122 protein-coding genes and 2 tRNA genes (1 of these 124 only partly in view) are annotated in these 112572 nt (G+C 61.9%); 77 read left to right on the top strand and 47 right to left on the bottom strand.

Annotated features, from left to right (window positions below):
• Positions 1–200: 200 nt before the first annotated feature.
• Positions 201–276: transfer RNA gene (locus AB1555_03960), tRNA-Arg, on the bottom strand.
• A gap of 833 nt (positions 277–1109) precedes the next feature.
• Here AB1555_03960 and AB1555_03965 point away from each other — a divergent pair.
• Together AB1555_03965 and AB1555_03970 are read left to right on the top strand one after the other, a co-directional pair.
• On the top strand, positions 1110–1415 hold the full coding sequence (locus tag AB1555_03965) for a hypothetical protein (GenBank protein MEW6245847.1): 306 nt from the start codon (positions 1110–1112) through the stop codon (positions 1413–1415).
• A gap of 290 nt (positions 1416–1705) precedes the next feature.
• On the top strand, positions 1706–2488 hold the full coding sequence (locus tag AB1555_03970; GenBank protein ID MEW6245848.1) for a hypothetical protein: 783 nt from the start codon (positions 1706–1708) through the stop codon (positions 2486–2488).
• Between the two features lie 111 nt (positions 2489–2599).
• Here the strand turns inward: AB1555_03970 and AB1555_03975 are convergent, their stop codons facing one another.
• From AB1555_03975 to glgC, 3 genes are all read right to left on the bottom strand, one after another.
• Complete coding sequence (locus AB1555_03975) at positions 2600–3685, bottom strand: DEAD/DEAH box helicase (protein ID MEW6245849.1); 1086 nt, start codon at positions 3683–3685, stop codon at positions 2600–2602.
• Positions 3686–3785: 100 nt separating this feature from the next.
• On the bottom strand, positions 3786–5648 hold the full coding sequence (locus tag AB1555_03980; protein ID MEW6245850.1) for a helicase-related protein: 1863 nt from the start codon (positions 5646–5648) through the stop codon (positions 3786–3788).
• Positions 5623–6861, bottom strand: a complete 1239-nt coding sequence (gene glgC, locus AB1555_03985; GenBank protein ID MEW6245851.1) for a glucose-1-phosphate adenylyltransferase — start codon at positions 6859–6861, stop codon at positions 5623–5625. Before glgC ends, AB1555_03980 begins: the two co-directional genes overlap by 26 nt.
• Before the next feature lie 103 nt (positions 6862–6964).
• Between glgC and AB1555_03990 the strand changes: the two genes are divergently transcribed.
• From AB1555_03990 to AB1555_04050, 13 genes are all read left to right on the top strand, one after another.
• Positions 6965–7258 (top strand): hypothetical protein, encoded by a 294-nt coding sequence (locus tag AB1555_03990; protein ID MEW6245852.1) that lies wholly within the window; start codon positions 6965–6967, stop codon positions 7256–7258.
• 135 nt (positions 7259–7393) lie between these two features.
• Positions 7394–8491: an ABC transporter ATP-binding protein gene (locus tag AB1555_03995; protein MEW6245853.1), complete on the top strand. Its 1098-nt coding sequence runs from the start codon at positions 7394–7396 to the stop codon at positions 8489–8491.
• 2 nt (positions 8492–8493) lie between these two features.
• Positions 8494–9393, top strand: coding sequence for an ABC transporter permease (locus AB1555_04000; GenBank protein ID MEW6245854.1), 900 nt, complete (start codon positions 8494–8496; stop codon positions 9391–9393).
• The gene (locus AB1555_04005; protein ID MEW6245855.1) at positions 9390–10172 is read left to right on the top strand and encodes an ABC transporter permease; all 783 of its coding nucleotides are present in this window, start codon (positions 9390–9392) and stop codon (positions 10170–10172) included. Before AB1555_04000 ends, AB1555_04005 begins: the two co-directional genes overlap by 4 nt.
• A gap of 34 nt (positions 10173–10206) precedes the next feature.
• Positions 10207–11292: a spermidine/putrescine ABC transporter substrate-binding protein gene (locus AB1555_04010; GenBank protein MEW6245856.1), complete on the top strand. Its 1086-nt coding sequence runs from the start codon at positions 10207–10209 to the stop codon at positions 11290–11292.
• 141 nt (positions 11293–11433) lie between these two features.
• Entirely contained in the window at positions 11434–12780 is a 1347-nt protein-coding gene (locus AB1555_04015; GenBank protein MEW6245857.1) for a TolC family protein, read from the top strand.
• The gene (locus tag AB1555_04020) at positions 12777–13943 is read left to right on the top strand and encodes an efflux RND transporter periplasmic adaptor subunit (GenBank protein MEW6245858.1); all 1167 of its coding nucleotides are present in this window, start codon (positions 12777–12779) and stop codon (positions 13941–13943) included. Before AB1555_04015 ends, AB1555_04020 begins: the two co-directional genes overlap by 4 nt.
• A 51-nt stretch (positions 13944–13994) precedes the next feature.
• A complete protein-coding gene (locus tag AB1555_04025) occupies positions 13995–17063 on the top strand; it encodes a CusA/CzcA family heavy metal efflux RND transporter (protein ID MEW6245859.1) in 3069 nt (1022 codons plus the stop codon).
• Between the two features lie 70 nt (positions 17064–17133).
• Positions 17134–17940 (top strand): HEAT repeat domain-containing protein, encoded by an 807-nt coding sequence (locus AB1555_04030; GenBank protein ID MEW6245860.1) that lies wholly within the window; start codon positions 17134–17136, stop codon positions 17938–17940.
• Between the two features lie 100 nt (positions 17941–18040).
• Positions 18041–18571 (top strand): peptide deformylase, encoded by a 531-nt coding sequence (gene def / locus AB1555_04035; protein MEW6245861.1) that lies wholly within the window; start codon positions 18041–18043, stop codon positions 18569–18571.
• Positions 18572–18647: 76 nt separating this feature from the next.
• Positions 18648–20372, top strand: coding sequence for an ABC transporter ATP-binding protein (locus AB1555_04040; protein ID MEW6245862.1), 1725 nt, complete (start codon positions 18648–18650; stop codon positions 20370–20372).
• 70 nt (positions 20373–20442) lie between these two features.
• On the top strand, positions 20443–20643 hold the full coding sequence (locus AB1555_04045; protein MEW6245863.1) for a hypothetical protein: 201 nt from the start codon (positions 20443–20445) through the stop codon (positions 20641–20643).
• A 93-nt stretch (positions 20644–20736) separates the two neighbouring features.
• Positions 20737–20946: a hypothetical protein gene (locus AB1555_04050; protein ID MEW6245864.1), complete on the top strand. Its 210-nt coding sequence runs from the start codon at positions 20737–20739 to the stop codon at positions 20944–20946.
• Positions 20947–21035: 89 nt separating this feature from the next.
• Here the strand turns inward: AB1555_04050 and AB1555_04055 are convergent, their stop codons facing one another.
• The 9 genes from AB1555_04055 to thiS form a co-directional block, all read right to left on the bottom strand.
• Entirely contained in the window at positions 21036–21371 is a 336-nt protein-coding gene (locus AB1555_04055; protein MEW6245865.1) for a hypothetical protein, read from the bottom strand.
• A gap of 109 nt (positions 21372–21480) precedes the next feature.
• The gene (locus AB1555_04060) at positions 21481–21993 is read right to left on the bottom strand and encodes a M67 family metallopeptidase (GenBank protein MEW6245866.1); all 513 of its coding nucleotides are present in this window, start codon (positions 21991–21993) and stop codon (positions 21481–21483) included.
• 2 nt (positions 21994–21995) lie between these two features.
• Positions 21996–22799, bottom strand: a complete 804-nt coding sequence (moeB, locus tag AB1555_04065) for a molybdopterin-synthase adenylyltransferase MoeB (protein MEW6245867.1) — start codon at positions 22797–22799, stop codon at positions 21996–21998.
• Between the two features lie 94 nt (positions 22800–22893).
• Complete coding sequence (locus AB1555_04070; GenBank protein ID MEW6245868.1) at positions 22894–23133, bottom strand: NIL domain-containing protein; 240 nt, start codon at positions 23131–23133, stop codon at positions 22894–22896.
• Complete coding sequence (locus AB1555_04075) at positions 23133–23408, bottom strand: MoaD/ThiS family protein (protein MEW6245869.1); 276 nt, start codon at positions 23406–23408, stop codon at positions 23133–23135. Before AB1555_04075 ends, AB1555_04070 begins: the two co-directional genes overlap by 1 nt.
• Positions 23405–24655, bottom strand: coding sequence for a threonine synthase (thrC, locus tag AB1555_04080; protein MEW6245870.1), 1251 nt, complete (start codon positions 24653–24655; stop codon positions 23405–23407). Before thrC ends, AB1555_04075 begins: the two co-directional genes overlap by 4 nt.
• A gap of 55 nt (positions 24656–24710) precedes the next feature.
• Positions 24711–25556: a molybdopterin-synthase adenylyltransferase MoeB gene (gene moeB / locus AB1555_04085; protein MEW6245871.1), complete on the bottom strand. Its 846-nt coding sequence runs from the start codon at positions 25554–25556 to the stop codon at positions 24711–24713.
• Between the two features lie 99 nt (positions 25557–25655).
• Positions 25656–26579: a cysteine synthase A gene (gene cysK / locus AB1555_04090; GenBank protein MEW6245872.1), complete on the bottom strand. Its 924-nt coding sequence runs from the start codon at positions 26577–26579 to the stop codon at positions 25656–25658.
• A gap of 2 nt (positions 26580–26581) precedes the next feature.
• Positions 26582–26782 (bottom strand): sulfur carrier protein ThiS, encoded by a 201-nt coding sequence (gene thiS, locus AB1555_04095; GenBank protein ID MEW6245873.1) that lies wholly within the window; start codon positions 26780–26782, stop codon positions 26582–26584.
• 178 nt (positions 26783–26960) lie between these two features.
• Between thiS and AB1555_04100 the strand changes: the two genes are divergently transcribed.
• The 6 genes from AB1555_04100 to AB1555_04125 are packed head-to-tail and all read left to right on the top strand — an operon-like array spanning position 26961 to position 32108.
• Entirely contained in the window at positions 26961–27338 is a 378-nt protein-coding gene (locus AB1555_04100) for a hypothetical protein (protein MEW6245874.1), read from the top strand.
• A 54-nt stretch (positions 27339–27392) separates the two neighbouring features.
• Entirely contained in the window at positions 27393–28637 is a 1245-nt protein-coding gene (locus AB1555_04105) for an FAD-dependent oxidoreductase (GenBank protein MEW6245875.1), read from the top strand.
• Positions 28637–29209 carry a phospholipase D-like domain-containing protein gene (locus AB1555_04110; GenBank protein ID MEW6245876.1) on the top strand — a complete coding sequence of 191 codons (573 nt, stop codon included), beginning with the start codon at positions 28637–28639 and terminating at the stop codon, positions 29207–29209. Before AB1555_04105 ends, AB1555_04110 begins: the two co-directional genes overlap by 1 nt.
• A 14-nt stretch (positions 29210–29223) precedes the next feature.
• On the top strand, positions 29224–30504 hold the full coding sequence (locus AB1555_04115) for an FAD-dependent monooxygenase (GenBank protein ID MEW6245877.1): 1281 nt from the start codon (positions 29224–29226) through the stop codon (positions 30502–30504).
• Between the two features lie 27 nt (positions 30505–30531).
• Positions 30532–31314 (top strand): hypothetical protein, encoded by a 783-nt coding sequence (locus tag AB1555_04120; GenBank protein MEW6245878.1) that lies wholly within the window; start codon positions 30532–30534, stop codon positions 31312–31314.
• On the top strand, positions 31311–32108 hold the full coding sequence (locus AB1555_04125) for a TPM domain-containing protein (GenBank protein MEW6245879.1): 798 nt from the start codon (positions 31311–31313) through the stop codon (positions 32106–32108). The genes AB1555_04120 and AB1555_04125 overlap by 4 nt, the downstream gene beginning before the upstream one ends.
• Before the next feature lie 126 nt (positions 32109–32234).
• Here AB1555_04125 and AB1555_04130 read toward each other — a convergent pair whose 3' ends face one another.
• Together AB1555_04130 and AB1555_04135 are read right to left on the bottom strand one after the other, a co-directional pair.
• Entirely contained in the window at positions 32235–32681 is a 447-nt protein-coding gene (locus AB1555_04130) for a DUF5069 domain-containing protein (protein ID MEW6245880.1), read from the bottom strand.
• A gap of 6 nt (positions 32682–32687) precedes the next feature.
• Entirely contained in the window at positions 32688–33374 is a 687-nt protein-coding gene (locus AB1555_04135) for a DUF3386 family protein (GenBank protein ID MEW6245881.1), read from the bottom strand.
• A gap of 322 nt (positions 33375–33696) precedes the next feature.
• Here AB1555_04135 and AB1555_04140 point away from each other — a divergent pair, with 322 nt between their 5' ends.
• Entirely contained in the window at positions 33697–34032 is a 336-nt protein-coding gene (locus tag AB1555_04140) for a hypothetical protein (GenBank protein MEW6245882.1), read from the top strand.
• Between the two features lie 82 nt (positions 34033–34114).
• Here AB1555_04140 and AB1555_04145 read toward each other — a convergent pair whose 3' ends face one another.
• Together AB1555_04145 and AB1555_04150 are read right to left on the bottom strand one after the other, a co-directional pair.
• On the bottom strand, positions 34115–34411 hold the full coding sequence (locus AB1555_04145) for an ATP-dependent Clp protease adaptor ClpS (protein MEW6245883.1): 297 nt from the start codon (positions 34409–34411) through the stop codon (positions 34115–34117).
• 45 nt (positions 34412–34456) lie between these two features.
• Positions 34457–35137: a hypothetical protein gene (locus tag AB1555_04150; protein ID MEW6245884.1), complete on the bottom strand. Its 681-nt coding sequence runs from the start codon at positions 35135–35137 to the stop codon at positions 34457–34459.
• Positions 35138–35172: 35 nt separating this feature from the next.
• Here AB1555_04150 and cax point away from each other — a divergent pair, with 35 nt between their 5' ends.
• Positions 35173–36246, top strand: a complete 1074-nt coding sequence (gene cax, locus AB1555_04155; GenBank protein MEW6245885.1) for a calcium/proton exchanger — start codon at positions 35173–35175, stop codon at positions 36244–36246.
• Between the two features lie 101 nt (positions 36247–36347).
• On the opposite strand, the gene AB1555_04160 is transcribed toward cax, so the two are convergent.
• Positions 36348–36548, bottom strand: a complete 201-nt coding sequence (locus AB1555_04160) for a hypothetical protein (protein MEW6245886.1) — start codon at positions 36546–36548, stop codon at positions 36348–36350.
• Between the two features lie 191 nt (positions 36549–36739).
• Here AB1555_04160 and AB1555_04165 point away from each other — a divergent pair, with 191 nt between their 5' ends.
• Positions 36740–37099 carry a hypothetical protein gene (locus AB1555_04165; GenBank protein MEW6245887.1) on the top strand — a complete coding sequence of 120 codons (360 nt, stop codon included), beginning with the start codon at positions 36740–36742 and terminating at the stop codon, positions 37097–37099.
• A gap of 8 nt (positions 37100–37107) precedes the next feature.
• Here the strand turns inward: AB1555_04165 and hemW are convergent, their stop codons facing one another.
• Together hemW and AB1555_04175 are read right to left on the bottom strand one after the other, a co-directional pair.
• Positions 37108–38241: a radical SAM family heme chaperone HemW gene (hemW, locus tag AB1555_04170; protein MEW6245888.1), complete on the bottom strand. Its 1134-nt coding sequence runs from the start codon at positions 38239–38241 to the stop codon at positions 37108–37110.
• A gap of 3 nt (positions 38242–38244) precedes the next feature.
• The gene (locus AB1555_04175) at positions 38245–38505 is read right to left on the bottom strand and encodes a hypothetical protein (protein ID MEW6245889.1); all 261 of its coding nucleotides are present in this window, start codon (positions 38503–38505) and stop codon (positions 38245–38247) included.
• Positions 38506–38588: 83 nt separating this feature from the next.
• Between AB1555_04175 and AB1555_04180 the strand changes: the two genes are divergently transcribed.
• The 3 genes from AB1555_04180 to AB1555_04190 all read left to right on the top strand — a co-directional run bounded on the left by AB1555_04180 (position 38589) and on the right by AB1555_04190 (position 39906).
• Positions 38589–38813, top strand: a complete 225-nt coding sequence (locus AB1555_04180; GenBank protein ID MEW6245890.1) for a zinc ribbon domain-containing protein — start codon at positions 38589–38591, stop codon at positions 38811–38813.
• A gap of 110 nt (positions 38814–38923) precedes the next feature.
• A complete protein-coding gene (locus AB1555_04185) occupies positions 38924–39235 on the top strand; it encodes a hypothetical protein (GenBank protein MEW6245891.1) in 312 nt (103 codons plus the stop codon).
• Positions 39236–39246: 11 nt separating this feature from the next.
• A complete protein-coding gene (locus AB1555_04190; GenBank protein ID MEW6245892.1) occupies positions 39247–39906 on the top strand; it encodes a hypothetical protein in 660 nt (219 codons plus the stop codon).
• On the opposite strand, the gene mtnC is transcribed toward AB1555_04190, so the two are convergent.
• Genes mtnC through mtnB form a run of 3 tightly spaced genes read right to left on the bottom strand, consistent with a single transcriptional unit; the run spans position 39893 to position 41794 of the window.
• Positions 39893–40636 (bottom strand): acireductone synthase, encoded by a 744-nt coding sequence (mtnC, locus tag AB1555_04195; protein MEW6245893.1) that lies wholly within the window; start codon positions 40634–40636, stop codon positions 39893–39895. The genes AB1555_04190 and mtnC overlap by 14 nt on opposite strands.
• Entirely contained in the window at positions 40633–41166 is a 534-nt protein-coding gene (locus AB1555_04200) for a cupin (protein MEW6245894.1), read from the bottom strand. The genes mtnC and AB1555_04200 overlap by 4 nt, the downstream gene beginning before the upstream one ends.
• The gene (gene mtnB / locus AB1555_04205; GenBank protein MEW6245895.1) at positions 41144–41794 is read right to left on the bottom strand and encodes a methylthioribulose 1-phosphate dehydratase; all 651 of its coding nucleotides are present in this window, start codon (positions 41792–41794) and stop codon (positions 41144–41146) included. The genes AB1555_04200 and mtnB overlap by 23 nt, the downstream gene beginning before the upstream one ends.
• 678 nt (positions 41795–42472) lie before the next feature.
• On the opposite strand from mtnB, the gene AB1555_04210 reads away from it, so the two are divergent.
• The 5 genes from AB1555_04210 (at position 42473) to AB1555_04230 (ending at position 49979) form a co-directional block, all read left to right on the top strand.
• Positions 42473–42751, top strand: a complete 279-nt coding sequence (locus AB1555_04210) for a hypothetical protein (GenBank protein ID MEW6245896.1) — start codon at positions 42473–42475, stop codon at positions 42749–42751.
• Positions 42752–43384: 633 nt separating this feature from the next.
• Positions 43385–44749 carry a glutamate-5-semialdehyde dehydrogenase gene (locus tag AB1555_04215; GenBank protein ID MEW6245897.1) on the top strand — a complete coding sequence of 455 codons (1365 nt, stop codon included), beginning with the start codon at positions 43385–43387 and terminating at the stop codon, positions 44747–44749.
• 3 nt (positions 44750–44752) lie between these two features.
• Positions 44753–45952: a methyltransferase domain-containing protein gene (locus AB1555_04220; protein MEW6245898.1), complete on the top strand. Its 1200-nt coding sequence runs from the start codon at positions 44753–44755 to the stop codon at positions 45950–45952.
• A gap of 183 nt (positions 45953–46135) precedes the next feature.
• On the top strand, positions 46136–48022 hold the full coding sequence (locus tag AB1555_04225) for a radical SAM protein (GenBank protein MEW6245899.1): 1887 nt from the start codon (positions 46136–46138) through the stop codon (positions 48020–48022).
• Positions 48023–48026: 4 nt separating this feature from the next.
• Complete coding sequence (locus AB1555_04230; GenBank protein MEW6245900.1) at positions 48027–49979, top strand: radical SAM protein; 1953 nt, start codon at positions 48027–48029, stop codon at positions 49977–49979.
• A gap of 99 nt (positions 49980–50078) precedes the next feature.
• On the opposite strand, the gene AB1555_04235 is transcribed toward AB1555_04230, so the two are convergent.
• The gene (locus AB1555_04235) at positions 50079–50342 is read right to left on the bottom strand and encodes a hypothetical protein (GenBank protein MEW6245901.1); all 264 of its coding nucleotides are present in this window, start codon (positions 50340–50342) and stop codon (positions 50079–50081) included.
• 75 nt (positions 50343–50417) lie between these two features.
• On the opposite strand from AB1555_04235, the gene AB1555_04240 reads away from it, so the two are divergent.
• Positions 50418–51662, top strand: coding sequence for a hypothetical protein (locus AB1555_04240; protein ID MEW6245902.1), 1245 nt, complete (start codon positions 50418–50420; stop codon positions 51660–51662).
• Between the two features lie 81 nt (positions 51663–51743).
• Here AB1555_04240 and AB1555_04245 read toward each other — a convergent pair whose 3' ends face one another.
• Complete coding sequence (locus tag AB1555_04245; GenBank protein MEW6245903.1) at positions 51744–52424, bottom strand: TIGR02466 family protein; 681 nt, start codon at positions 52422–52424, stop codon at positions 51744–51746.
• 108 nt (positions 52425–52532) lie between these two features.
• On the opposite strand from AB1555_04245, the gene AB1555_04250 reads away from it, so the two are divergent.
• From AB1555_04250 to AB1555_04260, 3 genes are all read left to right on the top strand, one after another.
• A complete protein-coding gene (locus tag AB1555_04250; GenBank protein MEW6245904.1) occupies positions 52533–53465 on the top strand; it encodes a PhzF family phenazine biosynthesis protein in 933 nt (310 codons plus the stop codon).
• 74 nt (positions 53466–53539) lie between these two features.
• The gene (locus AB1555_04255) at positions 53540–54571 is read left to right on the top strand and encodes a zinc-binding dehydrogenase (protein MEW6245905.1); all 1032 of its coding nucleotides are present in this window, start codon (positions 53540–53542) and stop codon (positions 54569–54571) included.
• A gap of 48 nt (positions 54572–54619) precedes the next feature.
• Complete coding sequence (locus AB1555_04260; GenBank protein MEW6245906.1) at positions 54620–55021, top strand: CBS domain-containing protein; 402 nt, start codon at positions 54620–54622, stop codon at positions 55019–55021.
• Positions 55022–55108: 87 nt separating this feature from the next.
• Here AB1555_04260 and AB1555_04265 read toward each other — a convergent pair whose 3' ends face one another.
• The 3 genes from AB1555_04265 to AB1555_04275 form a co-directional block, all read right to left on the bottom strand.
• Positions 55109–55564, bottom strand: coding sequence for a MogA/MoaB family molybdenum cofactor biosynthesis protein (locus AB1555_04265; protein ID MEW6245907.1), 456 nt, complete (start codon positions 55562–55564; stop codon positions 55109–55111).
• 80 nt (positions 55565–55644) lie between these two features.
• Entirely contained in the window at positions 55645–55971 is a 327-nt protein-coding gene (locus AB1555_04270; protein ID MEW6245908.1) for a (2Fe-2S) ferredoxin domain-containing protein, read from the bottom strand.
• A gap of 99 nt (positions 55972–56070) precedes the next feature.
• Positions 56071–56514, bottom strand: coding sequence for a gamma-glutamylcyclotransferase family protein (locus tag AB1555_04275; protein ID MEW6245909.1), 444 nt, complete (start codon positions 56512–56514; stop codon positions 56071–56073).
• Positions 56515–56600: 86 nt separating this feature from the next.
• On the opposite strand from AB1555_04275, the gene AB1555_04280 reads away from it, so the two are divergent.
• Entirely contained in the window at positions 56601–57485 is an 885-nt protein-coding gene (locus AB1555_04280) for a hypothetical protein (protein MEW6245910.1), read from the top strand.
• Positions 57486–57542: 57 nt separating this feature from the next.
• Positions 57543–57986, top strand: a complete 444-nt coding sequence (locus tag AB1555_04285) for a hypothetical protein (protein ID MEW6245911.1) — start codon at positions 57543–57545, stop codon at positions 57984–57986.
• Here the strand turns inward: AB1555_04285 and AB1555_04290 are convergent.
• Entirely contained in the window at positions 57966–58286 is a 321-nt protein-coding gene (locus AB1555_04290) for a Rieske (2Fe-2S) protein (protein ID MEW6245912.1), read from the bottom strand. The genes AB1555_04285 and AB1555_04290 overlap by 21 nt on opposite strands.
• A 189-nt stretch (positions 58287–58475) precedes the next feature.
• On the opposite strand from AB1555_04290, the gene AB1555_04295 reads away from it, so the two are divergent.
• Entirely contained in the window at positions 58476–59021 is a 546-nt protein-coding gene (locus AB1555_04295; protein ID MEW6245913.1) for an HNH endonuclease, read from the top strand.
• A 112-nt stretch (positions 59022–59133) separates the two neighbouring features.
• Here the strand turns inward: AB1555_04295 and AB1555_04300 are convergent, their stop codons facing one another.
• Positions 59134–59586 carry a hypothetical protein gene (locus tag AB1555_04300; GenBank protein ID MEW6245914.1) on the bottom strand — a complete coding sequence of 151 codons (453 nt, stop codon included), beginning with the start codon at positions 59584–59586 and terminating at the stop codon, positions 59134–59136.
• 505 nt (positions 59587–60091) lie between these two features.
• Between AB1555_04300 and AB1555_04305 the strand changes: the two genes are divergently transcribed.
• From AB1555_04305 to AB1555_04315, 3 genes are all read left to right on the top strand, one after another.
• Positions 60092–60721, top strand: coding sequence for a bifunctional precorrin-2 dehydrogenase/sirohydrochlorin ferrochelatase (locus tag AB1555_04305; GenBank protein ID MEW6245915.1), 630 nt, complete (start codon positions 60092–60094; stop codon positions 60719–60721).
• Positions 60722–60899: 178 nt separating this feature from the next.
• Entirely contained in the window at positions 60900–61208 is a 309-nt protein-coding gene (locus AB1555_04310; GenBank protein MEW6245916.1) for an MTH1187 family thiamine-binding protein, read from the top strand.
• Between the two features lie 214 nt (positions 61209–61422).
• Positions 61423–61677 carry a hypothetical protein gene (locus AB1555_04315; protein MEW6245917.1) on the top strand — a complete coding sequence of 85 codons (255 nt, stop codon included), beginning with the start codon at positions 61423–61425 and terminating at the stop codon, positions 61675–61677.
• Between the two features lie 218 nt (positions 61678–61895).
• Here AB1555_04315 and AB1555_04320 read toward each other — a convergent pair whose 3' ends face one another.
• From AB1555_04320 to AB1555_04390, 15 genes are all read right to left on the bottom strand, one after another.
• A complete protein-coding gene (locus AB1555_04320) occupies positions 61896–62873 on the bottom strand; it encodes an MlaD family protein (GenBank protein ID MEW6245918.1) in 978 nt (325 codons plus the stop codon).
• 17 nt (positions 62874–62890) lie between these two features.
• The gene (locus AB1555_04325) at positions 62891–63658 is read right to left on the bottom strand and encodes an ATP-binding cassette domain-containing protein (GenBank protein ID MEW6245919.1); all 768 of its coding nucleotides are present in this window, start codon (positions 63656–63658) and stop codon (positions 62891–62893) included.
• A gap of 7 nt (positions 63659–63665) precedes the next feature.
• A complete protein-coding gene (locus AB1555_04330) occupies positions 63666–64433 on the bottom strand; it encodes an ABC transporter permease (GenBank protein MEW6245920.1) in 768 nt (255 codons plus the stop codon).
• A gap of 101 nt (positions 64434–64534) precedes the next feature.
• Positions 64535–65683, bottom strand: a complete 1149-nt coding sequence (gene alr / locus AB1555_04335; protein ID MEW6245921.1) for an alanine racemase — start codon at positions 65681–65683, stop codon at positions 64535–64537.
• Positions 65684–65691: 8 nt separating this feature from the next.
• The gene (gene frr, locus AB1555_04340) at positions 65692–66261 is read right to left on the bottom strand and encodes a ribosome recycling factor (GenBank protein ID MEW6245922.1); all 570 of its coding nucleotides are present in this window, start codon (positions 66259–66261) and stop codon (positions 65692–65694) included.
• A gap of 17 nt (positions 66262–66278) precedes the next feature.
• Positions 66279–67004, bottom strand: coding sequence for a UMP kinase (gene pyrH / locus AB1555_04345; GenBank protein ID MEW6245923.1), 726 nt, complete (start codon positions 67002–67004; stop codon positions 66279–66281).
• On the bottom strand, positions 67001–67597 hold the full coding sequence (gene tsf, locus AB1555_04350) for a translation elongation factor Ts (protein MEW6245924.1): 597 nt from the start codon (positions 67595–67597) through the stop codon (positions 67001–67003). Before tsf ends, pyrH begins: the two co-directional genes overlap by 4 nt.
• A gap of 66 nt (positions 67598–67663) precedes the next feature.
• The gene (gene rpsB / locus AB1555_04355; GenBank protein MEW6245925.1) at positions 67664–68452 is read right to left on the bottom strand and encodes a 30S ribosomal protein S2; all 789 of its coding nucleotides are present in this window, start codon (positions 68450–68452) and stop codon (positions 67664–67666) included.
• Between the two features lie 266 nt (positions 68453–68718).
• The gene (gene argJ / locus AB1555_04360; protein MEW6245926.1) at positions 68719–69939 is read right to left on the bottom strand and encodes a bifunctional glutamate N-acetyltransferase/amino-acid acetyltransferase ArgJ; all 1221 of its coding nucleotides are present in this window, start codon (positions 69937–69939) and stop codon (positions 68719–68721) included.
• Between the two features lie 40 nt (positions 69940–69979).
• Entirely contained in the window at positions 69980–71074 is a 1095-nt protein-coding gene (gene argC, locus AB1555_04365) for an N-acetyl-gamma-glutamyl-phosphate reductase (protein ID MEW6245927.1), read from the bottom strand.
• A gap of 96 nt (positions 71075–71170) precedes the next feature.
• Positions 71171–71563: a 30S ribosomal protein S9 gene (rpsI, locus tag AB1555_04370; protein MEW6245928.1), complete on the bottom strand. Its 393-nt coding sequence runs from the start codon at positions 71561–71563 to the stop codon at positions 71171–71173.
• 49 nt (positions 71564–71612) lie between these two features.
• Positions 71613–72041 (bottom strand): 50S ribosomal protein L13, encoded by a 429-nt coding sequence (gene rplM, locus AB1555_04375; GenBank protein MEW6245929.1) that lies wholly within the window; start codon positions 72039–72041, stop codon positions 71613–71615.
• 38 nt (positions 72042–72079) lie between these two features.
• Entirely contained in the window at positions 72080–72556 is a 477-nt protein-coding gene (locus AB1555_04380) for a bifunctional nuclease family protein (GenBank protein ID MEW6245930.1), read from the bottom strand.
• Between the two features lie 75 nt (positions 72557–72631).
• Positions 72632–73087, bottom strand: coding sequence for a bifunctional nuclease family protein (locus AB1555_04385; GenBank protein MEW6245931.1), 456 nt, complete (start codon positions 73085–73087; stop codon positions 72632–72634).
• A 252-nt stretch (positions 73088–73339) separates the two neighbouring features.
• Positions 73340–73618 carry a Fe(2+)-trafficking protein gene (locus tag AB1555_04390; protein MEW6245932.1) on the bottom strand — a complete coding sequence of 93 codons (279 nt, stop codon included), beginning with the start codon at positions 73616–73618 and terminating at the stop codon, positions 73340–73342.
• Positions 73619–73785: 167 nt separating this feature from the next.
• On the opposite strand from AB1555_04390, the gene AB1555_04395 reads away from it, so the two are divergent.
• From AB1555_04395 to AB1555_04405, 3 genes are all read left to right on the top strand, one after another.
• Positions 73786–73872 (top strand) — tRNA-Leu (locus AB1555_04395).
• A gap of 360 nt (positions 73873–74232) precedes the next feature.
• Complete coding sequence (locus tag AB1555_04400; GenBank protein ID MEW6245933.1) at positions 74233–74904, top strand: hypothetical protein; 672 nt, start codon at positions 74233–74235, stop codon at positions 74902–74904.
• Positions 74905–75097: 193 nt separating this feature from the next.
• Complete coding sequence (locus AB1555_04405) at positions 75098–75361, top strand: sulfurtransferase TusA family protein (protein MEW6245934.1); 264 nt, start codon at positions 75098–75100, stop codon at positions 75359–75361.
• A gap of 29 nt (positions 75362–75390) precedes the next feature.
• Here the strand turns inward: AB1555_04405 and rsmI are convergent, their stop codons facing one another.
• Positions 75391–76176 (bottom strand): 16S rRNA (cytidine(1402)-2'-O)-methyltransferase, encoded by a 786-nt coding sequence (rsmI, locus tag AB1555_04410; protein MEW6245935.1) that lies wholly within the window; start codon positions 76174–76176, stop codon positions 75391–75393.
• Between the two features lie 21 nt (positions 76177–76197).
• On the opposite strand from rsmI, the gene ccsA reads away from it, so the two are divergent.
• The 13 genes from ccsA to AB1555_04475 all read left to right on the top strand — a co-directional run bounded on the left by ccsA (position 76198) and on the right by AB1555_04475 (position 92683).
• The gene (gene ccsA, locus AB1555_04415; GenBank protein MEW6245936.1) at positions 76198–77001 is read left to right on the top strand and encodes a cytochrome c biogenesis protein CcsA; all 804 of its coding nucleotides are present in this window, start codon (positions 76198–76200) and stop codon (positions 76999–77001) included.
• Between the two features lies 1 nt (position 77002).
• On the top strand, positions 77003–78415 hold the full coding sequence (gene hemA / locus AB1555_04420; GenBank protein ID MEW6245937.1) for a glutamyl-tRNA reductase: 1413 nt from the start codon (positions 77003–77005) through the stop codon (positions 78413–78415).
• Positions 78416–78814: 399 nt separating this feature from the next.
• A complete protein-coding gene (hemC, locus tag AB1555_04425) occupies positions 78815–79828 on the top strand; it encodes a hydroxymethylbilane synthase (protein ID MEW6245938.1) in 1014 nt (337 codons plus the stop codon).
• Positions 79818–81383 (top strand): uroporphyrinogen-III C-methyltransferase, encoded by a 1566-nt coding sequence (gene cobA, locus AB1555_04430; protein ID MEW6245939.1) that lies wholly within the window; start codon positions 79818–79820, stop codon positions 81381–81383. The genes hemC and cobA overlap by 11 nt, the downstream gene beginning before the upstream one ends.
• 16 nt (positions 81384–81399) lie before the next feature.
• Positions 81400–81792 (top strand): CBS domain-containing protein, encoded by a 393-nt coding sequence (locus tag AB1555_04435; protein MEW6245940.1) that lies wholly within the window; start codon positions 81400–81402, stop codon positions 81790–81792.
• An 11-nt stretch (positions 81793–81803) separates the two neighbouring features.
• On the top strand, positions 81804–82775 hold the full coding sequence (hemB, locus tag AB1555_04440) for a porphobilinogen synthase (protein MEW6245941.1): 972 nt from the start codon (positions 81804–81806) through the stop codon (positions 82773–82775).
• A gap of 8 nt (positions 82776–82783) precedes the next feature.
• The gene (locus AB1555_04445; protein MEW6245942.1) at positions 82784–83731 is read left to right on the top strand and encodes a bifunctional riboflavin kinase/FAD synthetase; all 948 of its coding nucleotides are present in this window, start codon (positions 82784–82786) and stop codon (positions 83729–83731) included.
• The gene (gene tilS, locus AB1555_04450; GenBank protein MEW6245943.1) at positions 83728–85239 is read left to right on the top strand and encodes a tRNA lysidine(34) synthetase TilS; all 1512 of its coding nucleotides are present in this window, start codon (positions 83728–83730) and stop codon (positions 85237–85239) included. Before AB1555_04445 ends, tilS begins: the two co-directional genes overlap by 4 nt.
• 1 nt (position 85240) lies before the next feature.
• Positions 85241–85780 (top strand): hypoxanthine phosphoribosyltransferase, encoded by a 540-nt coding sequence (gene hpt / locus AB1555_04455; protein ID MEW6245944.1) that lies wholly within the window; start codon positions 85241–85243, stop codon positions 85778–85780.
• A gap of 87 nt (positions 85781–85867) precedes the next feature.
• Positions 85868–87682 carry an ATP-dependent zinc metalloprotease FtsH gene (gene ftsH, locus AB1555_04460; protein ID MEW6245945.1) on the top strand — a complete coding sequence of 605 codons (1815 nt, stop codon included), beginning with the start codon at positions 85868–85870 and terminating at the stop codon, positions 87680–87682.
• 117 nt (positions 87683–87799) lie between these two features.
• Positions 87800–88711, top strand: coding sequence for a dihydropteroate synthase (folP, locus tag AB1555_04465; GenBank protein MEW6245946.1), 912 nt, complete (start codon positions 87800–87802; stop codon positions 88709–88711).
• Between the two features lie 48 nt (positions 88712–88759).
• The gene (gene glmM / locus AB1555_04470; GenBank protein ID MEW6245947.1) at positions 88760–90109 is read left to right on the top strand and encodes a phosphoglucosamine mutase; all 1350 of its coding nucleotides are present in this window, start codon (positions 88760–88762) and stop codon (positions 90107–90109) included.
• 15 nt (positions 90110–90124) lie between these two features.
• Positions 90125–92683, top strand: coding sequence for a DNA internalization-related competence protein ComEC/Rec2 (locus AB1555_04475; GenBank protein MEW6245948.1), 2559 nt, complete (start codon positions 90125–90127; stop codon positions 92681–92683).
• 88 nt (positions 92684–92771) lie between these two features.
• Here AB1555_04475 and AB1555_04480 read toward each other — a convergent pair whose 3' ends face one another.
• Complete coding sequence (locus AB1555_04480) at positions 92772–92927, bottom strand: hypothetical protein (protein MEW6245949.1); 156 nt, start codon at positions 92925–92927, stop codon at positions 92772–92774.
• A 107-nt stretch (positions 92928–93034) separates the two neighbouring features.
• Here AB1555_04480 and AB1555_04485 point away from each other — a divergent pair, with 107 nt between their 5' ends.
• From AB1555_04485 to AB1555_04575, 19 genes are all read left to right on the top strand, one after another.
• Positions 93035–93211: a hypothetical protein gene (locus AB1555_04485; protein ID MEW6245950.1), complete on the top strand. Its 177-nt coding sequence runs from the start codon at positions 93035–93037 to the stop codon at positions 93209–93211.
• A gap of 87 nt (positions 93212–93298) precedes the next feature.
• Positions 93299–94309: an HD-GYP domain-containing protein gene (locus tag AB1555_04490; GenBank protein MEW6245951.1), complete on the top strand. Its 1011-nt coding sequence runs from the start codon at positions 93299–93301 to the stop codon at positions 94307–94309.
• A 10-nt stretch (positions 94310–94319) separates the two neighbouring features.
• Positions 94320–95123: a polysaccharide biosynthesis/export family protein gene (locus AB1555_04495; protein ID MEW6245952.1), complete on the top strand. Its 804-nt coding sequence runs from the start codon at positions 94320–94322 to the stop codon at positions 95121–95123.
• Positions 95124–95166: 43 nt separating this feature from the next.
• Positions 95167–97308 (top strand): polysaccharide biosynthesis tyrosine autokinase, encoded by a 2142-nt coding sequence (locus AB1555_04500; GenBank protein ID MEW6245953.1) that lies wholly within the window; start codon positions 95167–95169, stop codon positions 97306–97308.
• Between the two features lie 145 nt (positions 97309–97453).
• Positions 97454–98890 (top strand): O-antigen ligase family protein, encoded by a 1437-nt coding sequence (locus AB1555_04505; GenBank protein MEW6245954.1) that lies wholly within the window; start codon positions 97454–97456, stop codon positions 98888–98890.
• Between the two features lie 26 nt (positions 98891–98916).
• Complete coding sequence (locus tag AB1555_04510; protein ID MEW6245955.1) at positions 98917–100359, top strand: flippase; 1443 nt, start codon at positions 98917–98919, stop codon at positions 100357–100359.
• A gap of 56 nt (positions 100360–100415) precedes the next feature.
• A complete protein-coding gene (locus AB1555_04515; GenBank protein ID MEW6245956.1) occupies positions 100416–101558 on the top strand; it encodes a glycosyltransferase family 1 protein in 1143 nt (380 codons plus the stop codon).
• A gap of 13 nt (positions 101559–101571) precedes the next feature.
• The gene (locus AB1555_04520; GenBank protein ID MEW6245957.1) at positions 101572–102378 is read left to right on the top strand and encodes an SGNH/GDSL hydrolase family protein; all 807 of its coding nucleotides are present in this window, start codon (positions 101572–101574) and stop codon (positions 102376–102378) included.
• 30 nt (positions 102379–102408) lie between these two features.
• Positions 102409–103077, top strand: coding sequence for a class I SAM-dependent methyltransferase (locus tag AB1555_04525; GenBank protein MEW6245958.1), 669 nt, complete (start codon positions 102409–102411; stop codon positions 103075–103077).
• 4 nt (positions 103078–103081) lie between these two features.
• Positions 103082–104257 (top strand): glycosyltransferase family 4 protein, encoded by a 1176-nt coding sequence (locus AB1555_04530; protein ID MEW6245959.1) that lies wholly within the window; start codon positions 103082–103084, stop codon positions 104255–104257.
• Entirely contained in the window at positions 104251–105285 is a 1035-nt protein-coding gene (locus tag AB1555_04535; GenBank protein MEW6245960.1) for a glycosyltransferase, read from the top strand. The genes AB1555_04530 and AB1555_04535 overlap by 7 nt, the downstream gene beginning before the upstream one ends.
• Before the next feature lie 8 nt (positions 105286–105293).
• Positions 105294–106250, top strand: coding sequence for a glycosyltransferase (locus AB1555_04540; protein ID MEW6245961.1), 957 nt, complete (start codon positions 105294–105296; stop codon positions 106248–106250).
• Positions 106247–107350 (top strand): glycosyltransferase family 4 protein, encoded by a 1104-nt coding sequence (locus AB1555_04545; protein ID MEW6245962.1) that lies wholly within the window; start codon positions 106247–106249, stop codon positions 107348–107350. The genes AB1555_04540 and AB1555_04545 overlap by 4 nt, the downstream gene beginning before the upstream one ends.
• A 9-nt stretch (positions 107351–107359) precedes the next feature.
• On the top strand, positions 107360–108190 hold the full coding sequence (locus tag AB1555_04550; GenBank protein ID MEW6245963.1) for a class I SAM-dependent methyltransferase: 831 nt from the start codon (positions 107360–107362) through the stop codon (positions 108188–108190).
• Positions 108191–108193: 3 nt separating this feature from the next.
• The gene (locus AB1555_04555) at positions 108194–109297 is read left to right on the top strand and encodes a glycosyltransferase family 1 protein (protein ID MEW6245964.1); all 1104 of its coding nucleotides are present in this window, start codon (positions 108194–108196) and stop codon (positions 109295–109297) included.
• 62 nt (positions 109298–109359) lie between these two features.
• On the top strand, positions 109360–110217 hold the full coding sequence (locus tag AB1555_04560) for a class I SAM-dependent methyltransferase (GenBank protein MEW6245965.1): 858 nt from the start codon (positions 109360–109362) through the stop codon (positions 110215–110217).
• Positions 110187–110384, top strand: a complete 198-nt coding sequence (locus AB1555_04565) for a hypothetical protein (protein MEW6245966.1) — start codon at positions 110187–110189, stop codon at positions 110382–110384. Before AB1555_04560 ends, AB1555_04565 begins: the two co-directional genes overlap by 31 nt.
• A gap of 11 nt (positions 110385–110395) precedes the next feature.
• Entirely contained in the window at positions 110396–112294 is a 1899-nt protein-coding gene (gene asnB, locus AB1555_04570; GenBank protein MEW6245967.1) for an asparagine synthase (glutamine-hydrolyzing), read from the top strand.
• Positions 112295–112330: 36 nt separating this feature from the next.
• A protein-coding gene (locus tag AB1555_04575; GenBank protein MEW6245968.1) for a glycosyltransferase family 4 protein crosses the window boundary here: on the top strand, positions 112331–112572 show its beginning. The gene runs 1024 nt beyond the window's last position; only the first 242 of its 1266 coding nucleotides appear in the window; the start codon lies at positions 112331–112333; its stop codon lies off the right edge, out of view.

Consider the following 112572-nt stretch of genomic DNA (forward strand, 5'->3'; position numbering starts at 1 on the left):
ATTGACCTTTCTACTGCGGCGAACGATGCACCGACATCTGCGTCGTTCTCGGCCCCGAAAAATCCTCAACGTATTCCAGCGAATACGCCTCCGGTTTTTCGCGGCCTGTGGCCTTGCATCTGCCGGCACCTCCTTCGCCTCGTCACGAACGGCAATGTCGGACAGGCTCCTAGTTCCGGAAATCGGTCTTGTCCGGGACGTGGCGCGCCCGGAGGGACTTGAACCCCCAACCCTCAGATCCGTAGTCTGATGCTCTATCCATTGAGCTACGGGCGCCAACCTGATGTGAAAGTTCTGAGTTTTGAGTTCCGAGCACTGACTTGACCGGTCGCCGACCGGCGAATTCGCACGCGCCCCGCCCGTCGTTCAGGCTTCAGCGGACCTTATACAGGTCCTTGCGTAGATCGGTCAAGTCGGCGTGACGGGAAACTCTGGTCCGCGGAATCGCTGGAGAAGCGGTGGACAGCGGTACCGGGGCCGCCCCCCGGCCAGGGGTGTGAGCGGCTGGGAGAGCGACCGTCCGCCCTGGCTTCATTGACCCGTAGGCGGACGGCGACCAATTTGGAAAGCAGTGGCCATGGCCGCCGGGCGGCCACCCAGCAGAATGAAAATCGCGGCTAGGCAAGAGGCAAGGGGCTCGGGGCAAGGGGGAAGAGACTCAGGCCTCTAGCCGCGGGCCTCTCGCCTAGTTTCAACGCAGGGATCGCCTTCTCTGGTCTAAATAGATGCTCTTGCTGAATCGTTGGAATAGACGCGTTTGTTGCCTGCGGTGTCGTAAGCCCCTGCGCAGGTCATGGGTCTTGCATCTACCGCCGTTGCCAGGGCGAGGCGGCATCGTGCGGTCCGAGGCATCCCTTTAAAGTTTAGAGGCGCTCTCTCCCTGATCCGGTCGGAAATGCAAAAAACAGGAGAACCTTCGGGGCAGATCCGCGCCGGCTGTCGGCGCCTGTGGCGGTAAGGGTTCGCGAGTGTGGGGATTGGCCGACTGTACGTTCCGGCGCATGGATGCATGCCTGCGGAGACAGTCTGCATAATCCGCTAAATCCATACACGGAACGGACCGCCTGGTGTACCATCGTGATGTTTCTGCGCATCGACGGAGGGCGGTCATGTCGAACGAAGAAGCTGGAAACGGAACGGTCGTGACGGAACGCGCGATGACGGTGATGCCAACCCTTGCCGCGAAGCCCGGTCCCGAGAGCGAGAGTCGCACGAGAACGCCGGGCCTGCTGTTTCTGATTGCAGGCGCCGTCTTGGCGGCCTTGATCGGCACCTGGCTCGTCTGGTTATCCGCCTACATGCAGCGGACCATGGCGGAAGAGGAGATTCGGGCGGCCTGCCGGCGGGTCATGCCGGAGACCGCGGACCGCTGCTTCGACACCGTGATCATTCAGCGGGGCGGCGCACGCCGATGAACCGAAACGGTGTGATGGGTGCGAGATGGAAAAAAGAGGAGGCTTGCCACCGGCCTGCCTGCGTTCGATTATACCGAGCCGCGGCATGGGTCGCCGCGGGGTTGACCGTTTGGGCGGCAGGATCCGCTGAAGCCAGCGAGAACTTCCAACGGTCCAATGTCAGCGTGGCGGTGGGGCTTGCCGGTTGGATGACACAAGGCGAGACCACCTGGAGCCATAACGCGTCGAGACCAGGTTCCCCCTTTGGGAATCCGACCTCAAGGCTCGAGTACAAAGACGTCGGTACCAACGTGATTGAATTCTCCGGCAAGGTGAAGTTCGCCCGGCGGTGGTTCGTGCGGGCAAACTACGGGACCGCTGCGATAGGAGGCGGACGTCTCACCGACGACGATTTCCTTGCAGCGGACGGAGGAAACCCTTCGTTGCGGACGTTCAGCGATCTCAAAGGAGACAACATCTGGTACGTCAACGGGGACCTCGGATTCACGGTGCTGAATTACCCGGGCCATCGCGGGACGCTCGATCTGGTAATCGGCTATCAGTATCGGAGAGAAAAACACGTCGCGAGCGGGGTTACTCAGGTCATATGTACTTCGGCAGGTGCTACAACAGATTTAGATCCTGCACCAGGATTGCAGCCTCTCTGTAATCCCGGGGCTGCTCCTGTTAGCGGTGTGACCGTCATCACCAACACCCAGACCTGGAGTTCGCTCAAGCTCGGAGTGGAGACCGAATATCGGATCACGCGGCGGTTGAGCGTGGAGGGCAAAGCCGCGTTCCTTCCATTTACCTCGCTGAGCAATACGGACGTTCATCACCTCAGGACCGACCTTCAACAGAACCCCAGCTTTGAAATGACCGGTACCGGCATCGGCGCCAACTTGGAAGGCGATGTGAGCTATATGGTGCTGAAGGGACTGGTTCTCAAGGTCGGCTATCGGTACTGGTGGAATCGGGTATCCGACGGCACCTGGAAGAATTTTCCCCGGACCTCCCCCTCCGAGACATTCAACCTGAATGAGTTTGAAAACATCCGCCAGGGCCTCACATTCGGCGCGACCTATATGTTTTAGAGGCTGTGTGGAAAATAGCGAGCAGCGAATAGCCGGCAGCTAGCAGCTCTGCGCGGCTCGCCATGGACATTTTCATGATGGCGAGTGAGCCGAAAGGTCATGCAGCCCGTGTTAGCGGGACCGCGGAGGGAGGGTCTCGTCTTCGTAATGGGCGAACAGTCGTTTGGCTTCCGGGTGCAGCGCGCCGGGATGACCGTAGGGAATACCGGCCGTTCGAAACAGCGGGACCAGTTTGCCGTTTGGATGCAGGTACCCGGCGCGCAGCGGCACGGACCGTTTCGCGTGCTTGACCAAGTGGCAGGGGGTCGGCCGGATCGAGGTCAGCCAGTCGGCGATGTCGTGCGGGTTCCCGATGGAGGCTGAAAGCAGCAGCAACCGGGCCTGCGAGGGACAAAAAATGATGGTCTCTTCCCACACCACTCCGCGTTCCGGATCGGCCAGATACTGCGATTCATCCATGATGACCAAGCCCAACGTATCCAGCCGCACGTCGATTTCACCGCCCGCCGCATCGTAGAGCAGATTCCGGAGAATCTCCGTCGTCATGATCAGCAGCGGGGCCTGAGCATTGTCCCGCCGGTCTCCGGTCAGAATACCGACCTTGTCGGCCCCGAAGAGGCGCGAGAATTCGGTGAATTTGGTGTTCGAGAGGGCCTTCAGCGGGGAGGTATAGATCACCGTCCGATTGTCGTCCATCGCCCGCCGCGCCGCCTCGATCGCGACATACGTTTTGCCGCTGCCGGTCGGCACGCTCACGATGACATCCGTTTCGGCCAGGCGGGCCAGCGCTTCTTCCTGCCAGGCGTCAGGGACGAACGGCTTCGGCTCAGGCACGCCGAGACCTTCCAGCCATGAAGCGAGGGTGCAGGCCGGCTCCGAAGATTCCGGTTCCGGCGGTCTGGCGTGGGTCTTCCCGGGTTGAGTCGGCGCGTGGTCATGCCGGCGGCTGGGTTTCGCCGAGCGCGGGTGGTCCGCAAGCCTCGGCTCCGATGGAGACTGGCGGTTGACCCGTTCCTGGATGAGCGTGTGGAGGTCCGACTCCAGTCCTGCCCGGTTTTCGGCGGAATGCCGAAGGAGCAGTTCGACCAGGCGTCGCTTGCCCAACCGGAAATGGCGATGCACTCGTCCCCGCGCCAGGCGATGCAGCAAGGCGACGGGCTGCGCGGCCAGCAGTTTTTCAAGTTCGTCGGTCGTCATAGATACGAAAGGTACGTTGTCACGGGACGCGCGAGAGTTGCGAGAAAGGCGCGACGAGCCCTTCTCGCTAGTCCCGCTTGTCGCGCGTTTCTCGCGTTTGTCACGGCAATTCCTCCAGCACGCCGCGTCGCAACGCCGCGATCGCCCGGTCGGCGGTTTCGGCCAATCCCGGATGGGTGGCTTTCAAGGTATGGAGCTGCGACAGATACTCAAGCGTGCGCGCCAACAAGCGATAGATGTCCCCCTCCGCCATCGTCGTCATCTTGCAGAGGCCGATCCAGGTGAGAGTCGGATCGCCGACCCATTTTTCCGTCAGCGCCGCCACGTCGGCCCGGAGCAGCGGCGGGTCTTCGTGCGGGGCCAGCGTCTCGGCGAGTCGCCGGACTTGCCACAGCAGCGACGAGAGGCCGGGGCTGGCGCGCGGGAATGCGCCCGGGCGGTCGTCGTCGTGGGCGATGCTGGCCATGACTCCGGCCAGGAGTTGCGGATCGGCTCCCGTGAAGGCCTCGGCGCGGATCAATTCGGTGATCAGGAGCGAGTGGTCGATGCGGATCAATCTCGCCCATTCGCCGTCTTCGGTGAGATGCGCGGTCGGCGTGAGGTACCCGAATTGCTGGAGCACTTCGACTTTGGCCTGGAACCGATGCCACAGGCTCGTGCGCAGGGCTTGGATGGCTTTCGTGTGACGCTGGATGTCCTGCCGGAGCCTGAGCGCCGTCGCGTGGTCCTTCTGACAGGCGGGACGCGATGGACAGGTCGGACAGGGGAAATCGTCGAGCGTTTGGGCGATGGCGCTTTCCGGGATCGATTCCTGCTCATCGTGTACGAGGATCGGCAGGATCGGAATGCGGGCGGGCAATTCCTCCAATTGTCGCGACAGGTCGTCGAGGCTCTTCGGGGTGCACCAGGGATACACCGGCGCCTCCTCGAACTCGAACACCCGGTCGAAGACCTGGGTGATGCTGGCGACCGGACATTCCGTGACGGCCCCGCCCGGCCGCAGCACGGTGACCATCGGGCTGCGCTGGCCTCGGCTGCGGTATTGTCGCAGCACGACGCCGCGTCCTCTTGTCAACCCGACGACCCGTCCCGGCGTGAGAAAATGCAGGCGGGCGGCGAGTTCCGGCGGCTCTTTGCGCCGGATGTGAGCGCGGTGCGCTTTCTGCTTGCGGGCGTGATCAAAGATTTGCCACTGGGTGATCCAGTCGGTACACACACGCGGGCCGTAGGGTTGCATCAGTTCGTGGAGGACGTCGAGCTTCTGTTCCAGCGTCTCGGCGCGCTGGTTGAGCTGAAACTGGGCGAAGCTCTTGGCGAGGATCGGTTGGATCTGCTCCAGCGGGTGGGCTTTCAGGAGATTGAGGACCATCGGATAGGTGATCACGAACTGGCTGTCGATCGGCTCGGGGTGTCCGGTCAGCCCTTTCGTGATGACGCTCAGATCGATGTACGGCGACGGTGTGACGATGGCGAAGCCGACCATGTCCTTCCCGCGCCGTCCGGCCCGTCCGGCCAACTGCTGGATCTCTCCGATGGTGAGGTCGGTGAAATCCTTCGTCTTGCGGACGCTCGATTGGGTCAGCACGACGGTCCGAGCCGGAAAGTCCACGCCGGCCGCGAGCGTGGTCGTCGCGAACACCGCGTCCAGGCACCCTTGTCGCATCAGCTCTTCCACGGCGATTTTCCAGGACGGCAGATGCCCGGCATGATGGGCTGCGACGCCGATCTGTTTGACCGTCTCCAAGAGAGGATGGTCGGCGATGCTGGGAAATTGAGCGATGACCTGATCCAGCACGGCTGCGATGGCCCGCTGTCGGGCCGGCGGGAGGAGCGCCTGGTCTCGCTCGAAGGCCTGCATGGCTTCGTCGCACGCGCGACGGGAAGTCAGAAACACGATGGCGGGCGTCAGGTGCTTCTGGCGCAGCGCGGTGATCAGGTCAACCGGATGGATCGAGGGAGGCATGCAGTTTCATTCCCTTGGAAATGACCACGAGGCCGGAGTCCGTGACCGTGAAACGCCGACGGTCCGCGTCGGGGTTGTAGCCGATTTCGGTCTTGGGCGGGATGACCACGTCCTTGTCGATGATGGCCCGCCGGATGCGGGAATGCTCGCCGATCACCACGTTCTCCATGACGACGGATTCCCGGACGTCGGCATGATCCTGCACCCGCACGTTCGGAGAAAGGACGGAGTTCTGAACCCGTCCTCCCGAAATGATGCATCCGCCGCAGACGATGGAATCCAGCGCCACGCCCATCCGCCCGCCCTGGTAGTCCTGCGCGAAGACGAACTTGGCCGGCGGATATTGACCCTGATAGGTGCGGATCGGCCACTCCTGGTCGTAGAGGTTGAACAACGGATCCACCGCGACCAGGTCCATATTGGCTTCCCAATAGGCATCCAGGGTGCCGATGTCGCGCCAGTATTTCACGGCCTTCTTGTTCTCGTCCTGGAACTTGAACGCGTAGACCCGGTTTTCCCGGATCATGCGGGGGATGATGTCCTTGCCGAAATCATGCGCGCTGTCCTCTTTGGCGTCCTGGGTCAACCGTTCGCGGATGATCGGCGCGCGAAAGAGATAGATGCCCATCGAGGCGAAGGCCTGTGTCGGGTCGTTGGGAATGGGCGCAGGATTCTTGGGCTTCTCGTCGAAGCGCAGGATGCGGTGGTCCTCGTCCACCCCGATCACGCCGAAGCGACGGGCCTCGGCGAGTGGAATCTCGATCGCGCCGACCACGGCGTCGGCCTGTTTGGCCAACAGGAAATTGTACATGTCCGCATAGTTCATCTTGTAGACATGGTCGCCGGCCAGCACGAGCAGGAACTCCGGCTGTTCGTTGTCCAACAGGAACAGGTTCTGATACACGGCGTCCGCCGTGCCCCTATACCAGTCTTCGCTGATCCGTTGCTGCGGCGGGACCGACGCGAGGTATTCGCCCAACTCGGCGTTGAGAATGTTCCAGCCGGTGCGGATGTGCCGGTCCAGCGAATGCGACTTGTACTGGATCAGTACGACGATCTGCCGGAGGCCGGAATTCAGGCAGTTGCTGAGGGTGAAATCGATGATGCGATATTTTCCGCCGAAAGGAACCGCCGGCTTGGCTCGGTGCTCGGTCAGGGGATGGAGCCGCTCGCCTTTGCCCCCGGCGAGCACCATGGTCAGGATTTTCCGCATGGTGCCGGCATTGTAACAGGAGGGAGGCCTAAAAAGAAGGGATGATTGACATCGACGGCGGCCGGGACGATACTACGCGGCAATCACCGGCGAGGAGCGGACGATGCGAAAGACGGCGGTCACGAAGCGGACCGACAACGAGGCGCCTGCGGCGAAGGCACCCGGGTCCGAGGCGACGATCAGGGGCGTGCTGTGGCGGTTGGATCGACTGGAGCGTCAGTTGCAGAAGTTGTCGGAACTAGTCCGGGATCACGCCGAAGACGCGGACCGGCTGGTGCGGATCGTCGCCGAAGACCGGGACGTCATCCGCCGGGAACTGCTGAGGAAACATCAGGAAACAATCCGAGTCCGCAAACACCTGCGCGACGTCAGCGCCAAAGTCGGCCTCGATCGCTGAAGAGCCGGCGCCGGTCCGCGTCCTCGATCGGCATGGCGTTCCGGCGGTTTCCCCGGACACAAGACGGTGTCACGCCTGACCGTGAGCCGCTCTCGATGTCGAATCTCCCGATGAACAGCGGAGGAGTCGGCGGCGGTGGCCGACTGTAGTGTCGAGACCCGCAATCTGGTGAAACGGCACGGCTCGACGACGGCCGTCGATCACGTGTCGCTGCAAATCAAGCGGGGAGAGTTTTTCTCCATCCTCGGTCCGAGCGGGGCCGGTAAAACGTCGGTGCTGCGCCTGCTCGCCGGGTTCGAGCGGCCGGATGAGGGCGAGATTCTCATCGAAGACCGTCCGATGACCGTGGTGCCGCCCCATCGCCGGCCCGTCAACCTGGTGTTCCAGTCTTACGCGCTGTTTCCTCACCTCACCGTGTTCCAGAACATTGCGTTCGGATTGGAGATGCGCCGCCTGCCCGGGGAGGAGGTCGAGTCGCGGGTCCAGGCCGCGCTGGAAATGGTCAGGCTGGGAAAGCAACGAACCCGCTATCCGTCTCAACTCTCGGGCGGAGAGCAACAGCGCGTCGCCTTGGCCAGGGCGCTCGTGAATCGGCCGGCGGTGGTGCTGCTGGATGAACCGCTGGCGGCGCTGGATCAGCAACTGCGGCAGGAGATGCAAGTCGAACTGAAGGCCATCCAGGAGCAGATCGGCGTCACCATGGTCTGCGTCACCCATCATCAGGAAGAGGCGTTGACCATGTCCGATCGGGTGGCGGTGATGGATCGCGGCCGGGTGTTGCAAGTGGGACGTCCCCACGAGATCTATGACACGCCGGCGTCGTTGTTCGTCGCCCGCTTCATCGGGCTGTCGAACGAACTCACGGGATCGGTGGTCAAGTTGGAGAACGGGATGTGCGGCGTGGACCCCTCCGGCCTCGATCCGTCCAGGCCGATCCGGGTTCGCTGCCTGCAGGATCTCGCCGTCGGTGACCGGGTCACCGTGGTGCTGAGACCGGAACGGGTCCGTCTCTCGACTGAAACGTGTCCGTCAAGGGACGGGAACGTGCTCGAAGCGAGAGTCGAGAAGGCCATCTACAGCGGTCATGAACTGCACTACCTCCTGCGGCTCTCGGATCATGTGCTCTGGAAGGCCCGCGTCGCCAACGGCGCCGGTGACCACAAGCGGTTCGCCGCCGGAGAGAGGGTGTTCATCCGCTGGAGCGCCGACGAGGGGGTCGTGTTGAGAGCGTGAACGTGCCCGTTCCATCCGACCCGATCACGACGGGTGTCGAGCCCGGAGAGACTGTGGCCCGATACCCGGGTTGGCTCCTCGCGCCGGGGCTGTGCTGGGCCATTCTCTTTTTCTTCGTTCCCCTCCTGATCGTCTTCGCGGTCAGCTTTGCGGCGCGCGGCACGTACGGCGGCGTGGTCTGGACCTTCAGTCTGACGAATTATGCCGATCTGCTCCATCCGCTTTACTTCCGGATCTTCGCACAATCGGTTCTCTTCGCGGCTGTGACGACGGCGCTCTGCCTCCTCCTCGGCTTTCCCCTGGCCTATTACATCGCACGCCTCCCGCGAGGCCGGCAGGGGATCTGGCTCATGCTGGTCATGATCCCGTTCTGGACGAATTTTCTCGTCAGGACCTATGCCTGGATGTTCATCCTCCGGACCGAAGGGGTGATGAACAGGCTCCTCATCGGAGCCGGGCTGATCGAGACGCCGATCGAGCTGCTCTATTCCGACGGCGCCGTGGTACTCGGGCTGGTCTACAGCTATCTCCCGTTCATGGTGCTCCCGTTGTATGCGGCCGTCGAGCGACTCGACCCGGCGTTGGTGGAAGCGGCCTGGGATCTCTACGCTTCCCGTTGGTCGGTCTTCCGGCGGGTCGTGCTGCCGCTGGCGAAACCGGGCGTGATCGCGGGTTGCCTCCTGGTATTTATTCCGTCTCTGGGGGCGTTCATCACCCCCGATTTGCTGGGTGGCGCCAGGAGCATGATGGTGGGGAACCTGATCCAGCACGAGTATTTGGTTGTGCGCGACTGGCCGCTGGGATCGGCCCTCTCCTTCGTGCTGATGGGGTTCTTGATCGTCGCGATGGCCGTCTATTATCGGGTCGATGCGGGCATGAACCGAGAGGGGAGCCAACCGTGATTCGGCGGCGCGTCTGGCTTCAGGGGATGAGTCTCGGCAACTTGCTTTTTCTGTATCTTCCGATCGCCGTCTTGGTCCTGTTCTCGTTCAATGCCTCCCGTCTCTCGGCGACCTGGCAGGGATTCACGCTGAAATGGTATGCCGCGCTCGCCGAGGACCGGGCCCTGCTCGCGGCGACATGGAACAGTCTGCTGGTCGCGGTCGTTTCCACGTTCCTCGCGACCGGGCTCGGGGTGGCCGTCGCCTTAGGCCTGGAACGACTCGGTTCCCGCTCGCGGCGGGTGATCGAGGGCGCCATGCTGCTGCCGCTGGTGGTTCCGGAGATCATGATGGGCGTGGCCTTGATGTTGTTCTTTGTGTTGATCAGGCTGCCGCTCGGCTTGCCGACGGTCATCATCGCCCACACCGCCTTCAATCTGCCCCTGGTCATGGTGATCGTGCGGGCGAGGCTCCAAAAACTGGACCCTCGTCTGGAAGAGGCCGCTTCCGACCTCGGCGCCACGCCCTGGCAGGTGTTTCGCCGCGTGACCTTCCCCTTGCTGCGGCCGGCGGTCGTCGGGGCCGCGCTCATGGCCTTCACGGTTTCGTTGGACGACTTCATCGTCACCTTCTTCACGGCAGGCCCCGGCTCGACCACCCTGCCGCTGAAGGTCTATTCGATGATCAAGTCCGGAGTGTCGCCCGAGATCAACGCCTTGTCCGCCATTCTGGTCCTGGTCTCGATGGGGCTGGTCGGCCTTTCGCTGGCCATCCAACGGCGCGGGACATTTATTCGCTGATCCATGGAATCATTGGATCATTGACAATGAAGCAATGAACAAATCGTCAATGATGCAATTCTCGATCGCCGCTGTCCTCTGTGCAGCGGTCCTGGCTTGCCAGCCGACCCCGGAGGACGGGCCGAAGAAGAGCCCGCGGGCCGGCGGCGTCCGGGCGAGCCCGACGCTCCACTACTTCACCTGGTCCGATTACGTGAGCCCCGAGCTGTTGCGGGAATTCGAACAGCAAACCGGGGCGAAGGTCGTCGTCGACACCTTCAGCAGCAACGAAGAGCTGCTGGCCAAACTGCAGAGCGGGGCGACCGGCTACGACGTGACGGCGCCGTCGGATTTCATGGTGTCGATCATGATCGGACTCGGGCTCCTGGCCGAGCTGGATCTGTCGAACATTCCCAATGCCGCGCTGCTGGCGGAGCATTTGCAGCGTTTGCCGTTTGATCCGGAACACCGCTATTCCGTGCCCTATCTGTGGGGAACCGTCGGGATCGGCTACGACTCGAGCGTCGTGCCGGAACCGCCCGACAGTTGGTCCGTGCTCTGGGACGCCCGATACAAGGGCAAGATCAGCATGCTGAACGACCAGCGCGAAGTGTTCGGCGCCGTCCTGCGGTCGATGGGCCACTCGCTCAATACGCGGGATCCGGCCGTGATCGAGCAGGCGAAAGAGAAGCTGGTCAAACAGAAGCCGCTCGTGAAGACCTACACCAGCGAGCACTACGACCACCTTCTGGCCTCGGGCGAGGTCGTGCTCGCTCACGGATGGGGCGGCCCGGTGGCCAGGGCGATGGCCGAGCGGCCTTCGATCCGCTATGTCGTGCCGAAGGAAGGAGGAACCATCTGGTCCGATTGCCTGGTCGTGCTCAAGACCTCCCGCCACAAGGACCTGGCGATGCGGTTTGTGAATTTTCTCCTCGATCCTCGGGTAGCCGCGCTCACGTCGGATCGGTTGCTCTTCGCCTCCGCCAATCGGGAAGCCAAGAAACTGGTGTCGCCCCGGGTGAGGGACAATCCGGCCGTCTATCCGCCGGAGTCGTTGTTGGCCCGGCTGGAGTGGATGAGCGACGTCGGAGATGCGATCCGGGTGTATGATCGCGCATGGACGGAGCTGAAGATGCACTGACCTCCCGTCTCTTTGTGTTTCCCCCGGCCTGATAAATCGGTATAATACAAGCGCGTTTCGCGCGCGGGGCGTGTCGTCGCGTTGAGGTCTGTCCCCGGATTTCCCGGGGACGATCATCATGTTGAAACCTCGAGGGTGGAGTTGTCTGCAACCCTGACCCGTTGGTGGACCGGAGTCCGGTTCTCGTCCCTTGCCGTTTTGATCTTCTTCAGCACAGTCATTCCGTTGTACCCGGACACGCTGCCCGCTGCGGATGACCCGGCAACATCCGCCGTTCAGTCCGGCCCGTCGATACGGCTGAGCCTCGATGAGGCGTTGGCTTTGTTCCTGAAACAAAACCTCGACCTTCTCATCGCCAAATTCGGCGTCGAGTACGCCAGGGGACAGCAGATCACGGCCACCCTGTTCCCGAACCCTGTGTTCTCGGTTTCGACCGCGGGCTCGTTTGCAAAGAATCAGTTCGGCGAACGCTCCAACCTGACCCGCAGCGGCCAGGTCTATCCGCAGATCCAGCAACTCTTCGAGATGGCCGGTAAGCGAGGCTACCGGATCGAGAGCGCCGGGTTCGGGATGCAGTCGGCCGAAGCGAATTTTGAGGACGCGATCCGCCAACTCGGTTTCACGGTGAAGGATACCTATTACCGGGTGCAATTGGCCCAGCGGCGGCTGGCCCTGGCGGAAGAGAACCGCGACCGGTTTTCGCGCATTCTCGAAATCAATACCATTCGGTTCAAGAAAGGGTACATCGCGGAAGTCGATTTGATCCGCATCCGCCTCCAGTTCATCGATTTTCAATCGCAGGTCATCCAGTTTGTCCAGGAGGCGGACTCGGCCCGCGCCGATCTGCGTCAATTGCTCAGGCTTTCGCCGGCCGTCCGGCTCGAGTTGACGACGGAGTTGGAGTTCCATCGAATCGATCCGGATATCGATAAATTGCGGATGTTGGCTCTGGAAGCAAGGCCGGATCTCAGGGCGAAACGCCATCTTCAGGCTCAGCGCATGGCCGATTTGAAATTGGCCAGGGCGTACCGCTACCCGGATGTGACCCTCGGGGGCGGATACGCGGTCCAGGGACCGACGGGCCCGGATTTGCAACAACAGGCGATGATGAGCGTCGGCGTGCCGCTCCCGCTGTTCAACCGCAACCAGGGCGGTATCATGCAGGCCGAGGTCGCGGTGCAGACGGCGGAAGCGGATCTCAACAAGACGATCAATCAGGTGGAAAATCAGGTGGATGTCGCCTACCGGAACCTGGTGCAAAGCCGGCGCCTGGTGGAAGCGTACCTGGGCGGCATTTTGGAGGATGCGCGCGCCACCTTCACGATCGTCGAACGGGCCTACGAACGGGGAGGTGCGACCATTCTCGACCTGCTGGACGCGGCCCGGACGTCGCGGACCATTCAGCAGAACTATATCGAGGCGCTGTTCAATTATCAGCGCAACCTGTTTCAGCTCGAGAGCGCGGTCGGGCAGGAGATCACGTCGTGAAGTGGCAAGAGGCGAGAGGCGAGAGGCGATGGGTTGCGATGCTTGCCGTCTTGTGCGCGGTGTTGGCCTCCTGCGGGCGGGCGGAGGAGCCCTCCCAGTCCAATGCGGCGACTCCTCCGGTGTCACCGGCGCCGGCGCCCGTCGCCGAGGCGCAGCCGCGCATCGAAACCGCGGTGGTGGATTACAGTCCGGTCAAACCGGCACTGGTGCTGGCCGGCAAGGTGGCGTACGGCGAGGATCGCTATTCGAAGATCTCGTCTCCGCTGCAAGGGCGGGTCGTCGAGGTGCGCGTTCATCTGGGAGACCACGTGAAGGCTGGCGACACGCTGCTCGTGATCGATAGTCCGGACATCACGGCGGCCTACTCCGACTTTATCAAGGAAGCGTCGGAGCTGGAGTATGCGACCAGGGCCTATGAGCTCGCCAAGGATCTGTACGAGACCAAAGCCTTGCCCCAGAAGGATCTGAAGCAGGCGGAGAACGACTTGATCAAGGCCCGAGCCGAGTTTCGCCGGGCCAAGGAACGGCTCCTGTCGCTCCGCGTGCCGGCGGCCGAGTTGGAGAAACCCCTTGCTCAGCAGCGCATCACCTCCCGCTTTGAGATGAAGAGCCCGCTGGCCGGCACCGTGGTGGAGCGCTTTGTCACGCCGGGTCAATCCGTGGGCGGCGATCCGTCGCAGGTGCTGTTCACGATCGCCGATCTGGACACGCTGCAGGTGGTGGCGGATGTCTACGAGCGCGACCTGGCCTTGGTCAAGGTCGGGCAGGTCGCGCGCGTGACGGTCGAAGCGTATCCGGGCGTGATGTTCCCGGCCGCGATCGCCTCCGTCGGCGACGTGGTCGATCCGAATACGCGGACGATCAAAGTCCGCGCATGGGTCAACAACGAAGACCGCCGGTTGAAGCCCGAGATGTTCGCACGGCTGAACATCGACGTCGGCGATACCACTCCGTTCCTGGCGATTCCGAAGGAAGCGGTGCTGGAAGCGGACGGGAAGCACTTCGTCTACGTCGTGGAAGGACCGGACCGGTATGTCAAGCGGGAGATCAAAGTCGCCAGCGTGTCCCCCGAACAGTTTCGGGTTCTCGAAGGGCTCTCTCCGGGCCAGCGCATCGTTGTCAAAGGCGCGGTGCTGATCAAGGGCCAGGAAGTGAAGGGATAGCGTGCATGAACGTCACGCGGTCGCCTCGGTTGCGGGCGATGGGCCGAGACGATGATCGCACGAATCGTTGAAATTTCCCTCGTTCAGCGGTTTCTCCTCTGCACCCTCGGCATCAGTCTTCTCTTCGGCGGGCTCTACGCCTTTCACCTCCTCGACATCGTCGCCTACCCGGACCCCTCCCCGCCGATGGTCGAATTGATCACCCAATATCACGGGTGGTCGGCCGAGGAGATCGAACGTCAGATCACCATTCCCATCGAGGTGGCGCTCAACGGCACGCCGGGGCTCACCGACATTCGGTCGGTGTCCATTTTCGGCCTCAGCGACATCAAGGTCTATTTCGACTTCGGCACCGACTATTTCTTCGACCGGCAGGAGGTGTTGAACCGCCTCACGATGGTAACCCTGCCGCCTGGCGCTCAGCCGACGCTCTCACCATGGTGGGCGATCGCCGAAATCTATCGGTACGAATTGGCGGGAGAACACGTCAGCCTGACCGATCTGAAAACCATTCAGGACTGGGAATTGCGAAGAGAGTTCCGGCGCGTGCCGGGGGTTATCGACGTGACGGCGTTCGGCGGCACCACGAAGGAATATCACGTCGATATCGACCCGGGAAAGCTGATCAGCTACGGTGTCAATCTGCCGCAGGTGATGACAGCGCTCGCCAACAGCAACGCCAACGTCGGTGGCAATTACCTGACGGTCGGGGCGCAGAATTTCAACATTCGAGGATTGGGGCTGATCAACAGCCTCGCGGACATCGAGAACGTGGTGGTGGCGGAAAAGGAGGGGATTCCGATTTTCGTGAAGACCCTCGGCCAGGTGTCCGTCGGCCATCGCGTGCGTCTGGGAAAAGTCGGGATCGACGATCGCGACGACGTGGTCGAAGGCGTGGTGCTGCTGCAACGCGGGTACAAGGCGCTGTCCGTACTCGAGGGGGTCAGAGCGAAGGTCCAGGAGTTGAATGCCTGGAAACTGCCCGAAGGCGTGAAAATTAAAACGTTTTACGACCGCACGGTTCTGATCAACACCACGCTGGAGACGGTGACGGACATCCTCATCAGCGGCATGGTCCTGGTGTTCGTCATCCTGTATCTGTTTCTCGGCCATTTCCGCGCGGCCGTGATCGTCGCGTTGACCATTCCCTTCTCGCTGCTCTTCACGTTCACCATGATGGTGCTGATCGGGCAGTCCGCCAACCTCATCTCGCTCGGGGCCATCGACTTCGGCATTATCGTGGATGCGACGCTGATCATGGTGGAGAGCATCTTCTACCATCTGGCCCATCACCGCGGTCCCGGATTGACGCCGCCGCAGCAGATCGTCCGGGCGGCCCGCCAAGTCGGGCGCCCCATCTTTTTTTCGACGGCGATCATCGTCGTGGCCTTCATTCCCCTGTTCACGATGACCGGCGTGCCGGGCAAGATCTTCGCGCCCATGTCCATCACGTACGGTTTCGCGCTCCTGGGCGCGTTGCTGATGGCCTTTACGCTGGCGCCGGTGCTGTGCTCGCTGCTGCTGACCGGCCCGATCAATGAGCAGGACACGGCCGTGGTCCGCGTGGTCCGCCGTCTGTACGCGGGGACGTTGCGCTGGGCCCTGTCGCACAAAATGATCGTGGTGGGCTTCGTGCTGGCGCTGCTCGCGACGGCGCTCATGGCCCTCCGATTGTTGGGCGGCGAATTCATGCCGGCGTTGGAGGAGGGAAATCTGTGGGTGCGGGCGACCATGCCGGTGGATATCTCATTCGACCAGGCGGCGCGGTTGACGACCGAGATCCGGCAGATCTTCCGGCAATCCCCCGAGGTGACGACGGTCGCCTCGCAGCTCGGACGGCCCGACGACGGGACCGACCCCACCAGCTTTTTCAACGCGGAATTCCTGGCCAACCTGAAGCCGCACAAAGAGTGGCGACCCGGCCTGAGCAAAGAGAAGCTGATTGCGGAGATCGAAGAGCGACTCAAGTCGATCCCCGGGGTCATCTTCAATTTCTCGCAGGTGATTCAGGATAACGTCGAGGAGGCCATGTCCGGGGTCAAGGGCGAGAACTCCATCAAATTGTTCGGGACCGACCTGAGAGTCATGGAAGCGAAAGCCGTGGAGATCGAGCGGGTGATGCGGCGGGTGCCGGGCGTCAAGGACCTGGGCATTTTCCGTCTGATGGGACAACCCAACCTGCTGATCGAGGTGGATCGGGAGGCCAGCGCCCGGTACGGGCTCCAGGTGTCTGACGTCAATGCGGTGGTCCAGGCGGCGGTCGGCGGGCAAGCCGTCACGAAAGTCTACGAAGGCGAGCGGTTGTTCGATCTCGTCGTCCGGTTTCTTCCCGAGTTTCGGCAGGATCCCGAGGCGATCGGGAACATTCTGGTCAGCACGCCGAACGGCGCGCGCATTCCGCTCAAGCAGATGGCCAGCATCACGACTCAGACCGGCGCGTTCATCATCTATCGGGAGAACAACCGCCGCTACATCCCGATCAAGTTCAGCGTGCGGGATCGGGACTTGGCCAGCACGGTGCAGGAGGCGCAGGCCCGACTGGCCAGGGAGGTGCGTCTTCCCGAACGCTACGCTATGGAGTGGGCGGGCCAGTACGATCAGTTGAAGGACGAGCAAAAGCGGCTGACCAAGGTCGTGCCGCTCAGCCTCGTCATCGTTCTGTTTCTCCTCTACACGGCCTTCAATTCGGTCAAGAACGCGTTGCTGGTCCTCGTCACGGTGCCGTTCGCGCTCATCGGCGGCGTGCTCTCCCTGGTCGCGACGAACACGCATTTCAGCATCTCCGCGGCGGTCGGCGTCATTTCGACCCTGGGGGTGGCAATCCTAGGGGGCGTGTTGTTAATCTCTCGTATCGAGGATTTCCGCCGCTCCGGCATGCCTCTTACGGAGTCGATCATGAAGGGGGCGGATGTTCAGATGCGGCCGATCCTGATGGCGACGCTGGCGGCGGCGATCGGGCTCCTGCCGGCGGCCGTGGCGACGGGCATCGGATCGCAGGCGCAGAGGCCGCTCGCGAGGGTCGTGGTGGGCGGGATGCTGACGGCCGCGGTGCTGATTCTCCTCGTGCTGCCGGTGTTGTATGATATCGTGCACCGACGACGCGATGGACGAGAAACCTAACGCGGCGGATAGGCGACGGAACGGAGACGGCGTCGATGAATCGACGTGATACGGAGGAGGACAGCGTGCCATGAAGGCGGGGATGAGACTGCTGGCGGCGGTACTGATCGGGGCGGCGTCGATGTGGGGCGGTGCGCGGGCGGTGTGGGCCGGAGGGAACGTCCCTCCGATCGTTCCCGTCCAGATTCCGTACGAGGCTCCGCCAAAACTGGAAACCGCTCCGGACACGTCGGTCCCGCAGAACACCGAACCGCTGAGCCAAGAGGAATTGCAGCGCGCGGAGGCGCTGCTTCCCCTGCTGGAAGGCAAACAGGAGTTCTGGGCCATGGGGGAGTTCGTGCATCTGGGTGAGCCGGTGGTGCCGGTCCTGGTCAAGGCTTTGACCATGTCGGGTCCGCGACTCCGCTACAACGCGATCGAGACGCTGTCGATGTTGAAGGCGACCGCGGCCGTGCCCGCGTTGCTCGAGACCGCCAAGCAGCCGAACGAGATGCCCAGAATCCGTGAGCACGCCTTGCGGGTCGCGGTTCGGCTGGATCCTTCGCAGGCGCCCGTCGCCATCGAACTGATGGCGAAAGACCAGAATCCGACCATCCGGAAGGCCGCGGCGTTCGAATCGCGCTATGTCCGCCAGAAGGCGGTGGTTCCCGTGCTGATTTCGTTGTTGTCCGACGAGGAGCGCTTCGTAGCGATTTCCGCCATCCATTCGCTCTGGCTGTTGACGCGACACGAAAGCGAGATGCACAACTGGGAAGCTTCGACGCAGCAAGAGCGCCAAGAGTGGGCGCAGGAGTGGATCGATTGGTGGAACGCGAGCCAGGAGACGTTCGAGTTGCCGGAGCCGAGAAGGCCGAAGGGGGCTTCTCCGCAAGGGTAATGCGCGCGGAGCGAAACGGCCCGCGTCTTGTCGGCGTTGAGAGGCCTATGCTATAAGAATCGCCTCCGGTTCTGTCCGGTTTCACTGCAGAGAGATTCGTATGGCTCGGTTGAAAATCGCCAAGCTTGGCAACCCGGTTCTCAGAAAGATCGCGGCTCCGGTCGATCCCGCCGACATTCGGTCATCGTCGTTCCAACACTTCATCGACGACATGTTCGAGACCATGTACGAGGCGGAAGGCATCGGGCTTGCGGCCCCGCAGGTGTCCCGTTCGCAACAACTGGTGGTTATGGAATGTCCGGGCGAAGGCGGGTTCCCCAAGACCGTGCTGATTAACCCGACGATTCTCTACTACGGACCCAATCAGATCGAGAACTGGGAGGGATGCTTGAGCATCGACGGGTTGAGAGGCAAAGTGACCAGGCCGTCGATGGTGCGGGTGAAGGGGTTGGACCGGTACGGCGCTCCGGTCGACTTCGAGGCGTCCGGCCTGTACGCGGTCTGCATCCAGCACGAACTCGATCACCTGATCGGCAAGCTCTTCCTCGACCGCATGACCGATCTGTCGACGCTCACCCAGTTGGAGGAGTTCGACCATTACTGGAGAAAAGAAACCGCAGCCGTCATCTAGCAGCCAATGAGGAATGTTGAATGAGGAATGTTGAATTGTCATTCATAATTCAGAATTCACAATTCATAATTGTCGAGTGAACTCCCTTCTCCGCGTCCTCACGTACCTCAAGCCGTATCGCTTCCTTGCGTTGATCACGCTGTGTTTCGCCGGGCTTGCCACGGCGATGGAACTGGTGCCGCCGTGGCTCGTCAAGGTCGTCATCGACGACGTGATCGCGGCCAAGCGGCCGGAGTTGCTGCCTTGGACCTTGGCCGGATTACTGCTGGCCTACGGGCTCAAGAACCTGTGCGCCTCCCTGCGTATCCGATTCAACAATACGCTTGAGCAGCGCGTCGTGCACGACTTGCGGGCCCAGGTCTTCGCGGCTCTCCAACGCCTGTCGCTCGGCTACTTTGAGAACCGCGCGACCGGCGAAATCATGTCGCGGGTCAACAACGATACGGAGCATGTCGAACGCATCTTCATCGACGGGTTGGAGGGCATGCTCACCGCGTCGTTGACTCTGGTGGGCATCGCGATCATGCTCTTTTCGCTGAACTGGAAGCTCGCCTTGCTCTCCCTTATCCCGATTCCGGTTCTTATCATGTCCGCGTTGAAATTCACGGCGCGGGTGCATACCTATTACCATCGCATCCGAAAAAGCGCCGCGGAGCTGAACGCGTATCTGCAGGATGCGTTGTCCGGCATCAGGGAGACGATGGGGTTCAACCAGCAGGCCTACGAGCAGCAACGGTTCAACCGGTTAAGCCAGGAGTACAGCCGGAGCAACCTCCTGGCGATGCGTCTCTGGTCGATCTATTCGCCGGGAATGATCTTCGTGGGCAGCGCGGGCACGCTGCTGATCCTGTGGTACGGGACCGGAGAGGTGTTGGCCGGAGCGCTGACGGTCGGTGAGTTGGTGATGTTCCTATCTTATTTGGCGCTCTTTTATGTTCCGATCAATCAAATCCACTCCGTCAACCATATGCTGCAACATGCGCTCGCGGCCAGCGAGCGCGTGTTCGACGTGCTGGACACCGCGCCGGAAGTCCGGGATCGGCCCGGAGCGGTCAGGCCGGTCGCGCGATTGCGGGGCGACGTTCGTTTCGATCGGGTGTCGTTTCACTATCGCGCGGACGCGCCCGTGCTGTCGGACGTCACACTGACGGTGAAACCGGGCGAACGGGTGGCTTTGGTCGGTCCGAGCGGGGCGGGCAAGAGCACGATGCTCAAGCTCCTCATGCGTTTCTATGACATCCGATCCGGCGCGATCACGATCGACGGCTACGATCTGCGGGACTTGCCGCTTGCCTTTCTCCGGAGCCAGATCGGGTTGGTGCAGCAGGAGCCGTTCCTGTTCAACGGCACCGTGCGCGAGAATATCGCGTACGGCGATCTGTCCGCGGATCAGGAGAAAATCGAGGCGGCGGCCCGCGCGGCCCGCGCTCATGAGTTCATCATGGATCTGCCGGAGGGGTACGACACCTGGATCGGAGAGCGCGGGGTCAAGCTCTCGGTCGGCCAGAAGCAACGGGTCTCCATCGCGCGCGTTCTTCTGAAGGACCCGCCCATCGTCATCTTCGACGAGGCTACGTCCAATATCGACACGGAAACCGAGGTGAAAATCCGCGAAGCCTTGAGCCACCTGACCCGCGGGCGGACGACGTTCATCATCGCGCACCGGTTGTCGACGCTCCACGCCGTCGACCGCATCGTCGTGGTGGAACGCGGCCGCATCGTCGAGGAAGGCGTGCACGAGGAGTTGTTGAATCGAGGCGGAGTGTACGCGGGGCTCTACGAGGCCCAGTTCCAAATCTAGCCACCCGCTGGACCGCAGGATTGCGGACTCTGTCGCCACGTGGCTATACTCTCGGTCAGTCAATGAAGGGGTGACGATGGTGTTAGTGTATGAGAGCGATCCGCTGGACAGCGAGCATGCGAGAGGGCATTTCTACCATGTTTGCCTCGGGCGCATCGACCGCAACGAGCTGACGGTGCCTCCGCCGGACAAGCCGTACGAATGCCCCCGCTGCGGCGTGGAGTTGGAGACGGAAGACTTCATGGTCGCTCAGTACAAGGGATCGGTCTGAGCGGATGTGAACCGTTACGTGTTAACCGTGAATCGGGGCTCCGGCCGAGTCTTGGCGGTTCGCGGATAACGGTTCGCGGACGACGGAAAATCCATGCCGGGAAGCACAGGGCGAAAGACCGTGTCCGTGATGCGAGGCCTGATGATGCTCTGTGATGCCTGTTACGACGAGGTCATCAAGGACAAGCTGGTGGACGCGAAGAATTATGTGGCCGACCACGAGGCCCTGTTCGACACGATCTGTCCGGGGTGCAGCGATATCAATCGCCCGCTGATCGACGACATGCTCGGCAGCTCGGAGTAAGCATCCGCCTGATCCTCCTTCGAACGTCTCGCCCGTCGCCCGCGCTGCATCTTTTCCCACGGGCCCTCGCCGCACGCCTCGTGCCCGCTTCAGTGACACGTCTTGCCGTCGAAGAACTTGCAGGCGGATTCGCCGCCTGTGACTTTCCAGGTCTTGAGCAACGGCGGCTTGTCGGGACGTAACTCCACGACGATGTCGACCAGCGTCATCAGCGGAAGCTTGTCCACGTGCGGCTTCGCTTCCTCCGGGAGATCGACCCAGAAGACTGCCCCGCTATCCGCGATCACAATGCGGCCGTTCTGCTTGTCGATCTGAATGATCGGACTGTAGAAGCTTTTCTCCACGGCGAAACTTACGGCGGACCAGCCGAAGAGAAAAGCCAAGGCAATGAAGACGATGAACCCAATCATGGTTGTTCGTGGCATGACGGGACCCTCCGCTAGAGTGATGAATGAAAGGTACGGGGTGAATAGACGGCACAATAGTACATGAAACTCTTCCGGACGGGAAGGAGGTGAAATGAGCGGAAGGGCGTCAGATCGTTTGAATATCCGCCGGTGTCACCCGACCCTTCCGGATCCAGTAGGTCCGGATGTCGGGCTTGGCTTTGTCTTGAAGCGAAATGAGCAGATAGGCGGGAACCGGCAGGTTGATCTTCCCCCAGTAGTCCTCGTATTCGGTCGCGATCTTGATGTCGGTGACCGACGGCCGGGCCGGGTCGTTGGGATGGGAATGGTAGACGACCTGCAGCTCCAGGCCCCGTTTCCTCATATCCTTCTGAGCCAGAGCCAGATCATGGGAATCCATGACAAAGGCGATCTCCGCCCGTTCCCGGGGAGAGAGGCGCTCCAAGTGGGCCGCCTTGGCTTCATCAAAGCCGGCCAGCTTTTCCGCGCCGTCGAGCGCGACCACGTTCTTGATCCGGTAGATGTGCGTGACGGTCCGATCGTTTCCGGCCAGCAACCCGCAGCACTCATAGGGATCGAGTTCCCGGGCGTGGGCGACGATTTGGTCCAGAATGCGCCGGGGGATCTTGAGGTCGGGCACGGTCAGATGCTGCAGGTCACGGTGTAGTTCCCGCCCAGATCGGTGATGGTCGGGTGCGCCCCGCAGAGCGGGCAGCCCGGGTCTTTCGGTCTGGATACCTTCCGGAACTTCATCTCCAGCGCATCGTAGATCAGCAACCGGTCGGCCAACGTTTCGCCGATGCCGAGGATTTCCTTGATCGCTTCGGACGCCTGCAGCACCCCGATGGTGCCGGCGAGCACGCCCAAGACCCCGGCTTCCTGACAGTTCGGCACCAGGCCGGCCGGAGGCGGCTCGGGGTACAGGCAGCGATAGCAGGGGTAGCCTTCATGCGGCTTGATGGTCGTCAACTGGCCTTCGAACCGGAAGATGCTGCCGGAGATGAGGGTCTTCTTGGCGAAGAAGCACGCGTCATTGACCAGGAACCGGGTCGAGAAATTGTCGGAGCCGTCCAGGATGACATCGTAGTCGTGCAGCAGGCCCATGATGTTGTCGGCATCGACATGGAATTGATACGTCTTGACCGTCACATCCGGGTTCAGCGCCGCGAGGGTCTTGAGGCCTGATTCCACCTTCGGCTTTCCGACCGATGCGGTGGTGTGCAGGATCTGTCGCTGGAGGTTCGACAGGTCGACGACATCGCCGTCCACCAATCCGATCGTACCGACGCCGGCGGCGGCGAGGTAGAGCGCGGCCGGCGAACCCAACCCGCCGGCACCGATCACGAGCACCTTGGCCCGCGCCAGCTTCTTCTGGCCCTTCCCGCCGACATCCTGCAGGATGATATGTCGGCTGTACCGCTGGATCTGTTCGTCAGTGAAGTCCATGGTTCGAAGACGTTATTCGTGAATCGTTATTCGTTGAACGGGTGGGAGTCTTCGATGCTGACGATTAACGGTTCACGGTTGACGATTGACGTCCTCATTCCACCACGTTCAACTCGATCGGATCGACGATGCAACCTTTCTCTCTCAGCCCCTGGACGGCCCGCTCGATTTCCGCGGTCTCGCCGGTCAGTTCGACGTCCATCCAGCCCGTGGTTTCCCGCACATCGGCCCGCCGGACGTTGGTCACGACCTTGTACTCGTGGCCGATCTGATAAATGATCGGTTCCTTGATCTTTTCCTCAGGGAACCGGATGTGAAAGCGAAGGCTCGGCATCAACGCCCTCCCGCGATGGCGGGGACGATCGACACCTCATCGCCGTCCTTGAGCGAGGTGTTCTTGCCGTTCAGGAAGCGGATGTCCTCTTCGTTGACGTAGATATTGACGAACCGGCGCAGTTCCCCCGTCTCGTCGCAGAGACGGTCTTTCAAGCCGGGATGCGTCGTGTTCAGGTGCTCGATCATCTCCGCGATCGTCGCGGCCTTGGCTTCAACCTCGCCCTGTCCCTTGGTCAGCGGCCGTAGGGGAGTCGGAATGCGGACTTTGATCATGCGTCACCACCGCCGTTTTTGCCCATCTTGAATGTCTTCTCGAAACTCACCAAACTCGGCTGAATGCGAACCGGCCTGCCGACCGCGTCGATGACCGCCTCCTGGGTTTTCAAACCGTTGCCCGTCACATAGGCCACCGTCGCGTCGGTTTTCTTGATCACACCCTGCTTCACCAGCTTGCGGAGCACCCCGATGGTTACACCCCCGGCCGTTTCCGCGAAGATCCCTTCGGTCTGGGCCAGTAACTTGATCCCCTCCACGATTTCCTCGTCGGTCACCATCTCCATGGCGCCTTTGCTCTCCGCCGTCGCCTTTAGCGCGTAGTAGCCGTCGGCGGGGTTGCCGATGGCGAGCGACTTGGCGATCGTCTTCGGCTTCACCGGCTTGAAAAAGTCCCGGCCGGCCTTGTACGCGGTCGCAATGGGCGAGCAGCCCTCCGCCTGGGCGCCGTTGATCTTGGTGCGGACGGCCTCAACGAGCCCCAACGCGTGCATTTCATTCAGGCCCTTCCAGATCTTGGTCAGGAGAGAGCCGGACGCCATCGGGATGACGACCTGATCGGGTGTCCGCCACCCCAATTGTTCGACCGTCTCGAAGGCCAACGTCTTGGAGCCTTCGGCATAGTAGGGCCGCACGTTGATATTGACGAACGCCCAGCCGTGCTCGGCGGCGATCTCGCTGCAGAGCCGGTTCACGTCGTCATAATTGCCTTCGACTTCGACGACGTTCGGCCGGTAGATCAGATTGCCCAGCACCTTCGCCGCTTCCAGGTCGCCGGGGATGAAGACATAGCAGGTCATGCCGGCGGCGGCGGCGTGGGCGGCGACCGAATTGGCCAGATTGCCGGTCGAGGCGCAGGCGACCGTCTCGAAGCCGAGCTCTCTGGCGCGGGTCAGGGCCACGGCGACGACCCGGTCTTTGAACGACAAGGTCGGATGGTTGACCGTATCGTTCTTAATGTACAGCTCGTCCAGCCCCAGGTAGGCGCCCAGGTTTTTGGCGCGCACCATGGGCGTGAAGCCGGCGTGTGGTCCGACGAGCGCCGTCCCTTCGACCGGCAACAGGTCGATGTAGCGCCACATGCTCCGCGGGCCTTCCTCGATCTTCTTGCGTGAGACGGTCCGCTTGATCTCCTCGTAGTTGTATTTCACCTCGAGCGGACCGAAGCACATCTCGCACACATGGATGGCCTTGGTGGGATATTCCTTGCCACATTCGCGGCAGACAAGCGCTTTCATCTTGCTCATGGGACACCTTCAAAAAAGCTGTCAGCTCTCAGCTTTCAGCCGTCGGCATGAACCGTCAATGCTTGCTGACCGCCGACGGCTGATCGCTGACGGTTGTCGTTCTCAGATCGCAGGTCTCCGGTTCGTGATCGAAGAGTTCCGCGATCGTCGGATGGTCGCCGCAGAGCGGGCAGTTCGGGTTCCGCCTCGTCCTGATCTCGCGGAATGCGGTCCGGCGCGCATCGAAATCCAGCATCCGATCGGTCAACGGGCGCCCGATGCCCAGAACCAGCTTCAAGGCTTCCGTCGCCTGGAGCGTACCGATGATCCCGGCCAGAACGCCGATCACACCGGCTTCCTGGCAACTCGCGACCAAGCCCGGCGGCGGGGGATTCTTGAACACGCACCGGTAGCAGGCCGATTTTCCGGGAATAATGGTCATCACGCGCCCGTCAAAGCGCAGGATGCCGCCGTGGACCAGCGGTTTGTCGGCGAAAAAACAGGCGTCGTTGATGAGGAACTTCGCGGGAAAGTTATCCACCCCATCGATGACGACATCGTATCCCTTGACGACGTCGAGCGCGTTCTTGGAAGTGAGACGGTCCTCGTAGGTTTCCACCGAGACGTCCGGATTCAGCGCCTGAATCTTTTCTCGGGCGGAGGCGACCTTGGGACGCCCCACATCCGGCGTATGGTGGATGACTTGGCGTTGGAGGTTCGAGAGATCCACCACGTCGCTGTCGATCAACCCGATGGTGCCCACACCGGCGGCGGCCAGATACAACGCGGCCGGCGAGCCCAGACCGCCGGCACCGACCAGCAGAATCTTGGCCTGCGCGATTTTCTTTTGGCCTTTCCCGCCTACCTCCGGCAAGAGAATATGCCGGCTGTACCGGGTGATTTGGTCGTCGGTGAAATTCATAAGCCACGTTATGCGTGATACGTCATGCGTGATGCGTTGCTCGACTTGCCTGTGTCTTCACGGTTCCCTCGTATAACGCATCACCCATCACGTTTCACGTCAAATATTGAAATACTTCTCGATGCTGATATACCGCTCGCCGGTGTCGGGCAGGATCGTGACCACGTTCTTGCCCGGGCCCAGTTCGTCCGCCACCTTCTGGGCCGCGAAGACGTTGGCGCCGGCCGAAATACCGACCAGCAACCCTTCTTTCTTGGCCAGCAGCTTCGCCGTCTGGTAGGCCTCGTCATCCGTCACCGTCATGACGCGATCCAAAATTTTCCGATTGAGCACCTTCGGAATGAAGCCGGCGCCGATGCCCTGAATTTTGTGCGGGCCAGGGTCTCCGCCGGAGAGGACCGGCGAACCGGCAGGCTCGACGGCGATCACTTTGACCTCCGGATTGCGCTCCTTGAAGACCTCGCCGCAGCCGGTGATCGTGCCGCCCGTGCCGACCGCGGCGACGAACGCGTCGATCTGGCCTTCCAACGCCTCCCAGATTTCCGGCCCGGTGGTCATCCGATGCACGGCCGGGTTGGCCGGGTTGGAAAACTGATCCGGCATAAAATAGGACGGGTTCTGGGCCACGATGCTTTCCGCCTCCTTGATCGAGCCTTTCATCCCTTCCCAGGCGGCGGTCAGCACCAGTTGGGCGCCGTAGGACGACAGCAGGCTGGCCCGCTCCATGCTCATACTTTCCGGCATCACCAGGATCAATTTATAACCGCGCACCGCCGAAATGAGCGCGAGGCCGATGCCGGTGTTGCCGCTGGTCGGTTCGACGATCGTGCCCCCCGGCTTGAGCCTGCCGAGCCGCTCCGCCTCGTTGATCATGTTGAGGCAGATCCGGTCCTTGACGCTCCCGCCGGGATTGAAGGATTCAACCTTCGCGTAAATTGTCGCCGAGTCCGGCCTCGAAAGACGGTTCAGGCGGACAAGCGGCGTCCGTCCGATCAGTTGGGTGATCTCTTTGTGAGCCCCCATGGTCACCGGCCGCCGCCCATATAAAACAGGAATTCGACTTGGTCTCCCTCTTTGATGGGGGTCGTCGCCAAATGTTCTCGGTCCAGCATGGTGTTATTCAGTTCGACGGCGACCATCTGCGGCTCAATGTTCTTAGCTTTGAGCAAATCGAGGACTGTTCCGGCTTGAATTTCTTCGGCTTTTCCGTTGATCGTGACCTGCATGAACGCTCCCAACTCGGCCTGGGGCCTAGAGAATTCCTGCAAGCTAGCAAATGACCCGTCGGATTGTCAAGGTAAGCGAGTTCGCTCGGCGTTGCGGCTGTGCCCGGATCACGCCGTGCGCGTCTTGACTTTTCAGGAAGCGTCACTCCACTATGCCTCCACTTCGGAGGAAAGGTCGATGTGGAAACGCAATTTTATGTTTCGCGCGCAGGAATCGACTCCGCTCAAGGAATCGGAAAACGAGCTGTTTCACGACACGGAGCCGGCGATGGACAGTGCGGGGCTGAACCTCGAGAAATTTCTTTCGGTCTGGGTGCAGGGGGACGGGGACGAAGACAGGCCCACCGCCTACACGAACCTCTATGTCCGGACCGCCACGCTGGATTTCAACAAGCGATGCGGCTTCCTCCAGCCGCTTCAGGGCCGCGCCCACCAGATCAAGCAACTGCTGACGCCGGGCCAGAAAATGTTCCTGCGGGATTGGCTCAGCCGGCATTCGCCTCAAGCGTGGGACGCCTCCGACGACCAATTCCGGTCTCTTTTCGAGTTGGAGTGATCTGAAATCTAGCCCGCCGGCGCAATTCGATCTCGGCGGGTGAAAGAGCGGCGCATGCCCGCAAGGCGCTACATCATTGTCGGGGCCGGACCGGCCGGCGTCCATGCGGCGGTCGCGATTCGAAACAAGGACCACGACGGCGAGATCGTCGTCATCGATCGCGATCATGATCCGCCGTATTACCGAACGGAGTTGGATACTTACGTCGGCGGCTCGACGTCCGACGCCGAGATGCCGCTCTATCCGGAGGATTATTATCGCGAGCACCGCATTCGACTCCGGCTTCGGACCGTGGTCGCGAAGGTTCACGCCTCCGAGCGTACGGTCGAACTGGCCGGGGGGGAACGGGTTGCCTACGACGCGCTGTTGCTTGCTCCGGGATCCTATCCTCTGACGATCTCCTGCCCCGGGGCATCGAATCCCGGGGTCGTGACGGTCAGGACGTGGGAGGACGCCCGGAAGCTGATCCGGCTGGTGATGGAAACGGACCGGCCGGTCGTGGTCGTCGGCGGAGGAGTGCTGGGGCTGATTCTCGCGGAAGGCGTACGGCAGCGCGGCCGTCACGTGACCTTGCTGGAACGGGAACCGCGTCTGTGGGCGCCGGTGTTGGACGAGACGGCTTCGCAATTGGTCCGGCAAGGCGTCCGACAGCGGGGCATCGAAGTCCTTCTCAGCGAGGAGGTGGCGGAGATCGTCGGTGCCGACGGCCGGATCGATCGAGTCACGACTTCGGCGGGCCGCGGCTTGGAGGCGTCGACCGTGGTCGTGGCGATCGGTGTCCGCCCGGATGTGGCGTTTCTGGACGGCGGCTCGATCCGAATCGACCGCGGGATCCTGATCGACCATGAATTTCGCACGAACGTTCCGGACGTGTTTGCGGCCGGCGACGCGGTGCAAGGGTACGACCCGATCTCCGGACAGTTCCGGGTCGTGACGAACTGGAACAACGCCGTCGAGCAGGGCAAGCTGGCCGGAGGTTTCATGGCGGGCGATGGGCATCCTTACCGCGGCGTGATCGTATCTAATTCGGAGACGTTTTGCGGCGTGCGCGTCACGGTGCTGGGGATGACCCAGGCGACGGGCGGCGGTCTTGTGATGTTGAAAGGACTGGATCAGGCCAAAGGAATCTATCGCAAGCTCACGCTGCGGGACGATACACTGGTCGGAGCGCTGCTGGTCGGCAATACCTCGGGCGAAGGGATGATAAAGAAAATGATCCTGGAGGCCAAACCGACGTCGATCACCGAGGTCAAGTCCAAGTTCCTGACCGGCCTCATCCTTGAAGAAACAGGGACGTGATGGCGCGGAGGGCCGGTCGGAACCGGTATAAGCGGCGATCGCCGGGAACAGGGTTTACGGCCGTCTGCTGTCTCGTCCTGGCTCTGCTGTCGGCGACGGTCGGAACCGCCGCGTCGATCGAGATCTATTACGCGCCGGAGGATACGCCCGTCGATCGGATCGTCAGGATTTACGAGGGCGCTCGCCGGTACATTTATGTCGCGGTCTACGGCCTGACCTATCCGCCCGCCGTTAAGGCGCTGATCTCGGCGAAGAAGCGCGGCATAGACGTGCGCGTCATGACCGATCGGGAGAAACTCGACGATCCGAAACAGCGGACGGCGCTGGAGACCCTGCGGTTGGCCGGGATTCCGGTCCGGGTCAATCGACACGACGGGCTGATGCATCTGAAACAGGTCGTGGTGGACGACGAGGTCAATACGTCCGGCTCCGTCAACCAAACCGGCAGCGGGAATCGCTACAACGACGAACGTCTCGACGTGATCACCGATCATATGACCAGCGTCAAGGCGCGCGAGAAGTTTCTGGCCATGTGGAAAGACCAGAGCCGTTACGGGCTCTGGCAGGACTGAGACGCGGCGACGCGATGATGGAACGGATCGAACAAACCGATGTGGCGATCGTCGGGGCTGGCGGGGGCGGGGCGGTGTTGGCCCTGGCCTTGGCCAGGAGAGGGGTCAGGACCCTGGTGCTGGAACAAGCCTCCGGGCCTCCCCAAGGCTTGCGCGGCGAAATTCTACAACCGAACGGCCAGCGCATATTCGATCGGCTGGGGTTGCTGGGCAAACTTCCCGGCGAGGCGACGCGGTCGGTCCGGTATTTTCATTTTTACCGCGTCGGCGGGGAACGCCTCTGCACGATCGACTACGGAGTTCTTCCACCGCCGTTCAATCGAGCCATCGTGACGCTCCCCAACGTCGCGCACCAGGTCATCCTGAGCGAGTTGGAGGCTCGGAATCCCGGCCGGCTGTGGTACGGCGCGCAGTGTTCTTCGCTCCTCTTCGAGCATGGGCGGGTGGTGGGCCTGATTGCGGATTGCGGCGGTACGCCGGTCAAGGTGTCGGCCAAGTTGGTGGTCGGCGCCGACGGGGCCTTCTCCAAGGTCCGCGAGGCGTTGAAGATCCCCGCGAGCCTGCATCTCTATCCGGATGGCTATCTGATCGCGATTCTGGACACGCCGCAGGAGCTGGCGGACGCGCGCTATTTCGTGGGACGCAAGACCATTCTCGGCGTCTTCCCGGCGGCAGGCCGCAAGGTCTATCTCTTTTACATGATTCCGGCCGGCACCATGGAGCAGGTGAAAGCCCGGGGACTGTCGGCGCTCCAGGAACAATGGGTCAAGATCGATCCGAGCTTGGAAGCGACCTTCCGCGGTCTCAAGGACTGGGAGCAAACCGCGTATATGCCGACCGGCCGAGTCCGCGCCCCCCGGTGGGTCGCCGACGGCGCCGCGCTGATCGGCGATGCGGCTCATGCGATGAATCCGCATGCCTCGCAGGGGCGAATGCAGGCGATGGTGGATGCGATGACGCTCGCCGATGTCATTCCGACCTGTTTGGAATCCGGTGATTGGTCGGCGGAAAAACTTCGCGTCTATGAGCGTCATCGCCGCCCTCAGGTGGACATGCTTCAACGGCTGGCCGATGAACAGGTCGTCTTCTGGAACACCGGCAACCCGCTGCTGGGATTGTTACGCGACCGCGTGTTCCGGACGCTGGATCGGAATCCCAGGCTCCGATATCAAGTGCTGGCCGCCACGGCCGGTTTGCGCGCCAGACCTCCCTTTGGACTGCTCGATCGGCTGATGGCCGTCGGGTTTCTGCCCGACCCGCGGGCGCATCATGTCTCGCCGGAACCGACCGGCTGACCGATTTTCACAAGGAGAACGCAGGCCATGCGACCACCCGATCGTCCGCTTGACGGTCTGCCCACCGAGGTGAAAGAGACGTTGCGGTCGTACATGCCGGAAGTGATCGAACTGTTCGGGTCAACGTTGGAAGGGATCGTGCTCTATGGCAGCGCGGCGCGCGATGAATATCTTCCGGGGCGATCCAACCTCAACCTGCTGTTCCTGCTGACGACCGGTGAAGCGGCGGCGCTGAAGCCATACGGCAAGGTCCACCGCCGCTGGAGCAAGGAGCAGATCGTCGTTCCGCTGTTCATGACCCAACCGGAGCTTGAAGCGTCGGCTGCGCTGTTTCCGCTGGAATATCTGGAAATGAAGGAGCACCACCGTCTGTTGGCCGGCCGGGACCCGTTTCCCGGCCTGTCCATCGACCTTCGCCAGTTGCCGTTCCAGGTTGAACAGGGCCTGAGGAGCAATCTGCTTCGTCTCCGCCAGCGGTTTGTGGAAGGATCAGGAACAGTGGAAGCCATCACGATCCTGCTCCCCCTCTCTCTGACGGCCCTCTTACCCTGTCTGCGCGGGTTGTTGCGCGTCATGGGATACCAGGCGCCGACCTCTTCGGAGGCCGCTCTAAGAGAGGTGCAGTCGAATTTGCAGTGTGACGTCACCGCCTTCGCCGAAGCCTTCAACCTCAAGCGCGGCCTTATTTCACCGGGTGGAGCGGAAGTGCCGCGGCTGTTCGGCCGCTATGTCGCCTGCTTGGAGGCGCTGGTTCGGCGGGTGGGCGAATGGAAAACCCAGGGAGTGTTTCCGAAGAGGAATGAGGAATGAGGAATGTGAAATTAGGAATGTGGGAGGCGGAGTGCGGGGCGCGGACTGCGGAGGTGGCGAAGGCACGAGTGAGAGGGAAAGCCGCCGCGGTGCTGTTGGGAATGGGCCTGTTGCTGGCTCCGCGGGGAGTCGATGCCGTTCCCGGCGGCAAGCCGCCGCTGCCCGAGCCGCTTGGATACGTCAGCGACCATGCCAGAGCGCTGGATGACGACTGGAAGGCGCGCATCCGCTCCGTGTGTCAGGACTTGGAGCGGAAGACCGGCGTCGAAATGGTGGTCGTCACCGTCAGCTCGCTGCATCCTTACGCCACGGCGAACGAATATGCGTCGACGTTGTACGACAAATGGGGGATCGGGACGGCGCAGCAGGAGCACGGCGTGCTGGTCTTGCTGGCAGTGCAGGAGCGGCAGGCGGCTCTCACGGTCGGCAAGCGGATGGTGCCGGTCGTCACGCCGGAGGTGGTGACAAGGGTTGGGCGCGACTATCTCGATCCGTCGTTGAAGACCGGTCGTTACGGGGAGGGACTCTATCGCACAGCGGTCGCGCTGGCGTCCGTGTCGCAGGACATCCGCGTTGGGACGCCCTCTCGCGCCCACGTCAAAGGGCTCGGGGTGTGGATTACGGTCCTCACCAGTATCGGTTCACTGATCTTTCTTTGGTGGATCAGCCGACCCGATCTGCGCCATCCGTACGGCCGCATCAGTCGCGGAGAATACTGGGGGACGGGCCAGGGCGGCTTCGGCGGCAACTTCGGCGGCTTCGGCGGAGCGACCAGCGGGGAGGGATGGCAATAAGCGTCATTGGTCATTCGTCAATGGTCAATCGGGAAGGACACTGAGCAACGCAACGATTTTCTCGATTGGCAAATGACGGATGACGGTTGACATGTCCTGGTTGACCGTTTGACGAGTGACGCGGTTTTATGACCGCCCGGCGGTATGGCGAACGGGAACCGGGCGTCCTTCTTCCAAGTCGAGTAAGTCGGCCCAACTGGTGATGTCGGTTCTTGTCGGGTCCACGGCGTCGCGGCACTTCTTGAAATATTCCCATTTCTCTTCCGTATCGGGCCCGCGCGTCAGCAGCATCTCGTTGCAGGCTTCGATCTCGGCCGGCGAATGCCGGGCTGCATGTTCGACGAACCACGCCACGACCGCTTGGTCGGATGCTCTGGCATGAACCGCCTCGGTAAACTGTTCCGCTGTCAGACCGGCAAAGTCCAGCAGCCGTTTGTCCATCGGGCAGGGATAGATGTAGTCGCCCTGGGTCCCGGCGAGGACGGCCCGGCATTTGTCGATCATCCGGGCGAGATGGGCGTACCCGGCCAGCTTCTCACGCGGGCTGCGCGGATGCACTGTCCGAAGGTCCATCCCGTTTCACAGCATCTTGTGATTCGAAAACGTCAGGCTGCGGACCACCACCGCGCCGTTTTCGAACGAAATGATGCGCCGTCCGGCCGGCAGGTCGGACGAGGCGACGCGGACGTGCGTGTCCGAGAAGCTTTCGACGTTCGACAGTTTTCCATCCTGCGGGGAGTAGTAATAGACGGTGTATCGCGTGGTGATGTACTTGTCGTCCTGCGTGAGCGCGCTGTCTTCGACGTTGATCGTAAAGGCGAAGGGCGGCATGCCGGGATGGGCCATCGTTCTGTTGATCTGGGTGATCCGGTCGTCTTTGATCCGGTAGAACGAATGCATGCCGTCTCCGTGGATCAGCAGCTTCGGGCCGAACGGATGGCCGTCTTGCTCAAGCGTCAACGTATATTTGCCGTCAGATTCTTCGAAGCTCCGGGGACCCCGGTGGACGGCGATCATCCCGATCTGGCCTTCGGCCCACTTCTGTACTTCAGCGTCCGGTATGCTGACGGTCACCTCGCGCGGTCCTTTGACCGTGACCGCGCCTTTCATTTCTTTCCCGTTGACATTAACGGTCAGGTCGGCCGTAAAGCCCTTGAAATCCGACTGCCATCGAGCCGTCTTGTCAAACGCTTTGCGCAGGAGTGCTCTCGCCTGGGGATCGTCGGCGACGGTGCTCTGTTCCGGTTCTCGCTTGCACGTTTCCATGGACTCGCTCCTTTCTGGTTCGCCCACCGGAAGGCTCCGGCAGCCGGAGTCCGATGGGTGATGGATTATAGTCGGCACACGATACGGCTACAACCCGATAAGCTATCCTCGCCCTCGACTCAGCCGATGGCTCGACCATGAAGAGAAATCGATATTTCAAACGCTTAGCTGTCACTTTGGCCGAGCCGTGCCGGCGAAACTTTCAAGATTTTGCATACTTCTGAAGAAGTTCGCATCTTTTGGGCTGGCAAAAGCCCTCGTTCCCCTATATAATGTGCGTTCTATCGTGCCGGTAAGAGCGCCATCTCTGAAAAAGCGGGAGATGGAGAAAGGGTTGCGCATGGAGCGACGGGCTGCCTCTCATACCGAAGAAGAAGAAATGAACCAACGGCGGCGCCTCCTCAACCTGGCGAGGAAAGGAGACGTCAAAGCCATCAATAAGCTCTTTGAGTTGTATCAGGTTCGGGTCTATAGCGGAGAGATGCTCAATAAAGTCGGCCGGTTGCCTTTTGGTCCCGTGATGCACGAAAAGTCGGCGCCTCGACGGGCTACCAAGGTCACCAAACGAACCGCCCGGAGAAAACAAGCCAGCCTCCGCCGGAAAATGACCAGGAAGATCTCCCGAAAGGCGGCTCGGCGGAAGGTCGGCAGTCGCTGAGACGGCCCTCGCTGGGTTGGAAACCGGAAAAAAGAAGCCTGCCTGACCCTCGATGCTTCTGCCCGGAGTCGGACAGGCTTCTTTATTGCACCACGACCTTGAGCCCTCCAGCAGAAAGCCGCTGCGCGATTCCTTCCGAAGTTTTCCACTCGCCGCTGTACACCACCGCCTGGCCCTGGGTATGGATTCGATAGGCGAGCTCGAACGCCCGGTCTGAATTCATCCCCGGAATGACCTCGCAAAACAGCTTGATGACCTGTTTGAAGGTATGACAGTCGCAATTATAGACAATCACCCGGGCTTCCAGGCCGTCGCCGGTGCCTGTGTCGACGTTTTCGATGGTTTCGGGCGTCGCGGCGGGAGTCGAAGCAGCAACCATGCTGGTTCATTCTAACAAAGTGATCGGACGAGAGTAAAACCTCCGCTAATAACCCCGGCGGGGGAGCCAGTCATTCCGCAGCGTCCATCCCTCTCGCTCGCAGGTTCTCGCCAGCAGCCGGTAATGGGGTTCGGAGTCCGTCACGGCAACGAGCCCATGTTGGCCCGCCAGCCGGACGGTATAGATCAGGGACGCCGAGGTCTTGAGCAGGGCGATCCCGTACTCATACCGGTATCCGTCGTCGAGCGAAAGCGGTCGCCCGCCGAGTGACCGCAGGTCGTCGACGGTGTAGCGTTCGCTCTTCCATGTCTCATCGACCAGACGCAGCAACGCAGCCGGACCGGGAACCGTCCTGTCGCCGATGCGCATTTCGTGCGAGAGATCGAAGAGGCCGGATTGAAACCGCCGGTCGGTTGCGAGAGCGACGTGAAAGAATGAACGCCAAATCGTATCGGCCAAGTCTCGATCCACCGCGTCGGCGGTTTCACGGTCCAGCGGACCGCTGACGGAATATCCCTGGACGATCCGTCCGCTTTCCACCAGCTCGGGGAACATCGCCCCCATCCGGTCGTTGTAGGCCGTCGTGCCGCTCAACGGCGTGAGTTGCAGCGCCATGTAGTCCCGGAAATGAACGGACCGATAGCGTTCGAGCAGCCGTTCCAACGTCCGCGCGTGGCACAGATGGAACGGATAATACAGCGCCTGCGTTTCATCCGCGGCGTTCATCGACAAATGAGAAGGGCCGTGCTAGGGTGGGCGCGATGCGTCTTCCGCTCGGCTCCTGGCTCGACCTGCTCCTGATCTTCGTGCCCCTCTCCATCGCGCTGGAAATGCTCCATGCCGATCCCGTCCTCGTCTTTGTGTCCTCCGCGCTCGCGATCGTGCCCCTCGCCGGCCTCATGGGCAAAGCCACCGAGCACCTGGCCGGCCACGTCGGTGCGGGAGTGGGCGGTCTGTTAAACGCGTCGTTGGGCAACGCGGCCGAGTTGATCATCGCCCTGGCTGCGCTGCGGGAGGGGCTGCACGACGTCGTCAAAGCCTCGCTCACCGGCTCGATCCTCGGCAACATCCTGCTGGTTCTGGGGCTGGCGATGGTTGCCGGCGGCATGCGCCATGAACGGCAGAAGTTCAACCGGACGGCCGCCGGGATGGGAGCCAGTCTCCTGTTGCTCGCCGCGGTCGGGCTGGTAGTGCCGGCCTTGTTCCATTTGACGGCCTCGGAACGAGGGCGGGCTGTCGAGCGGGAGCTCAGCCTTGACATCGCCGTCGTGCTGTTCGCCATCTACGTGTTGAGTCTGCTGTTCTCGCTCAAAACACATCGCCATTTGTTCGCCGGACAAGGCTCCGAGACCCATGATCCGGCCGAGCGACCCTGGAGCGTGCGCCGATCGGTCGGCGTGTTGACCGTCGTGACCGTCCTGATCGCCGTGCTGAGCGAATTGCTCGTCGGGTCCATCGATCCCGCCGCCGCGCGCCTGGGCATGACCCAGATTTTCGTGGGTGTGATCTTGGTCGCGTTGGTCGGCAACGCGGCGGAACACTCGACGGCGGTCCTGGTCGCCCTGAAGGACAAGATGGATCTGGCCTTGGGGATCGCGGTCGGCTCCAGTCTCCAAATCGCTTTACTGGTCGCACCCGTGCTGGTGTTTGCCAGTTACCTGTTCGGGGCGCCGCTCGATCTGATTTTCACGCCGTTCGAGGTGGCGGCGGTGACGATCTCGGTCCTGATCGTCGGCTTCGTGGCCATGGACGGAGAATCGCACTGGATGGAGGGCGTGATGCTGGTCGGAGTCTACCTGATCCTGGCGATCGCGTTCTATTTCCTGCCGGCGTAATAGGGAAATGAGGAATGAGGAATTAGAAATGTGAAATGTCAGTTCCGGAGAATGAGATCCCGCATTTCTCCTTCATCATTCCCCATTCCACATTGCCGAGGTCACCATTTGTCCATGTCGATGACTTCGGTCGCGTCCCAGAGATTTTTCCACTCCGCGTCGGCCAGGGCTTTCTGCCGATCTTCTTCGGTCTCCTCCCCGAACGCGTTCTTGTCGGTTTTCGCGGCGAGTGGAGCCGGCGCGGCAGCCTTGGGTTCCTCGGGTACAGGTTGGACCCTCGGCCGGCGATTTTTGGGGTCCATGTTAACCGGCATACTCCATCCCTCCCGTGAAACGTAGGCGTGTCAGCTCTGTTCCTACCTTCCGCCTTCGAGCTTTGTCAAGCAGGGCCGGCTCGTCGTGTCTTGCATTGACTGACCCCGGCCGGGTTGCTACAGTCGTGCCCGTTTGCGCAGAGGGGACACAGATGCAAATCGGTCGCTGAAGGAGACGTATGGAATTGAGCGCTAAAGTGCTGTGGCCGTTGTTCCCGCTCTTGCTCCTGATCGTCATCGTCTGTCTGACCTGGGCCTTAGTCGCCGCAGTACGGCGGTCAAGCGGGGCCGGAGCCGTCTGGCTGCAGGCGGGCGCGTTGACCTGCTATCTGCTGGCCGCCGTGTCCGCCATCGCCAGCGAACGCGGGGGCATGTCGGCCAATGTCCATCGACCGTTTTCCCTGCTCACGCAAATCCTCATTGCGGTGGCGCTCTATCATCTCTGGAAACGCGGCGATCGTTCTCTGCTGTGGCTCAACGGCGGGGCCTGGGCCGCGATCCTGGCCGATACCGCGCTTCACTATCTGCTGGCCAGATAGCGGCTTTGTTACAACAGCTCGACGGCGATCGAATCGGCCACCCGCCGCCCCCGCTCAGAGAGTCGGACCTTTCCCGCCCGCGATTCGAGCAAGGCCTCTCCGATCAGACGCTCGACCGCCCGGGCCAAGTGCTGTCGGTCCGCGTCCCGCTTCAGCAGGCCCTGATCGATCCCTTCGATCAGACGCAACCCGAATACGATCGCCTCCCGTACGCATTGGCGTGGGCTGAGACGCTCGACCGCCTCGACCGGCGCCCGTCCCGCCTCGATCAGGCGATGATAGGCGCCCAGATCCTCGACGTTGCCGAATCGGCACCCGTTCAGATACGACTGCGCGCTCGGGCCGAGGCCGAGGTACTCCCCGTCGGTCCAGTAAAGCAGATTATGGCGGCACGCGAAGCCCGGGCGCGCATAGTTGGAGAGCTCGTAGCGGACGTAGCCGGCGTCCTCTAAGACGACCTGTGCGGCATCTTCCATCCGGTTCTGCAACTCTTCATCCGGCTCGACCGCTTCGCCCCGGTGGCGATCCACGTTCAGTCTGGTGCCTTCTTCGATCGTCAGCGCATAACAGGAGACGTGAGTCGGCAGGAGCGACAGGGCATCGCGGAGCGTGGCGAGCCAAGTTTCCAGGGTCTGGCCCGGCAAACCATGGATAAGGTCAAGGTTAATATTGGCAAATCCCGCCTGGCGGGCGTCTGCCACCGCGCGCCTCGCCGTGCCGAGAGTCATCGGGCGGCCGACCCGAATCAGTTCATGTTCCTCCATGGACTCAATGCCGAAGCTGATCCGGTTGAAGCCTGCCCGGCGAAGCAGAGCAAGGGCGTCCCCGGTGACGGTCTCAGGGTGCGCTTCGAGAGTGATTTCCGCGTCGGGTCGCAGGGGAAAGGCGTCGCGGATGCGGGAGAGGATGTCGAGCAGTTGGGAGGAGCGCAGCGTCGTCGGCGTTCCGCCGCCGAAGTAGACGGAGATCAGTGGGCGGCCGCCGAACGGATTCTGCCCCGCATAGAGGCCGATCTCGCGCAGCAGCGAGGTGACGTACGCGGCCGCCCGATCCTCGCGATACATCTGCAGATAGAAGGCGCAAAAATGGCAACGGGACCGGCAAAACGGAACGTGGATGTAGAGGCCGACCTCTCGCGCCATGGGCTACCACGCGGGCGGCTTGCTGAAGTCCTTCACCATCGCCACCTCGATTTCGTCGCTGGGAGACTTTCCCCGGTTCCGGACGCGCACGGTCCAGGACGGATAACGCCGAAGCGATTCGAAAATCGTCTTCAGCAACTCGGGTTTGACCCGGACCTCCCAGTCCCGCAGCCACGCATAATCGTCTTCGTCGCCTTCATAATCTTCCGGGAACAGGGCCTCGAGGTTGAAACGGAACGTAAACGTCTTTTCTTCCTGAAACATAAGCGGTGTCCTTCTGTCGGCCGGCAATTGCGGATCGTCGAGCCGGTTCCTTATAATAGGCGGCATTCACAGGAGTGAAGACTATGCCCATCTTCGAATATGTGTGTCAGGAATGCAACCATCGATTTGAACTGTTGGTTCAGGGCTCGACCGTTCCCGCATGCCCGTCCTGCAAGGCCACGAAACTCCAAAAACAATTCTCGCCCTTCGGCGTCGGTGCGACGGCCGATTGGGCCGCGTCGAGCGGGCCGGCGCCTTGCGGGACCTGCGGCGACCCGCGAGGCCCCGGCGCCTGTTCGATGAACTAGGCAGGGACGTTCATCGTTAACCGTTAAACGGTAACCGTTGATCACAAGAGGAATGCCAAACACGCATTCTTCTCGGTTCACGGTTAACGAATCACGATGAACGAGGTTTCATGACCATCGAGCAGGCCATCGGCACTCTGTCGCAATCCGATCCCATCATCAAGCTCCTGCAACAGGTGAAGCTCGGACGGATGAAGCCGACCGATGCCGGACTGCGCGCCGTCACCGATGCGTGGCTCGGGACATACCGCAAGGTGCTTGAAACCGCTGAACTCGATCGAGGTTCGCTGTTGCGTATCGACCCTTCCCCTCGCCTGGCCGTCTTGATCGAAGCGGGGGTGTTGCCCGACGATCATCCGGCGGTGTGTGACCTTCGCGACCTCTTCAACAAGCGACTCGCTGAAGCCCGCCCTTCATCCTGACGATTTCTCCCATGCGGCTGCTCGCGCTCGCCGGAGGCCTGGGGCTGTTCGCCACATGCTCCGTGGCGCTGGCTGAAGAGCCGACCGGGGAGCGTCCTCTGCTGGTGCTGGAACGTGCCGGAATCGAGACCGCGCTTCCACGGGACACGCGGCCGCTGATCCGCGCCGACGCCATTGAGCGATTCCTGGACGAATTGGACAGGGCGCCGCCGGACTGGAAGGCCGTGTACGGGCTCGGCCACCATGACCCCGGGCACGACGAGCGGTTGTTCGAGTTGAATCGGGAACGCGATCGGCGGCGGGAGGGGAATCCGGCGCTTCGACAGCGGGTGACCTTCGTCTGGCCGGGCGAGCTGTCCGGCTATGAGCCCGAGAGCGGGGGCTTCCGGGTCGCGATCGGGCCGAAAGTGCATCCGACCCGATGGGGATGGGTCCGGTTCAAGGCCGACGGATTGCCGTCGAATCTGGTGGCGATTCCTCCAGCAAACCGGCGGGAACCGTTGCGGAGAAAGGTCGCGAACGGCGAGAAGGTCGAAATCGAGGTGGCGATGACCGGCCGCCTCATTCCCGAAGAGTCGATCATCTATGACTTCGCCCATGAAGAGGAAGGCCGAGGTCTTATCATGCCGGTGGTACGGATCGAGCAGGTTGAGTATCTCATGGCCGAGTGATCGGCGGGAGAGCTGACGGACAGGACGCCGGCTGAGAGAGTTCGCAGAAACTGAGGCCGCGGAAGTCGAGGCTGACAGGATGGCGGGCGCCTTGGCGGGCGCCCGGGCGAACGATTTGGGTCGTCTTCAAGCCGGCCGCCGCCGCAGCGTCCAGCTCCGGTTCGGCATCGGAGACAAAGAGAATGGCGTCGGGAAGCAGCGTGAGCCTGCCGGCAATCTGCTCGTAGGAGGCGGCGTCGGTTTTGGCGCCCACGCGGGTGTCAAAGAACTGGGAAAACAGGGGCGTGAGGTCGCCGTTGGTCGTATGCGCGAGGAGCAGGCGTTGGGCCTGTTCAGAGCCGGAAGAAAAGGTGGCCAGACGAATGCCGTTGTTCCGCCACCGAATGAACATCGGAGCGACATCCTTGTAGAGTTCGGGTGTGAACGCGCCGGTTTGATACCCCTCCTCCCAGATCATGCCCTGCAGGGCCTTCAGCCCCATGTGCTTGCGGTCTCCGTCGATCCAACGGGTGAGGAACTCGTGAAGATCCTCGTACGCCGGGCGCAATCCCACCTCCCGTTCCAGGGTGTCTTGGCACAGAGCGGCCCAGGTGAGGACCGTAGGGTCCTCGCGGTGCTCCCGTAAGAAGGCAGCCAGCCGCCGTCGCGAGTAAGGGAACAGCACCTCACGCACGAAGGCCACGGGGATGATGGTGCCTTCGATGTCCGTGAGGACGCAGCGAATGGTCATAGGGGCCACCGATAGCGTTGCTCGATTCCGGAATGTGTGTAGTGAGGCACCCAGCCGGCCTGGTCGGTGAACACTCGAATCGCGCGGACCATCGGCCGCGCGCCGAGGTCGAACCAGTGTTTGGTGTTGGCCGGCACGGAGAGCAGGTCCCCTTCCCGGCAGAGTACGGCGAACACGTCTTCCTCCGGTCGTTCCGCGTGAAACCAGAACAACCCGGACCCTTCCACGAAGAAGCGCACTTCGTCTTCGGAATGGGTGTGCTCGCGGAGGAATTTGTCGCGGATCGCGTCCAAATTCGGCGTAGCCGGCGTCACGCGCACGACATCGGCGGCGCGATATCCGCCTTTCTCCATGAACGGCTCGAGCCAGAGGTCATAGGCGGCCAGGACTTGATCGTCCGTGGCGTCGGCCGGCAAGCCGACGTCCGTCGACCAGCGTTCGTAAAAGATGCCGCGCTCGTCGAGGAAACGCCGGATCTCGTGCTCGTCCGTCAGGTACACGTTCCTGTCAGGAACTCGAAGCGTGGCCATGGCTTCTCACCTCCCGTTCGCATTGCAACAAAAATTCGAACACCTCCAAGTGGCGCTTGGCCTCCGCCACATTCCTGCCCCAGACATACAGGCCGTGCCCGGCCAGGAGAAACCCGTAGCACGAGTTTTCCCGTCTGAGATGCGGCTCGATATGAGCGACCAGCGCGTGCATGTCTTGTGAGTTCGGATAAACCGGCAGCGCGACTTCGCAGTCATGGGTCTCCACCCCGTCCAGGCCTTTCAACAGTTCCCAGCCTGACAGCCGCAGGCATTCCCCCGGACCGGCCAAGCGGGACAACAACGCGGCGGCGATCGAATGGGTATGGAACACGGCCCCGGCCCCGGCGATCCGGTACAGCATCAGATGCAGCAAGGTTTCCGCGGAAGGCATGAGGTTGAACCCGTTCACCGGCCGGCCGTGCTGATCCACGGCGAGGATCTGCTGGGGCTCGATCGTCTCCTTGTCCACGCCGGAGCTTGTAATGGCACAGAAGGCGGGCGCGGCGCGCTCGGGAAGCCGGACGCTATAGTTCGTGCTCGTCCCCGGCGCCCACCCGTTTCGATAGGCCCACCGAGCGATGCCGGCCAGTTGGTCGGCGTAGAGCTTAAAGTCTGAAAATGCGTCCATTTTGGAATGGCGCTTTCGGTGTACTAGCATCCTTCTAGCACCAGCTTGGATGGGATACACCTGGCGACTCCGCCAGGTGCGGGGAGGGCGTGAGCTAATGACAATCTGACGGCGCCGGATCCGAAAAGCTCATGATTTGATTTGGGAAGTCTTGCTAACAACTTGAAAAGCAAAGCCAGTTTGGCCATTCAAAACCCAGTGCACTCTCAGGCAGACAATCAGGGCGGGAAGATGTTCATCTTGCAGGACTAGACTGGCGGCAGGCGAATGAACCGACGGCTCGTGAAGACTGAATGGGCGCGAGGCTAGAGGCCCGGGGCTAGAGGTCGGAGACTGTTCCCCCCCCCTCGCCCCGAGCCTCTCGCCTCTCGTCCAGCCGCGATTTTCATCTTGCAGGGTGCTCCGAAGGGCCATGGGACTATCGAAAACGGGCTGGGTTGAACGCGTAGAGAAGCGGCGGGCTTTGTAATAAAGTTTCTCTTGGCGGAATAACGTCGCGACTCGGATCTGAGCTTGCGAGGGAGCTATCCTCCATAGCTTTCCAATAAGACTTCCCATCCGCTCGCACTCTTGAAAACGAGCCGGCGGATTTGGTTAATATTTTCGTCGTCACGCCAAAACTCGCCCGATTTTGTGAGACGGGCTCGGGCATGGAACGGTTAACAAGGAGGAGAACCGATGAAGCGTCTGGTCCTGTGTACGTTGCTGACGCTGACGCTGGCCGGCTGCTCGCAGTCATCGACCTCGGAGCCTCCCAAGGTGCAGGAGAAAGCGGCTGCCCCGCAGGCTGAGGCGCAGAAAGACGCGCAGAAGACTGAACCGGCTGCATCCACGACCGCAACAACTTCTGCGACGTCCGGAGACGCGGCTTCAGCGCCTGCCGCGCAGGGGCAGCAGCAACCCGCGGGCGCGTCCGGGACGACCGCGGCTTCGCCGGAATCGTCAACCGGCAAGTAAACAAGTCAAGAGAGGGGGCGCCCGGCGCGTTGCTGTCGCAACGTCCAGGCTCTTCTCTTTTCCAATCCTTAACCTGACAACATGTTGGTGGCGTCGACCAGGGCGCCTCTGACCCGTCGCAGCTAAAGAGCAACGGGTACCCTCACAGCGGGGTCCCTCGGGTCATCGCCTGGCGGGTGTGGGCGGGGCCTGTGGCAAGCTCAGCCGAGCGGTGCGAGTGCGAATTATAATCTCCTGCACGGGATAGTCGGCTCTGCATCGCGACTTGCGCGAAGGAGCGGGTTTGAGATGCGAAGATGCACCCTATTCGTGAACCCGTTGCAATGCGACTTCTTGCAATGGAAAGACAATGGGCACCCCGGCAACGGGTACTCGGACCCGCGCTTGCCGAGCAGATGAGAGGCCCAGCGCGGTCGTTTGACCCATTGCACGCAGCCAGCAATGGGGGTATTCCGGCACCTGAGCAGGGTAGAGCCGGCCATCCTGTCCCATCCCCTTTTTGACTCCCCGAAAAACCCCATGCTATAGTCCATCTCCCGACTGAGCGTGACGGGCGGCAAGTGGCGAGCGATCGGTTCCCAATCCGTTAAGTTAACGTGTCACGCATCACGCTTCACGCATCACGGTCTTACTATGGTTGAAGTTCCCGTTAAGATTTACATGACGAACGTGTTGAAGAAGGCCCGCGAGGCGCAGCGCCCATTGGCTGTGCTGCCGACCGCTGTGAAGAACCGGGCATTGTTGGGCATGGCGGATCGGCTGGCGGCGGACGAGGAGGCCATTCTCGAGGCGAACCTGCAGGATGTGGAGAACGTCGGCAAGACGCTGGAGGGAGAGACGAACCGGGAACGTGTGAAAGAAGCGGTCGAACGGGTCCGCCTCACACCTGACGCGGTCAAGGAAATGGCCGACCGTCTGCGACGAATCGCGGACCTAGCCGATCCGATCGGCGAAGTGACGAAACGCTGGGAGCAGCCGAACGGGATGCAGGTGAGTCGGGTGCGGGTCCCGATCGGCGTGATCGGCGTGATTTCCGAATTTGGACCGGCCGTGACGACCGAGACGATGGCGCTGTGTCTCAAGTCCGGCAACGTCTGCGTGTTTCGCGCGGCGCCGGAATGGTGGCGGACGCACCAGGTGATCGTGTCCGCTCTGCGCGAAGCGGCGGAGGAAGCCGGGGTGCCGGCCGGCGCGCTGTCCTTTGTCGAGCGACCGGAAAAAGAGGCGGCGCTCGAACTGATGAAGGCGACGAAGATGCTGGACGCGATCATCCCGCGCGGCGGCGCCGGCTTGCGGAAGGCGGTCACGGAACAATCCCGTCTCCCGATTCTTTGCCATGACGGCGGGGTCTGCCACATCTACATCGACGAAGACGTGGACCTGCCGATGGCGCAGAACATCGTCATCAATTCGAAGCTCCAGCAGCCCTCCGCGTCCAACTCGGTCGATACCTTACTGGTCCACCAGATCACGGGACGGTCCCTGCTGCCCGCGCTGATTCGCCGCCTGCTCGATGAATTCAAAATAGACGTCTTGGGCTGCCCCAAGACCTACTCATTGATGGGTACCATGGATATCAGCGGGCACAAATCGGTCAAGCCCGCGGCGGACGACGACTGGGGGAAGCAGTTCCTCTCCAAAACCATCGCGGTGAAGATGGTCAAGGACATGGACGAGGCGCTGGAGCACATTGCGCGCTACGGTCCGGGGCATACGGATACGATCGTCACCAAGAACTACGACAACGCCATGCGCTTCGTGCGGGAAGTCGATTCGAGCGCCGTGCTCGTCAACGCGTCCACGCGGCTGCACGCAGGCGATCACTTCAGTTTGGGCGGCGAAGTCGGAACCAGCACCTCACGCCTGCACGCGCGCGGCCCTATCGGCTTGAATGAGTTGACCTGCCAGAAATATGTCGTCTTCGGGGGCGGACAACTCCGCCACCCTCATCCGGTGCCCGTCACCTACGAAGACGCGATCATGCTCAAACGTTTCTGAGCGTTGCTTACCCAACTCCACGACGCGCTCCTCGTTCATCTTGCCTGGTGGGGACTTCGACGCTTCGATTCCGACGCGACCTATTTTCAATGGCAACGCGAGCGCCTGAGCCCGGCCGATCTGGCCCTTTTCAACGAGCGCGTTGAGCGGAAACGGGCACCCGGCGCCGGCGCCGAGGAGGAAAAAGCGTTCTATGACCTTTCGGCTCGCCCGCACGTTGTCCCTGTGCTCTACAGTCAGCGGTACGACTACTATGTCGAGGTCGGACCGCGGGTCGCTTCGCGGATCGGCGACGCTCGGTCCGTGCTGGATTTCGGATGCGGGATCGGCATCCTGACCACGTTTTATGCACGGCAGTTCCCCGACCGTGCTTTTCTGGGGATCGATCGGTCACCGGCCTCCATCGAGCTTGCGCGCCGACAGGCCGCCGCGCTCAGCCTGGACAATGTCCGGTTCGAATGCGCGGACGTGGAGCAGAGCCCACCGGCTGGTACGTTCGATTTGATTATCGCGACCCATGCGTTGGTGCAGGCGGAGCAGGACCCCGGCCTTCCCAGTCAAAGCTGGCGCACGTTCGAGCGCCCGCGCGATCCTCGGCTCCAGTCCGAATTCGAGCAGCGGACCGGTGTGGGAAGGAGGCTGGACCGGCTCACCGCCGCATTGGTTCCGAATGGGCGCATGATCGTGTTCGAGAAGACGAGGACGCTGGCGCGGCGGATTCCGTTCCAGCGCGCGCTGGCGGCGCGCGGTCTTGGCCTGATCGAGCCACCGGAGTTGATCCGCTACTTTCTCGTCGAAGAGATCGCCGACGACGGACCGTTCTATGTCTTGGGGAAGGGGATGCCGCGCGGCCTTGACTGGGATGAATCGCCGGAGCCCGACGAGGGCCTTCCGTTCGATCGAACCAAGCGGAAACCCGGGTCAGCCGATCCGCATGCGCCGCTCTATGAAAACCATTGGCCTTCCGCGCAATTGGTCTGGGAACAGCTTCAACACAAGCATCTCTTCAAGGAGGTCACGCGCCAAGAACCGGATGGCCGTCAACTCCACGTCGAATTAGGCACCGCCGAGAGCTATTCCTATCTCTACTGCGCCAACACCTTCGACCAGCGGCAGATCGTGATCGTCGAATCTCAACGCCCCGAATTGGTCGAAACGTATTATCGGGAAATCGTGAGCGGGATGGAAACTGGGCAGGTCTGATGGGTGGGGCGGACCTGCCTCCTCTTATCCCTCTGTACCCCTCTGCCCACTTATCCCTTTTACCCTTGTTACACCTTGACCCGGCAGATCGTCGGCGCATAGAATTGCCTTGTTTTCTGTAAATCCTGGAACTCCTGATGAATTTCGATTTCTTCGCCGTGCGCTGAGGAGGACGGGCCGGTTATGAGAATCGAATATTCCAAAGGCCAACGGGCGAGCGCGGAGCTGATTCTGCTCCATCGCCAGAGGTCCGAAGCCACCAGCGGGCGGAAGATGAAGGTCCTGCTGATCTTTCCCCCCGACTGGTACCCTTCCGAGCCGTATTTAAGCCTACCCACCCTGACCGCCGTCCTTCGCGCCGCCGGGCACACCGTGATCCAAAAAGACGTGAACCTCGAGATGTACGACTGGTACTTCAGCGAGGATTTCCTCAAACGCGTCCTGCGAAAGGTGCCGCAACAGCTCGATCGGCTGAGGAAGCTGGCGAAGAAACGTGAGTTGGAAGCGTGGGAAATGGACCTCCAGCTCGCGTTGTGCGATCTGACCCGCCAGCGAATCACCGAGCTGATCGAAAAGGCGGAACGGGCGAAGCGGATCGTGCGCAGCCAGGAGTTTTATGACATCGAGAAACTGGAGTGGGCCATCAACGCGTTCCAAGAAGTCACCGCGGCGATCTCCCTGGTCTATGCCCCGGCGCGGATCTGCATGCCGCCGATGGAGACCGATCTCTCCTATAAAGTCTTCATGTCGTCCGAGGTGATGGATGCGGTGCAGGACACGCAGGTTAATGTGTACCGGGATGTGTTCGAGCACCTCGTCAAGCCGGTCATCGAAGCCGAACGTCCGGATGTCGTCGGCATTTCCATCGTCCTGCAGCAGCAGCTCTTCTCCTCCATGACCTTCTGCGCGCTCATCAAGCAGCACTTTCCCCAGATTCACGTCACGATCGGCGGCAATACGGTGACACGGCTGCGCGATGTCCTGCCCGCCTCGCCGCTGTTCTCCTACTTCGACAGTGCGGTGGTGTATGAAGGAGAGACGGCTTTTCTCCAACTGGTGGAAGCCGTGGGAGCCAAGCGCGATCTCGCCGGCATCCCGAACCTCATCTATCGCGATGCCGCCGGCGTGCATACCTCGGAACTCAGCTATGCGGAAGACATGGGCTCGCTGCCCCCTCCCGATTTCGACGGTCTCCCGTTGGAAAAGTATTTCGTGCCGGACCGCATCCTGCCATACCTCGCGACGCGCGGCTGCTACTGGGGTCGCTGCGAGTTCTGCGATCACGGCGAAGGGTACACCGCCGGCTACCGGACGAAGAAGATCGAACAGATCATCGAGGACATCCGGTTCATCAAGACCAAGTACAACACCCGGCATTTCCACTTCACCGACGAATCTTATCCTCCGGCGTTGTTCCGAAAGCTGGCCCGCCGACTGGTCGAAACCAAGATGGACATCATCTGGACCACGCACATGCGGTTCGAAAAAAGCCTGCTTGATGAGGCGGTGTGGCAGGACGCGCGGGATTCCGGGTGCCGGTATCTCCATTTCGGCTATGAGTCGGGAAGCGAGCGGGTGCTCAAGCTGATGGACAAGGCCACGACGACGGAGGTGATCAAGCGGCATCTCGAACTCTCCGCCGGGGTGGGGATCTGGAACCATGTGATGGGGTTCTTCGGATTTCCCGGGGAGACGCGGGAGGAGGCCTGGGAGTCCGTTCGGTTCCTCGAGGACAATAAGGAGCATGTCCATTCACTCGGCTTCGGAACCTTCGACCTGAGCAAACACACCCCTGTCGCGAAGCATCCGGAGAAATGGGGCGTCATTCCCTACAAGAATCCCGACTGGGACCTGGCCCTGGACTATTACTACACCGTGCGCGAAGGGCTCAGCGTCGAGGAGGCGGAACGGGTGTTCGAAGAGTTCGAGCGCAGCCATTATCCGGGGTGGGACCTGCGCATCTTCATCCGGGAATACATCTTCCTCTATATCGCTCGGTTCGGGCTGAGCAAACTTCAAGACCTCCAGTTCAATCGGGATCGAATTCCCGCCGGGACGGCGTCGTCTTAGAGCGATGAGCCACCTGATCCACATCGAGGGAGCGAGTTCCAAGCGAGGGAACGGGCGCAAGCTCAAGGCCATGCTCCTGTTCCCGCCGGAGTGGGTGCCGACCGCCCCGTACCTGGCCTTGCCCTGCCTCGCCGCCGTCCTTCGGGAACACGGACACGACGTGATCCAAAAAGACGTGAACATCGAGATGTACAACCACTTTTTCAGCGACATGTTCCTCATCTGGGTCAAAGCCCGGATGGGCATGCAGTTGAAGGAGTTGGAAGACAAGGAACAGGCGGGATGGCTGACCGAACAGGAGGCGGATCAGAAGGCCTGCCTGGAGGCCAAAGCCTCGATAGATGTGTTCGAGCTGGCGGAACGGGCCGAGCGGGCGAAGCGCATCGTCCACGGAGAGGAATTTTACGACGCCGACAAGCTGGAGTGGGCGCTGAACACGTTCCGCGAGGTGATGCAGTACATTTCCGCCGCCTACTATCCGGCGTCGCTGGTGTTCTACCCGATGGAGAGCAATTTAGGGTACCGGCCCGGCGTGTCCAAAGAGGTCTTCGCCTGCTTGGACGACGACCAGGTGAATGTCTATCGGGATGTTTGCCGGCAACTGGTACTGCCCGTCGTCGGCAGGGAGTCGCCCGACGTGGTCGGGGTCTCGATCGGGACGCAGATGCAACTGCTGGCCGGCCTGACCTTCTGCAAAATGATCAAGGAAGCGTTCCCGCAGGCTCACATAGTAGTCGGCGGCAACGTCATCACGAGATTGCAGGAAGAGTTGCCGAAGCACGAGCGGTTTTTCACCGAGGTGTTCGATTCGGCCATTCTCTACGAGGGCGAACATGCCTTGTTGTGGCTGCTCGAAGCGCTGAGCGGGGAACGGGACCTGGCCTCGGTGCCGAACCTCATGTATCGCGACGCGCAAGGGATTCATACGAGCAACGAGATCTATACGGAGAAGACGACGGCGCTGCCGCTGCCGGACTTCGACGGCTTGCCGCTTGACAGCTATTTTGTTCCGGCCCGCATCCTGCCCTATCTCGCGACCAGAGGATGCTATTGGGGGCGGTGCACGTTCTGCGACCACGGGCAGGGCTATTTCGACCAGTATCGGGGGATGCCGGCGCACCTGGTTGTGGAGCAGGTCAAAGCATTGAAAGACAAGTATCGCTGCGAGCATTTCCTGTTCTCCGACGAATCCTATCCGCCGGCGCTCTTCAAGAAGGTCACGCAACTGCTCGTCGAGCAGAACGTCGGCATCAAGTGGACGACGCTGATCCGCTTCGAGGAAACGCTCCAGGATCCGGAGATCTGGAAGTTGGCCGCGCGGTCCGGATGCTGCACCCTTTACTACGGAATGGAATCGGCCAACGAGCGGGTGCTGAATCTGATGGACAAACACGTCAAAAAGAGCGTCATCGAACACAACCTGAAAGAGGCGGCCAAGGCCGGCATCTGGAACCACGTGATGGCCTTCTATGGGTTTCCGGGCGAGACTCGCGAGGAGGCGCTGGAGACCAGGCAGTTCATTCTCGACAATCAGCCGTACATTCACTCGGTCGAACTCTTCTATTTTGTCGCCTATCGCCATACGCCGATGGTCCGGAATCCCGAGAAGTTCGGGATCACTATTCACAAGCAGGAGGAATACGACCTGCCGCTGGATTACTACTACACCTTGAACGAGCCAGGCGGCATCTCCTGCCTCGATGCGATGCAGCTTTGCGAGGAGTTCTATCAGAACGATTTCCAGCCCTGGGCCGTGCGGGTAAACGCCCGTGAGCACGTCTTTCTCTACATTTCCAAGTACGGCACCAACCGGCTGCCGCAGATCTACGCGCAGCGGAAGGAAGGCGTTGCGGACGGCGTTTCCGGGCTGGTGACGTGGCCGGTCGCGTTGGGCGAGGGCGAGGGGAAGGACGGCGAGCCGTCGATGACCCGGGTGGTCAGCCATGCGATCTCCTAACTGCGCTGAAGCGGGGACCCGTTGCATTCCTTGAGCAACGGGTCTCCGGTGAAGCGTATTTCGTTCGCGAGATACGAGACACATGACATGGAGAATGCTTCACGAGGGATGCGGTTGGTCCGGCGGTTCTTGTCCAACCAGCCATGCCGAAAGGAGCGTGTAGGCGGCCTCGACCTCTTTCGTCATCGCTTCAGCTTTCTTGTACATCTGCATGTACTTGCGGGGGTTGTTGGTCAGGTTGGCATACCGGTGGGGATGCCACGTATGCAGCAGTTCCCGGCGTTTCCGATCAAGCAGTTCACGTGTGATGGGTAACGAGAGGCCGAATAGTTTCAGCGCGTGATCGAGGTCTGATTGCTCCATAGTGTGAAGGCTTAGATCAACCGCCGGTCCACATCTCTCAGCGAGTCTGGCAAAGAGTCGAAGAGCCTGTCAATCATGCCCCTCAGCGCTCCGCTTCCTATCTTGCAAGCAACACCGGTCCTCAAAGGCAAAGACTACCGGGAGGTTCTCAGGCGTGAAATGGACGGGGGCAAAATCCCTCTGAGCCTGGGCAAGAGTTGTCCCGTCAAGTGCGAATTCTGCTATGAGATCGACCACACGTATCGGGAAACCGCCGACCCGCCGAAGACGACCCAGGAAGACTGGGAGTACATTCTCGATTACATCAACAAGAAGCCGACCGATCCCCAGCAGTTCTGGTGCCTGGGGGGAAATGAATACATGGAATGGACCGATTTGTTTCTGCATCCCAAGGCGATGGAATGGCTGGAAGACTTTCTGAAGTACACCGACAAGAATGTCACCTTCTTCACTGTCGGGTTCGTGCATGTGCCTAAGATCCACCAACTGGCCGAGCAGTACCCGGGACGCATCAATTTTGAGTTGTCGGTGATCACGCTCAGCGATTATCGGGAACGGCTCATGCCCCACGCTCCGGCGGTGAAGCACCTGATGAAGGTCTTGGACGGTCCGGCCGTCTCCTCGGCCAATTTCTACGCCTTCGACGACTACACGATGTCCAAGGATGCGGTCGCGATTTCCGCCGTCAACCGGAAGTGCGTGCTCTGGATGGGCTGCCTGACCCCGGTGCGGGGGCTCAAGGAAGAGACGGCCGCGCTTATGCGGCAGGGGAGGAAATATCTTCCGCGCGAGGCCGAGCGCGTCTATGACGCGGGATTGCCGAATATGCAGACCATCCATACGGAAGCCTCGATCACGGCGTTTTTGAACCGACGGCGGATCGTCAGCCTGTTTGATTCGCTGGAATTGGAAAGGAACGACACGGTGGTGATGGCGAAGAGCGTCCACAAGATCCTCACCATGTACCGGAAAAATCGGGCGCGGTTCCTCATGGTGCCCAACGCGACCTTGGGCGGAGACTCGGACTGCACAGTCCTCTTGACCTTCGACGACATCGCCCGGCGTCTGAAGGGGCAAAAGATGATCCATATCCCCAAGTGTATGATGCAGTCGGGGCGCGGGCCGTACACGGACATTGCCGGGGTCTCGCTGGATCAGTTCATCAAGAAGACCGGTGTGAAGGTCAGGGTGCTGCACCGGATCGATACGAAGTTCGCCAACAAACGGCTCTACCGCAACGGCCACCTGCGCAACTACATCGAGGACTACGTCCGCAACCCCCTCACGCAGTCCTACGAAGCCCTGCCCATCTCCGCTTAACAGACATATGCCGCATGAACAACGGCCGCTTCTCCACGCCTCTTTTGTAAGGAGGGGATGGGGGAAGTAGGGGAAGGACAGCTATTTTTTAGAGAGGACCGGATCGAGGTTGAAGGCGACGCTGATGCGCGGTGCCGTGCCTGTGTACGTGGCCACGGCGTGGAAGAGCCAACCGGGAAACATCACACACTGGCCGGCCGAGGGGGAGAAGGAGATATTCCGCCCAGCGTCATGCAGCTCGGGCATGGCGTAGCGGAGGTAGGGAGCGAGCATCCTGGGCAAGCAGCCCCGCGGATCGAAGAGCTGCAACTCGCCGCCGCATTTGCCTTCGGATGAAATGTCTCCCACATCCACGTAATACACGCCGGACCAGAAGCTGCCAGGGTGCGGATGGGCGGCGTTGCTGCCTCCCTTGCGCTGCACGTTGGACCAGACTTCGACCACCTGCCAGCCTGGACGTCGTCCAGACGTCCCCGGCGCCCGCTCGGAGAACTCGGTCACCTGCGTCGCCACCTCGATGACGGGCTCGAACAACCGCTTCAAAGGCTCGCCGGCCCAATCCAGCATGGACAGATCGTGCGGAGACGACCAGCCGACGACTTCGTAATCCGAGTAGGCGGGCGTGGAGGCTTCCCGATCGAGGATGGCCCGGCGCAGCTCTGCGTTGATCCGCTCATGGTCCGGAACGGTGAACACGAGGAGGGGAGTCGAGAAAATCGGACGGACGTTGATTTCCATCTCCCGCGCCATGGGCGCCAACATAGCGTCGCGTTCCACGGCAAGTCAAGGCCGGCGCCGCGCGCCCGAGCCGGGGGCCGCCCCTGATCGGTTTGACAAGGGGTTCGGCGCTGACCTACAGTAGCCTCGGCGATGGATGACGAGCCCCGTACCCTCAAGTTCTACCAGGCCGATGTGTTCACCGACCAACCGTTCGGCGGGAATCCGGTCGCCGTTATCCCGGACGTCCAAGGCTTGACCGATCGCGAGCTGCAACAGATCGCTCGCGAGATGAATCTCTCCGAAAGCGTCTTTGTCTTACCTCCTACCGATCAGGCTGCCGTCGCGAAGATCCGCATCTTCACTCCGACGCAGGAGATTCCCTTTGCCGGGCACCCGGTTCTCGGGGCATTTTACATTCTGGGCAAGCTCCAGAGGCTGGCTGTTCGGGAGCCGGTGACGCGCGTCCTGTACGAGTGCAATCTCGGCCTGTTTCCTGTCGAGCTCCACGTGCGGGACGGCGAGATTCTGCGGGTGGTCATGTCGCAACCGAAGCCGCAGTTTCTGGGCCAGGTGGAGGGCGTCAAGGATGTGTTCGACGTCGCGAAGGCCCTGGGCTTGTCGAAAAATGTGATTACCGAGACCAAATGGCCGATCCAAGTCGTCTCGACCGGCTTGCCCGTCCTGATCGTGCCGGTGCGCACGCTGACGGCGGTGCGGTCCATCGTGCCGGACGTGTCGGCCGTCAGCCGGCTCTGTGATCGCTATGGCGCGAACGGGATGATGGTGTTTACGACGGTGACCGTCGACGAGTTGGCGACCGTGCACACCCGCATGTTCGCGCCGCCCATCGGGGTGTTCGAGGATCCCGCCACCGGCAGCGCCAGCGGGGCCTTGGGGGCGTATTTGGTCCATCACGGCGTGGTGGAAGTGGGTCCGACGACGGAGATTACCGCCGAGCAGGGCTACGAAATCGAACGCCCGTCGCGCATACTCATCCAGGTCGAGTCGGACGACGATGCGATACAGGAAGTGAAAGTCGGCGGGCAAGCGGTGATGGTGGTGGAAGGGGTTTTAAAATTCTGAATGCGGAATTCTGAATTAGGAATGAGGAATGTTCTGACAATTTATCATTCAGCATTCGCGACCATGAGGGAGCGATGAAGGCGGTGGTGTTTCGCGAGCATGGCGGGCCGGAGAAGTTGACCTATACGGACGCGCCCCCGCCGCAGGCCGGGCCGGATGAGGTGTTGATTCAGGTCAAAGCCTGCGCGCTGAATCACCTGGACATCTGGATTCGTCAAGGCATCCCGGCGTACCAGATTCCACTCCCGCATATTTCCGGCTCCGATGTGGCCGGGATCGTCGAAGCGGTGGGGGAGCGGGTCGATGGTATCGCCGTCGGGACCCGGGTCTTCGTCTCGCCCGGCCTGAGCTGCTGGCGATGCGAGCAGTGCCTCGCCGGGCGGGATAACCTCTGCCCGGCCTACGGCATTCTCGGCGCGAAGGTGGACGGAGGTTATGCGGAATTCGTCGCCGTGCCTGCCCGGAATGTCCTGCCCATTCCCGGCGGGCTGACCTTCGAGCAGGCCGCCGCGTTCCCGCTCGTCTCCGTGACGGCGTGGCATATGTTGTTCACGTTGGCCGATGTCAAGCCGGGAGAGACGATCCTGGTCATGGGAGCGGGGAGCGGCGTTGGCAGTATGGCCATTCAAATGGCCAAACTCGTCGGCGCGACCGTCATCACGACCGTCGGGTCCGAGAGCAAAATCGCCAAAGCGAAGGAACTCGGCGCGGATGAAGTCATTCAGCATTCAAAAGAGCAGGTGGCGGCGCGAGTGAAGGTGCTCACCGGCGGGCGCGGCGTGGACGTGGTGTTCGAGCATATCGGACCGGAAGTCTGGGAGGCCTGCCTGCATGCGATGGCCAAAGGCGGCCGGCTGGTCACCTGCGGCGCGACGACGGGCGGAGAGGTCACACTCGATCTGCGCTACCTGTTTTCAAGGCAACTGACCCTGAAAGGCTCGTATATGGGCACGCGAGCCGAATTGCTCGCCGCCACAGCGCTGATCGGCCAGGGCAAGCTCCGTCCGGTCATCGACCGGGTCTATCCGCTCCGAGACGCCCGCGCGGCGCAGGAACAACTGCTGAGCCGGCAGGTCTTTGGTAAAATCGTGTTGAGAGTGGAATGAGCGCCGCGAATTCCAACGGACGCATTCTGACAAAGGAGGACCTCATCCATGGCGACCGTCGCGCAGATCATGCGAAAGGACCCCAAACGGATCCCCTACACCATGTCGGTGCGGGATGCGGCGAAGAAGATGCGGGATGAACGCATCGGCTCGTTGCTGGTGGAAAAGAACGGAGACCTTGTCGGCATCATCACCGATACCGACGTGGTGCGCCGGGCAGTCGCGGGAGGCGCGGATCTGAATAAGATGACGGTGCAGGACATCATGACTAGCCCGATCGCGACGATCGAAGCAATGCGAACGGTACAGGACGCCCACGATATGATGGGCGATCTGGGGGTCCGGCACCTGGGCGTGACCGAACAAGGCAAGTTGGTGGGCTTGATTTCCGTGCGCGACCTGCTGGTGTTCTATAAGCGCGTGTCGGAACCGAAGATCATGCAGGACTGATGGAGAAGTAATTGAGTGATTGGTGATTAAGTGATTGTGCAGGCGGGCACTCAAATCACCTCATTACTTAGTTGCTTAATCATTGAGTTACTTGGTGAGCTCTTTGATCAGATGCCCCAACTCCGGCAGGATTAATTTTTCCATCGCGAGCCGGACGGCGTTCATCGAGCCGGGGGTGGAGAACAGAACCCGGCCCCGCACGATCCCTGCGGTGGCCCGGCTCATCATGGCGGGCGATCCGATTTCCTGGTAGGTCAGGTAGCGGAACAGTTCCCCGAAACCGTCCAGCCGTTTTTCCAACATCCCGTCGACCGCCTCGAACGTGGAATCGCGCCGCGAGATCCCGGTGCCGCCGTTGATGATGATCGCCTGAACCGCCTCGTTCGCCACGCCGCTTTCGATGCATGCCTTGATCTGCGCCGGCTCGTCCTTGACGACCTGGTACGCGACGACTTCATGCCCTTGATCCTTCAACAGGCGCATAATGAGCTGGCCGCTGTCGTCGGTCTCCGGCGTGCGCGTGTCGCTGCAGGTAATGACCATGCAACCGACTCGGCGAGGAGCGCGGGCCTTGTGTTCCTGGTGGGAGGGAGTGCTCACAAGATGAACCTGGCAGGGAAAAGTCAGCGCCAGATGGCGTCGGGATTGAGCTTCTGGACGGGTGTGCCCTTGCCGATGTGTTCGTCGAGGATGGCCGGCACGTCGGCCTCGGTCACTTTGGAGTACCAGATCCCGTCCGGATAGACCACGAGCGTGGGGCCGTGTTCGCAGGGACCCAAGCAGGCGGAGCCGGTGACCAACACCTGGCCGGGCTGATAGCCGCGCTCCATCAGTCCCATGTTGAGGGCCATGAGGATGTTGGCCGATCCCGCCGCTCCACAGGATGGCTTCGGATGCCCAGGCGGACGGGAATTGGTGCAGACCACAATGTGATATTTGGGCTTCGGCATGGGTTCTCCTCGTTAATTTTCAGAGCGAATAGCTGGTAGCTGATAGCTAAAAGCTGATGGCTGACATCTGAGGACTGACTGATTGTTGATAGCTGATTTCTAACGCGGCACGTAGGACTTCCACTGCTCGATGCACTCGTCGGGCAACTTCCAGTGCTTAAGCCCCTTCAAGACCCATTCCAGGTAATGTTCTTTGGGCTTGAATTTCCCGATGGGCGTGGCCGCGTGGGTCGTGACGAGCACTTTCTCGCCTTCTTCCGTGATAACGGTGACCGGCAGGTGCCGGAACGCGCCGGGCGGGACATCGCCCTCGAACTCATCCATGAGCTTCAGGTCTTCGTCCGTGATCTCCACCACGATGCCCCAGACTTTTTCGCCGGGAGACGGGACGGCGCTGGCGAGGCCGCAGCGCCATTGGGAAGACCAGCGGCAGAACTGAATCGTGTGGTCGGGCAGATAGGCCTTAAAGAGGAACTGATGCTCCGGCGCCCGCCGCTTGAGCTGAGTCGGATTCAAATTGTCGGCATAGACGAATAATTTCATGCGCGCTCAAGCCTGTGTGATTTCCCGAAACGGGCCTGGTACTTGTAGCATACCCGCTTGTTGGATTGTCAAGTCGATCGGCTGCGATGGCCGAGAGCGTTTACGTCGGTCCGACGCTCCCTGATCGGGAGAGAGCCGGCATTGACTTCCTGCCGGAGGCGAGCCTATGCTTTTTTATGGGCCACTACAGACACGTCGTCACGCGGGCGGGCCTGATCCTCCTTGCTCTGGGAGGGGCGATCCGCGCGGCGTCGGCCGCCGAGGCGGCCGAATTCTATAGCTGGATCACTCCCGATGGGACGATGGTCATGACCGACGATGCGTCCCGTATTCCTCCCGAAGGCGGACGGAGCCCCGTCAAGGTGCACCGGTTCAAAGACAGTCCTCGCGCCGGCCTCTCTTCGACTGTGAGCGACACCTCTGTTCGTGCGACGTTGCCGCATACTGATGCGAAACCATCGCTGGAAACTCGATCTGAAGATCGTCCTTCGGTGATGCGGGATACAGTGGAAGCTGAACCGGCCGACCAGGATATTTCGGTCGTGTCACTCGAGGAGCCGACCCAAAGGACCTTGCCGGACTATCGCTGGGTGTCGTTGACCACCCCCGTGTATCTGACGTCGGGGCCGATCTCGGGATTCTGGTGTCGCCGTCACGTCAAGGACCCGCTCCGCGCCTTGGTTGACCACCTCAGAGCGATGAATCTGTGGACCGGGGCCGGACCGATGACCCTCAATGGCAATGGCGGCTATCGGTGGGGTGTCATCCCAGGAGGGCCGGTGGCCGGAATCTCGGTTTCCTCATCCGGCAATCCGGTGTACGATCAGGTCCTACGGGAACGGCAGGCCGTGATCGAACGCAACTATTTGCTGCTGAAGGCGGCTCAACAGGAAGTCGCCCGTGTGAGTCCGTCCTGCTGCGGGGCTGCGACTTCGAGGACGCACCATTCCCCCAACACGTTGAAGCGCTGACTTGCCTTGACTGTCGAGTCTTCCCCCACCCAGCCTTCCGAATCCTCTTCATCGTGGGTGAGAACGATCCACTACATCGGGCTCGGCCTTCTGGTCGCCGGAGGAGTGGCTTATTGGCTGCTCAAGCCGGCTTCCTTGAACCCCATGGCCGATCCGCGAGCGGCGGAAGCCATCGCGCTGGTGCAGACACACCGGGCTCAAGGGGCGCCGACAATCCTGCAGGCTTTGACCGAGCATGTGCGCGCCAAGAAGGCACGGGGCGAAGGCGTGTATTTGGGGGAGTGGCGGGTGCAGCGGCTGGAAGGCGATCTCTATGAAGTTCGAGTCACGATGCGGGAACAGGGGCGGAATCAGTGGTTCGAGCGGGAATTGATTTGGCACGCCGACCTGGCGACGAAACGCGTCAACGCGGCGTCGTTGCCCGCCGATGGATACATGCCTGCCGATGCGACGCCGGGTGCGCCGATGCAGTCCCCGTTCTTACCGGGGGCCGGGCAGTGACACTTTGATCACGTCCCCTTCCACCTGCACATCATAGCGGGCGACCGTGAAATCGGGATTGTCCGGTCGTACGCCGGTCCGCACGTTGAACCGCCAGCCGTGCCAAGGGCATTCCACGATCTCGCCTGAGAGGGTTCCTTCGCCCAGCGGACCCCCCGCGTGCGGACAGGTATTGTCGAGCGCGTAGATTTTCCCATCCACGTTGAACAGCGCCACCAGCAGTCCGCCTTCGGCTTCGACCGAGAGGCAGGAGCCGGGTTCCAAGTCGTTGAGCTTCGCCACCGGAACGAATTGCATCATCGCCGCTGAATCCTCCTTTGTACGTACACACTCAAGCCGTGCGGCTGCGGCCCGGTCGGGAGGCCGGCTCCGGCCTTGCTCCATCGGCCTCACGGCTTGATCTGACTCTCGGATTATGGCATACACAAAGGCGGGCGGGCGGCCCAGCCCTGGCTGCGAGGACGGGGAAGGACGGGGTAAGGAGTTCTCATGGAAATGACCTTGTTGCTCAACGCGACCTACGAACCGCTCCGGGTCATCAACTGGCAGAAAGCCATTACTCTGCTCTGGCAGGGCAAAGTCGAAGTCCTGGAGGTCTATGATCGCGATATTCATGGAGTGTCGATCTCGATCAAGCTGCCGGCCGTGATGCGTTTGCTCAAGTTGGTCCGGCTGAAGGACAGCCATCGAGCCGTCAAGTTCTCGCGCATCAACATCTTCACCCGCGACGGCTATACCTGCCAGTACTGCAACCAGAAGTTCCGAACCGAGGACCTGACCTTCGACCACGTCGTGCCGATCGCCAAGGGCGGCAAAAAGACCTGGGAGAATATCGTCACGGCCTGCTGGCGGTGCAACAACCGAAAGAGCGGCCGGACGCCTGAGGAGGCCGGCATGAGGCTCATCAAGAAGCCGGTCAAACCCAGGTGGAACCCGGTGCTCACGATCACCATCGGCATCCGCAACGCGCCGGAAAGCTGGCGCGACTACTTGTACTGGAACATGGAGTTGGACGCCGACCCGGCGGAGACATAGAAAAGTCAATGAGGAATGTGGAATGAGGAGTGTGAAATGTGATGCACGGAGCAACCCATTACTCGCTTAACACTTCTCAATTCCTAATTCCACATTCCTCATTTCTTCACAGTCAGTATTGCTTATCGATCGTAATCTCCACGTCTCGCCCGCCGACGAGGGTGGGGTTCTTGTCGTATTTCCCTTCCATATCCCCTGGTTGAGGCGGCCCGGCTTGTCCGTCCCGATCCAGCCGCGCGACGACGTCCACCACCCCGCGCAACTCTGATCCCTGTATCATCAGGTCCGCGTTCGTGATCTCGAATTCCACCGGAAACTTGGGACTGTCGATTCGCTTGACGGCGATGGGTCGAGGCGCGCCTTGCGGTCGCCGCACAATGACGAACAGCACGTCGGTCGGCCTCACCTGGTCCGCCAGCGCCGGTGCGATGGTGACGCGTCCGGCGATCACGCCAGAGCCGCCCTGTTGCTCGCAACTGTGAGCCAAGCCCAGCCATGCGGCGATGCCGGCCAGGGCAATGATCCCGGCGGTCATGCCGAATGTGCCCAGTGAGTATTTCGCCACGTTCTGACTGCCTCCTGGCGTTGTATCGGCTCGTGGCTAGCGCGCATTATTCATGAACGCTTCTGCTGCAAACGCGGGTACGCTGTTCCGACGGGCGTGCTCGTCACTCAGTCGGTCAACATACTGCTTCAAGTATGCCTCCCTCCTTCGTGGCTGCGCTTGCCCGTCTCAGAACGCGTCTGCGCGTTTTCGCGACGAACCGTCATGAATAATGCGCGCTAGAGGCCCGAGGCCGGAGGTCGGAATCTCTCTCCCCCTCGCCCCGAGCCCCTTGCCGGTCGCCCGGCTATATTTTTTCATCTTACTGAGTGAGCCACACGTTCATGAATGACTGCTGTGCATTCAAGCCGGCGCTGTGCTGTCGGCGGGGCCGGCTTGAATGAGAGTCGGCGCATTATACAGAGCCGAAGCTGAGGGGAAAAGGGGAGAGTGGAGGGCGCGGTTTACGCTCTGTCACACGCTATTGTATGATACGCGCCGGTCGTGTGAGTTGGGAGGAGGCGCGATGACGGCAAATCCTGGTTTCCCGATTTCATTGGATGTCAAAGGCTGGCCGTGCCTTGTGCTGGGCGGTGACGAGGAAGCGGCGGAAAAAACCCTGCGGTTGTTGGACGCCGGAGCCAAGGTCACGGTGGTGAATCCGACGCTCAACGACACGTTGCGCAAATTGACGGCCTCGGCCAAGGTGATTCACCGGGTCCGCACGTTCAGGACGACCGACGTGGAAAGCGTCATCCTCGTGTTGAACGTCCTTCGCGGCGACCGTGACTTCGCGCGGTCGTTGCTGGACCTGGCCCGCGAGCGGCGGTTTCTCGTGTGGTCGATCGATGAGCCGACGCTGTCGAACGTGATGATGCCGGCGGTGGTGAGCCGCGGCCATCTGCGCGTGGCGATCAGCACCAGCGGCGCCTCGCCGGCCCTTGCGAGCCGGTTGCGGCAGGATCTGGAGCAAATCTTCGGAGAGGAGTTCTCCGCTTTCCTGGACTGGCTGGCCGATCTGCGTGACGAGACCAAAGCCACCGAGGCCGATGCGGAGAGACGGCGCATGTTGCTGAGAGAAGCCGTCAACGGCTTCAAGTTCACCGGCAGCATCGAATATCCCAAGGCCTGGCTGGAACAGCGGCAGAAGGCATGATACGTAAGACGTGACGCGTAATGCATGATGCGATGCACGTGATGCGTGATGCGTAATGCGTGATGAGTAGGCGATGGCTCAAGCTGACTGCTGACGGCTGAGAGCTGACAACTGAAAGCTGATAGCTGACCCCCTGACCGCTGATATCTGACAGCACGCAAAGGAGAGTTTTACCACCATGGTCTTGCTCGAATTCAGCATGTCGCCGCTCGGCAAAGGCGAGAGTGTCGGCAAGTACGTGTCGCGCTCGCTGGACATCATCGACAAGAGCGGCGTGGAGTATCGTCTCAACCCCATGGGCACGGTCCTGGAAGGGGAGTGGGACGAAGTGTTCGGCGTCGTCAAGAAATGTTATGAGCGGATGAAGAAAGACTGTAACCGCATTTCCTGCACGATCAAAGTCGACTACCGCAAGGGCCACAAGGGCCGTCTCACCAGCAAAGTCGCCAGCGTCGAAAAGCATCTCAAACGGAAACTGAAAGTCTAGCGGAGAGAGGGCGGCTGGATCGCCCTTCGTGCTCGCAGAACGCGCACCGTTGCCTGGGAATAGTTTCGGACCCGGAGACACAACAGAACCGCCACTGTGGCCGGTCTGTCTCGCCTCTCAGGTGTTTTTCTCCCTTGAATGCCGGAATTTGCCGGATCGTGCTTCCTCCGGATCGTGGTTAACCTACGAGCGAGACCCTGAGTGGGAGGAGGCCATGGAGTATATCCCGATCCAGATTATCTCGCGCATCGAATGGTGCCGCCTCCAGCAAAAACTCGCATCCGTGACGCAGGAAGAGCGTGCGGGGTGGTGGGCTGAGGAAGCCGGCCTGGTGGACGCCTTGTTGGGCAGAGACAGCACAGATTTCATGAGAGAACGCTACCCTGCTCAGTTCGAGTGCTATCAACGTGGTCTGGAGGATGGGCGAACCATCATGCGGCTTGCGTCACAACAACGGCCTGCGGCGTGAATTCAGCGTAGTTGCTGAGTGAAAGAAAGGATTCCCGGAGCCTTTCTCTCCATTCCTAATATCCTTCCGGGTGGCGGCGACCTGGGAGCCCCCACCGGCTGCATGAAGCTAAGCAACGGGTACCAGGCGGAGCGGGGCCCCTCGGGTACCCGCTTGGCGGGTGTGGGCAGGGTGCGAGCACCGCTGGGTTGAGCGGCGAGGGGACCCGCGAACCGCTTTCAGAAAACCGAGAACTTAAAATACTTCTTCGGATTCTTTTTTACATCCGCCACGAACTCTTCCACTTCGGTCAGGAGCTTGTCCGTTCGAGTGTAGAGGTCGTCGCGGGTGACGAGCTTGCCCACCGTCCCTTCGCCGCGCTCGATCTTGTCCAGCAGTTGCTCGCCGCGGGCCGTGAGACTATCCAGCTTGGCATAGAGCGTGGGATCGGCAAGTTTCGCCAGCGTCCCGTTCTGGTTGTTCAGGCGATTTGCGAGTTCGGTCAGCTCCCGCACCGCCTGGTTGGCTCTCGCGTAGAGTTCCTTGTCCGTGACGAGCTTCCCCACCGTGCCTTCGCCGCGCTCCACCTTGTCCAGCAGGGCGAGGCTCTTCTCCGACGCTTTCTCCAGGTTCTCCAGCACCCGTTTGGAGCGATCATAGAGTTCCGGATCGTTCACCAACTTGCCGGTCGTACCTTCGCCTTTTGTAATGGCCGCGAGGGCCCGCTGGACTTCCTGTAGCGCGGTATTGACGTTCTCGATCGTGGCGGAGGCGCCGGACGCCAGGCTGGTGATGTCGGTCTCGGCCTTGCCGGTCAATATGGCTCCCGGCTCCAGCGAGGGTCTGGTCGGCGTGCCGGGCACGATCTCCAGATACTTGTCGCCGAGCAGGCCCAGGGCTCGGATGTTGATCGAGGCGTCCTCGCGAACGTGCTGCGCCACTTCGCGCTTGACGGTGAAGGTGATTTCCACCTGCGGCGCATTCCGGGCGATCTCGATCTTGTGGACGTTGCCGATGTTCACGCCGTTCATCAAGACCGGGCTCCCCACTTTGAGCCCCTGCGTGTGACTGACCATCGCGCGGAACTGCGTCTTGCGGCTGAGCACGCCCAGCCCTTCCTCCAGGTTGAGGATCATGATCATCACGATAGCCAAGGAGATCAAAACCAGGATACCGATCTTGACTTGCACCCAGGTCAGATCAGATCGTCTTGTCATAGCGCATACTCCAAATCCTAATCCGAGTTGCGCCCGGCGTACACGTCCCACTCTTCGGCAGGCAGTGTGGATGGATCCAGGAACCCGCGAATTTCCCTATCCCGGCGGCCGGCCAGTTCTTGCGGCGTGCCCTGAAATCTGATGCGTCCCTTGTGGAGCAGCACGATGCGATCGGCGACGCGGAACGCCAAATCGAGATCGTGGGTGACCACGACTTGGGTCACGCCCTTGGCCTTGAGCTGTAGAATCAGGTGTCCGATGGCGTAGGAATTGATCGGGTCCAGGCCGGCAGTCGGCTCATCGTAAAGAATCACCCGGGCGCCGCTCGCCAGCGCCCGGGCGATCCCGACCCGCTTGCGCATGCCGCCGCTGAGATCGGCCGGCATCTTGTCGATTGCGTCTTCCAACCCGACGAACTGAAGGCTCTGCCGGACCCGCTGCTCGATGTCGTCATCGGACAACGTGCCCTGCTCCCACAGGCGATAGCCGACGTTTTCCCGAACGGTGAGCGAGTCGAACAGGGCGGCGCTTTGGAACACCATCGCCATCTTCTGGCGAATCCGTGGCAGTGCCAGCTCCGATAAGGTGGTGATCTCTTCGCCGTCGATTCGAATGGAGCCCCGATCAGGCTTGTAGAGGCCGAGGATGAGTCTGAGAATGGTCGTCTTTCCCGAGCCGCTTCCGCCCAGGATGACCTTCGTTTCGCCAGACTCGACCTGAAAAGTGATATGCTCCAAAACCTTTCGGTCGCCCAGCGTCAAATCAACCGCATCCAGACTGATCATCCCACCTCTACAGTGCCATAAACAATTTGGTCAGAAAGAAATCGCTCGCCAGGATCAAGATGGAGGAAGAGACCATCGCCTGAGTGGTCGAGACACCTACGCCTACCGTACCGCCTTTGGTCGAGAAGCCAGCATAGCACCCGACCATGGCGATCAAAAATCCAAACACGGCCGGTTTGACCAGGCCGAGGATGAGATCTTGTTGCCGGAGCGCCTCAAAGGCCCAGGTCCAATAGAAGTAGGAATCGATGCCCAGATATAGTTTGGCGACCAACCACCCGCCAAAGATCGCGATACCGTCCGTAATGATGGTGAGAAGCGGAATCATGCAGAGGCACGCGATCAGCCGGGTAGTGACCAGCTTGTGGATCGGATCGGTGCCCTCTGCGCGCAGGGCGTCGATCTGCTCGGTGACGGTCATGGAGGCGAGTTCCGACGCGATGCCGGTGCCGACCCGCCCGGCGATCATGAGGGCGGCCAGCACCGGACCGAGCTCGCGCACGACCGAGGTGCTGATCAGGCGCGAAACGTAGATGCTGGCGCCGTAAGGTTCCAATTGAACCGCCCCCTGGAGCGCCAGCACCATGCCGGTGAACATGCCGGTCAGGACGACGATGAACAGCGAGCCCACCCCGATACGGTCCATCTGGAGGATGGTTTCTTGGACGTAGTACGGGGGGCGAAACAGATTGACGATGGTTCTGGCGCACAACAACGTGAATTCCTGGACGACCAGCACATACCCCAGCATTGCTTCCTTCAGTCTCACGACCACCAGATGTCGGCTCGCTGCGGGCCAAGCTCACAGGCAAGGCTCCGACGATTATAGGGTACGGCTCCGGAAGGGACAACGCATGAATCGGTTTGATGCATACGTCATGGGGGGTGCGGCGTCTCAGATTGGTAGGTACGGGGGACGCGCGGGCCGATCGCGCACAACACTTCGTAGGAGATGGTGTCGAGCCACGCCGCGATGTCGTCGGCGGTGATGCGCTGCGCACCCTGCCGTCCGATCAGCACGGCCTGCTGGCCCGGGCTCACATCCGCAAGATCGGTCACATCGACGAGCGTCATATCCATGCAGATGCGGCCGACTACGGGCGCGCGGCGGCCGCCGATGAGCACGGAGGCGCGGTTCGAAAGCAGGCGGTTGTAGCCGTCCGCGTAGCCGATCGGCAGGATCGCCACCCGCGAGGGCCGCTGTGCGATGAAGGTCCGGTTGTAGCTGACGCTGCCTCCCTTGGGAATCGATCGGATCTGGGCGATGGTCGTGGTCAGCGAGAGGACGGGTTTGAGATCGGGGGCCGGATCGCCAGCCGGCAGCGTGTGGTACCCATAGAGCATGATGCCGGGTCGGATCGCCGTGAAGTGTGAGGACGGGTAACGAAGAATCGCCGCGCTGTTGGCCGTGTGGATCAACGGAACAGCCAGGCCGCTCTGTTTGATGTGATCGAGGAGCAGGCGGAATCGCGCGAGTTGCCCTTCCGTATAGTCCCGCTCCTCGCTGTCCGCGTCCGCCAGATGGGTCATCAAGCCTTCGGCGCGCAGAGGACCCTTGAACGCCGGCCTCTGCAACAACGGCAGCACTTCCTCCGGCGCGAATCCCAACCGGCCCATGCCGGTGTCGACCTTGAGATGCACCGGATAGGGCTCGCGGCGGGACCCGAGTTGCTTGGCGAATGCATCGGTCAGACGGGCGTCGTAAAGCACGGGCGTCAGCCTATGGGCGATCAGGTCTGACAGTTGATGCGGAAACACGGCGCCCATGACCAGAATCGCGGCCTCGATGCCGGCTTGACGAAGTGCCAGCCCCTCGTCCAGAGAGGCGACGCCCAATCTGGCGACGCCCAGGCGCAGCAGCGCGCGGGCCACTTCGACCAGTCCGTGTCCATAGGCGTTGGCCTTGACGACGGCGATGATCTCGCACGATTTCTGGATGCGTGAACGGACTACGGCTAGGTTATGGGCCAGCGCGTGCAGATCGATGGCGGCGAACGTCGGGTGGAGATGGGGTACAAGCGACACGCGGCGCGTCAGACTTCCAAAATCTCTTCTTCTTTTTTCTTCAGGACCTGATCGACCTTCTGAATGTACTGGTCGGTGAGCTTCTGGATCTCTTGCTCGGCCCTGCGCCATTCGTCCTCGGTCAGCTTGGACTCTTTCTGCAACTGCTTCAATTCATGGTTGCCGTCATGACGGGCGTTCCGGATATGGATCTTGGTCTCCTCCCCGTGCTTCTTGCACACCTTGATCAGTTCCCTGCGGCGTTCTTCGCTGAGCGGGGGAAGCGGGATGCGGATGATCTTGCCGTCGTTCGAGGGTGTGAGCCCGAGGTCGGACGCGAGCAGGGCCTTCTCGATCTCCTTGATGAGTTGGGGCTCCCAGGGTTGGACGGTAATCAGCCGCGCTTCGGGCGTGGCTAGGTTCGCCACCTGCCTGAGCGGAGTCGGCGTCCCGTAATAGTTCACCTTGATGCCGTCCAGCAACGAGACGGAGGCGCGGCCGCTTCGTATGCCGGCCAGTTCCCGTTTCAAATGCTCGAGCGCCGCTTCCATGCGTTCTCCCGTTTTCTTGCGGACCGGATCAGCGAGTGCCATCGTCATGGGAGCACCTGCGGTTGTCAACGGCCGCCGGCGGTGACCAGCGTGCCGATCTTCTCGCCCTGCACCACTCGTCTGAAATTTCCCTTTTCCTTCAGGTTGAAGACGATCAGCGGCAGGTTGTTGTCCATGCAAAGGCTGATCGCCGTCGAATCCATCACCTTGAGATTTTTATTGAGCACGGAGAGGAAAGGCAATTCGGTGAACTTCTTGGCGGAAGGATTGGTGACGGGGTCGGCTTCGTAAATCCCGTCGACCTTGGTTCCCTTCATGATCACCTGCGCGCCGATCTCCATCGCCCGGAGGGCCGCGGCCGTATCCGTGGAGAAGTAGGGGTTGCCGGTTCCGGCGGCGAAGATCACGACCCGCTTCTTTTCCAGATGGCGGATCGCCCTTCGGCGGATGTAGCCCTCCGCGAGTTGACGCATTTCGATGGCGGATTGGACGCGCGTCATGACGCCTTTGCGTTCCAGGGCGTTCTGCAACGCCAGTGCGTTGAGCACCGTGGCCAGCATGCCCATATAATCTGCGGAGGCGCGCTCCATGCCGGTGGCGCTGGCAGCAATGCCTCGGAAAATGTTACCGCCGCCGATCACGATGGCGACTTCAACGTCCAATGAGACGACGTCGGCGATCTCGTCGGCGAGGCCTTCGAGGACTGAAGGCTGAATCCCGTACCCCTGCTCACCGGCCAGGATTTCCCCGCTCACCTTGAGGAGAATCCGCCGGTATTTGGCAGAGCTCATGCTTGGCCTAATTGATAGCGCGTGAATCGACGGATGTTCATATTCTCGCCGATCTTGGCGATCTTTTGCGCCAGCAGGTCCTTGATGGTGACGGTAGAATCCTTGATGAATTCCTGCTCGAGCAGGCAGCGCTGCTGGTAGAACTTCTCCAGCTTGCCTTCCACGATCTTGGCCCAGGCGGCCTGCGGCTTGCCCATTTCCTTCGCCTGCGCCTCATAAATGCTCTTTTCCTTCTCGATGACGTCGGCCGGTACGTCTTCCCGCCTGACATACCAGGGGTCCGACGCGGCGATTTGGAGGGCGAGGTCGTTCACGAAGGCTTTGAACTCTTCGTTGCGCGCGACAAAGTCCGTCTCGCAGTTGACTTCGATCAACACGCCGATCTTGCCGCCTCCGTGAATGTAGGCGTGGATCAGCCCCTGGTTGGTCTCCCGCCCCGCCTTCTTCTGCGCGGCGGCCAACCCTTTCTGCCGCAGATAGTCGATCGCCTTTTCGACGTCGTTCCCGGTTTCGGAGAGAGCCTTCTGACAATCCAGAATACCGGCCCCGGTTTTTTCGCGAAGTTCTTTGACCAAAGTGCTCACGCCAGCCATGCCGCCACGTCTCCTACCGTGTTTCTAGTCCGATGATGATACGACCGATACGCCCTGTTCTGGCCATCACGACGCGGTCTGAACGCTTTCCAGGGCCGCCGGCATCGGCCTGCCTTCCGCGCGTTTCTCGACGACGGCGGGTTCGGCGAACTCGCTCTCTTCGCGTTGCGCGCGGAGGTGGGCGCCTTCGATGCAGGCGTCGGCGATGCGCGAGGTGATCAGCTTGATCGATCGGATCGCGTCGTCGTTGCCGGGAATGGGGTAGTCGATATCGTCGGGATCGCAGTTCGTGTCGACGATCGCGACCACCGGGATACTGAGCCGGTTCGCCTCCTGGACGGCGATGCGCTCGACGCGGGTGTCGAGCACAAACACGCAGCCCGGTAACTCCTTCATGTTCTTGATGCCGGAGAGGTACTTCTCGAGCTTGACCTTCTCCTTCTGCATCTGATTCAACTCTTTCTTCGTCAGGGTCTGATGCGCGGTGTCCGCCAGCGTCGCCTCCATTTTCTTGAGCTTGTCGATGCTGCGGCGGATGGTCTGAAAATTGGTGAGCATGCCGCCCAGCCAACGCTGGTTGACATAGAACATGCCGGCGCGCTTGGCTTCCTCTTCGAGAATCTCCGCCGCCTGGCGTTTGGTGCCGACGAAGAGGACCGACTCGCCGGCCGCCACGGTGTCGCGGACGAAGGCATAGGCCTGTTGCAGCCGTTCCAACGTCTGCTGCAAGTCGATGATATAAATCCCGTTTCGTTCTCCGAAGAGAAACCTCTTCATTTTCGGGTTCCAGCGGTTGGTCTGGTGCCCGAAATGCACGCCCGCTTCCAAGAGATCTTTGATGGTTACCACTCCCATGCCTTCACCTCCCTCCAAAGGCTTGCGGAGCGCCCCTTCACCCGTCGGGTACCCATGTGCATCGTGGAATGCGTATGGGGGCCTGAAGAGCGACGAGAATCGGAGGCGAGAAGGTCCGCCCTTCTTATTCCCAAGCCGCGCGGCATGCTCATCATGCCGGTGTGAATTTGAATAACGAGTGATGTCTCTTCGGCGAGAGACCTGCAAAGCCTTGGCACGCTAGCACAATCACTCCGGCTTTGCAAGCGTGTCGGCGGGGGAATCGCTCAAGATCGATAGCTGGCGTTGATCTTGACGTAGTCGTACGACAAATCGGTCGTCCAGAGACGCGCGCTCCCGTGTCCCAGGCCGAGATCGACCGAGATGGTGAACTCTTTGCGGCGGAAAATTCTCTCAATGCGCCGTTCGACCTGCGCCCCGGAGCCGACCCCTGCTTTGACCATCGTGACCCCGTCGAACGCCAGGGTGATCTGTTCCGGATCGAGCGGAACTCCTGAACGGCCGATGGCCGCCATGATGCGTCCCCAGTTGGCGTCCTCGCCGAACAGGGCGGTCTTGACCAGGCAGGACGTGGCGATCGTCTGTGCGACACGGCGCGCATCTTCATCGGCTCGGGCTCCCGAAACGATGATTTGCACCACCTTCGTCACCCCTTCCCCGTCGCGGCAGACCTGCAGCGCCAGGGAGAGGCAGGCGGCGTCGAGCAGGCGCTGAAAGAGTCTCGCGTCCGACGTATCAGCCTCGATGATCGTGTTCCCGGCCAGGCCGTTCGCCAGACAGAGGACCGTGTCATTAGTGCTGGTATCGCCGTCCACCGAAATGCAGTTAAACGATTGATCCACGGCGGCGCGAAGGGCCAGTTGAAGACTCGGTTGCGTGATCCGAGCGTCGGTCGTCAGATAGGCCAGCATGGTCGCCATGTCGGGATGGATCATGCCGGAGCCCTTGGCCATGCCGCCGACGGTGACCGTTCTCCCGCCGATCGTCCCTTTCACGGCGACTTGCTTGACCTTGAGATCGGTCGTCATAATGGCCTGAGCGGCTTCGGTGCCGCCGCCTCGGCGCAGGCGTCTCATCAACAGGGGAATGCCGGCTCGGATGCGCTCGATCGGCAGCGGTTGCCCGATCACACCCGTCGAGCCCACGAAGACCTTCTCGCGCGTGACGCCCAGCCGAGCGGCTACCAGCGCCGCCATCTCTTCCGCCGCGGCGAGACCTTCGTGACCGGTGCAGGCGTTGGCATTCCCGCTGTTCACGATGATGGCGCGGCCGACTCCTTGCCGGAGATGCAGCCGGTCGATCACCACCGGCGCCGCGGCGATCTGGTTGGTCGTGAAGAGCCCTGCGATCGGCCCCTCCTGATCGGAAACGATGAGGGCGAGATCTTTGGCTTTTTTGTTCTTGATCCCGCAGTGGATCCCGGCGGCCCGAAATCCCTGCGGAGCGGTGACGCCGCCTCGAACGACTGTCACGTGATTGGAATTCATGGGGCATGCATGTGGGGATCGGAACGGAGCAGATCGGTGGTCATGGAAAGACTCCCGGGGCGGTAAGGCCCAGATCCTCCGGCCAACCCATCATCAGGTTGAACGCCTGGATCGCTTGACCCGCCGCGCCCTTCACGAGGTTGTCCAATGCGGCTACCGTGACGATCCAGCCGGCCCGCGTGTCGACGAAGACGCCGATATCGCAGAAATTGGAACCGCGGACGTATCGAGGGTTGGGCATGGAGTCCTCGCACAGGCGGATGAACCGCTCGCCCTTGAAAAAATCCCGATAGAGCGCCCGCAGTTCGGCGATCTCGACCGTGCGGGAGAGCCGGCAATAAGCCGTGCTCAGGATTCCGCGATTCATGGGGACAAGATGCGGAGTGAACATCACACGAAGCGATGGCGCGGTCCAGGCTTGTCCGTCTGTTCCTCGACCTCGGCCGGTCATGAGGGTCAGGAGTTCCTGCTCGATCTCGGGAATGTGCCGGTGCTGGCCGATCTTATAGGGTTCCAACGATTCGTGCGCTTCCGGAAAATGATAGGGCAGGGCCGAGCTGCGGCCGGCTCCCGAGATCCCCGACTTGGCGTCGATCACGATGCTGTCCGGTTGAACCAGCCTGTTGGCGACGAGCGGCGCCAACTGGAGGATCGCGGCGGTCGGATAGCAGCCGGGGGAAGCGACTAGACGCGCCCGTTGGATTTCCGCTCGGTGCAGCTCCGGCAGCCCGTACACCGCTTCGGCCAGCAACTCCTTGTGGGGATGAGACGTCTGGTACCAGGCTTCGTAGATGGCGGGATCCTTGAGCCGGTAATCGGCGCTCAAATCCACGACCTTCTTGCCGGCGGCCAGGCACGTTGCCACCGGCATCAGTGACTTCGTGTGCGGGAGCGCGAACAGGACCACATCGGCGCGATCGGCGACGGCGTCCGGTTCCAGGGCTTCAAAGCATAGCGGAACAATGGAGGCCAAGCTCGGGAACACGGCCGAGATCGGGAAGCCGGCCGATTTCTCCGACGTCACCACCGTCAGTTCCAACTGCGGGTGTCCGGAAACAAGGCGCACAAGCTCGACGCCCGTGTATCCGCTTGCACCGACCACCGCCGCTCTGATCTTTCCTCGCGAAGGCTGCACCGGAACCTCCCGCACGAAACGCTTGCAATAAAAAGGCGGAGAATAAAAAAGGGAAGGCCGGAAGCCTTCCCTCGTGTGTCTCTCCGCTCCTGGCCGTTATCGCTTTGAGTATTGGAAACGCTTCCGCGCCCCTTTCTGGCCGTACTTTTTCCGCTCTTTAACGCGCGAGTCGCGCGTCAACAATCCTTCTTTCTTGAGCGGTTCGCGAAGCGCCGGATTCATCGTCACCAGTGCCTTGGCGATCGCATGCCGCAGGGCTCCAGCTTGACCGGTCGGTCCGCCCCCGTGGACTGTCGCCTGAACCGAATACTTCCCCGTCAATCCGGTCAGCTCCAGAGGGTGCTGGATCACATGCTGCAAAGTCAGCCGAGGAAACGCTTTCTCCAACGGCTTCTCGTTGATCGTGATCTCGCCGGGTGCTGCGGCCACCCATGCTCGTGCAATGGCACATTTCCGCTTGCCGGTGGCATATTCCGTCATCACTGCCATGCTCTTCCCGCCTCCTTATGCCTCTCGTCGGCTTTCGTGTCTGAGCCCATTACAGGTTGATCGGTTCCGGACGTTGGGCCTGATGAGGGTGCGCTGTCCCTGCATAGACCTTGAGTTTTCTTCCCATCTGTTTGCCCAGCGGCGTTTTCGGCAACATGCCTTTAATGGCCCTCTCCACCAACAGGGTGGGATTCCTGGCGTGCACGTGTTCCGCGGTGAGGACTTTCAGACCGCCGGGGTAGCCGGTATGATCGATATATGCCTTCGACTTGAACTTGTCCCCGGTCAAACGGATTTTGTCCGCGTTCACGACCACCACATGGTCTCCCGTGTCCACGTGTGGAGTGAACGTGGGTTTGTGCTTCCCTCTCAGGAGGATCGCCACCCGAGAAGCCAACCGCCCAAGCGTCTTCCCCTCGGCGTCCACCAGATACCATTTTCGTTTGACGTCGGTTGGTTTCTCCAAATACGTCGTCATGACCAGATTCTCTCCTTCGTCGGCTAGTGATCCAGCCCCTACGCTTCCTGCGCGCCGAAATTTCTCGTTTCGAATTTGGCCAACCACGCATCCAGGTTGCCGCCGCTTCGGCGCCTGAGCACGTCCTCGGTGACGTAAATCGGGGAATGGGTTCTCAGGGCCAGCGCGATGGCGTCGCTGGGCCGCGCATCCAGTGTCCGCTCCACCCCTTTGGAAGCCAAGTGGATCGTCGCAAAGTATGTGCGGTCCTTCACGTCGGTGACCACCACACATTGCACTCGCACGTTCAAATGGTCGACGAAGCTCTTCATGAGGTCGTGGCTCATCGGCCTGGGCGTCACCACCCCTTCGAGCGCCAGCCTGATCGCATTGCCTTCGGCCGCGCCGACCCAGATCGGCAGCACGTCGGTGTGTCGATCGTTCTGGAGTATCACGATCTGCGTCTCGGTGTTGGGATCCGGCACGATCCTGAGCACTTTCAGTTCGATGAGATCACCTGTGTCTTTCTGTTCCATGGCGTTATGAAGGGAATTCAGAGCTTCGGTGGTGTGTGTGAGATAGGTTGACAATACGCGAGAGTCGGCCGTCGATCAGGATTCGTATTTGCCGAAGTCCTCGGGTTTGAGATTTTCCAGCCACTGCTCCAATTCTTCCGACGTCTGCTTGCGGATCACAGCCTCGCTGGCAAAAATCGGCGCGTTAGCGCGCAACGCCAGGGCGATGGCGTCGCTCGGCCTGGAGTCGATGGTGTATTCGGAGTCTTCATACATCAGGTGAATCTTAGCGTAATAGGTGTTTTCATTCAGATCGGTGATGACGACGCTGATAATTTTGGCGTCCACCAAGTCCAGAAACGCCTTCATCAGGTCGTGCGTCATGGGTCTCGGCGCGGCAATGTTCTCCAGGGCGAAACTGATGGCGCTGGCCTCCGACTTCCCGACCCAAATCGGTAACATGTCGGAATTGTCTTCGTCCCTGAGGATCACGATATACGCGTTGTTATAGGGGTCGAACATCAACCCCCGAACTCTGACCTGCGTAATCACGTCAACCGGTCTCCTCTGGCGTGAAGATTTTAAGAGATGATCGACCGACAGAGGTAGCAGGTCAATCTAGCACTTCTCAAAACGGCATGTCAACGAAACCGTCGACCTCGGCGGCCCGACGCACCGGGAACTGGGCATGTCACATGCCTGCCTGTATCGCTCAACCGAGGGGATGAGAGGACAGATAAAGGCGGGAGCAGACCGGATCGTTTCGCGGGAGCGTCTTGTCCTCCTGCCAAAGCCCTTTTCTGTTTATTGCGGAGGACGGTAATTTTGATCCAGCTTGGAAGTGTCGACCGGCTCGCCGAGTTTCAAAAACGCTCGCATCTGCTTTTTGACCAACTCGCGGCCGCTTTCCTCACCCAGGTTCACCTGATATTCATTGATCACCATCACCCTCATGCTTTCCCATTTTTTCCAGCAGCTCTTGCAGACCTTTGCTTTGATCTCCGCCTCCAGCTTTCCCATGAAAAGCGGATCAGTGATGGCCTCTCCCTGTTGCCCACATGTCACGCATTGAACAGCCGTCATGGAGAATGTCCTCCTCGTCGAAAAAGTCCGATCAATATCACCCTCCTCGCCCTCAAAAACAGTCGCATTGTAACATCGCCGTCCGCCGAAAAAAAAGGACCTTCAGCGCATTGACGACCACAGGGGTTCATGTTAGAAGAGCCTCGCTCACTTGTCCGGACGCCGTTGCCCGGATGGCGGAACTGGCAGACGCGCCAGACTCAAAATCTGGTTCTCGCAAGAGAGTGGGAGTTCGATCCTCCCTCCGGGCACCAACCGTGTAACCCCGCTTGCGCACGCGAGAATCCATATGCAATTCGAACGAGGCGCTAGCCCCGCAGCGGCGACGGCGAAGCAACGGTCGGCGAAGGGCGGACAGGGGTGAAAACCGAAAAATTTTCACAAGATTTTCCTCCCGGGATCAGGCAAACGCCTCTTGACATGCCATAGCCGTTGTCCTATAGTTCCGGCAACTTGAGTATGACGGAATCGTAACTTATCAACACATGGATCAGAGGCTGTTTTGTCGTTCATTCTTCACCTTCATCCTTAACTCACTCACAAGGAGGCAGCACATGCGTAAGGTGGTTGCACTAGGAGCTGCGGTTCTCATTGTCGGCTCCGTGAGCGTTGCAATGGCCCAGGAACGCCTGCCGCAACACTCGGGCTTCGGCACAGGGGTCGGTGAGAATGCCGGTGTTGGGTCGCGCTCTCAGATTTGGGATCGGGCCGCGTTCCTTGAGTATCTTTCCCAGCCGGAAACGATTTATGGCCGCGTGTTGGCGATCGATATCCCGGCTGGAAAAATGCATTTGGAAACAGGGGGAAGCTCGCATGACGAGGGGCGGGCAGGCACGGGCGCCCTTTCGTCCTTGACCGCTTACTTCGACGACAAGACGAATATGGATCAGATCAAGGTTCTGAACGCAGGCGATGACGTGGCCTTGCAGGTGGTCGAGGCGACGACGGCGAATCAACCGTTCGGGACGGGCCGAAAATTAGTGCGACAGGTGACTGTCATCCGCGGCAACGAGAAGCTGGCCGGCTTTGGTGGGTTGGGGCAGCGGCCGAATCCTGCTACGGAGCGCGGCATTGAAACGCAGAACCTCAGCGTCACGGGCGGTGTGATCGGTCAGGTGCTTCCGGGCGAAATCAATACCGGGATCGTCAGCCCGATCGGTGAAGTCACGGGTGCCGCGCCCTGCTGGCAGTGTGAGCCGCAGCCGGGCTGGGGCTATGGCTCGAGCAACAAGTCGGACTACGGCACCGATCCGACGAAGCCCAACCTCGTCAAGGGCATCAACTAAGCATCAACAGGTTTGGGACGATCGAGAGAGGGGACGGCCGAAAAGCCGTCCCCTTTTTTATTCCCGCCGGTCCGGTCGGCGCCCGCTTTTCATGCTGCCCGGGTGAGCCGAAGACTCATGGGGACCGCTTGAAAGTGGATGGTTCGCCTGATAGCATCGGACGCGAACTCGACATGAGGAAAAAGCGGAGCCGATGAACCAGCAACAGGGAATATCGCACGTTCAGCCGGATGCGGAGTTGGATCTCCGTGGAGTCATTTGTCCTTACAACTTTGTGAAGACCAAACTCAAGCTTGAGGCGATGGAGCCAGGACAGGTGTTGGCGGTGATTCTGGACGACGGCGAGCCGATCCGTAACGTACCGCGCAGCGTGAAGGACGACGGCCATACTGTCTTGGGCCAGGAACCATTGGAGCAGTCCTTTCGCGTCATCATTAGAAAACGAATGAACGAGTAGGTCGATTCAACCGCCGTTCCCCATCAGACTCATCTCCGCGGATTCTTTCCTTCAACGACGACAGTCGCTTCGCCCTGCAGGAGCCTCCAGCCTGTTCGACGAAGCAAGTCGGAGACTCGGCCGCGTAGAAACCGTTCAGTGGGCTTCGTCATATCCAGGGCGATGAAGATCCGCCGCTCACCGAGGATCGACCGGATCGTCTCCAGAATCGATCGAAGGGACCTCACGGGCGCGTACAGCACCAGGGCGCGATCGTCGCTGCGTCGGGCCTCGAAAAATCGCCGACGCGGAAGGTTCCTTATGGGGACCTGACCGTGAAACGAGAACGAATCACCGGAAAACCCGGAAACCGACAGAGCCGTGGTCGCGGCGGAAGGGCCGGGGATGGGCACGACCCGGATGCCGGCCTCGACCGCTCTGGCGACCAGGAGGCAGCCAGGATCGAAGATCACGGGTGTACCGGCGTCGGCCACCAGCGCGATGCTCTGACCTTTGTGCAGCCGCTCGATGAGCACGGGAATTTTGTCCTCACAGTTTCCGCGGTGATAGCTCGTCAGCGTCGTTTCGATCGCATAGCGATCGAGTAACGCCCGGATAACGAGCGTGTCCTCAGCCGCGACCAAAGAAACGTTCTTCAACACCTTCAGCGCGCGGAGCGTGATGTCCTCGTGGTTGCCGATCGGCATGCCGACTACATACAAGGAACCGACGGGCGCCGCGACGTGTTTCCGCGTGCCATTGGAGACCCTTTCTTGACTCTCATCTTTTGGCGTCGATATAATTCGCAATTCTAAAGCCGCCCGTTTTTTCTGCAAAGTTGAGGGGATAGACCAAGCATGGCGGTCGTCTTCTTCATGGCGACGATGGTGCTCTATTTCACGGGCACTGTCTTCTTTCTTGCCTACCTGTTGCGGCGGTCAGAGGCCCTCTCAAAGGTCTCGCTGGGAGTCACCGCCGTCGGTTTTGGGACCCATACCTTCGCGCTCGCGATGCGGATGATCGGAGCGGGCCAGGCGCCGCTGCCGAGTTTTCATGAGGCGCTGTCTTTTTTCGCCTGGACCCTTGTCCTGGTCTTCCTGGCCGTTGAATTCCGGCATCACATCCACGTTCTCGGGTCTTTTATTCTACCCCTGGCGTTATTGTCTCTCGTGTCGGCCGCCGTCCTGCCGGAACAGGTTCCGACGCTGAAGCCTGTCCTCAAGACCTTGTGGGTCCATGTGGCGCTCAGCATGCTGGGCGCGGTCGGATTCGCGGTCGCGTTCGTCGCCGGCGTAATGTACCTGATTCAGGACGGATTGTTGAAGTCAAAGCGGTTCAATGTCTTGTACGCCAAATTGCCTGCACTGGACTTTTTGGATCATCTCAATCAGCAGTCGATCGTGTTCGGCTTTCCGCTCCTGACGCTGGGCATCATCACGGGAGCGATTTCAGCCGGATTGACGAAGGGTTCCTACCTGAGCTGGAATCCTGAACAGACCTGGGCGCTGGTGACCTGGTTCTTTTACTTTGTCGTGCTCTTGGGCCGCTTGACGGTGGGTTGGCGAGCCAAGCGCGCGGCCTATCTGACCATTATCGGGTTTGCCGGTGTCATCCTGACGTTGGTGGGAGTCGTCCTCAAGGGGCACGGACCGGTTTCCTGACATGAACATCATCGTCGTAGGGCTCAGTCACAAAACAGCCCCGATTGAAATCCGCGAGCGACTGGCGGTTCCGGAAAGTCGGATGGGCGAAGCGCTCAGCCGCCTGTGTTCATACCCGGGGATCAAAGAAGGCATCCTTCTCTCCACCTGCAACCGCGTCGAGGTCTACGCGGTGGTTGAGGAGATCGAGTCCGGTTACAGCCGGGTGCAGGAATTTCTCGCCGACACCCATCTGTCCCTCTCCTCGGAACAGTTGACCCCTCATCTCTATTGGCACGCGGGAGACAAGGCCATCGCGCACCTGTTCCGCGTCGCCGCCAGCCTGGATTCGATGATCGTCGGGGAGTCCCAGATTCTGGGGCAATTGAAAGACGCCTTCGAGATCGCCCTCACGCACAAAACGACGGGATTGATCCTGAACAAGGTCGTAAAAAAAGCCATCTCCGTCGCCAAGCGCGTGCGGACCGAAACCAAGATTGCGGAGATGGCCGTCTCTGTGAGTTACGCAGCCGTGGAATTGGCCAAGAAGATTTTCTCGAATCTCAGCGAAAAAACCGTTCTGCTGGTGGGGGCCGGAGAAATGGCGAAGCTGGCGGCGCGACATCTGATGGCCCACGGTGTCCACCAGGTCCGGATCACCACGCGCAGTCCTCACGCCGCGATGGACCTGGCCGGTCGGTTCAACGCGACTCCCATTCCCTTTGAGGAGTTCCGGGACGACATGGCCACGGCGGACATCGTGCTCGTCTCGACGGGGGCGTCGCATTATTTGATCGGCGCCGAAGACGTGCAACGGGCCGTCCGCCAGCGGATGAACCGGCCCATGTTTCTGATCGACATTTCCGTCCCGCGGAACATCGATCCGGCGGTCCGACACATCGACAACGCCTTTCTGTTCGACATCGACGACCTCAAAATGAGGGTCGAACAGAACCGGGAGGAACGACTGCAGGAAGCGGAAAAAGCCGAGCGGATGGTGGCGGAGGAAGTTGTCGTCCTGCGGCAATGGCTCAAGTCCTTGGAAGTCACCCCGACGATCGTCGCCCTCCGCACCCGAACAGAGGAGATCAAGCGCGCAGAACTGGAGAAGACTTTGGGCCGGTTGGGACATCTTTCGAACCAGCAGCGGGAGTTGGTGGAAAGTTTGGCGTCGGCTATCGTGAACAAACTCATTCACGGGGCCATGGTGACCCTCAAAGCCGAAGCCAATTCGTCTGGCGGGGCCGCGTTCGTCGAGGCGGCCCGGCGGTTCTTCAACCTGGACGAGGCACCGACGGGCCAATCGGACGACTCGAACCGCAACGGCAGGTGTGACCGCCTCGCCCCGCTCGCGATTCCGGCTCCGATGCCGGAGCCTTTTGTGACCGAAGAAGCGACAGAGGCTTCAAGGGAGCAGGCGGGAGAAAAGAGATAGCGCCAGCCTCTTGTCCGATGCGCCGGATGAGATCCTTGAAGTCGGGACCGCATGCCGACAGGCCCCAAACTCTTTACCTGCCCGAAGTGCCTGCACACGTATCTGGGGCATGACCCGTTGCCCGACTGTCCGCGGTGTGGATTTGATTATCGGGAGCGGGAAGGGTTCCGCGGGGACACCGTTGTCTATCTTCTGACCATCCTCGGCTTGGTCAGCTTCTTCTTAATTGGTGTCGCCGTATGACCGGGGATTTCTGGGGGTGGCGTCGCCGACGGCCGGCTCTACGGCGAAGCCGCAAGAATTCGAGGAGAAACTGCCAGGCGCGGATCGGGGGAGGGGGGCCGGTGCGTCTCGGACTCCCTGCCATGAGCCCGGACGATAGCGCTAGCAGGCGGTTGAATGACTGCACCGGATGCCGGTTTCGGCATCCGGCGTGAGGGGAACGGGAGAACGGCGGTGGCGAACGGCAGGCGCGGCTCGCTGGTGCTTGGAACCCGAGGAAGCAAGCTGGCCATTCGACAGAGCGAATGGGTCCAGGCGCAGTTGAAGGAGATTGCGCCGGATGTATCGGTGTCGCTCAAGCGGATTCAGACCTCCGGAGACAAGATACTCGATGTGGCGCTCGCCGCGATCGGCGGCAAGGGACTCTTCGTCAAGGAGATCGAAGAGGCGCTCCTGCGCGGCGAGATCGATCTAGCGGTTCACAGCATGAAGGACGTGCCGACACTGCTGCCGCAGGGCCTTGCCATTGTGTGCGTGCCCATGCGGGAGGACCCCCGTGACGTCCTGATCAGTCGGAACGGCCACGCGCTGTCTCAGTTGCCGGCCGGGGCCCGGGTCGGGACCAGCAGCCTGCGTCGACAAGCCCAATTGCTCCATTACCGACCGGACCTCAAAATCGAGGTGTTGCGGGGCAATCTGGATACCCGATTGAGAAAGCTGCGTGAGGGCCGGTTCGACGCCATCGTGCTCGCGTCAGCCGGACTCAGACGGCTTCAATGGACGGAGAGCGCAACCGAGGTCCTGCCGACGGAGGTCTGCCTCCCGGCGATCGGTCAGGGGGCCTTGGGTATCGAAGGACGCTGCGACGATGTCTTCGTCCGGGAACTCCTCGCTCCGCTGAATCATCCGCCCTCCCGAACGGCCGTCCTGGCGGAGCGGGCACTCTTGCACCGGCTGGAAGGCGGATGCCAGGTGCCCATTGCCGCCCATGCGACGTTGGAAGGGGACACGCTGGTGCTCGACGGTTTGATCGCCGGCGTCGACGGCCGGGACTTGATCCGGGATGTCGTCCGGGGTCCGGCGTCGGAGCCAGAACGTTTGGGCGTGCGGCTTGCTGAACGGCTTCTGGCCGGGGGCGGGGATAAGATTCTGGATTCGATCTACGGAGGGGTTCGACGCCGTGACGCCTAAGCCCGGCAAGGTCTATCTGGTGGGGGCGGGCCCGGGTGACCCGAAGCTCTTGACCCTGCGCGGCAAGGAATGTCTCGAACAGGCGGACGTGGTGCTGTACGATTACCTGGCGAACCCTGTGCTCCTCGACTATGCGCCGGCTCAGGCCGAGCGGATTTATGTCGGGCGCCGGGGCCGAGGGACGTATCCGGATCAGCGAGAGATCAATCGTCTGATCATCGACAAGGCGAACGCGGGAAAGATCGTCGTCCGCCTGAAGGGCGGCGATCCCTTTGTGTTCGGGCGGGGGGGAGAGGAGGCGGAAGCCGTGGCCGACGCGGGATTGGACTTCGAAGTGGTCCCGGGGGTGACCGCGGCGGTCGCGGTGCCGGCCTATGCGGGCATTCCGGTGACCCACCGGACGCTGGCCTCGACGGTGGCGTTCGTGACCGGTCACGAGGACCCGACCAAGGGGCCCTCGGCGTTGGAGTGGCCGCGGCTCGCGACGGCGCAGGGGACGCTTGTCTTTCTGATGGGCATGAAAAATCTTCCGACCATCGTGTCGCGGCTGATCGCCGAGGGAAAAGCGGCGGACACGCCGGTGGCGGTCATCCGCTGGGGCACGCGGGTGAATCAGCGGACGATCGTGGGGACGCTGAACGACATCGTGCAACGAACCGAGGAGGCCGGGATGGAGCCGCCGACCGTGATCGTCGTCGGCGAAGTCGTGCGGCTTCGGAATCAGTTGAATTGGTTCGAAAGGCGGCCGCTGTTCGGCAAGCGCATTCTGGTCACCAGGGCGCGCGAACAGGCGGCGGAACTCTCGAACCTGCTAGCCGCCTACGGGGCAGAACCGGTCGAGTGCCCCACCATCCAGATCGTGCCGCCTGACACCTGGGATGACCTCGACCAAGCCCTCGCCGAGTTAGACCGCTACCGGTGGTTGATCTTCACCAGCCTGAACGGCGTCGGGCCGTTTATGGCCCGTCTTGCCGAGAAAGGACGGGATGCGCGCGCCTTGGCCGGTCTCAGCATCTGTTGTATCGGACCGCGCACCGCGCAGGAAGTCGCCGCGTACGGATTGAAAGCCGATCTGATTCCATCCGAATATCAAGCCGAGGGGGTCATCGAAGCGTTGCGGGCGGCCGGCGTCAAGGGGCAGAACATTCTGATCCCGCGTGCCGCGGTCGCGCGGGAACTCTTGCCGGAGCAACTCCAGGCCTTGGGTGCCGACGTGCGCGTCGTGACCGTGTACCGGACGGTCGTGCCGAAGGTGGACGTCCAGCATCTCCGAGAGCAATTCATGCAGCGCCGGATCGACGTGATCACCTTCACCAGCTCGTCGACGGTGCGGAATTTCAGCCGGCTTTTCGACGATCTTGCGGAGATGAAAAAGGCGACGGAAGGGGCGGTCGTCGCATGCATCGGTCCTATCACCGCGGATACCGCGCGGGAGCTTGGGTTCGCAGTGAGCATCGTGGCCGATGAAAATACCGTTCCCGCCCTGGCGCAGGCGATTGTCCGGCATTTTATGGACGAGCGCGCGCTCGTTCATCGTTTTCATTCTACGGTCTAAACGGGAGGAGTGGCCTATGGTGCCGGTGAAATCGTTCATGGTTCCTCGGGAGAAATTCGTCACGGTCCATCGTGACACGGATGTGCAGACGGCCGCCCGGATGATGCGGGATCACAATATCGGCAGCCTTTTCGTGACCAACGGCAAGGACGTCATCGGGATCATCACCGATACGGACATGGTTCGGCGCGTGGTCGCCGTCGGGGCCGACTCCACCAAAACCACGGTGGAGCAGATCATGTCCGCGCCCATCGTGACGATCGAAGAAAACAAGACGTTGCTGGACGCCAACGATCTGATGGCGCAGTCCCATCTCCGTCACCTCGGCGTGACGAGGGAAGGAAAGTTGGTCGGAATGATTTCGGTGCGGGACTTGGTCGTGTTTTTGACGAATCTGCCCAGGAAGTGAGGGGAACATCCGTGGCGTTTCCGATCCACCGGATGCGGAGACTGCGGCAAAGCGAGCCGCTTAGGCGTATGGTCCGGGAAACCGCCTTGTCGCCGTCCGATTTGGTCTATCCGCTGTTCGTGACGGGCGGCCGGGATCGGAGGGAGGAAATCGGCTCCATGCCGGGCCAATACCGGCTGTCCATCGACTTGCTGGTCAAGGAAGCGATGGACGTTCGCACACTGGGTGTTCCGGCCGTGATCCTGTTCGGCATCCCGGATCGGAAGGACGAGCGGGGAAGCTCGGGGTACGATCCTCACGGGATCGTCCAGCAGGCCGTCCGCGCGCTCAAGGATCAGGTGCCGGATCTCGTGGTGATTACCGATGTCTGCATCGACGAGTACACCACCCACGGGCACTGCGGGCTGGTCAAAGACGGCCGCGTTCTGAACGATGAAACCCTGGACTGCCTCCGGGCGATGGCGCGCACCCACGCCGAAGCCGGTGCGGATATGGTCGCGCCGTCCGACATGATGGACGGGCGGGTCGCCGCCATCCGCGACGAGTTAGATCGCGCTGGTTTTCCGGACGTGCCCATTATGGCCTACGCGGCCAAGTTCGCCTCCTGCTTTTACGCTCCGTTCCGGGACGCGGCGGACTCGAGCCCGAAATTCGGAGACCGGCAGTCCTATCAAATGGACCCGGCGAATCTGCGTGAAGCGCTCCGGGAAATCGACCTGGATGTAGCCGAAGGGGCCGATATCGTCATGGTCAAGCCCGCGTTGCCCTATCTCGACGTCCTGGCGTTGGCCAGGCAACGGGTGCCGGTTCCTCTAGCCGCGTACCAGGTGAGCGGAGAGTACAGCATGATCAAGGCCGCATCCCGGGCCGGCTGGCTGGATGAAACGCGCGCGATACTGGAGTCGTTGCTGGCCATCAAACGGGCCGGAGCGGACCTGATTCTTACCTACTTCGCCAAGGATGCGGCCAAGCTTCTGAATTGACGACGCGCATGAAGGTCACCCGTGGCTTCGCCGCCTATACTCCGCCTCCCTATCCGGTCGTGACGATCGGGAATTTCGATGGTCAACATCGGGGACACCGGGCGTTGTTGGAGGCGGTGGTGGAGGCGGCCCGAACCACCGGAGGCACCCCCATCGTCCTGACCTTCGACCCGCACCCGGTCAGAATCCTCGCGCCTCAGGTCGAGTTACGGTTTCTGACCTCGATGGAAGAGAAACTGGCGCGATTTGCCGAGGCGGGGGTCGGGGAGGTGGTGTTTCTGGAGTTTACGCCGGCGTTCGCCGCGCTCACGCCGGAGGAGTTCGTCAGGCAGGTGTTGTGCGAAGCGATCGGCGTCCGGGAGCTGTTTGTGGGAGAACATTTCGCATTCGGGAAAGGTCGAGCCGGGAGGATCGCGGACCTGCAGCGGTTGGCCGTCCGGTACGGATTCCGCGTGCATCCGATGCCGCCCGTCCGCATTGACGGGGAAATCGTCAGTTCGACGCGTATCCGGCAGTTGATCCAGGAAGGGGAGATGGCGAGAGCCGCGAGGCTGTTGGGAAGACCGTATGCGCTCGGCGGCGTGGTGGTGCGCGGAGAACAACGGGGCCGGTCGATGGGCTGGCCGACCGCCAATCTTCGCCTGCCGCCGGGCCGTGTCATTCCTCCAGACGGCGTCTATGCGACGAATACGATCTGGAAGGAACGAACGTTCCCCTCCGTCGCCTACGTCGGCACGAGGCCGACCTTCGGGCCAGGTGAACGGCTGCTGGAGGTCTATGTGCTGGATCAGGCTCTCGACCTGTACGGCGAGGAAGTGTCGGTGCAGTTTGTGGAGCGGCTGCGGGGGGATCAAGCCTTCGCCAGCGCGGAGGAGCTATCGGCTCGAATCGACCTGGATGTCAGTCTGGCAAGAGCCAGTCTCAGCAAGGCCTCGCAAGCGGCGGTGGATTCATGAAGACGAGGTCCGCGAAAGGATCGACTCCGGCCGTCATGGCGCGGCCCAAGCTGCTGCAGCGGGTCGTCGAGACGATCCGGCGAAAGCGATTGTTCGAACCCGCCCACCATGTTCTGGTCGCGGTATCCGGCGGGCCTGATTCGGTCGCCCTTCTTGCGCTGTTGCACGAACTGGCTCCCTCGTGGAGGTTGACGTTGTCGGCGGCCCATTTCAATTACGGGCTCCGCGGTCAAGAGTCGGACGACGACGCCGAGTTTGTCGCCCATCTCTGCCGGCGTCTGAGAATCCAGTTGATCACCCGGCGGCTTGAGCTCCCCCTCCGCCTCGGCCGGCGCGGCGGTTCACTGCAGGAGCGGGCTCGCGAGGCCAGATATCGGGCGCTGGAAGAAATCGGCGACGGTCTGGGCGCGGATCGGATCGCGTTGGGTCATACGGCCGACGACCAGGCTGAAACGGTGCTGATGTGGATGCTGCGGGGAGCGGCGACGACGGGTCTCGGAGGGATGCCGCCCATCCGGCAAGGGCTCTTTGTCCGACCCTTGCTCGACGTGAGCCGCGCGGATGTCTTGGCGTATCTGGAGTCTCGACACCTCGACTATCGGATCGACTCGAGCAACGCGCGGGCCGTGTACTTCCGAAACCGAATCCGGCGGGAATTGCTGCCCGTCATCACGCGATTGGCGCCGAAGGCGGTCGATACTATCGGACGGCTGGCCGAGGTGCTTCGCGAAGAAAACACCTGTCTGGAAGAGTATGCCGCCGAATCTTTGGCCCGGTTGGTCAAGACCACTGCGGAGGGAACGCTCTCGGTGGATCGGAACGGCCTCCTCGCCCTGCCGATGGCCCTCCAACGGAGGATCGTCCGTTCGATAATCAGCCAAACCAACGGAATCGGCAAACCGCCTTCCTTCGGGGCCGTGAACGCCGTGCTTGAACGGGTGGTGCACGGACGATCCGGCGTTGCGCTGACGGTACGGGGAGCACGGGTGGCGCGGGACGGCGACCGGGTTGTGTTCCATCCCCTTCGGGACTCGAGGCCGGTCGCTCGCGGCGGCGGGCCGGACTCGCAAGCCGATGCGGGTCCGTCGAGTGAGCGGGAGGTGCCGATTCCCTCGACGGTCGTCTGGGCAAGCACGGGGCAACGCATCGAGGTCAAGTTGATGGACCGGCACGCCGCCCTGCAGATGTTGTCCGGCGCTGATCCGGCTCGGACGGCGGCCTTCGACGCGGATCGCTTCACCCATCGGCTTCGGCTTCGCGGGTGGGCGCCCGGCGACCTGTTTCATCCGCTCGGGTTGCTGGGACGACGCCGGAAATTGCAGGACTATTTCACCGATCTCAAAATCCCTCGCGCCGAACGGCGGCGCATCCCGCTCCTGGTCGCGCCGGAGGGTATACTCTGGATTGTCGGCTATCGAGCGGATCACAGGTTCGCCGTCGGTTCGTCGACCGCGCGCGTGCTTGTGGCGACCGTGACCGGGGACCACATGCCAGGAGGAGAGGGCTAGCATGGAGCGCATCTTCGGGCGACCGATCGTGACCCAGGAGGAGATGCGCACGCGCATCAGAGAACTCGGCCGGCAGATCACCGCCGACTATGCCGGCAAGGACCTCATTCTGGTTGGAGTGCTCAAGGGAGCCTACGCCTTCTACGCCGATCTGGCCCGGGCCATCCGGATCCCGATGCGGGTCGATTTCATCGTGGTGACCAGCTACGATTCAAAAGCCAGAACCACCGGCAAAGTCAAAATGGTGTCCGACCTCACCGAGGACATCAAAGGGCGGGATGTGTTGTTGGTGGAGGACATCGTGGATTCCGGCCTCACGGTCCAATATCTGGTGAAAACCTTGGCGAAACGGAAGCCCCGATCGATCAGGGTCTGCACGCTCCTGAGCAAGCCGGAGCGCCGCAAGGTCGATGCTCAGGTGGACTATGTCGGCTTCAAGATCCCCAACAAGTACGTCGTCGGGTACGGGTTGGACTATCAACAAAAGTACAGGAATCTCCCCTATTTGGCCGTGCTGGATACGGTTGAAGAGCCCGAGTGACGGTCCGAGCGCTGTTGTCAGTGCGCGAGAGACTGTGTTAACATTCAAAAGCTTTTTGTGCGTGGGCGCCGCCGAGGAGGGAATTGAATGAATTCTCGGGTGAAGAATCTGCTTTTTTGGGTTGTCGTCGGCCTCTTCATGATCCTCCTGTTCAATCTCTTCAGCGTCCCGACCCACGCCCCCGAGGACGAAGTCATTTTCAGCGATTTCATGGCACAACTGGACAAGGGCGAGGTGACCAAAGTCACCATCAAGGCCAATCACATCAGCGCCATTCTCAAGGACGGAACCCGCATCCGGACCTACGCCGTCGAATATCCCGATCTCGTCAAGCTCCTCCGCGAAAAGGGGGTTCAGATCGAAGCCAAACCGCCGGACGAGAGTCCATGGTACATCACGTTCCTGGTCACCTGGGGGCCGTTCATCCTGTTCCTCGGGCTCTGGTTCTTCCTGATGCGCCAGATGCAGATCGGCGGCAACAAGGCGCTCTCGTTCGGCAAAAGCCGCGCGCGGATGCTGACCGAAGAGCGGAAGAAGGTGACGTTCTCCGATGTCGCCGGCATCGATGAGGCCAAAGAAGAGGTGCTGGAGATCATCGAATTCCTCAAGGACCCGCGCAAGTTTCAGAAGCTCGGCGGCCGGATTCCCAAGGGGGTCTTGATCGTCGGGCCTCCGGGGACCGGGAAGACGCTGCTCGCGAAAGCCATCGCGGGCGAGGCGGGGGTCCCCTTCTTCAGCATCAGCGGATCGGACTTCGTCGAGATGTTCGTCGGGGTCGGGGCGTCCCGCGTCCGAGACTTGTTCGAACAGGGGAAAAAGCACGCACCCTGCATCATCTTCATCGACGAAATCGACGCGGTCGGCCGGCTGCGCGGAGCCGGACTCGGGGGCGGTCATGACGAGCGCGAACAGACCCTCAATCAGTTGCTGGTCGAGATGGACGGGTTTGATACGACGGAGGGCGTGATTCTCATCGCCGCGACGAATCGACCCGATGTCCTGGATCCGGCGCTGCTGCGTCCGGGGCGTTTCGACCGACAGATCGTCGTGAACCGTCCGGACCTCCGAGGACGTTCCGAAATCTTGAAGGTCCACACCAAGAAAGTGCCGATCGCGGCCGACGTTGAGCTGGAAAAGATCGCGCGGGGGACGCCGGGCTTCTCCGGGGCCGACTTGGAGAATCTGGTGAACGAAGCCGCGTTATGGGCCGCGAGACAGAACAAGAAAGAAGTGGAACTCGTCGATTTCGAAATGGCCAAGGACAAGGTTCTGATGGGGGCCGAGCGGAAGAGCATGATCCTGAGCGACGAGGAGAAGCGGATCACCGCCTACCACGAAGCGGGTCACGCGCTGATGGCGAAGTTGCTGCCGGGAACCGATCCGGTGCACAAGGTCACGATCATTCCGCGCGGGCGCGCTCTCGGCGTCACCATGCAGTTGCCCACCGACGATCGACACAACTATTCGAAAGAGTTCCTCTACAATACCTTGGCGATCCTGATGGGCGGGCGGGTGGCCGAGGAACTGGTTCTGAAGCACATCACTACCGGAGCCGGCAATGATCTGGAACGCGCGACCGATCTGGCCCGGAAGATGGTGTGCGAATGGGGAATGAGCGAAAAGCTCGGGCCCCTGACGTTCGGCAAGAAAGAGGAGGAAATCTTCCTCGGCCGCGAGATCGCCACCCGGCGCGACTTCAGCGAACAGGTCGCGGTGGAGATCGATCACGAAATCAAGCGGCTCGTCACCGAGAATTACGAGCGTGCCAAGCGCATGTTGACCGAGCATATGACGACCCTCAAGGCCCTCGCCGAAGCCTTGTTGGAGAAAGAAGTGCTCGATGCGCCGGAGATCGATCAGATCATCATGCAAGCGTCCGCTTCTCAGACCGTCCCCGCCTAGTCGCGATCAGTGAGCGCTCCGCAACTCGCGGTCCAGGCGCCGGGTGTGCGGCGGGGCCAGCCTTCTGCTTGCGGGTCGTTCGTGCCCTGCAGGTCTCTTCGATCCAAGAAAAAAGCGATGACATCCGTGCCTGCCGAGTCGTTCTCACGTGGTGAGCTGGAGATCCGGGCCAGAGATCGGGTGATCCGGTTCGACGCCGGTCCATTGATCGTCGGGATCTTGAACGTGACGCCGGACTCGTTCTTCGACGGCGGCAAGTATGTCGATCGAGAGGCGGCCGTCGCCCACGCGGTCGCCATGGCGAGGAGCGGCGCCGATCTTCTGGATATCGGGGCGGAGTCCTCGCAGCCGGGCTCGCTGCCGATCGACGAGGCGGAAGAGACGCGGCGCCTGATTCCCGTCGTCCAGGCCGTGTGCGACGCCGTCTCGATTCCCGTCTCGGTCGATACGACCAAAGCCTCCGTGGCCCGCCGGGCGCTGGAAGCCGGCGCGACGATCGTCAACGACATCAGCGGGCTGCGATTCGATCGGGACATGGCTGCGGTCGTCGCCGAAAGCGGGGCGGGTCTCGTGCTCATGCACATGCAAGGCACTCCCCGAACGATGCAGCGCAATCCGGTGTATACCGATGTCGTGCAGGACGTGAAAGAGTTTTTCGCCGAGCGCATCGAGGTCGCCGTCAAGGCGGGCATCTCGACGAAGCAGATCATCCTTGACCCTGGGTTCGGATTTGGTAAGCTCCTGGGCCATAACCTGACCCTTTTGGCTCGCCTCCGCGAGTTTTCGACGTTTCGCCGTCCCCTCATGGTCGGGATGTCGCGCAAGTCCTTCATCGGCCAAGTGCTTGGCCGGTCTGTCAACGACCGATTGTTCGGGACGGCGGCCGCCGTCGCCGTCGCCGTTGCGCAGGGCGCGGACCTGGTGCGGGTGCATGACGTGGCGGAGATGAAGGACGTGGTCAGAGTGGTGGAAGCGATTGTCAGCCGTCAGCCATCGGCCGATCCCCTCCACGAGACCTCTCCCCTTTAATTATTAGAGGAGGAAAGGTGGGGAGTGCTGACAGCTAGGGGAGCGGGCATGCGCAAGCTGTTTGGTACCGACGGAGTTCGCGGGGTCGCCAATCTGGAGCCCATGACCAGCGAAACGGCCATGCAGCTCGGGCGCGCGGCCGCCCATCTGTTCATGCGCCGCGCCGGCCGGCACCAGATCGTTATCGGCAAAGACACCCGCTTGTCGGGCTACATGCTGGAGTCCGCCCTCACGTCCGGCATCTGCTCGATGGGCGTGGATGTGCTCTTGGTGGGGCCGATGCCCACCCCTGCCATCGCCTTTCTGACCCGGAGTCTCCGGGCGGACGCGGGCGTGGTGATCTCGGCGTCCCACAATCCCTACCAGGACAACGGCATCAAGTTCTTTTCCAGCGACGGCTTCAAGCTGCCGGACGAGCTGGAAGCCAGAATGGAAGAACTGATCGTCTCGAACGAGATCAGCCACCTGCGGCCGACTGCGGAAGCGGTCGGGAAAGCGTTCCGGATCGACGACGCCGAAGGGCGCTACATCGAATTCGTGAAACGTTCGTTGCCTCGTGACCTGGATTTCCAGGGCGTCAAGGTCGTCGTGGATTGCGCCAACGGCGCCGCGTACAAGGTCGCGCCGACGGTGCTTCGCGAGTTGGGCGCGACGGTCGAGGTCATTGCCAACAAACCCGACGGGATGAACATCAACGCCGGCTGCGGCGCGGTCTATCCTCAACTGCTGCAGGAGGCCGTCGGCCAGCATCGGGCCGACATCGGAATCGCGCTCGACGGCGACGCCGATCGCGCCATCTTTGTGTGCGAGCGGGGACAGATCATCGACGGCGACCACGTGATGGCGGCGTTGGCGCTCGATCTCGACGCGCGCGGACAGTTGGCCAAACGCACGATCGTGGGCACGGTCATGAGCAACTTCGGGTTGGAGCTCGCGATGGCGAAGGCGGACATCGCGCTGGTGCGCGCGCCGGTCGGTGACCGATACATTCTGGAACGCATGTTGGCCGACGGCTACAACTTCGGGGGCGAACAGTCCGGGCATTTCATTTTCCTCGATCACAACACCACCGGCGACGGGCTCGTCTCCGCGCTGCAGGTGCTGTCTCTGATGAAGCGCACCGGCAAACCGCTGTCGGAACTGGCCAAGGTCATGACGGCGGTGCCCCAGGTGCTGCTGAATGTTCGCGTGAAGGAGAAACCGGATCTCGCGGGAATCCCGGCGATCCAGCGCGCGATCGAGGCCGGCGAAGCCAAACTGAACGGCGCCGGTCGCGTGCTCGTCCGCTACTCGGGGACGGAGCCGGTGCTCCGAATCATGGTCGAGGGGGAACACGACTCCCTGATCCGGGAAGTGGCCGACCAGCTTGCAGCAGTCGTTCAGGCGCATCTTGGATAGACCCCGATCGCGCCGATGGTTCCGGGGCCGTTCATGCTGCCGACCCTGACCGCCGCCTTTCTCGCCGGCCTCGTTCTCGGATCCTACCTGCCCTATGTTCCTCTCTCCGTTCTCGGCGTGCTGCTCCTGGCGGCTTTCGGCCTGACCTGGGCTGAACGGGGCGCGCGCAAGTCTTCGCAGGGGATCATTCTCTATACCGCTCTGCTGGCCGGCGTGCTCTACTGGAACCTGTATGCCTGGGCCGTCCATCGCCCTCCGCTTCCTGATCTGACCCGTTCGGCGCCCGCGAAAGTGGTCGGGACCATCGTCGAGCCTGTGCGCTACGGGCCGGATCGTGCAATAGGGGTCGTTGAAGGGGTGATCCGCGACCCGGACAGGGAGCTCACGCTCGATCCCGGACGGATTCGGCTGACCTGGCGAGAACCGGATCGCGCCTTCGTGCGGGGCGACCGGATCGAATTCTCGGCGCGGCTTCATCCACCCACGGGGCTCTTGAATCCCGGCGGGTTCGACTATGCCGCCTATCTCGAACGGCAGGATATTCAAGCCGTCGCCTCGGTGACGGGACCGGGAGCGGTCAGATTGCTGAAATCGGGCGGGGGATCGCTGCGGTGGGAGCTCTGGCATCGGGTGGATCATTGGCGGGACCGGATCCGCCGCGCCGCGGTCGCGACGCTGCAGGGCCCGGCTCTGGGCATCTATCTGGGCATGATCGTCGGCGAACAAGGGTATCTGTCGCCGGAGGTGCGCGACAGCTTCATGGCGGCCGGCGTCGTGCATATTCTTTCCATCTCCGGTTCGCACCTCGGGCTCATCTCGTTTCTGTGCTTCTGGGCGGTGAAGCGGCTCTGTCTGGCTCTCCCCGCCACGTGGTTGCTTGCGCTCTCCCTGCGCGTCACCCCGACGCGGGTGGCCGCCGCTGTCACTGTCGCGCCGGTCACATATTACACGGCGCTGGCCGGGGCCGAAGTGGCGACTGTCCGCTCGCTGGTCATGATTCTGCTGTTCCTCGCCGCCGTCTGGTTGGGGCGGGACAAGCTTTTGCTCTCGGCTCTCGCGCTGGCCGCTCTGCTGATCCTGTGCCATGATCCTCGCGCTTTGTTCGACATCTCGTTTCAACTGTCCTACCTGTCGGTCCTCGCCATCGCGCTGGTGTTGCCGCCCGCTCCGGACAGCCCGCCCGACGCCGCCCGGCCGGAATTCCTGTCTATGAAATGGTTGGAGTGGGGCAGGGAGTCCGTGCGGATCACCGGCGCGATCACGCTCGTGACCCTCCCGCTGGTGGCATATTATTTCAACCAAGTCGCATGGGTCGGGCTGATCGCCAACCTGATCGTCGTGCCGCTGGCCGGACTGGCGTTGGTCCCTCTGGGCCTCGGCTCGGCCGTATGGCTGCTTTTAGCGGGCGGAGATCGATTGCCGGCCGCCACGCTGAATCAAATGCTCTTCGATCTGTTTGCGCAGATCGCCGATCGGTTTGCATCCGTGCCGGGAGCGGAGTGGCACGTCGCCGCGCCGGCGGTTCCGGCCCTCGGCGTGTTTTACGTTCTTCTCTGGTGGGCGATGCGGCGGAAGAGCCCCGTCGCCCATCGGCTGGCCGCCGCGGTCGCGGTGTCGCTGCTGCTCGGGTGGTGGGGGTGGTCGCCGCGGGACCGTCCGGACCGAGATACGACCAGGGTGACGTTTCTCGATGTCGGGCAAGGGGATGCCGCGGTCGTCGAGCTCCCGGACGGGCGAACCGTGCTGATCGACGGCGGCGCGACGCTCGAGCGTTTCGACATGGGACGCAACGTCGTCGGCCCGTTTCTGTGGAATCGCGGAATCCGGACGATCGATCGCGTGATCGGGACGCATCCGCAGGTGGACCATGTCGGAGGGCTCGCCTGGATCCTTCGACATTTCCCGACCGGCCAGTATTGGGGGAACGGCGTCACGAGAAGCGAGGCGTTTTACCGGAGGCTGGAAGGCGCGCTGGCGGCGCGGGGGCTCGCCGAGCGTGTGGCGCAGGAAGGCGACACCGTCATCGATTCGGGGTCGTGCCGTCTGCTCGTCCTCAACCCGCCGGCCGGCGCCGTGTCCGTGGCGTCGCCGCCTGCTCGCTCGTCCGGGACGGCGCTGAACAACCTGTCGGTCGTCACTCGGCTAGAATGCGGGTCGCTTTCATTTCTGTTTGCCGCCGATCTCGAGGCGCAAGGACTGCTGCGCCTGGTTGAGACCGGCAGCGCGCGCCAGACGACGATTCTCAAGGTGCCCCACCACGGTGCGAAGAGCTCCCTGAGTCTCCTCTGGCTGGAGCGCGTCCGCCCGGAAACCGCCGTGATTTCGGTCGGGCGACACAATCCATACGGGCATCCCGCCGCCTCGGTCTTGGAGGCGCTCGCGGCTGTCGGAAGTCGCACGTTCAGAACCGATGTCGATGGAGCGGTGTGGATGATCGCTCAGGCTTCATCGTCGAGAGTCACGATCCACACCATGAAGGAGCGGCTCTTGGCGCCTGTCCGCATTGGGGCGACCATGACAGGAGCCGAACGGCGAAACCTCTTCCGACTGTGGTTCCGCTGGGGAATCCAATAACGGCTGTTGAACAATAGGCGCGAGGCCAGCGGCCCGAGGCTCTTTCCCCCTCGCCCCGAGCCTCTAGCCTCTCGCCCAGCCATGATCTTCACGCTGCAAGGTAGGCCGAAGGCCCCTGGCGACTGTTTTCTTTCGTGCGCGCCGGACCCTCCCCCACGCGACGATCCGACCAAAATTGCGCATCAGTCGAAATCTTGACGGGTTTTTGTCCATTCCCGGAAACGCGCGGGTCGATGATCTCCATGAAAGTTCCTTAGTTTTTGAGGGCATGGCACAAATGCTAGCAGGGCATAGCATGTGCATGCCTTCTGCGACGACCCGGCATGGTTTGTGACACAGTGGAGTAATGAGATGCCCAAATTAGTACGGATTGTCATTCAGTTGCCGCTGGAACTGAAGCTTCAGTTGGATGAACTGAAGCGCCAGGGCTATACGACCAGCGGCTTCATTCGAGCGATGTTGGAGAGGGAGCTGCAGAAACTCGAGTCGAAGCCGCCCGAGCTCAAGCGGCTTCCGATCAGACGGTGACGGCTATGCGAAGAGTCGGATCCGTCCACACCACGGAGGATCGCAAGGAACGCGAGAACTCGCCATATGCGAGAGGGGGAGCGCGACATGCCGCGCCTATCGGATATCGTGCGCGAACACCATAAAGCGTCGTCTGTGCCTGGTAGCGCAGGCATCGACGGCGCATTCCGCGCGTCATCCGGTCCGGAACCGGCCACGACGGCAAGTTCCGTGTCGCCTCCCGATCTGGACTGGTATCACCTGGCGAAAGAGGAACTGCTGCGGTTGGGACATGCCGTCCGGCAGGGCGCGACGGTACGAATCGAAGACATCGCGCACGTGGCGACGGGCATCACGGCGTCGGTCCAACAGGCCGATGATTTGCTCCTGAAAGTCTTTTCGTGTTCGGAAGACCGGCCGCTTACGACCAATCCCGTGCATGTGGCGATTCTAGCTGCGAAGATCGGGATCGGGCTGGGATACGAAGCCATCGATCTTGAGCGCCTGGTCTTAGCCGGGCTCCTCCACGACGTGGGCATGTTCGCGCTGCCGGAATCGCTGGTGATGAAGCCCGGAGCGTTGACCCCCGAGGAGCGAGCGCAGATCGAAGAGCATCCCAAACTCGGCCGGGAAATTCTAAACCGGCTTGGAACGAGCTTCGGTTGGCTGGCGCGTGTCGCCTGGCAGGAACATGAGCGGTGGGATGGCCAAGGCTACCCGGATCGGCTGAGCGGCGGCCAGATTCATGAATATGCTCAACTCATCGGCTTGGTCGACGCGTTCGATGCGCTGATCAGCCCCAGATCCTATCGCCGACGTATCCTGCCGCACCATGCGGTCAGACAAATGTTGGTTAATGAGAAACGCAAATTTCCGCATCATCTGCTAAAGGCGCTCGTCGAGCAACTGTCCGTTTATCCCCTCGGTACTGTCGTGCGGTTGAATACGGGGGAAGTCGGCGCCGTGATCCAAGTCAGCCAGCGATATCCATTACGTCCTATCCTCCAGGTCCAGCAATCCGCCGAGGCCGACGGGGCGACGCTGACGAAAATCCTGGACCTCAGCAAGACGACGCTCGTGCACATTGTGGAAGTGTTGAAACCGCTGGAAGCGATCTGAGGACCAGTCTATGACTCTCGGTCGTCTGGCTGTTCGATCATCGCTCCGTCTGTTGTTGGTTCTGGCCGTCGCGGCTGGTTTCGCTGGATGCCGAAACCCCGCGCAGTCCACGCTGCCGCCGACGGCGATCACCCGGCCGACCGAGCCGTTGCCGCCGCTGCCCAAAGGCGACGTCTACGCCGACGAAACGGTCGCCAGTTCGGACGCTCTGATCGAACCGGGGGACACGCTGGACGTCACGATCCGGCGCGGGGCCGGGGAGGAGAAATTCAGTGCGACGGTCCGAGAGTCCGGCATGGTCAGCCTCTCGTTCGTGGAAGTCGCGGTGGCGGGTATGACGGCGGCTCAGGCCGAGGCGCGCATTCAGGAGAGCGTGACGCCCTACATGCGCCAACCGCGGGTCCAGGTGCAGTTGAAGAAGAAAGCGTTGCGCGTGAAGCGCGTGTTCGTGTTCGGCGACGTCAAGAAACCGGGGATGATTCCGATGTCGCGCAACATGACGGTCATCCAGGCGCTGGCGATGGCCGAGAATTACAACGAGACGGCGTTGCTGGAGGAGATCCGAATCATCCGCGGCGGCGATCTGCAACAGCCGCAGATTCTCACCGCCGACTTGGCCCGGCTCTACACCTACGGCGATTTCAGCCGGAATCTTCCGTTGGAGGAGAACGACATCGTGTTCGTGCCGCGCGAGCATCTCGGCGACGCGGCGGAAGCGGCCAAGAAGGTGATGCCGATCGTGCAGACCGCCATCACGCCGTTCTATCCGGCCTTCATCATCCCGGCGTTCTTCCCCGGCGCAGTCATCAGGTAGCGCGAAAGGCATCGGCGCGCTCGTCGCGACAACGACAGGATTTATGGCCCAGTACGAACTTGACATCATCGACTACTGGCTGATCATCAAGAAGCGCCGGTACCTCATCCTGTTCGCCGCCGCGCTGGTGGTCGTCTTTACCTTCGTCTTCTCCCAGATGCTCCAGCCTGAACCGGTCTATGAAGCCACCGCCCGCGTGAAGTTCGACCGGAGCAGCACCGTCGCGCAGCAATTGCTGGAGTCCTTGTCGTTCTCCACCGCCAACGACCTCAGCACCCAGACCGAGTTCATCCGAAGTTTCCCGGTCATGGAACGCGTGGCCCAGGAATTAAGCTTGGTGCCGGCGGAGCCGTCCCCGGAGGCGCGCCGGTCCGCCGAGTATCTGAACCGCATCTATGAACTGGGGCAACGGATCAGGACGACGCGGGAGCCCGACACCAACATCATCCGGATCACGGCCACAGCCGACCGGCCGGAAACGGCCGAGAAAATGGCCAACGCGGTGGCCGACGCCTATCGCATCGAGAACATCACGGCCCGGAACCGGATGGTGACGGAATCCCGACGGTTCGTCGAGGAACAGTTGGCCGCTCTGGAACGGAAACTCGGCGAGGCGGAGGAGGCTCTGCGGGAGTTCAAGGAACGGGAAGGGCAGGTCTTTCTGGCCGACGAAGCCAAGGCCGCCTTGGAGACTTTCACCAAGTTGGAAGAAGAGTACAACGCCGTCCTGCGCCGGAAGGACGAAACCGCCAAGCAGATTCAGGCGCTGAGCCGGGGGGACGCCGACTCCGCCGGCAGCCAGACCGGGCGGATCTTCACCGAAGAGCCGAACGCGCTCCTGGGAATTCTCAACAACAAGTTGATGGACCTTCTGCAAGAGCGCTCCACGCTGCTGATCAACTACACCGCGCAGCACCCGAAAGTGCAGGAACTGCAACGCAAGATCGCGAACGTCAAGGCGGAGATGACGCGCGAGTTGGCCTCCAAACTGAAGACGCTGAACGACCGGGAAGCGGCGCTGAAAGAGCAGATCGATCGCTATCGCGAGCGGTACCTGGCGTTTCCCAAGGCGGCCATCGAGCTCAACCGTCTCGAGCGCGAGGTGAAGGTCAATTCCGATCTGCACGCCACGCTCAAGATCAAACACCAAGAACTCCTGATCAAAAGCGCCGAGCAGATCGAAGAGGTGACGATCATTGCGCCGGCCATCGCCCCTGCCGGCCCGATCAATGCGCCCAACACCGAGCTGAATCTCATGATCGGCTCCCTGATGGGCGTCTTCCTGGGCATCGTCCTCGCGTTTGCGCGGGAGTCGTTCGATACGTCGATCGGCACGATCGAGGGCGTCGAAGACTTCCTCAAGGTGCCTGTGCTGGGCGTGATCCCGCAGTTCGACGACAGGGAGCTGGAAGAAGCGGCGAAGGCGGCCCTCACGCCGAACACGCCCCGCGAGACGGTCGAGAGTTTCTCGAAATTGATCTGTCTCATCGATCCCAAGTCGGTGCTGTCGGAGAGTCTTCGGTCGCTGCGCACCAACATCCAATTCGCGAGCATGGATCGCCGGGTGAAATCCATTCTGTTCACCAGCGCTGGACTCGGCGAGGGAAAAAGCACCTGCGTGATCAACCTGGCAATCACCCTGGCCCAGGAAGGTCAGCGTGTTCTGTTGGTGGACGCCGACCTCCGCCGGCCGATCGTCCATCAGCGGCTCGGGATCGATCGCGAGCCGGGTCTCGTCGACGCCTTGTCGGGCAGCGTTCCCTGGCGGAAGTCGGTGCGATCGGCGACGGACTTGATGCTCGGAACCCTGGGCGCCGATCGGGTCATGGCAAGCCCTGGCCTCGACAACCTTTTCGTGCTGACCAGCGGCTCCTCGTCGGGCAATCCCAGCGAGTTCATGAATCTGAACAGGATCAAAGCCCTGGTCACGGAAATGCAGGAAGAGTACGACGTGGTGCTGTTCGATACGCCGCCGATTCTTCCCGTGACCGACGCCGTGGCGATCAGCTCGCGCGTCGACGGAACCATTCTCGTGTATCAAGTGGGGAGGATCGGGCGCAACGCCCTGAAACGGGCCAAGTTCCTCCTCGATCACGCTCAGGCCAATGTGCTCGGCGTGGTGCTGACCAACGTCAGGGCGGAAATTTCCGCCGACGCCGGGCTGTACCGTTACGAGTATCGCTGAGGCGCGACGCGTGAATCGTTAAACGTGAACCGTTCAACGTACGGCCGCCGATTCACTTTGAACAAATCACGATGAATGGCCTCGATTGACGAATGACGGTTGACGATTGACTGCATTTTCAAGAGAGAGACCGGCAACCGAGTGGTTGATCCGAGTTCTTCCCGCGTTGGCGGCGGTGCCGCTGGCGCTCCTCCTCGCCGGTACTAGGCCGACGACCAGCCTGACCTTGATTGCGGGCGCCATCCCCTTGCTCATCGCGTTTCTCTCTCCTTTGGCGGGGCTGTACATCCTCGTCTTCTCGATGTTGCTCGGTCCGGAATTTCTCGTGGGCAGCCTGGGCACCGGGGCGACGATGGGGAGGGGCATCACCCTTCGGTTCGACGACCTGCTGTTGGTGCTGGTCGGCCTCGCTTGGCTTGCGCGCGCCGCCGTGTCCAAGGAGGCGGCGGCCTTCGTCCGGACACCCCTCAACCGCACGATCATGCTCTATGTCGCGGGCTGCGTCTTCGCGACGCTCATGGGGGTGCTCACGGGGCGCGTCAGGCCTGCGGGAGGGTTTTTCTTCCTCCTGAAGTACTACGAATACTTTTTTCTCTATTTTATGACGGTCAACCTCATTCACACCGAGAAGCAGATCAAGCACCTGGTCACCGCCAGCCTGCTCACCTGTCTTGCCGTGTCGCTGTACGCCATCTCGCAAATTCCGTCCGGCGCGCGCGTCTCCGCGCCGTTCGAAGGAGAAGAAGGGGAGCCGAACACCCTGGGCGGCTATCTGGTCTTCATGATGGCTGTCATCTCGGGCCTGTTGGTGACGCGCGGCGCGGTGACGCGACGCTGGCCCTTGACCGTCTTGTTGGGGATCTGCGGGATCGCGCTGCAGGCGACGCTGTCGCGGGCCTCGTTTCTCGGGGCCGCCGTGGTCGCGCTCGGCTTCCTGGTGTTCCTGCGCCGTCGCAGTCCCTTGCTGCTGGCGCTGTTGGTGCTGAGCATGGCCGCGACCCCCTTCCTGGCACCGCGCGCCGTCACGGAGCGGATTGTGTACACCTTTGCGCAGCCTCCGGAAGAGGGACAGATCAGGATCGGAAGAGTCAGAGTCGATACCTCGACATCGGACCGTTTGCGCTCCTGGCAGCGATCGTTCGAGGTGTGGAAGCAGTCGCCATTGTGGGGGCATGGCGTCACCGGCGGCCCCTTCATGGATGCGATGTATCCCCGGGTGCTCACGGAGACGGGCCTCTTGGGATTGTGCGCCTTCCTGGCGTTGATGTGGGTCATCTTTCGGACCGGGAAGGCCGGCTATCAGCAGCTCCAGGATCCGTACCTGCGCGGCATCGCGCTCGGGTTCCTGTTCGGCTTCCTGGGGTTGTTGATACACGCCATCGGCTCCAACACGTTCATCATCGTTCGCATCATGGAGCCGTTCTGGCTCTATGCGGGGCTGGTGGTCAGGAGCGTCATGCTGAACGGGGTTGAGCATCAGCTTGCAGTGAAATCGGACACGGAGCAGAAAACCCCGATGGTCGAAGGACCGGCCAGATTTCAGTTTGGCCGGACAGGCGCACCCGAGACAAGCGGGCACTGAGAAACAAGCAAGGGGACGGAAATCGCATGACCGACAGCCTCAAGGGCATCTCGCTCACACGTGCAACCAGCCTGCTGCTGACCGGCCGTGTGCTGGGCTTTGTGCTGTCGTTAGGCAACTCGATCATCCTGGCCCGGCTCCTCGGTGTCGAGTATCTGGGACAATACGCCTATGCGATGGGGCTTGCTGCCATGTTCGGGCTTTTGCCGAATCTCGGTATCAGCGCCGTTGTTACTCGCACGATCGCGCTTGAGCCGCAGACCAGCCTGGGCACGCTCCGCGCAGCAGTGCGTGCGCAAGTGCTGCTAGCCGTTTTCGTGTTCGGCGCGGTGATCGGTTTCGCTGCCGTTCTTCCGGCACAGCCGGTTCCGACGACGTATGTCATTCTGGCGGCGGCGCAACTTGCGTTGGGAACACTGAGTTGGCCCTATCTGGCCGTGCTGGGCGGACGGGCCCGGTATGATCGATTGGCGGTTGCAGAATTGGTCGTCGGCCTTGCAGGCACAGGGCTGCTGGGTCTGGCGGCGATCTGGCAGGCCAGCGTCGCGGCGTTCCTGTGGGCACAGGTGATCGCCGCCGGATTGTCGATCCTCGTGGGGCGAGTCGTGGCCGCGCCCTTCCTGCCCCAAACTATGAGCAAACCGGTTTCCATTCGCACGCTGTTCGGTCAGGCGATTCCGTTCGGTGCGGCGGCGGCCGTTCAGGGGTTCTACACGAGGGCTGACATCATGCTCTTAGGACAGATGTCCTCGCCCGCAATCGTGGGGCTCTACAGCGCGGCCTATAAGCCCATCAACATGGTGATCAACTTCGGATCCACAATCGCCGGGGCGTTGTTTCCCTATCTGGTGCAAGAGTCGCGAACGGGATCCTCGGGGAGTTTCGACCGTCTGATGAAGGTCTTAATCGTCGTGGCGCCGGGCCTTGCTCTGGGCTTGACCGGCTTCGCGCCGATCTTGTTGGCCTTGCTGTATGGGCGGGACTTCACGGCCGGAGCCCCAATCTTGATGATTTTGGCCTGGTCCGCCGCGGCCAATTGGCTCTATGCGCCGTTGAGCGTGGCTCTGCAGGCGAGAGGAAAGGAGCGGCAGTGGGCTGTGGCGCTGGCCAGTGTCTTCTTCTTGAATCTCGCTCTGAACCTGTGGACCATCGCGCTCTGGGAAGGGGTCGGAGCCGCGGTGAGCACGCTGGTCTCCGAAGCGGTGCTGCTAGGAGTGGCGGCGTTCCTGGTCCGCCGCTACCTCCGCTTTTCCATCTCGCTGCGCGTTGCGCGTTCGGTGTTCGGCGCGGCGCTGCTTGGCGGAGGCCTGCTCTATGCGCTCTGGTCGACCGGCGCAGTACCGGCTACGGCGGCGGCGCTGATGGGCTACGGCGGGATGTTGTTGCTGTTCCGGGTGGCGTCGACTGACGATCTGCTCAAGTTGATGGGACGGTTTCGAGAAACTCTCCAGGGGCATGCCCGCGCCTGAGCCTGGAGCGGTGCAGGACATCGATGCGGATATCAGGAGGGTGGAGCCGCGGGGCCATGATGGTCGGAATCGATGCTGGACCAATGGTGGGGCGGGGAGGGATCAGCGGCTATGTCGGACCGCTCGTCCGCACGCTGATCGCCAATCATCCGCGAACGGAGTTCCGCCTCCTGTTGCGACGGGGGTGGCTCGATGTGGAAGCTGTGAGTGAGTTAAAGCGTTTCGCCCCGGTCCAACTCCTCCGGATCCCCGACCGCGCGGTGTTGTTCTGGTGGGACCGGTTGGGAAAAAGTCTGCCGGTCCAGCGACGGTTTTGGAGCAGCCTGGACCTCTACCTCGCCACCTGCTTGGTCGCGCCTGTCCTGCCGCGCGGTCAGGTGATCTCGATCGTCTATGACCTGATTCCGTTGCGCCTACCGAATCTATTTCCTGAAAGCCGGAGGTTCCGAGAAAGGCTCCAACGGCTCTGCCGGCGGTCGGCCGCGTTGGTCGCGATCTCGCATCAAACCAAGCATGATCTGGTCGACTTATTGGGTATCGACCCCGAATCGGTGCATGTCATCTATCCGGGGCGGAATCAGGTATTCAGTCCCGCTTCTGCAGTTCGTTTGGAGGAGATCCGCCGACGGTACGGCATCGACGGTCCCTATCTTCTCTATGTCGGGGCGTTGGGACCGCACAAGAACGTGCCGACGCTGCTGAGGGCCTATCAGGAGGCAAGGCTTGAAGGGGGCATCGATGCCAAGCTCGTGCTCGTCGGTGACCGGCGCTGGGGAACCGACACCTTGACCGTGCTGGAGGGTTTGAAGGTCCGCGGGGACGTGATCGTCACCGGGTACGTGCCGGCGGAAGACTTGCCGGTGCTTTACGCCGGTTCGTCGCTGTTCGTCTTCCCATCTCTCTATGAAGGCTTCGGCCTGCCGGTCCTGGAGGCGCTGTCGTCCGGAGTCCCGGTGATCGTGTCGAAGGCCGGGGCGCTGCCGGAAGTGGTCGGGGACGCGGGATGCTGCGTCGATCCCGAAGATCCGACCGCCATGGCCGCCGCGATCGGCCGCGTGTTGAGGGACTCGGCTCTGCGGGAAAGCATGGCGGCCGCCGGGCTGAAGCGAGCCGCGTCGTTCAGTTGGACGCAGAGCGCGCGGCAAGTGTCGAGGTTGCTGCAGATTGTCACTGATCGGTCTCAATCGGCGGCCGGGTGAACCACGGATAGCCATGTCTCTCTTAGTCAAACGGATCGAGAAAGCTCGCAACATCTGGGCCGCCGAAGGGCTCGCGCAGGCGATCGCAGCCGCTTGCCGGTCGTTTTATGGTCTGGCAGCCGATCCCTGTTCCCGGATGCTCGCCAGGTTCCTGGACGGCTGGTGCGAGATGTCGTCTCTCCTGACCGCCAGGCTCACACACCGGCCGCTCGTTCATGTGATTGGAGACAGCCATGTGCTGGCGTTCAAGCGGCAGCCTTCGTTTCTCGTTTACCATGTCGGTCCCGCTACGGCTTATAAGCTGGGACAAGATCATAGCACGACCCAGGGGAGGCAAAGAGTCCTGCGAATCTTGAACCGCGTCAAGAGCGGAGACATAGCCCTGCTGTCTTTCGGGGAGATCGATTGCCGCATTCACATCTATTACCAATACAAGAAGCACGATGAGCGGATTCCACTCAGCCAGTGGATTGACAGGACCATCGTGAGCTACGGCGCGTTCCTGCTCGACGTGGCCAAGCGAGGCTGTAGGCTGTGCGTCTACGGAATTCCGCCGGCTGGGAGGCAGCCTAACCGGTATGGGTATCCGTACTATGCCGCCCCCGATCTTCGGGTGGGTATCTTCAGGGAGTTCAACGAACGACTCAAGGCGTTTTGCGCGGCGCAGAGTATCCCCTACATCGATATCTTCGTCGCAGCATCGGACGGGGAGGGATTCATCTCGGAAGAATTTGCAAGCGACGAGGTGCACCTCAATGCGCGGGCAGTCGAGTTCGTTCGAGGCTGGTTCAATCGGGAGTTGGGGATTGACCTGTCGTGAGTGGCGGACATGCGGCAATGTCGGAGCCCTATGACGACTTCGTTCTACGATCGGGAGTACTTCGAGGGCAAGACTCGCCAGAGCCCTCCTTATACCCGCGACCTGATCTATCCGCTGGCGGACCGAACGGCGGCGTTTCTCTGCCGTTACAGAACACCTGGCCGGGCACTGGACATCGGTTGCGCGAAAGGATTCCTGGTCGAGGCGCTTCACGCCAGAGGTGTGATAGGGGCGGTGGGAGTGGATATCAGTTTCTATGCGGTGTCCCAGAGTGCGCCTCCGGCGCATGGCCATCTGATCGTGGCAGACGCGCAATCGGGTCTTCCGGTGCGATCGGGGAGCTGCGATCTGGTCACCGCGCTCGACTTGTTTGAGCATCTCGAACAACCGCTACCGGTTCTACGGGAGATCCGGCGGGTCCTCAGCGGGAGCGGTGCCGCCTATGTGAAGATCTGCCACCCGCGCCATCCTAACGCAAAACGGGATCCATCCCATGTGAATGTGCAGCCGTTGTCCTACTGGACGAGACTCTTCCGAGCCGCGCGCCTCCGTTGGCGGCGGGTCTATGAAGCGGACATCACGGAGGGGGCTGGCATTGCGGACCGGTGCAAAGCGATCGTGCGCCGGGTGCACGAATGGGCTGTGATTGGCACTCCTGCGGACTACAAGTTTCTTCTGTGGCCCGATGCAGAGCGGTGAGGACATGCGACTGCTGTTTCTGGCCCCTGCGCCTCCGTCCGACCGGCGCGGCGGCGGCGCGTTACGGATGCTGCACATGGTGCGCTTCTTGGCGGAGCGGTTCGAGGTGGATCTGGTCGCGCCGGCGATCGACGGCGTGCAGGAGGCGGAACGGCTGTTGAAGAACGTTTGCGCGGACCTGGAGTTCGTGCCTCCGGCGCCGGTGTCATGGTTCCGGCGCGCGGGACACCTCGGACCCTATGGAAAGGATCCGGCTTTGCAGGAGGCCGTTCATCGCCGGTTGGCCTCGAAGAGGTACGGCGCCGTGCAGCTCGAAAAGCCGGCCATGATTCCCTATGTGCCGATCGACATCCGCGTGCCGGTCGTCTTGGACGTGTGGGCATACGGCTTGGCCGGTCCGCTGCGCGCGCTCCGGCACGGGACCGGCGCATGGCGCAAGGCCAGAACCTTCGTCCAACTCTGCCGCTACGGACTGTTCGATACGGTGTGCTGGCCCGCGACCTCTTGGGTCTTGGTGGTGTCCGAGGAAGACCGGACGCGCTGCGAACGGTCGCGGCCGGGACGCAGGGTGCTGGTCGTCCCGAACGGGGTGGATTGCGCCGCGGTTCGACCCGATTGGAGCGATCGCCCCGTACCGCCGGTCCTGCTGTTCACCGGCGATCTGGCATTCGAGCCGAACGTGGATGCGGCGCGGTATTTGGCCACGAAGGTCTTTCCGGCGATCCAGCGGCGCCGGCCGGATGCGCAGCTTCGTCTCGTCGGCCGCAACCCGGACGCGAAAGTACGAGAGCTGGCGGGCGAGAGCGTGGCCGTGATCGGCGACGTGCCTGACATGGTGCCGCATCTTCACGCGGCCGCCGTCTATATGGCGCCGCATTTCACCGGAGCCGGAACGAGGACCAAACTGCTGGAGGCGATGGCGGCCGGGCTACCGATCGTCACGACGACCATCGGACTCGAAGGCATCGAGGCCGTACCGGGGCGCGACGTGGTCGTGGCCGACGACGCCGACGCCATGATCGCCGCGATCTGCAGGCTGCTGGACGATCCGTCCGAACGGCGGCGATTGGGCATGGCCGCGCGCCGGCTCGTCGAAGCGCAGTACGACTGGCCGCGCTGCCTCGCGCCGCTCGAAACGGTGTATCGCCAGCTTCTGGAACCGAGGGCCGCGGCATGTTGAGCGTCTCCGTCGTCATTCCCGTTTTGAATGCGGCACGGACACTGCCGCTCTGTCTGGCCGCGCTCGGCCGGCTCGATCCGAAGCCGGATGAGATCATCTTTGTCGACAACGGATCGTCCGACGGCAGCCAGGGACTCCTCAACGCCTTCGAATCCGATCATGCGGGATGGACCGTTCGATGCCTGGTCCAGCCCAAACACGGCGCCTCGGCGGCAAGGAATACGGGAATCAAAGCCGCGGCCGGGGAGGTCATCGCCTTCACCGACGCCGATTGCGAACCGGACGTGGATTGGTTGAAGCAGCTCGTCGTTCCGTTCGAGGACCAGGCCGTCGGAGGAGTCGCCGGGCGGATCGCGGGTGCCACCGGCGGGTCGGTCTTGGAGCTCTTCAGTTCGCTGTATACGCTGCAATCGCCGGAACAGCCGTCGCTCCATACGACCTGGACCCCGTGGGCCGGCGGGTTTCCCACCGCCAACCTGGCCGTGCGGCGTTCCCTGCTCGAGCAGCTCGGCGGGTTCGACGAGGGCGTGACGATCTACGGCGAGGACTACGATCTCTGCGCGCGACTCTATCGACGAGGATCGGCCGTTGCCTATCGACCCGAGGCGGTCGTGCGGCACCATCATCGCAACACGCTGGCCGGGCTTCTCCGCCAAGCGTACGGGTTCGGATGCAGCCATGCCTATCTGTTCGGACGTCACCGGCCGAAAGGCCTGTGGATGGAACTGCCGCGATATGCCACGGTCTGGGCGTCGGCCCCCGTGAACGGGTGGCTGGACGGCGCCTCAGCCGATAAAAAGCTGCTTGGGATTCTGGCGCTGTGGGGGCTCTATCAGCCGCTGTGGTGGCTGCTGCCGCTCTATGCGCTGTGGATGATCAGGGAGGCGGGCAAACGGGCCGCGCTCGCCGGCGCTCCGCCCTCCGTGACCGTAGCCGTCGGACTCGCGGGCTTGTTGCTCGCGAAATCGGCCGCGCTGACGGCCGGACGGTGGCGAGGCTCGTGGAAATATGGGGCCGTCTGCTTGTGAACGACAAGGTGTCCGTCATCATCTGCTCGAAAGATCGGCACGCTGACCTATTGAGGGCAATTGATTCGGTCAGACGATCGGGCGGAATCGGACGATCAGCCGAGATCGTCGTCGTTGAAGAGACAGATACACCGAGGGCGATTCCCGGCGTGAGGTATGTCCCTCTCCCCCGGCAGGAGTACGGGTTCGGCTATGCCCGGAACGTGGCGGTGAAGGAAGCCGGCGGCGAACTGCTGCTGTTCATTGACGATGATTGCGAAGCGGAGCAGGGGTGGGCCGATGAACTGGTCGCCCCGTTGCTGGAGAACCCGGCGATTCAAGGAGTGGCGGGCGCGGTCCTGGTCAGGAACTGCGGCCCGCTGGGCTACGCCGAGAATATTCTGGGATTTCCCGGCGGCGGACTGCGCTATGTGCATCAGGCGATGGGACGAGTCGTGCCGACGAACCATCTGTCCACGTGCAACTGCGCCTACCGGCGTGATGCCGTCCTGAACGCCGGCGGGTTTTCTGAAGGAGCCCGGGCGGGCGGCGAAGACGCGCTCTTGGCTGAACGGGTGGCGAAGATGGGCCGCTGCGTCTATGCGCCGTGCGCCGTGGTCTATCATCGGACCAGAGACCGGTTCGGGGCCATCTTTACCTGGTTCGTGCGACGAGGGTATGGCGAACTGGCGACCTGGGAACAGCATCTGGATCGAGCGTCGTATGTGCGATACCTGCTCCGCAGTTCGTGGACGGTCCGAGCCGCGGCGTTCCTGATCCTCGTCTCGGCGTTCCCACCGCTGGTGCGTCTGGTTCCGATCCTGGCGCTGCTGTACTACGTCGTCATGCTGTGGCGCTTCCGGTTTGCGCGCGCGTACCCGGCTCATCGACGGGCCTGGTGGCTAGCGCCGCTCGTGAAGATGACGATGGACCTCGGCGCGGAAGCGGGACGGTGGAAATATTTTCTCGAACGGCTCAGGCGATGACGACGGCGCAACCGGTCATGTTGGTGTCCAATCATGCCGAGATCGTCGGCGGGGGAGAAGTCAGCTTCCTCGCCATTCCAGAGACGCTCGATCGGACGAGGTGGATGCCTATCGTGGTTGTACCGGCCGAGGGTGCAGTCGCCCAGCGGTGCCGCGCGATGGAGATTCTGACTCACGTTGTGCCGATGCCGACCTTGCGACGGCCAAGTCCTGCGCTGGTTCAGAGCGTCGCCGAGCTCCATCGGCTGATCGTGGAGACCGATGCCGCCATCGTGCATGCCAACGGCTCGCGCGCGATGGCCTATGCAGGCCTGGCCGGCAAGTGGGCGAAACGGCTGGTCATCTGGCACGTCCGTGTGGCGGACCCGGGCGGATGGTTGGATCGAATACTCTTCAGCTTGGCCGATCGCGTGATCGTGAATTCGCATGCCGTCGGCCGGCGGTTTGCCTGGGCCGAGACCGGAAAGGTCCGGTGCATCCACAACGGCGTGGATACAGCTCGCTTTGCGCCCCGCCCGGCGCCCAAGGACCTGCGCAAGCGACTGGGGGTTGCGGAGGGCGAGCCGGTGGTGGCGAGCGTCGGGCGCTTTGTCCCGTACAAGGGATACGACGATCTGCTGGACGCGGCGGCGTTGGTACGGACAGTCAGGCCGGACACGCACTGGGTGTTGGTAGGGGACGGGGAGCTACAGAGGGAGTTGGAAGCGCAAAGCCGGAGGCTGAATCTTGGCCCATGGGTCCATTTTACCGGCTGGCTCGACGATGTGCGCGATGTCCTGGCTCTGTGCGATGTGTTCGTCTTGCCGTCCAGGGGCGAACACTTCGGCCGCGTGCTCATCGAAGCCATGGCGATGGGCAAACCGGTCGTCGCAACCGATGGAGGAGGCGTGCCTGAAATCGTCCGCCACGGCGAGACGGGCCTGCTGGTGCCGTCCGGCCGACCGCCTGCGCTGGCCCGGGTGATCCTGACCCTCCTCGACGATCCGGCTTACGCGGCATCGCTGGGGGCGGCGGGACGGGAGCGGGTGGAGCGGGAGTTCAGTTTGTCGAGACATGTGACCCAAGTGGAACGGCTGTACGGTGAGTTGACGAACGGATAGGCGTCTCTCATGGCAACCTGCATGCTCTGCGGAGGAACGAACTGGCGGATCATCGAGCAGGCCGGAGGGACCTGTGTCGTGCGCTGTGCGTGCGACCTGGTGTTCGTCACGCCGACCCCTTCTCGCGACGTCATCGAGCGGGCTTACGACCGGGAGTACTATTCCGCGTGGGAGAAACAAGGGAATGCCAGGCGAAAGATCTGGGACCGGCGCATGGAATTGGTCGCCGGCCTCTGCCCCGTACCGGGCCGGCTGCTGGACATCGGCTGCGGCGACGGGACGTTCCTGAGGATTGCCAAAGCGGGAGGCTGGGACGTGACGGGCACCGAACTTTCTCCCTGTGCGGCGGATGCCGGCGGCGGCTTGGACGTCCGGCAGGGCGAAGTCTGGGAAGCGGAATTGCCGGAAGGGTGGTTCGACGTCGTGACCGGTTGGCATGTGATCGAACATGTCTCCGATCCGCGCCGCGTCCTGGCGGAACTGTACCGCGTCCTGCGACCGAACGGCTGGCTGGTGCTCGCCACGCCGAACCTCCATGACTATGTGTTTCGCGCCGCCTATCGAATGGCCCGCTTGAAGCCGCCTTCCCTGTATGAGCCGGATGAGCGGGAATTGCATCTCTTCCACTTTTCATCCGCGACGCTCGCCAAGCTGGTGTCGTCGGCGGGATTCCGGGACGCTCGGGTCGGGTTCGATCGTGGCGCCGCCGCCGAACGGGGGAAACGGTTGGTCAACGCCGTCGCCTACGGGTGGTATCGGTTGACCGGGTTGAACTGGGGCATGGGGATCGAGTTGGTTGCACGCAAGCCGGCCGTGCCTTCGGGAACGGCGGGAGGATGATTCATGAGGCTCGGCGTGGACGGACGCGAGTTGGTGCGCGGCGTGCGAACCGGGATCGGGCGATACCTGATCGAAGTCTTGCGCGCGGCGGCGCAACAGGGATGGGAATGTCTCGTGTACGGTGATCAAACCACCGACTTGAACGGCGCGGCGCAAGGCGTGACGGTACGGCGTCTGATGCGAACGCACACTCAGTGGTGGGACCAGGTGACGTTGCCCCGCGGTCTGGCGCGGGATCGGGTGTCGGTGTTCTTGTCCCCCTATTACAAAGGCCCGCTCTGGAGCCCTTGTCCAATAGTCCTGACGATCCATGACCTGTTCTTTATCGGCTATCCGGGCGCGAGCCGTCCGTTCTACGACCGTGCCATGACCGGTCTGGCGAAGCTCTATGCGCGTCGGGCTGCCGCTGTCATCGCCGACTCGGACTATTCCAAGCGGGCGATCGTGAGCCGTTTGGGGATCGACCCAGGCAAGGTCCACGCGATTCCGGTCGCGTTGGGGACTGAATTCAGGCCGACAACTTCGGACGACGCGACGTTGCGGAAGTACGGCATCGCTGAGCCCTACCTGCTCTTTGTCGGAAATTTCAAGCCGCACAAGAACCTCCCGCGCCTTCTACAGGCCTACGCCGCGCTGTCCTCGGCGTTGCGCGGGCGGTATCGCCTCGTGCTGGCGGGCGGCGACGCGGTGCGGCGGACCGAGCTGGATGCGCTGGCTCGGTCTCTCGGAATCGGTGACCGCGTGCATTTCCCCGGACTGATCGACGATCGCGACCTGCCGCTGCTGTACAGCGCCTGTGCGTTGTTCGTGCTGCCGTCGCTGGAAGAGGGGTTTGGGTTGCCGGCGTTGGAAGCGATGGCCTGCGGCGCGCCGGTCGCGGCGTCAAACCGCGCGGCCATTCCCGAAGTGGTCGGGGCTGCGGCCCTGTTGTTCGATCCGGAAGATGTCTCCTCGATGGTGAACGCCATGACCGCCATCCTTTCCGATGCCGGGCTCAGCGACGACTTGACACGGCGCGGGATCGAGCGGGCCGGCGAGTTCCCGCGGGAGCGCACGACGGGGCGGGTGCTCGCGCTCCTCCACGCAGTCGGTCTGGCGGGCAGGTAGAAGTGGGAAAACCGGCTCATACCGGACTGACGTCGTGCGCCTGTGGAGAGGCGCGCGCGTCGGTGGCGCAAGCAGCCGGAGGCCGGGAGTTGTTGCGATGCGAACGATGCGGGCTGCTGGCGCCGAAGGTCGTGCCCGACCCGGCGGAGCTGCTCCGTTGGTATCGCGACGGGTATTGGAGCCGGTACCAAGCGGAGCAGCAAGGGCCGGCCAGGGACAATCTGTACCGCCATGTGCTGGACTTGATACAGCGATTTCGATCGCATCCCGGCACGCTGGTGGACGTGGGGTGCGGGATGGGCGCCTTGTTGAAACAGGCGCGGGACCGGGGATGGCGCGCGATCGGGTTCGAGCTTTCGCTCGAGGCCGTCGCGCAGGCGCGGGCGCAAGGGCTGGAGGTCTATGAATCGGCTTGGCCGCCCTGTGCGCTGCCGGATGAATCGGCGGATGTCGTCGTGTTTCTGAACGTGTTGGACCATCTGCCCAGCCCCTTTGCGGCCATCGAGGAAGCCCGGCGCGTGCTGCGTGCAGGCGGTCTCCTCTATGTTCGTGTGCCGAACGGACCGCTGCATGTGCGGCTCGGCCGCCTGCTCTCGGCGGTGGGACTGCCGGACGTCACGGTCGTCCATCTCTATGGGTTTGGAAAACGGGCGTTCGCGCATCACCTGCCTCGGTTCGGGTTTACGACTGTCGCGGTTCGGACCGCGCCGCCCAGCCGAGGAGACGCCTATCAGGATGGCGGCGCCGTGAGGGGGGCGGTCAGGCGATCACTGAAGCGGCTGGATCGGCTGGTGTATGCGCTGTCCGCTTCGCTCGGCTTGGATCGAGCCGCCTGGGGTCCGTCCATCGAGGTCATGGCGTCAAAGGACCGCGCGAGAAGGAGTCCGGTATGTCCTGGAGGCGATGGCGGGCGCGTCTGAAGTTCGGCGAGGCCATCATGCTGTTGGCCTTGCTCACGGCGCTGTTGGTGCTGGCGATCAGCATGTGGCTGCGCTCATTCTATCTCCATGACCTCAAGGGATACGAACCCAAGGACCTCGAGCGGGGCAAACAACTCGAAATGAAAAAAGGCCGGGACGGAAAATAGGGCGAAAGACGATGTGCGGCATCTGCGGTTTTACGGGTGACGGGGCGCCGGATCTGCTCGACCGGATGCTGGACCGGTTGGTCCATCGCGGTCCTGACGAAGAAGGGCGCCATCGGGAGTCGGGCGTCGGCCTGGGCGTCAGACGTCTGCGCGTCATCGATCCGGAAGGAGGCCATCAGCCGGTGGCCAACGAGACCGGCACGGTGTGGGCCGTGCTGAACGGCGAGATCTACAACTACCGCGAACTGCGGGGGGAATTGATCCGCAAAGGTCATCGTTTCGCGTCGCACGGCGATACCGAGGTCCTCGTGCATCTGTACGAAGAAGAGGGAGAAGCGGCGGTGTCGCGGTTACGGGGGATGTTCGCCTATGCCCTGTGGGATCGCGAGCGGGAGACGTTGTGGGTGGTCCGCGACCGCCTCGGCATCAAGCCGCTCTATTACGCCATCCGGCCGGGCGGTCACGCAGAGAGCGGACGCATCCTGTTTGCGTCGGAACTGCCGTCGCTCCTGGCCGGGTTGCCGGAGCGCACCATTCGGCCGCAGGCGATCGCCGACTATCTGACCTGCCTCTATGTGCCCGGTCCGGAGACGATGTTCCAGGGCGTGTACCAGCTCAGGCCCGGAGAACTGCTCAAGATCCGAGACGGCCGGGTGGAATTCCAACGGTACTATCGGCCGGCGCAGGTGGTTCCACGATTCCGTTGGTCGTCGGAAGCCGAAGCGACCGACTACTTCCTCGGGTTGCTGCGCGACACGGTCCGGACGCATCTGGTCAGTGACGTGCCGCTGGGTCTGTGTCTGTCGGGCGGGCTGGATTCCGGCGCGATCTTGGCCTTCATGCGCGAGGCGACGAACGGGCCGATCCGCACCTTCACCATCGGGTATGAGTCGCCCGCCGATCGGTCCTACAACGAACTGGACGCGGCGCGGGGGCTCGCCACCCATTTCGGCGCCCAGCACACGGAGGCGATCCTGCGACCGGACGCGGTGTCGCTCCTGCCGCGACTGGTCGCGGCGATGGGAGAACCCTTCGCCGACTCCTCAGCCATCCCCACCTATCTGGTGTCGGAGGTCGCCAAGCGGTCGGTCACGGTCGCGCTGTCGGGGATCGGCGGGGACGAACTGTTCGGCGGGTATCCCCGCTACCTGGGCCTCCGCTTGGCGTCGCCCTATGGCCGGCTGCCGTTGTCCGTGCGGTCCTGGACGGCCGCACAGGCGGCGTCGTGGCTCAAGGAGGGAACGGGCGGGCGGGACCGGATGGGGCGGCTCAAGCGGTTTCTGGCCGACGGTCATCGGCCGCTCGACGAACAGTACCTGCGCTGGACCACGTTTCTGCCGCCGGAATGGGGGCCGGCGGCCTTCACTCCGGCGTTGCGCGACCTGGCCGAAGGAGCGGGACCGGAGCGGGCCTATCGCGTGCTCTTCAACCAATGGCCGTCGCAAGAGCCGGCGGATCGCGCCATGGGCTTGGATCTGCAGACATATCTGCCGGACGACCTGCTTCGCATGGGCGACCGGATGAGTATGGCCCATTCGCTGGAGTTGCGCGTGCCGTTTTGCGATCACCACTTGCTGGCCTTCGCGTTGGCCGTCCCGGCCGCCATGCGATTATCGGGGTGGCGGCTGAAGGGCTTCATGCGACGGGCGCTCACATCCGTGTTGCCGCGCCCCATTCTGTCTGGCGCCAAACAGGGCTTTCGCGTGCCGCTGGCCCGGTGGCTCAGGGAAGAGCTGCGGGAGATGGTCCATGACCTGCTGTCGGAGGAGGCGGTGCGCCGGCGCGGCTACGTGCGTCCGGAGTATGTCCGCTGGCTGGTGGCGCAGCACGAACGCGGCGCACGCAATTTTGCGGATCAATTGTACGCGCTGCTCGTGCTGGAATTGTGGCATCGAGGACGTGACGTGTGACGCGTCACGGGTCACGCATCACGCGTTACGTGTTTTATGAACATTCTGCTGCTCTCAGAGGTCTCGGCCGAGCGGGTGATCGGCGGCGCGGAGCGGATGCTGCGCGGGCATGCGCTGAACCTGTGCGAGCGCGGCCATCGGGTCGGCCTGATCACGCGCGCTCCGGTCGGCGATCCGCGGACCGTGGTCTGGATCCAGGACGCCATCGAGCGCCGGTACGAGGTCTCGCGGCTGAACGAACCGGCGTTCGTGTGGTCGTCGATTCGGAACAGCCTCCG

This window comes from Nitrospirota bacterium, from assembly GCA_040755395.1.
Taxonomy (GTDB): domain Bacteria; phylum Nitrospirota; class Nitrospiria; order Nitrospirales; family Nitrospiraceae; genus DATLZU01.

Bases quoted from the DNA above. Each gene is read 5' to 3' on its own strand.
- AB1555_04480 (MEW6245949.1), bottom strand. From the start codon at position 92,927: ATGGAGATCATCGACCCGCGCGTTTCCGGGAATGGACAAAAACCCGTC.
- AB1555_04320 (MEW6245918.1), bottom strand. From the start codon at position 62,873: ATGACAAGACGATCTGATCTGACCTGGGTGCAAGTCAAGATCGGTATC.
- AB1555_04305 (MEW6245915.1), top strand. From the start codon at position 60,092: ATGACGGCAAATCCTGGTTTCCCGATTTCATTGGATGTCAAAGGCTGG.
- AB1555_04290 (MEW6245912.1), bottom strand. From the start codon at position 58,286: ATGATGCAATTCGTTCCGGTGGCGAAGCTCAACGACTTGGAACCCGGC.
- AB1555_04275 (MEW6245909.1), bottom strand. From the start codon at position 56,514: ATGAAATTATTCGTCTATGCCGACAATTTGAATCCGACTCAGCTCAAG.
- AB1555_04225 (MEW6245899.1), top strand. From the start codon at position 46,136: ATGAGAATCGAATATTCCAAAGGCCAACGGGCGAGCGCGGAGCTGATT.
- AB1555_04125 (MEW6245879.1), top strand. From the start codon at position 31,311: ATGAGGAATGTGAAATTAGGAATGTGGGAGGCGGAGTGCGGGGCGCGG.
- AB1555_04230 (MEW6245900.1), top strand. From the start codon at position 48,027: ATGAGCCACCTGATCCACATCGAGGGAGCGAGTTCCAAGCGAGGGAAC.
- AB1555_04140 (MEW6245882.1), top strand. From the start codon at position 33,697: ATGGAGAAAGGGTTGCGCATGGAGCGACGGGCTGCCTCTCATACCGAA.
- AB1555_04010 (MEW6245856.1), top strand. From the start codon at position 10,207: ATGAACAAATCGTCAATGATGCAATTCTCGATCGCCGCTGTCCTCTGT.
- AB1555_04535 (MEW6245960.1), top strand. From the start codon at position 104,251: ATGTTGAGCGTCTCCGTCGTCATTCCCGTTTTGAATGCGGCACGGACA.
- rpsI (MEW6245928.1), bottom strand. From the start codon at position 71,563: ATGGCAGTGATGACGGAATATGCCACCGGCAAGCGGAAATGTGCCATT.
- tilS (MEW6245943.1), top strand. From the start codon at position 83,728: ATGAAGACGAGGTCCGCGAAAGGATCGACTCCGGCCGTCATGGCGCGG.
- AB1555_04215 (MEW6245897.1), top strand. From the start codon at position 43,385: ATGGTTGAAGTTCCCGTTAAGATTTACATGACGAACGTGTTGAAGAAG.
- AB1555_04270 (MEW6245908.1), bottom strand. From the start codon at position 55,971: ATGCCGAAGCCCAAATATCACATTGTGGTCTGCACCAATTCCCGTCCG.
- AB1555_04165 (MEW6245887.1), top strand. From the start codon at position 36,740: ATGGAATTGAGCGCTAAAGTGCTGTGGCCGTTGTTCCCGCTCTTGCTC.
- thiS (MEW6245873.1), bottom strand. From the start codon at position 26,782: ATGCAGGTCACGATCAACGGAAAAGCCGAAGAAATTCAAGCCGGAACA.
- AB1555_04260 (MEW6245906.1), top strand. From the start codon at position 54,620: ATGGCGACCGTCGCGCAGATCATGCGAAAGGACCCCAAACGGATCCCC.
- AB1555_04050 (MEW6245864.1), top strand. From the start codon at position 20,737: ATGCCGGGAAGCACAGGGCGAAAGACCGTGTCCGTGATGCGAGGCCTG.
- rplM (MEW6245929.1), bottom strand. From the start codon at position 72,041: ATGACGACGTATTTGGAGAAACCAACCGACGTCAAACGAAAATGGTAT.
- AB1555_04475 (MEW6245948.1), top strand. From the start codon at position 90,125: ATGGTTCCGGGGCCGTTCATGCTGCCGACCCTGACCGCCGCCTTTCTC.
- moeB (MEW6245871.1), bottom strand. From the start codon at position 25,556: ATGAATTTCACCGACGACCAAATCACCCGGTACAGCCGGCATATTCTC.
- AB1555_04445 (MEW6245942.1), top strand. From the start codon at position 82,784: ATGAAGGTCACCCGTGGCTTCGCCGCCTATACTCCGCCTCCCTATCCG.
- hemW (MEW6245888.1), bottom strand. From the start codon at position 38,241: ATGGCGCGAGAGGTCGGCCTCTACATCCACGTTCCGTTTTGCCGGTCC.
- AB1555_04130 (MEW6245880.1), bottom strand. From the start codon at position 32,681: ATGGACCTTCGGACAGTGCATCCGCGCAGCCCGCGTGAGAAGCTGGCC.
- asnB (MEW6245967.1), top strand. From the start codon at position 110,396: ATGTGCGGCATCTGCGGTTTTACGGGTGACGGGGCGCCGGATCTGCTC.
- glmM (MEW6245947.1), top strand. From the start codon at position 88,760: ATGCGCAAGCTGTTTGGTACCGACGGAGTTCGCGGGGTCGCCAATCTG.
- AB1555_03975 (MEW6245849.1), bottom strand. From the start codon at position 3,685: ATGACGACCGACGAACTTGAAAAACTGCTGGCCGCGCAGCCCGTCGCC.
- ccsA (MEW6245936.1), top strand. From the start codon at position 76,198: ATGGCGGTCGTCTTCTTCATGGCGACGATGGTGCTCTATTTCACGGGC.
- AB1555_04025 (MEW6245859.1), top strand. From the start codon at position 13,995: ATGATCGCACGAATCGTTGAAATTTCCCTCGTTCAGCGGTTTCTCCTC.
- AB1555_04510 (MEW6245955.1), top strand. From the start codon at position 98,917: ATGACCGACAGCCTCAAGGGCATCTCGCTCACACGTGCAACCAGCCTG.
- AB1555_04120 (MEW6245878.1), top strand. From the start codon at position 30,532: ATGCGACCACCCGATCGTCCGCTTGACGGTCTGCCCACCGAGGTGAAA.
- AB1555_04310 (MEW6245916.1), top strand. From the start codon at position 60,900: ATGGTCTTGCTCGAATTCAGCATGTCGCCGCTCGGCAAAGGCGAGAGT.
- AB1555_04185 (MEW6245891.1), top strand. From the start codon at position 38,924: ATGACCATCGAGCAGGCCATCGGCACTCTGTCGCAATCCGATCCCATC.
- AB1555_04550 (MEW6245963.1), top strand. From the start codon at position 107,360: ATGGCAACCTGCATGCTCTGCGGAGGAACGAACTGGCGGATCATCGAG.
- AB1555_04160 (MEW6245886.1), bottom strand. From the start codon at position 36,548: ATGGACCCCAAAAATCGCCGGCCGAGGGTCCAACCTGTACCCGAGGAA.
- AB1555_04485 (MEW6245950.1), top strand. From the start codon at position 93,035: ATGCCCAAATTAGTACGGATTGTCATTCAGTTGCCGCTGGAACTGAAG.
- AB1555_04280 (MEW6245910.1), top strand. From the start codon at position 56,601: ATGGCCGAGAGCGTTTACGTCGGTCCGACGCTCCCTGATCGGGAGAGA.
- frr (MEW6245922.1), bottom strand. From the start codon at position 66,261: ATGACGATGGCACTCGCTGATCCGGTCCGCAAGAAAACGGGAGAACGC.
- mtnB (MEW6245895.1), bottom strand. From the start codon at position 41,794: ATGGACGCATTTTCAGACTTTAAGCTCTACGCCGACCAACTGGCCGGC.
- cax (MEW6245885.1), top strand. From the start codon at position 35,173: ATGCGTCTTCCGCTCGGCTCCTGGCTCGACCTGCTCCTGATCTTCGTG.
- AB1555_04525 (MEW6245958.1), top strand. From the start codon at position 102,409: ATGACGACTTCGTTCTACGATCGGGAGTACTTCGAGGGCAAGACTCGC.
- AB1555_04530 (MEW6245959.1), top strand. From the start codon at position 103,082: ATGCGACTGCTGTTTCTGGCCCCTGCGCCTCCGTCCGACCGGCGCGGC.
- AB1555_04495 (MEW6245952.1), top strand. From the start codon at position 94,320: ATGACTCTCGGTCGTCTGGCTGTTCGATCATCGCTCCGTCTGTTGTTG.
- AB1555_04555 (MEW6245964.1), top strand. From the start codon at position 108,194: ATGAGGCTCGGCGTGGACGGACGCGAGTTGGTGCGCGGCGTGCGAACC.
- AB1555_04210 (MEW6245896.1), top strand. From the start codon at position 42,473: ATGAAGCGTCTGGTCCTGTGTACGTTGCTGACGCTGACGCTGGCCGGC.
- AB1555_04055 (MEW6245865.1), bottom strand. From the start codon at position 21,371: ATGCCACGAACAACCATGATTGGGTTCATCGTCTTCATTGCCTTGGCT.
- AB1555_04100 (MEW6245874.1), top strand. From the start codon at position 26,961: ATGTGGAAACGCAATTTTATGTTTCGCGCGCAGGAATCGACTCCGCTC.
- AB1555_04520 (MEW6245957.1), top strand. From the start codon at position 101,572: ATGTCTCTCTTAGTCAAACGGATCGAGAAAGCTCGCAACATCTGGGCC.
- thrC (MEW6245870.1), bottom strand. From the start codon at position 24,655: ATGAGCAAGATGAAAGCGCTTGTCTGCCGCGAATGTGGCAAGGAATAT.
- AB1555_04255 (MEW6245905.1), top strand. From the start codon at position 53,540: ATGAAGGCGGTGGTGTTTCGCGAGCATGGCGGGCCGGAGAAGTTGACC.
- argJ (MEW6245926.1), bottom strand. From the start codon at position 69,939: ATGAATTCCAATCACGTGACAGTCGTTCGAGGCGGCGTCACCGCTCCG.
- AB1555_04490 (MEW6245951.1), top strand. From the start codon at position 93,299: ATGCCGCGCCTATCGGATATCGTGCGCGAACACCATAAAGCGTCGTCT.
- hemC (MEW6245938.1), top strand. From the start codon at position 78,815: ATGACTGCACCGGATGCCGGTTTCGGCATCCGGCGTGAGGGGAACGGG.
- AB1555_04500 (MEW6245953.1), top strand. From the start codon at position 95,167: ATGGCCCAGTACGAACTTGACATCATCGACTACTGGCTGATCATCAAG.
- AB1555_04390 (MEW6245932.1), bottom strand. From the start codon at position 73,618: ATGACGGCTGTTCAATGCGTGACATGTGGGCAACAGGGAGAGGCCATC.
- AB1555_04180 (MEW6245890.1), top strand. From the start codon at position 38,589: ATGCCCATCTTCGAATATGTGTGTCAGGAATGCAACCATCGATTTGAA.
- AB1555_04435 (MEW6245940.1), top strand. From the start codon at position 81,400: ATGGTGCCGGTGAAATCGTTCATGGTTCCTCGGGAGAAATTCGTCACG.
- AB1555_04115 (MEW6245877.1), top strand. From the start codon at position 29,224: ATGATGGAACGGATCGAACAAACCGATGTGGCGATCGTCGGGGCTGGC.
- AB1555_04545 (MEW6245962.1), top strand. From the start codon at position 106,247: ATGACGACGGCGCAACCGGTCATGTTGGTGTCCAATCATGCCGAGATC.
- hpt (MEW6245944.1), top strand. From the start codon at position 85,241: ATGGAGCGCATCTTCGGGCGACCGATCGTGACCCAGGAGGAGATGCGC.
- AB1555_04235 (MEW6245901.1), bottom strand. From the start codon at position 50,342: ATGGAGCAATCAGACCTCGATCACGCGCTGAAACTATTCGGCCTCTCG.
- AB1555_04315 (MEW6245917.1), top strand. From the start codon at position 61,423: ATGGAGTATATCCCGATCCAGATTATCTCGCGCATCGAATGGTGCCGC.
- AB1555_04070 (MEW6245868.1), bottom strand. From the start codon at position 23,133: ATGCCGAGCCTTCGCTTTCACATCCGGTTCCCTGAGGAAAAGATCAAG.
- AB1555_04400 (MEW6245933.1), top strand. From the start codon at position 74,233: ATGGCCCAGGAACGCCTGCCGCAACACTCGGGCTTCGGCACAGGGGTC.
- AB1555_03980 (MEW6245850.1), bottom strand. From the start codon at position 5,648: ATGCCTCCCTCGATCCATCCGGTTGACCTGATCACCGCGCTGCGCCAG.
- AB1555_04105 (MEW6245875.1), top strand. From the start codon at position 27,393: ATGCCCGCAAGGCGCTACATCATTGTCGGGGCCGGACCGGCCGGCGTC.
- AB1555_04075 (MEW6245869.1), bottom strand. From the start codon at position 23,408: ATGATCAAAGTCCGCATTCCGACTCCCCTACGGCCGCTGACCAAGGGA.
- AB1555_04265 (MEW6245907.1), bottom strand. From the start codon at position 55,564: ATGGTCATTACCTGCAGCGACACGCGCACGCCGGAGACCGACGACAGC.
- pyrH (MEW6245923.1), bottom strand. From the start codon at position 67,004: ATGAGCTCTGCCAAATACCGGCGGATTCTCCTCAAGGTGAGCGGGGAA.
- AB1555_04565 (MEW6245966.1), top strand. From the start codon at position 110,187: ATGTCCTGGAGGCGATGGCGGGCGCGTCTGAAGTTCGGCGAGGCCATC.
- AB1555_04190 (MEW6245892.1), top strand. From the start codon at position 39,247: ATGCGGCTGCTCGCGCTCGCCGGAGGCCTGGGGCTGTTCGCCACATGC.
- AB1555_04515 (MEW6245956.1), top strand. From the start codon at position 100,416: ATGATGGTCGGAATCGATGCTGGACCAATGGTGGGGCGGGGAGGGATC.
- glgC (MEW6245851.1), bottom strand. From the start codon at position 6,861: ATGCGGAAAATCCTGACCATGGTGCTCGCCGGGGGCAAAGGCGAGCGG.
- cysK (MEW6245872.1), bottom strand. From the start codon at position 26,579: ATGGGGGCTCACAAAGAGATCACCCAACTGATCGGACGGACGCCGCTT.
- AB1555_04325 (MEW6245919.1), bottom strand. From the start codon at position 63,658: ATGATCAGTCTGGATGCGGTTGATTTGACGCTGGGCGACCGAAAGGTT.
- ftsH (MEW6245945.1), top strand. From the start codon at position 85,868: ATGAATTCTCGGGTGAAGAATCTGCTTTTTTGGGTTGTCGTCGGCCTC.
- folP (MEW6245946.1), top strand. From the start codon at position 87,800: ATGACATCCGTGCCTGCCGAGTCGTTCTCACGTGGTGAGCTGGAGATC.
- def (MEW6245861.1), top strand. From the start codon at position 18,041: ATGGCTCGGTTGAAAATCGCCAAGCTTGGCAACCCGGTTCTCAGAAAG.
- mtnC (MEW6245893.1), bottom strand. From the start codon at position 40,636: ATGACCATTCGCTGCGTCCTCACGGACATCGAAGGCACCATCATCCCC.
- AB1555_04150 (MEW6245884.1), bottom strand. From the start codon at position 35,137: ATGAACGCCGCGGATGAAACGCAGGCGCTGTATTATCCGTTCCATCTG.
- AB1555_04250 (MEW6245904.1), top strand. From the start codon at position 52,533: ATGGATGACGAGCCCCGTACCCTCAAGTTCTACCAGGCCGATGTGTTC.
- AB1555_04175 (MEW6245889.1), bottom strand. From the start codon at position 38,505: ATGTTTCAGGAAGAAAAGACGTTTACGTTCCGTTTCAACCTCGAGGCC.
- AB1555_04380 (MEW6245930.1), bottom strand. From the start codon at position 72,556: ATGGAACAGAAAGACACAGGTGATCTCATCGAACTGAAAGTGCTCAGG.
- AB1555_03990 (MEW6245852.1), top strand. From the start codon at position 6,965: ATGCGAAAGACGGCGGTCACGAAGCGGACCGACAACGAGGCGCCTGCG.
- AB1555_04135 (MEW6245881.1), bottom strand. From the start codon at position 33,374: ATGGAAACGTGCAAGCGAGAACCGGAACAGAGCACCGTCGCCGACGAT.
- AB1555_04240 (MEW6245902.1), top strand. From the start codon at position 50,418: ATGCCCCTCAGCGCTCCGCTTCCTATCTTGCAAGCAACACCGGTCCTC.
- AB1555_04110 (MEW6245876.1), top strand. From the start codon at position 28,637: ATGGCGCGGAGGGCCGGTCGGAACCGGTATAAGCGGCGATCGCCGGGA.
- AB1555_03965 (MEW6245847.1), top strand. From the start codon at position 1,110: ATGTCGAACGAAGAAGCTGGAAACGGAACGGTCGTGACGGAACGCGCG.
- tsf (MEW6245924.1), bottom strand. From the start codon at position 67,597: ATGGCTGGCGTGAGCACTTTGGTCAAAGAACTTCGCGAAAAAACCGGG.
- AB1555_04145 (MEW6245883.1), bottom strand. From the start codon at position 34,411: ATGGTTGCTGCTTCGACTCCCGCCGCGACGCCCGAAACCATCGAAAAC.
- AB1555_04030 (MEW6245860.1), top strand. From the start codon at position 17,134: ATGAAGGCGGGGATGAGACTGCTGGCGGCGGTACTGATCGGGGCGGCG.
- AB1555_04405 (MEW6245934.1), top strand. From the start codon at position 75,098: ATGAACCAGCAACAGGGAATATCGCACGTTCAGCCGGATGCGGAGTTG.
- hemA (MEW6245937.1), top strand. From the start codon at position 77,003: ATGAACATCATCGTCGTAGGGCTCAGTCACAAAACAGCCCCGATTGAA.
- AB1555_04295 (MEW6245913.1), top strand. From the start codon at position 58,476: ATGGAAATGACCTTGTTGCTCAACGCGACCTACGAACCGCTCCGGGTC.
- rpsB (MEW6245925.1), bottom strand. From the start codon at position 68,452: ATGGGAGTGGTAACCATCAAAGATCTCTTGGAAGCGGGCGTGCATTTC.
- AB1555_04200 (MEW6245894.1), bottom strand. From the start codon at position 41,166: ATGGCCACGCTTCGAGTTCCTGACAGGAACGTGTACCTGACGGACGAG.
- moeB (MEW6245867.1), bottom strand. From the start codon at position 22,799: ATGGACTTCACTGACGAACAGATCCAGCGGTACAGCCGACATATCATC.
- AB1555_04245 (MEW6245903.1), bottom strand. From the start codon at position 52,424: ATGTTGGCGCCCATGGCGCGGGAGATGGAAATCAACGTCCGTCCGATT.